The sequence below is a fragment of the Pseudomonas sp. Q12-87 genome, from assembly GCF_001269755.1.
Classification (GTDB): Bacteria; Pseudomonadota; Gammaproteobacteria; order Pseudomonadales; family Pseudomonadaceae; genus Aquipseudomonas; species Aquipseudomonas fluorescens_S.
Genome location: NZ_LHVI01000020.1, coordinates 228,715 through 340,805, shown reverse-complemented (window position 1 = coordinate 340,805; position 112,091 = coordinate 228,715). Strand labels below are relative to the sequence as shown.

The window sequence follows — 112,091 nt, the reverse complement described above, 5'->3', positions numbered from 1 at the left end:
CCACAACTCGGTGACCCGTGTGGTGCTCAAGCCTACCCACATGATCGGCGGCTACGCCCAACAGGCTTACGGCTTCAACTATTACGGCACGGTCGGTTGCAACCGCGATGAATTCGTCGTGGTGCGCAAGATGGCCAAGGTCGACTGGCTCGACGGTTCCAGTGGCGATGATCTGCCGCGTCCACTGCCGACTGACATCGAGGAGAACTGAGATGAAGATTCGCTCACAAATCGGCATGGTCCTGAACCTGGACAAATGCATCGGCTGCCACACTTGCTCGATCACCTGCAAAAACGTCTGGACCAGCCGCGAAGGCATGGAGTACGCCTGGTTCAACAACGTTGAATCCAAGCCCGGCATTGGCTATCCGAAAGAATGGGAAAACCAGGACAAGTGGAAGGGCGGCTGGGTTCGCAATGCCGACGGGTCGATCAACCCGCGCATCGGCGGCAAGTTCCGCGTGTTGGCGAACATCTTCGCCAACCCGGACCTGCCAGGCCTGGACGATTACTACGAACCGTTCGACTTCGATTACCAGCACCTGCACACCGCGCCACTGGGTGAGCACCAGCCCACCGCGCGGCCGCGTTCGGTGGTGTCCGGCAAGCGCATGGAGAAGATCGAGTGGGGCCCGAACTGGGAAGAAATCCTGGGCACTGAATTCGCCAAGCGCCGCAAGGACAAGAACTTCGACCAGATCCAGGCGGACATCTACGGCGAGTACGAAAACACGTTCATGATGTACCTGCCGCGCCTGTGCGAGCACTGCCTGAACCCGACGTGCGCGGCATCGTGCCCGAGCGGCGCGATCTACAAGCGTGAGGAGGACGGCATCGTCCTGATCGACCAGGAGAAATGCCGCGGCTGGCGCATGTGCATCAGCGGCTGCCCGTACAAGAAGATCTATTTCAACTGGAAGAGCGGCAAGTCGGAAAAATGCATTTTCTGCTACCCGCGCATCGAAGCGGGCATGCCGACCGTTTGCGCGGAAACCTGCGTGGGTCGCATTCGCTACCTCGGCGTGTTGCTGTATGACGCCGACCGTATCAGCGAAGTGGCGAGTACCCCCAACGAGCAGGACCTGTACGAGAAGCAGCTGGAAATTTTCCTCGACCCGAACGATCCGGCGGTGATTCGCCAGGCCCTGGCCGATGGCGTGCCGCAGTCGGTGATCGATTCGGCGCAACGCTCGCCGGTCTACAAAATGGCCGTGGACTGGAAACTCGCGCTGCCGCTGCACCCGGAATACCGCACCTTGCCAATGGTTTGGTACGTGCCGCCACTGTCGCCAATCCAGAACGCCGCCGAAGCCGGCACCGTGGGCATGAACGGGGTGATCCCGGATGTCGACAGCCTGCGCATCCCGCTGCGTTACCTGGCGAACATGCTCACCGCCGGCGATGAAAAACCGGTCAAGCATGCCCTCAAGCGTCTGCTGGCGATGCGCGCCTACAAGCGTTCCGAACAGGTCGACGGTGTGCAGGATCTGCAAGTGCTGGCCGACGTCGGCTTGAGCGTGAACCAGGTGGAAGAGATGTACCGCTACCTGGCCATCGCCAACTACGAAGACCGTTTTGTCGTGCCAAGCGCTCACCGCGAAGACGCCATGAGCGATGCGTTTGCCGAACGTTCCGGTTGTGGTTTCAGCTTCGGCAGCGGTTGCAGCGGCAGCTCCGACACCAACATGTTCGGTGGCAAGAAGGCCAACCGCCGCGACGTGATCAAGACCGTGCAGTTGTGGGAGGAATGAACATGCGCATTCTCAAGGTGATTTCATTGCTGCTCGATTACCCGACTGAGACCTTGGTGGCCGGTCGTGACGAGCTGGAACAGGCGATTCTCCAGGCACGGGAAATCAGTCCCCAGCAGCGCGCCGGCTTGTTCGAATTGCTGGAACTGATCTGCGGCAAGGACTTGATGGACGGCCAGGAACACTACGGCGCGCTGTTCGGCCGGGGCCGTTCGCTGTCGCTGTTGCTGTTCGAACACGTCCACGGTGAGTCCCGCGACCGTGGCCAGGCCATGGTGGACATGATGGCCCAGTACGAAGAGGCTGGTTTCGCGATCGGCGTCAAGGAACTGCCCGATTACATCCCGCTGTACCTGGAGTTTCTCTCCACCCGCGAAGACATCGAGGCCCGCGAGGGCCTGGCCGATGTCGCGCACTTGCTGGCCTTGCTTGCGGCGCGCCTGGAAGAGCGTGAAAGCGCCTACGCCAGTTGCTTTCGGGCCTTGTTGCAAATCGCCGGGGCCGAACCCCAGGGCGCGGTCGCCGAATTGCGCGAGCAGGTCAAGGCCGAGCCACGGGACGACTCCCTCGAAGCCCTGGACAAGATCTGGGAAGAAGAGCAGGTGGATTTCATGAAGGCCGAACAACAGGACCGTTGCAGTTCACTGCCCAGCGCGCCAGGCAAGGCGCGGGACGAAAGTGCGGTGCCGTTGCACTGGGTGGATTTTCAGCATGAAGGGCTGGCCGCAGCGCCAGCCGCGGAGGTGGGCAATGTCTAAATGGGATCTGTTGTTGTTCGGGGTCTACCCCTACGTCGCCCTGGCGATCTGCCTGCTCGGCAGTTGGGCACGGTTTGACTTGGCCCAGTACACCTGGAAGGCCGGTTCCAGCCAGATGCTCAACAAGCGCGGCATGCGCGTGGCGAGCAACCTGTTCCACGTCGGCGTGCTGTTCGTGCTGGCCGGCCACTTCGTCGGCCTGCTGACGCCGTCGGCGATCTACCACCATGTGCTGAGCACCGAGAACAAGCAGCTGCTGGCGATGGTCTCCGGTGGTTTCTTCGGCGTGCTCGGCCTGATCGGCCTGGTGATGCTGCTCAACCGCCGCCTGACCGACCCACGGGTCCGCGCCACGTCCAATCCCTCGGACATCCTGGTGCTGGTGGTGTTGCTGGTGCAACTGGTGCTGGGGCTGATGACCATCGTCGCATCCACCGCCCATATGGACGGCTCGGTGATGGTGATGCTGGCCGACTGGGCCCAGAACACCGTGCTGCTGCGTCCAGTGGAAGCGGCCACGTCGATGGCACCGGTGGGCCTGGTCTACAAGCTCCATGTGCTGCTGGGCCTCACCCTGTTCGTATTGTTCCCGTTCACCCGTCTCGTGCACATCATCAGTGCGCCGGTCTGGTACCTGGGGCGTCGTTATCAAATCGTTCGGCAGAAGTTTTGAGGAGAAGATCATGGCGAGTGGATGCGGATGTGGCGGTGGTGGTGGCGGTAGCGGCGGTTGTGGATCTTCGGCCAAGGCGGCGCCGGTAATGGCGCTGGTGGCTGAGGCCGAAGCGGCCGGGGCGGTGCAGTTCGAACCGGCCCAGGCCGGGCCGGTGGCAGGCGACGAAGCAGCGCCTCAATTGATCGCCAGCAGCGAGCAGGAGTGGCCGATCATCAGCGTCAACGACGTGTCGATCAGCCCGCAGGCGATGGCGTTGGAGCTGCAATATCACCCGGCCGAAAGCCGCGAGGATGCGGTCTATCAGGCGGCGCGGGCGTTGGTGATCCGTGAGTTGCTCCAGCAACGCATCGCCGAGTTGGGCCTGGCGTTGCAGGTCGGCGCCGGCGAGAACGAAGAGGAAGCGGCCACGCGGCTGCTGCTCGAACGTGAGGTGCAAGTGCCGCAATGTGACGAGGCGACCTGCCTGCGTTACTACGAAAGCAATCGGGCGCGTTTTCACAGCGCACCGTTGCTGGCGGTGCGGCACATTTTGCTCGAATGCGCGCCGGACGATGCCGAGGCCCGCAGCCTGGCTCACGTACAGGCCGAGTTGCTGCTGGAACGGCTGGATCAGTTCCCCGGCAGCTTCGCCGAGCTGGCGCTGAAGTATTCGGCGTGCCCGTCCAAGGAGCAGGGCGGGTCGCTGGGGCAAATCAGCAAGGGCCAGACCGTGCCTGAACTGGAGCGCCAACTGTTCACCCTGCCGGCGGGCCTGGCGGGCAAGCCGCTGGAAAGTCGCTATGGCTGGCACGTGATCAGCATCGACCAGCGCATCGAGGGCCAGCCGTTGCCTTACGAGGCGGTGGCGACGGCGATCCGCACCCAGTTGCAGCAGGGCGTATGGCAAAAAGCGCTGGTGCAGTACCTGCAAACCCTGATCGGTGCGGCGGACATCCGCGGCATCGCTCTTCAGGGCGCCGACTCGCCGCTGGTGCAGTGAGCGCCGGCTTAATCGGGAGATTTCCATGAGCGCGGTGTTGCAGGATGGGTTTGGGCGCCAGATCGATTATTTGCGGATGTCGGTGACCGATCGTTGTGATTTTCGCTGTGTGTATTGCATGGCGAAAAACATGACCTTCCTGCCGCGTCAGCAGGTGTTGACCCTGGAAGAGCTGCAGCGCCTGGCGGGGCTGTTCGTCGGCCTGGGGGTGAAGAAAATTCGCCTCACCGGTGGCGAGCCGTTGATCCGTCCGGGCATCGTCGGGTTGTGTCGCGAGATCGCGGCAATGCCCGGCCTGCGGGAACTGGTGATGACCAGCAACGGCTCGCAGTTGGAGCGACTGGCCCAGCCGCTGGTGGAGGCCGGCGTCAAGCGCATGAACATCAGCCTCGACAGCCTGGACGGGGAGCGGTTTCGGGCAATTACCCGCAACGGCAATCTCGATCAGGTGCTGGCGGGTATCGAAGCGGCGAAAGTGGCCGGGTTCGAGCGGATCAAGCTCAACTGCGTGGTCATGAAAGGACGCAACTTCGATGAAGTCCCGGCGTTGGTGCAGTACGCCATCGATCAACGCATCGACATCAGTTTCATCGAGGAGATGCCGTTGGGGGAGGTGGGGCGTTCCCGGGGTGAGTCGTTCTGTTCCAGCGACGAAGTCCGGGCTGTGATCGCCGGTCATCATCGGTTGCTCGACAGTGCCGAGAGTAGCGGTGGGCCGGCGCGCTATGTGCGTCTGGTGCAGCATCCGGATACCCGGATCGGTTTCATTTCCCCCAACACCCACAACTTCTGCGCCAGTTGCAATCGGGTACGCATGACGGTTGAGGGGCGCTTGCTGTTGTGCCTGGGGCAGGAGGACTCTCTCGACCTGCGAAGCTTGTTGCGGCGTTATCCATTGGATGATCAGCCCGTGATTCAGGCGGTACAGCAGGCACTGCGCGGCAAGCCACTGCGCCATGACTTCAATCCTGGTGGGGAGGTGCAGATTGTGCGGTTCATGAACATGAGTGGAGGTTAAAGGCTTGCACCGACCCCGTGGCGAGGGAGCTTGCTCCCGCTGGGCTGCGCAGCAGCCCTGTTCTGTTCTGAGCGCTGGGATTTGTTGAGCGGGGGGGCATATCCGTTGCTGCGGTAACGGCTACTTAGGGTTCCGCCCTGACGGCGTCTCACTTTTGAGAAGCGCAAAAGTAAGCAAAACGCTTTTGCCCCACCACTCGGTGCCTCGCCTAGGCTCGGCATGCCCTCTCTCCGGCATTGCTCCGTGGGCCCGCTGCGAAGGGCCATCCATGGCCCAGCGCAGCTATCCCGGCATCCATGCCGGGATGCCCACTACGCAACGCCTGCGTTCGGCCAGCGTGGTTAACGGGGCGCCGAAATCAACGTCCACCGCGAGGCGGCCTTATAGCCGACCTGGCTCCCACGGTCGTACTCCGATCCAACTGTGGGAGCGAGCCTGCTCGCGAAGGCGGCCTGACAGCCGACCTGGCTCTCCCGGTCGAGCCCCGATCCCCTGTGGGAGCGAGCTTGCTCGCGAAGGCGGCGCGCCAGTCAACATTTGTCTCTACTGATCCACCGCTATCGCGAGCAAGCTCACTCCCACAGGGGATATCCGGTGTCTCGAAAAATCATCTCCGACGCTGCTTGCCGGTCGCCCCCGATTCTTGATATCGATCAATTGCAACCCTGCCTTTTGTCCGTACCCTCCACTGCATATTGTGTTCGTTTAAATTTAAAAGCCTATATGTAGTGTCTGGAGCCAAAATGCAGAGCACGTTGATCACGGTAGGGTGTAACCGCTTGCACAAGCGCGATGGCAGTGTGGTTGCCTTTGATGCGGACAAGATTCGCCAGGCGCTGATCGTCGCTGGCAAGGCCACCGGCGAGTACGCCGAAGCCGAGGCCGAGGGGTTGCTGGAGGCGGTGCTGGTCCGGTTGGAAGGGCAGAACCGGTTGAACGTCGAGCAGATCCAGGACCGTGTCGAGCGGGTGTTGATGGATGCCGGATTCTTCCTTTCCATGCGCGCTTATATCGTCTACCGCGAGCAGCACGGGCGCCTGCGTCGCGACCGTCGCACGCTGGTAGAGGTCGCCACGTCGATGAACGAATACCTGGACCGCGAAGACTGGCGCGTGCAGGCCAACGCCAACCAGGGTTATTCCCTCGGCGGGCTGATCTTGAACGTGTCGGGCAAGGTCACCGCCAATTACTGGCTCGACGAGGTCTACAGCCAGGCCATCGGCCAGGCGCACCGCGAGGCTGACTTGCATATCCATGACTTGGACATGCTCGCCGGCTACTGTGCCGGCTGGTCCTTGCGCACGTTGTTGCACGAAGGTCTCAACGGCGTGCCGGGGCGGGTCGAAGCCGGGCCGCCCAAGCATTTGAGCAGCGCCCTGGGGCAGATGGTCAACTTCCTCGGCACCCTGCAAAACGAATGGGCCGGGGCCCAGGCGTTCAGCTCGTTCGACACCTACCTGGCGCCTTACCTGCGCAAGGACAAACTCAGTTACGCCGAGGTCCGCCAGTCGTTGCAGGAGTTCATCTATAACCTCAACGTCCCGTCGCGCTGGGGCACGCAAACGCCCTTCACTAACCTCACGTTCGATTGGGTCTGCCCGGAGGATTTGCGCGAACAGATCCCGGTAATCGGTGGCGAGGAGATGCCGTTCGCCTACGGTGACCTGCAAGCGGAGATGGAATTGATCAACCGCGCCTACATCGAGGTGATGCAGGCCGGCGATGCGAAAGGGCGGGTGTTCACCTTTCCGATCCCGACCTACAACATCACCCATGACTTCCCATGGGACAGCGAAAACGCCGACCGGCTGTTCGAGATGACCTCCCGTTACGGCCTGCCGTATTTCCAGAACTTCCTTAACTCGGACATGCAGCCCAACCAGGTGCGCTCGATGTGCTGTCGCCTGCAACTGGACGTGCGCGAGTTGCTCAAGCGCGGTGGCGGCCTGTTCGGTTCGGCGGAGCAGACCGGCTCACTGGGCGTGGTGACGATTAACTGTGCGCGCCTGGGTTACCTGTACAAGGGCGACACCAGCGCTTTGCTGCAACGCATCGATACGCTGATGGAACTGGCGATGGAGAGCCTGGAGGTCAAGCGCAAGGTCATCCAGCATCACATGGACGCCGGTTTGTACCCCTACACCAAACGCTACCTGGGCACACTGCGCAATCACTTCTCCACCATTGGCTTGAATGGCCTGCACGAAATGCTGCGCAATTTCACCGATGACCAGCAGGGCATGCATACCGAGCAGGGTCGGGCGTTCGCCCTCAAATTGCTGGATCACGTGCGGGCCACGTTGCTGCGGTTCCAGGAGGAAACCGGCCACCTCTACAACCTGGAAGCCACGCCTGCCGAAGGCACGACATACCGCTTCGCCAAGGAAGACCTCAAGCGCTATCCCGACATCTTGCAGGCCGGCAGCCCGGTCGCACCGTACTACACCAATTCGTCGCAACTGCCGGTGGGCTTCACCGACGATCCATTCGAAGCCCTGGAGTTGCAGGACGAGTTGCAATGCAAATACACCGGCGGCACCGTGTTGCACCTGTACATGGCCGAGCAGATTTCCTCGACCCAGGCTTGCAAGCAACTGGTGCGCAAGGCCCTGGGCCGTTTCCGCCTGCCGTACCTGACCATCACGCCGACCTTTTCCATCTGCCCGGTGCACGGCTACCTGGCCGGCGAACACGAGTTTTGCCCGAAATGCGACGAGGCCTTGCTGCTGCAACAGCAGTTGGCTGGCAGCGCCCACTGATCCGATCCATCGACCGCAAGGAGCTTCACCCATGAATGCATCGCAAAGCCTTCCACAAGCACAGCGTCAACGTTGCGAAGTCTGGACCCGCGTGATGGGCTATCACCGCCCGGTGGCAGCCTTTAACCCGGGCAAGCAGTCCGAGCACCGCGAGCGGGTGCACTTCACCGAAAGCGCGGCCGGGCGTCCATGAGTCGAGTGCTACGGGTCGGGGGCATGGTGCCCCTGACCACCCTCGATTACCCGGGCCAACTGGCGTGCGTATTGTTTTGCCAGGGATGCGCCTGGCGTTGTCGTTATTGCCATAACCCGCAACTGATCCCACCTCGCGGTAGCGAAGAGGTGGATTGGTGTCGGGTCTTGGCGTTCCTGCAACGCCGCCAGGATTTGCTCGATGCGGTGGTGTTCAGCGGCGGCGAGCCGACCTTGCAGGACGGCTTGGCTTCGGCGATGGAGCAGGTGCGGCAGATGGGCTTTCGCATCGGCCTGCACAGCGCCGGCATCAAGCCGGCGGCGTTCGCCAAGGTGGTTGGCCTGGCCGACTGGGTGGGTTTCGACATCAAGGCCTTGCCCGAAGATGCCCTGGAGGTGACCCGGGTCGAAGGCAGCGGCGCCGCCAACTGGCGCAGCCTCGACCATCTGCTGGCCAGCGGCGTGGATTATGAATGCCGCACCACGGTGCATTGGCATCTATTCGATCCCGAGCGATTACTGACATTGGCCCGGCGCTTGAGCGAACGGGGCGTTACCCGCTTTGCCGTGCAACTGGTGCGCACCGCGCGGATGCTCGACCCGCATCTTTCCAGCGTCTCGGCGCATGCCTTGCAACCGGAGCTTTGGGCTGCGATGCGTGAGTTGTTTTCTTCGTTTGTATTGCGCAGTTGAGGGCACGCTGGATTGAGTGATTGCCCGCCAAACCCCTGTGGGAGCGGGTTTGCTCGCGAAAGCGGTGGGTCAGTTTGCGATGATGTTGGATGTACCAACGCCTTCGCGAGCAAGCCCGCTCCCACAAGGGTTTCGTGTTGAACCAAGATGTTGTGAGCACCCGCTCCCACAGGGTTTAGTGTGTCACCACCCCCAAAACTGCAACCACCAACCATAACCCACCAAACCGCTGGCCACTGTCAGGCAGGCGAGGGCGGGTAGTCGCTGGAGGGGTGATGCTGCGCTGTGTTCCAGCCGTTTCCAACCCAGCCACAGGCTCCAGGCCATCGCCGCCACCAACAGCCCGGCCCGAGCCGGCTGCACCCACTCGAGCAACAACCCTTCATAGCGCAGCAGTTTGACGGTAGTGGCCGACAGGCCGAGGAACAGCCCCGCACCACCCATGGGCGTCAGGGTGATGGCCAGGGGCAAATATTCTGCGCGATTGCCCGCCAGTCGTGCCGCCAGGCGCATCAATAGCATCAGCGAAGTGCCGAGCAGCAAGGCACTCAAGCCGAGATAGGCGAGGATGCAAAAGCCATCGAGCCAGCTGAAGCTGTCGTTGAGTTGCGGATAGTGCGTCAATAGCCACCAAGGCGCGTTGTCTTGCAACGGCCAGAGCAGCTCATGCGCCACCAGCCATTGGGCCAATGCCTGCTTCAAGGCGATGAACCAGGGACTGACGGTCCATTGAAAGGCGCCCATGGCCAGGCCGATGACACCGAACAACAGCAGACGTGCATCCCAAGGCGAGAGCGTGCCGGCTGTGGCCTGGAGGATTTCCTCGCTGCTGGAGCGGGCGATCAGGCGCACCGCATCGCGCTGGCCGCTGCAACGGCCACAGGCGTGGCAATCGGCGGCGCCGCGCATTCGGCGGATATCCAGCAAGGGCGCGCAATTGGGGGGAGGGCGACGCGGGGCGCGGTTTTCCTGCCAGCGTTGCTCGTCCACCTGAAAGTGCAGCGGTGCCAGGCGCGCAAGTAGGGCGAAGACGCCACTGACCGGGCACAGGTAGCGGCACCACACCCGTTTGCCGGGGGCGAACAGCAGGCCGACGATGACTGCCGCGACGGTCGAGCCGCCGAGGATCAGCAGCGCGGCCTGGGCATAGTCGTAGACGCTGATGAGTTGGCCGTAAATCGTCGTCAGGCAGAACGCCAGGGTTGGCCAGCCGGCCCAGCGCAGGCCTCGCGGCATCCCCAGCCCCTTACCGTAGCGACTGGCCCATTCGCTCAGCGCGCCTTCGGGACACAGCACACCGCACCAGAGCCGACCGAACAGCACGATGGAGAGCAGCACGAACGGCCACCACAAGCCCCAGAACAGAAACTGTGCCAGCAACGTCAGGTTATCCAGCAGCCGCGCCTGACTGCTGGGCAACGGCAGCAGCGCGGGCACCACCAGCAGCACCGCATAGAACAGCACCACCATCCATTGCACGGCACGAATGGTCGCGCCGTGGCGCCGCATGCCGTCGCCCAGGCGCTGGAGCCAGGGGTTCAGGTAAGGCATGGCAGGTTTTCCGTCTTGCGTGGTCGCAGCCAGCCGACGACGACCAGCCAATAGCCGAGCCACACCAGCAACGTCAGCGCACTGGGACTGGCGCGATACCCGGCGAAATCGGCGAGGAAACCGCCCAAGCCATGGCCGTCGTCGAGCAGTGTGCTGCTGTCCCACAGCCCTTCGCCAATGCCGCGATACACCGCCTCGGGCCAGTCCATCGCGAGCAGTTGACCGCCGACGCGCTCGATGCCGCTGACCAGCAACGCCGCTCCCAACAGCAGGAGAATCGCTTCGCTGATGGCAAAGAACCGTGGCCATGAAATGAACCGGCGGCTGCCATGCAGCACGTAGACGGTCAGCAGCGACAGCACCAGGCCGGCCGCCGCGCCGATGGCGAACAGACCCAGTGACGGTCCTTGTAGACGGGCACCGGCGCCGTACAGGAACATCACGGTTTCGCTGCCTTCGCGGCTGACCGCCAACAATGCCAGCACCAACAGTCCCAAGCCGCCCTGGCGGCTCAGGCGCTGGTCGGCGTCGCGTGTCAGGTCGTGCTTGAGCGTCCTTGCGTTGCGGTGCATCCAGCTGACCATCTGCACGATCAGCACGCTGGCGATCAACGCCAGTGACGCCTGGAACCATTCGTTGGCCGCGCCGCTCATGGTTTCGCCGGCCAATACGATCAGGCCGGCCAGCACGCCCGAGAGCAGCAAGCCCAGCGCCGTGCCGGCCCAGACATAGCGCAGCAGTCGACTGGCCTGTTGTTGGCGGCTGGCCCAGGCCTGGAGAATGCCGATGACCAGCAAGGCCTCGACGCTTTCGCGCCAGACAATAAACATCGATTGAGTCATGCAAACGCCTCCTGCGGGACGATTACCGGGCGAGGATGCTGCCTTCGGGCAGTTGCGGATTGAATTCATCGAAAAACGGGTAATGACCAGGCCGAAGCGGATGAATCACCACGAAGGAGGTGACGCCGGGTGACAAGACTTTTTCCACGCGCAGCGGCGTGCTCTCGAACTCCGCCGGACCCTGGCCGTCGTTCTTCAGCACGATCTTGAAGCGTTGCCCGGCCGCCACCTCCAGTTGCGCCGGGGTGAAGCGTCCATCGCGCATACTCAACTCATAAGTCGGTAGCTCGGCATGGGCGATGGAAGGCAAGGCCAGGCCGGCCAGCAGGCACCCGGCCAGGCATCGATGGCGCGTGGGATGCGACCGGCGGGTCGGTTGGCCCATGGTCAGTACCCACCTTTTTTACCGATCCCGGCGTAGACGAATTCGTAGTGCAGTTCGCAACGCTCGAACCAGGGCGCCACGCCGGTTTCCTTGTCGGTATGACGACCGAGGGAAGCATGGCCGCCAGGCGGCAGGATGGTGAAGGTCAGTTGGTATTTGCCGGGGCCGAGCAGCTTGACGTTGTCGCCGTAGTGCGGCCCGTCATTGGCGACCATGGCGTGGAAGTCGCCCTTGAGCTCGGTGTCGACGCCTTGCTTTTTCAGTTGGAAGGATACGTTGAGGTAAGGCACGAAGCTGCCTTCCTGGAAGCCTTGCTTGCTGTCCGCCGTGGCACGAATATCGGCTTCCAGGTGCACGTCCGAATCGGCCGTGGCGCGCATCATTCCGGCCGGCGCCATTTCAATGGGCTGCAAATACACCGCGCCGACTTCCAGCCCCGGGCACAGTTGAGGTTCGCCGATGGGGTATTCCTTGGCCTGGGCCAGCGGTGCGAGAAACAGCAGGGCGAGGGATAGGGGGGCGAGGGTACGCATGAGGACTTCCTAAACGGATAAAAGATGGCCGAGTCTAGGAGGCTTCGCTGCGAATAATAATGATTCTTGTCAATTTTCAGCGTGAATGTGCGAACGCCAACACTTATTGATCAGGCAGGGCTGTTCTTGATCAGAATCAAGGGCTGCCGAGCCTCGACGCGGTACGGTGCGGGTACACCCACTCGTTATGCGGGGTCGTCATGGCAAAGCCGTTTCCCATCAGTCCCAAACATCCCGAGCGCATTTGCTGGGGGTGTGATCGTTATTGTCCGACCCATGCCTTGGCCTGTGGCAACGGTGCCGACCGAACGATGCACCCGGCCGAGATGATCGGCGAGGACTGGTACCTGCACGGTGATTGGGGGCTGGAGTTGCTCGACATTACCGCCAAGGTCATCGATCCCAGCGCCACTTATCTGAAGGAATGAAGTGCCCCCGTGGCGAGGGAGCTTGCTCCCGCTGGGTTGCGCAGCGACCCCAAGATTTTGCGGGCGCTGCGCACCCGAGCGGGAGCAAGCTCCCTCGCCACAGGAATCAAGCTAGCCACAGGGACAGGCAGGCCTCGGGGACTTGCAGTCTCAAGTGACCAGCAAGCTTCAAGTGCAAAGCATGGCTCGGACAATCACAACTTCGGCAACTGCCCGATCCGCCCCATCATCTCGGTCACGATCTGCAGGTCCAGCAGGAATTGCTCCACGGTCTTGAACTCGTTGTCGTTATGACCGGTGTACTTGACGTCGGGCATGGCCAGGCCGAACTGCACGCCATTGGGCAGATCGTGAACCGACGTGGCGCCGGCCGAGGTGCCGTACTTGTGCTCCATGCCGAGGTTTTCGGTGGCGACCGCCAGCAGCGCCTTGACCCACTCGCCCTCGGGGTTGCGGTACATCGGCTCGTCGATGGAGTAGTCGAACGCCACCGCGACGTGGGACTTCTTGCTCCAGGCGTCCAGCTTGTCGGCAATATCTTTCTTCAGCGCCTCAGTGGTCTTGCCCACCGGCACCCGCAGGTTCACCGCAAGCTTGAAGGTCTTTTCATCCATCCCGACGTAAGTCAGGGAGGCGGTCAGCGGGCCCATGAACGCGTCGGAATAACCGATCCCCAATTGCTTGCCCAGGTAATCCAGGCCCCAGTTATCGGCGGCGTAGCGGGCGGCGTCGGTGATGTGGTTATGCTTGAGCGCGACCTTGCTGCCCAGGCCATTGATGAAGTCCAGCATCCTTGCCACAGGGTTGACGCCCGACTCCGGCTCGGAGGAGTGCGCAGAGACCCCGATGAAAGTCAGCTGGACATCTTTGCCGACGACCTTGGAGGTGACCTCGAAGTTGCCGCCATTGCGCTTGGCGTAGTCGTTGCCGGCCTTCAGCAGACTGGCGGCCAATTCGGCGGGCTTGTCGCCGATGAAAGTGGCCACCGACGTCGACGGGATCTGATTGGTCGCCAGGCCGCCGGTCAGTGCGGTGATTTCGGCGCCCTTGCCTTGGGCATTGCGTCGGGCAAAGTTGGCCATGACGGTGCCGTAGCCTTTCTCGGCGATCACTACCGGGTAGCCGCCATCCAACGCCAGGTTGTAGTTGGGCGTCGGGTTGTGTTCGAAGTAATAGGGGATTGCGTCGCCAGTGGTTTCCTCGGTGGTATCGACCAGCAACTTGAAGTTGCGCGCCAGCGGTAGCTTCTCTTCCTTGATGATTTTCATGGCATATAGCGCCACCACGATGCCGTTCTTATCGTCCTCGGTACCGCGGCCATACATGCGGTCGCCCACCAGGGTCACCTTGAACGGGTCGAGGCGGGTGCCGTCCTTCAGCACCCAGTTTTCCGGCGTCACCGGCACCACATCGGCGTGGGCGTGGATGCCAACGACTTCGTCGCCGCTGCCTTCCAGGGAAATCTCATAGACGCGGTTGTCGATGTTGCGGAAATTCAGGTTGAAAGACTCGGCGAGGCCCTTGATCTTGTCGGCGATCTTGAGGAACTCCGGGTTCTCGTGCTGCGCTACGCCGTCCTTGCGAAAGGTCGGGATCGCCACCAGCTCTTTCAGCGTCTCGGTCGCCGCGTTGCCGTACTTCACTCGGGCATAAAGGCCCAGCAGGCGATGGATTTCGTTCTGCTGTTCGGCCGACAGGGATGTGTTGTCGAGGAAGGCGCTGATGGCCGGGCCGAGGTTAGCGGCGTTGGCGATATCGTTCTTGGCGACCTGTCCGAGGAATTGCCTGAAATCCGTCACCGGTGCATCGGCGAAGGTTTTTACAATGACGGCGTTCTGTTGCGCGGTGATGTTGGCGAAGGCTGGCGTGGTCATCGATGCGAGGCTGGACAGCATCAGCGTGGTCAGGGCCAGTTTTTTGAGCGAGAAGTCCATTGCTGGGGGCATTCCTTTGCAGGCAGGTTAGAAGAGAAGTGTCTGATTAGATGACACAAACGCTTACAACCTAACATTGCTGGGAAGCGGTGGGGGAGCCCTGGGGTGGAATCTGTCGCACGGAAAAGCAAAAAAGACGCAGAAATGAAAGTCGACTCGTCCGCCTGGGCTTCGACTGCCGACATCAACTTAGCTGACCCACCGCCTTCGCGAGCAAGCCCGCTCCCACAGGGAGCGGTGCTGGTCCCAGGCCTTGTGGACTCAATGCGGTGCGCGGGGGATCGTCTTGAGCAGGTCCTCGGGGCTGATGTGGCCGACGACCGCCTGCGCCGTGCTGCCGGGCAGTGGCAGGTCAAGGATGTGGCCCTTGATCTTGCCGACCACATGCATTTCGCAGGGCTTGCAGTCGAACTTCAGCGTCAGCACTTCATCGCCGTGTATCAGCTGCATCGGCGCGACCTTGGTGCGCACGCCGGTGACGCCCTTGGCCTGCTTGGGGCAGAGGTTGAACGAGAAGCGCAGGCAGTGCTTGGTGATCATCACCGGCACTTCACCGGTTTCTTCGTGGGCCTCGAAGGCAGCATCGATCAGCTTGACCCCGTGGCGGTGATAGAAATCCCGGGCCTTCTGGTTGTAGACGTTGGCCAGGAACGACAGGTGCGACTCCGGGTACACCGGCGGCGGACTGGTCTCGGCCTTGCGTCCACCCCTTGGATGAGCCGCCACACGGGCGGTGGTCAGGGCCTCGATGGCTTCGCGGCGCAAGGTCTTGAGCTGCGAATTGGGGATGAAGAATGCCTGGGGCGCATCCAGTTCGATCGCGGTAGCGTGATATTCGGTGGTGCCGAGTTGGCCGAGCAGGTCATGCAATTGCTCAAGGGCCTGTTCCGGTTTGTTGGCCAGGCCGAACGGCCCGTCCAGGGCGACGCTGGCGCTGATGCCTTCCTCGCTGGTGGCGGTCAGTTCCAGGCGTTCTTCACGCAGGCGCGCGACCCAGGCCAGGGCGACGCGGCGCTCGGACGAGGTCTTGAGCAGCGCTTGCTGCCAGTTATGGTCCAGGTTGCGGCTCAGTGGATGGTTGGGGCGCAACTGGTACATGCCCGCCGGCATCTCGTTGGGTTCGACGCGGTAGCGATAACGCTTCTGGCCGTCTTCTTCGAACTCGCCCTTGGGCTCGGCGATGTTGGCCCGGAAACCCACCACCTCACGCTTGACCAGCACGTTGAGGCCGTCGCCGTTGGACAGCGGGTCGAAAGTCACGACTTGCATGTCGCGCTTGCCGACTTTTTCTACCACGCCCACCGGCACGCCGGTAAAGGTTGGCGAATCGAAGGCGCCGATGTCGATCTTGCGCTCGCTGACAAAGTAGTCGGTGCTGCCACGGTGGAAGGTCTTGTCCGGGTCAGGCACGAAGAAGTGAGCGGTGCGGCCGCTGGAGGCACGGGCCAGGTCCGGGCGGTCTTCGAGCACGTCGTCCAGGCGCTGGCGGTAATAGGCCGTGATGTTCTTCACGTAACCCATGTCCTTGTAGCGGCCTTCGATCTTGAACGAACGCACGCCGGCTTCGACCAGGTCGCGGATGTTGGCGCTCTGGTTGTTGTCCTTCATCGACAGCAGATGCTTTTCGTAGGCCACTACCCGGCCCTGGTCGTCCTTGAGGGTGTAGGGCAGGCGACAGGCCTGGGAACAATCGCCACGGTTGGCACTTCGGCCGTTCTGGGCGTGGGAAATGTTGCACTGGCCGGAGAAAGCCACGCACAACGCACCGTGAATGAAGAACTCGATGGCCGCTTCGGTCTCATCGGCGATGGCGCGGATTTCCTGCAGGTTCAACTCGCGGGCCAGCACCAGTTGCGAGAAACCGGCCTGGTCGAGGAATTTTGCCCGCGCCAGGGTGCGAATGTCAGTCTGGGTGCTGGCGTGCAGCTCGATGGGCGGGATGTCCAGCTCCATCACCCCCAGGTCCTGGACGATCAGCGCGTCGACGCCGGCATCGTACAGTTGGTGGATCAACTGGCGGGCCGGCTCCAGTTCGTTGTCGTGCAGGATGGTGTTGATCGTGGTGAACACCCGGGCGTGGTAGCGATGGGCGAACTCCACCAGCCGGGCAATATCGCCCACTTCGTTGCAGGCGTTGTGACGTGCGCCGAAACTCGGGCCACCGATGTACACGGCGTCGGCGCCATGCAGGATGGCCTCGCGGGCGATGGTCACGTCGCGGGCGGGGCTGAGCAATTCCAGATGATGTTTGGGCAAGGACATGTTTTTTTAATCAGGCTGGTCACGGTCGAAGCGAGCATTGTAGCCGCCGGATGCCTTCCAGGCACCTTTGCACTGGGATTGCATGCTACGGACCGATGCGCGGCCATGCCGCGAGGTTCAGTCTTGAGAGGCGTTGGCACTGCACCAGCGGTTTCGCCCGGTGTTCTTGGCCAGGTACAAAAAGGCGTCAGCGGCTTTTATGAGCATGGCCGGGGTCGCGTCCTCGACACTCGGTTGGCCGGTGGTAATGCCCGCGCTGGCCGTGACCAAGCCCAGGGGATGGTCGCCGTGTTCGATGTTCAGGGCCCGGATGGCTTCAAGGATCTGTTGTGCGACTCTGCCGGCACCGGCGCTGTCGGTGTTGGGGAGCAGCACGGTGAATTCTTCGCCGCCATACCGCACGGCCAGGTCGCCCGGGCGCTTGATGGTCTGCTGGATCGCGCCTGCAATCGCGCGCAGGCATTCGTCGCCGGCGGCATGGCCGTATTTGTCGTTGAAGCGCTTGAAATAGTCGACGTCGAGCATGATCAGCGCGAGTGACGAACCCTGGCGCCTGGCCAGGCGAACCTCATCGGCCAAGGCAATGTCCAGCCGCCTGCGGTTGCCCAGCCCGGTCAGGCTGTCGGTCAGCGCCATGTCGCGCATCGTCTGGTGGGCGTTACGAATCTGCGCCTCCATGGTCATTCGGTAGCGCAGCTGGTTCAGCACGATAAGCCCGAAGCCTACGAGTATCACGATCAGGAAAATCAGCACCAGGCTGGTCTTGAGCAGGTCGCGCCGCCAGGGCGCGATGATGGATTCCCGGGACAGGCCGGCTTCCACCACCAGCGGATAGGTGCTCAAGGCCCGGTAGGCGTACAGGCGCTCGGTATCGTCGATGACAGCCTTGGCCTCGGCCGTGCCCTGGTTGGACGTGGGCAGGTAATTCTTGAAGATCACGCTGTTGACCAGGCTCTTGCCAATCACCGATTCGACGAAGGGCCGGCGCACCAGGATGGTTCCGCTTCGCGTGGCCAGGACCAGGGCGCCCTTGTCGTCGATCTTGAAATCGCCGTAGTAGTCCACGAAATAGCTGACCTTGACCGTCCCCAGCAGCACGCCGGCAAAGGAGCCGTCCGGGTTGTTCAAGCGGCGGGAGATGGGAATGATCAGGTCGTTGGTGGATCGACTCTTGATGACGTCGCCGATCCGCACGTCTCGGTCCTCATGGGTGCGGTGATATTGGAAGTAGTCGCGGTCGGCGTTGTTTGCCGGCTCCGGAATGACCTCCTTGTCCGTCACCACCCATTTGCCATCGGGACCATAGATAAACAGTCCATGCAACTGCGGCATGATGGCGGCCTGTTGCACCAGCAGCTTGTGAATGCGCGGGACGTCCATGTTCTCCAAACCGTCGCCCTCCACACGCTCGCTGAGGGCGGCGGTCAGTACATCCACTTGCCGGATGGTGTCTTCGGCGTGCTGGGCTGTGGCCCGCGCCAGGTTCGTCACCGAATCGCGGGCAGACGCGAAAGCCGAGCGATAGTCGCGCCACGTGCGCCAGCCCTCGACGGCCAGGAACGCCACGACCACTACCAACATAAAGCTCACAGTAAGACGCAACGCCGCGCCGGCCCTTGCAGCTTGGGGGGGAAGGGCTGCATCTGGGTTTTCGATCTTTGGCTCTGGTCGCTTGCGTCCCAGCATCAACTATTTCCTTTTACGGCGGGTCTGCGCACGATGGATGCGAAGCCTACCTTATTCGAATTCAGCACGTTAGCGACGGCAACGAGGCCGGCACGGATGGCACCACCCATTGAGATGTCAATAAGTAAAGTAAGGACACAGCCACCGCCTATTTAGTGCCTCATGCGTGTCCAACGGATGATTGTGATGGATACGGAACCTGTAGAGAGAACACTTTCATGAAGATTGGCGTCATTTCCGATACCCATGGCTTGCTTCGTCCGCAAGCCCTTGCGGCACTTCAAGGTTGCGAACGGATCGTCCATGCCGGCGACATCGGCAGCCCCGATATCCTGCAACAACTGGCAGCTTTCGCGCCGCTGCACGTAGTGCGTGGCAACAACGACGTGGGCGCGGAGTGGGCAGGGCACTTGGCCGATTGCCTGCAATTCGATCTGGGCGAATGCCAGGCTTTGCTCGTCCATGACATCGCCGATGTGCCCGTTTCACTTGAACCCGGGGTCAAGCTGGTGATTACCGGCCATTCCCACAAGCCCAGCATCGAATGGCGCGGCGAACGGCTGTACTTGAACCCTGGCAGCGCTGGCCGGCGGCGTTTCAAGCTGCCGGTGACCCTAGCGCTGGTTGAAATGGAGGCCGGCGCGATCGAGGCGCGGATCATTCAGTTGCTGGAATGAAGATTGGAAAAAAGCTGTACAAAAATCTATCTCTGTACAAATATTGAGGCGTCCTTGAGCAACCGGTGACGCACCCATGATCAGGTCATTCGTAGCCTGGAGAAACCTGGTCGGATTGATGATTGGCCTGCTGGCTTTTTACGCTTTCCCGGCCTTTGCGGATTGGCGCAGTGCGTTGCCCGGCGCACGCCTGATCGGGCAAGGCGATTTCACCCGGTTTGGCTTCGATGTCTATCAGGCGCGGCTATGGAGCGCTGCTCCGTCGCCAAGCCTCGACACTGCGTTTGCCCTGGAACTCGATTACCGGCGTTCCATTGGCAAGGAAACCCTAGTCCAGACCAGCCTTGAAGAAATCCAGCGCATCAACGGTGCGCCCCTGGATGCTCAACGGCTGGACGCGTGGCGAACCCATATGCGCCTTGCGTTTGTTGACGTGAAGCCTGGCAGCCGCATCACCGGCGTGTACCTGCCGGGGCACGGGTGTCGCTTCTATGTCGATGAGCAACTGTCCCACGCGATCGACGACCCACCGTTCGCCCGGGCATTCTTTGCCATCTGGCTTGATCCGAAAACTCAAGATAAACAACTCAGAAAACAACTGCTTGGGCTTTAGTCCTCACGTACTACAGGAGATAAGCCATGACGCGTTTTTTGATGGCATTGTTGTTGATGCTGGGCTTGACCAGCTGCGGCAATGTCAATGTCGACCGCTACGCCGACCAGCAACCCCAATTGGACCTGGCGCAGTTTTTCAGCAAGCCCGTCAAGGCCTGGGGCATCTATCAGAAACGTTCGGGTGAGGTGATCAAGCGTTTTGAGGTGAACATTTCCAGTCGCCATGAGGGTGAACGGCTGATCCTGGATGAACGTTTCCTCTACAGCGACGGCACTCGCCAGCAGCGGGTCTGGACCTTGACACCGGATGGCCCCGGGCGCTGGCGCGGTCGTGCCGATGACGTAGTCGGCGAAGCGCAGGGCGAAGTGGCCGGCAATGCGCTGCGCTGGCGTTATAAGTTGAACCTGCCGGTGGACGGTTCGACTTACGTAGTGAGCTTTGATGACTGGATGTATCTGATGGACGAAGACACGCTGATCAATCGTTCGAGCATGAATAAGCTCGGCGTCGAGCTGGGGCAGGTGACCTTGTTTTTCCGTCGTCAGACCGGGGCTGCCCAATGAAGCTTCGAGAGTTGACCGACCTGGCTGTTGAAGGCCGAATCCACGAGTTGGAGTTGTTATCCCTGGAAGGCGGGCTGTACGTGCTCCGTGCCCGGCTGCACAGCGGGCTGCGGACGCTGCTCGATGAGTCGGGCAAGACGATGCAGGTGCGCTCCACCACGCACCTGCGCGAGCTGCTGCGACCCGTGCCGCGTTTGCCGTGCACGCTGGTGCAGCAAGTGGTCCACGACGAAATGTGCGGTCAGCCGGAGGGCCTGATCGAGCCGCTGCGCATACCGCTTTTTCTCGATGAGCCCTGGTGACGGGTTGCCTGCGCCGCTGGATCAGCGCGAGTCGGCCAGGCGCAACGCCAACGGCATTAAAAGCGCCCAAAGCGGCGCCAGGACCAGCGCGGTGCCGAGCACGCCAAGGGGCAGCGTAACCCCCGTCAATGGCGCTCCCACGCAGTAGGCCAGCGGGCCGCCGATGAAGCCCGCACACGCACCGCGCCAGACCGGCGTCGCAGCCCAGGCCAGGCTATGGCGCAACCCCGTGGCAAAAACCAGCCAGAGCAAGGCCAGCCAGAGTGGCAGCGGGAGTTGGCTGAATTCGAACAAACCGAGTACACCCAGCCCCCAGTCCAGCAGCATGCCGCCCAGGCCGACGCGCATCACCGCGTGCAGCTCCGCCCGGGGCCCGGGACACAGCATCAGGTGCGCCAGCAGTCCGACGAGCACCGCCAGCAACCACCGCGGATCCTTCGCACCCCATACGCAACCCCACCAGCCCAGTTGCAACCAGAGAGCGTTGATCACCAGGCCGGTGCGGCTCATGCCTGTTCCTGTTGCCCCAGCCACGGCGATTGGCGAGCGCCGGGGCCAGCGAAGAGTAATTGGGCGACGCCAATGGCACGCTCCTGGAAGCCGCCTTCGCAGTAACACAGATAGAATTCCCAGAGGCGCTGGAAGGTTTCGTCGTAGCCCAGCGCCAGCAAAGCCTGGCGGGACTGCCTGAAGTTTTCGTGCCAATGCCGCAGGGTACGGGCGTAATGGGCCCCGAAGTCCTCCAGGTGCAGCAGATTGAGCGGCGTCTGGGTGCTGGCGGTGGTCAACAGTCGGGACAGTGACGGCAGCGCGCCGCCTGGAAAAACATGACGCTGGATGAAATCCACCGAACGTCGAGCCTGGTCGTAGCGTTGGTCGCGGATGGTGATCGATTGCAGCAGCATCAGGCCGTCATCCTTGAGCAGCGCGGCGCAACGACGGAAGTACTGCGGCAGGTAGCGATGACCGACGGCTTCGATCATTTCGATGGACACCAGCTTGTCGTAGCGGCCTTGCAAGTCACGGTAATCCTGGCGCAGCACGCTGATGCGCTGTTGCAGGCCCAGGGCCTCGACACGCCGACAGGTGTGCGCGTATTGCTCGTCCGACAGGGTAGTAGTGGTGACCTTGCATCCATAGTGACTGGCTGCGTAAATCGCCAGGCTGCCCCAGCCGGTGCCGATCTCCAGCAGGTGATCGCCGGGGCGCAGGTCAAGCTTGCGGCAGATGCGTTCGAGCTTGTTGAGCTGGGCGTCTTCCAGGCTTTGCTCGGGACTCTCGAACAGTGCGGCCGAATACATCATGGTGGGGTCGAGCAAGCGTTCGAACAGCGCGTTGCCCAAATCGTAGTGGGCCATGATGTTGCGCCGCGAGCCACGCCGGTTGTTGCGGTTGAGCCAGTGCAACCCGCGCAGCAACGGGCGGCTGATGCGGGCCAGGCCGCTGTCCATGGCGTCGAGTACCGCCAGGTTGGTAACGAACAGGCGCGTGACGGCCGTCAGGTCGTTGCTACGCCAATGGCCCTGGATGTAAGCCTCGCCGGCACCGATGGAACCGTTACCCGCGACCATGCCCCAGACGGCATCGTCGACGATCTCGACGTCGGCCACCAGCGCACTGTCCGGGTCACCGAAGCTCGTCGTGGCTCCGTCCACGGTCAGGCGCAGGTGGCCCTGGCGCAGGCGACGCAACTGGCTGAGCACGGCCTGCTTGAAAAAGCCGCCGCTGAACGGACGCGAGCTCGCAGCCTTGGTTACGCTCAGGATGGGGTCAGACATGGTCGCAGTCCTTATGGGCAGTTTCGCCGACGCTCAGGTTGCCTTGGCTGGCCTGGTGGTCGTGCAGAGGGGTGCGTTTGAAGATCAGGCGCAGGGCCTGCCAGTAAATGGCGCTGACGGTGCGCAGGCTCATCCAGGGAAAGGCCAGGATGTGCCAGCGCAACGACCGCGCATCGAGGGGGTGGCGATCCAGGACCAGCCCGGCCTCGAACACCTTGCGGCCGTCGCGCCAGTTCTCCATGAGTACGCGAACGCTGGAATCCAGGATCAGGAAACGCATGCGGTAATCCATGTCCTGGGGCAGGAACGGCGATACATGGAAAGCCTTGGCCACCCGAAACGCCTGGGGCTCGCCAGGGCGTACCGGTAACACGTAGTGGTAGCGTTCGCGCCATGGGGTATTGCGCACCTCGCAGAGGATCGCCGCCAAGCGCCCACAGGTTTCGTGGCAGAAATAGAAGCTCACGGGGTTGAACGACAGGCCCCAACTGCGCGGTTGGGTCAGCAGGTGGATCGCGCCTTGCGGGGCGACGCCCAAGGCCTCGGCGAGGATCCCGCGCACTGCGTCGGCCAGGGGGACCCCCTGTCGGGTGCGGGCGGGCAGGTAATCGCGCTCGCGCCAGCACAGCGGTGCCAGGGGCCACGGCCGCAGCAGGCGCGACAACCCCAGCACCTGTTCCTGTTCGGCCAGGTCCAGGTACAGCATGCCGATTGGATAACGGAACCCGTGGACCGCCGGGGTATAGCGCCGATGATCGATCCAGCCGCGACACAGGCTACTGTTCATAGGCGCTCACCGAAGTGTTTCGCCACCTGCAGGGCGCTGACCACGCCGTCTTCATGAAAACCGTTGGCCCAGTAGGCGCCGCAGAAATAGCTGTGCTGGTGACCTTGCAACTCATGTTGGCGCGCCTGGGCCGCCACCCCGGCGAGGCTGTATTGCGGGTGCGCGTAATCGAAGCGCGCAAGCACCTTGGCCGGGTCGACCGCATCGCTCTGGTTGAGGCTGACGCAAAAGGTCACAGGGGCGTCCAGGCCCTGGAGAATATTCATGTTGTAGGTCAGGGCGGCCGGCGCATGAGCCGGACCGCCGAGGCGATAATTCCAGCTCGCCCAGGCCCGGCGCCGGCGTGGCAGCAGTCGGGTGTCGGTGTGCAGCAGTACCTCGTTGCTGGCGTAGGCCAGGGCACCGAGCACTTCGCGTTCTTCCGGGCCTGGCGCCTCGAGGAGGGCGAGCGCCTGGTCGCTGTGACAGGCGAACACCACCTTGTCGAAACGCTCGATGCCCGCGGCACTTACCACGCTCACCCCCGCTTCATCGCGGCTCACGCGCTGTACTGCGCAGTTGAGTCGGATGTGCTGGCGAAAGGGCGCGCACAACGGCTCGATGTAGCCGCGGGAACCACCCTCGATTACGCGCCATTGTGGACGCTGGTAGACCGACAGAAGGCCATGGTTGTGGCAGAACCGCACGAAGAATTGCAGCGGGAATTCCAGCATCCTGGCCGGTGACATCGACCAGATCGCCGAGCCCATCGGCACGATGTAATGATCGATGAAACGTTGGCCGTAGCCTTGGGCGTGCAAGTAGTCGCCGAGCCGGGTGGTGCCGTCGATACGCTGGGCTTGCAGGTCGGCCGTCGCCTGCCGGTTGAACCGCAGGATGTCCCGCAGCATGCCCCAGAAGCCCGGCGACAGCAGGTTGCGCCGTCGGGCGAAGAGGCTGCGCAGGGTGTCACCCTTGTATTCCTGGCCGGTGGCTGGGTCATGCACCGAGAAGCTCATTTCGGTGGGGCGCGACGCCACACCCAGTTGATTCAGCAGGCGAATGAAGTTCGGGTAGGTCCAGTCGTTGTAGACGATGAAACCCGTGTCCACGGCGTAGCGCCGGCCCTGCCAGTCAACGTCGACGGTGTGGGTGTGGCCACCGATGCGGTCGTCGGCCTCGAACACGGTAATCGAGTGTCGACGGGCCAGCAGGTGAGCGCAGGTCAGCCCCGAAATGCCGCTGCCGATGATTGCGATGCGCATGTTTCAAGATTCCTGGGAAGGGCGTGCCAGGCGCCGGCCGAGGGCCAGCCGCCAGCGTGGGGGCAACTGTCCAAGCAGGCGCAGGATGAAGGTGAAGCGCCATGGAAAGCTGATGTCCAGCGGTCGCCCCGGCAGGCGCCGGGCGATATGCGCCGCCGCCCGTTCTGCCGACCAGCGCATTGGCATGGGGAAGTCGTTGCGTCGGGTCAACGGCGTATCGACGAAACCGGGGTTTACCAGAGTGACGTCGATGGCCTCGGCGGCCAGGTCGATGCGCAAGGATTCCACCAGGTAGCGCAAGGCAGCCTTGGAGGCGCCATAGGCACCGGCGCGGGGCAGGGCCAGTGAGGTCACGGCGCTGTTCACCACTACAAGATGCGGGCGCTGGCCCCTGCGCAGCAGCGGCAGGGCGTGCTCCAGACAATGGCTGGTGCCCAGCAGGTTGGTGGTGATGACCCTTTCCACCAGTTGAGTATCGAAGTGGCCTGGCTCCAGGTATTCACAGGTGCCGGCATTGAGAATCACCAGGTCGAGGGCACCCCATTGGGTGTCGATCTGCTGGCAGATCGCGGCGACCTGGCCCGGGTCGGTCAGGTCGCCCGGCAGCACCAGCACCTGACCCTGATAGCGGCTGGCCAGGGCCTGCAACGGTGACGCTTGACGCGCACTCACGGCCAGATGGTGCCCTTGTTTCAGCAGCACGCTGGCCAGTTCCGCTCCGATGCCGCTGCTGGCACCGGTCAGCCAGACGCGGCTCACGCCAGCCTCCGCTTGAGCCAGCGGATCGTCGGCCCGAACAGCGGCAGGTGCTCGTAGAGCAGGGCGCCCGCGTCGAAGAAATCCTGATGGTGATACACCCGGTCAGTCCAGCGCAGATGGCTGCAACCTTGCAAGGCGATGGGGTTACCGCCCGCGAGGCGCGGATGGCTGAAATTTAACGTCCAGCGCAGATAGCCCTCGCCGGTACGGACTTCATCGAAGGCATGGAAGTCGTAGCGCACGTCCCTGACGTTGGCATACAGCTGCGCAAAATAATCACGCAGCGCCGGTAGGCCTTCGATGTGGTGCAAGGGGTCGTGGAACTGTACGTCGACGCTGTAGAGCTCATCGAGACCGGCCAGGCGACTGGCGTCCAGCTCGGCGAAAGCGTGGGCAAAACGCTGGAGGTAGGCGGACATGCGAGGCTCCGAATTGTTGTACAGAAGATTTGCTCTGTACAAGTTTCAGAAGCCTACTGCACGCGTTGTACGTTTTAAAGTTTTTTGTACAAGATTTTGTAAATTTGTACAATTTTGAGCGGCGTGATGGGTGGACGGACCCGTTCAGCCCTCACGCCGCTGCGATTATCGAGCGTCCTGGGTTTCGGCCAAGGTTGGATAATCCGTGTAGCCACGCTCATCGCCCTGGTAGAACGTCGCTGCATCAGGCGCATTCAGCGCCTTGCCGAGCTTGAAGCGCTCCACCAGGTCCGGGTTGGCCAGGAACGGCGTACCGAACGCCACGAAGTCGGCTTCGCCGCGACTGATGGCCGTGGCGGCCCGGTCGGCGCTGTAGCCACCGTTGGCGATGTACGGCCCGCCGAAGCGGCGCTTGAGTTCCAGGAAATCGAAAGCGCCTTCGCCCAGCTCGACGATATGCAGATAGGCCAGGCCGTAGCGGCTGAGCATCCTGCTTGCGTAGTCGAAGGTCGCCTGAGGGGCGCTATCGCTCATCGAGAAGTAACTGAAGATCGGCGACAGGCGAACACCGACGCGGCTGGCGCCAAAAACTTCGATGACCGACTCGACGACTTCCTTGAGAAAGCGTGCGCGGTTTTCGATCGAGCCGCCGTAGGCGTCGGTCCGCTGGTTGGTGCCGTCGCGCAGGAACTGGTCGATCAGGTAACCATTGGCGCCATGGATTTCCACGCCGTCGAACCCGGCCTGCTTCGCGTTGGCGGCAGCCTGGCGGAAATCGTCGACCACGCCCGGGATTTCATCGAGGGTCAGCGCTCGTGGCAGCTCGTAGGGCTTGAGGCCTTCGGGGGTGTAGATTTCGCCGTCGGCCTTGATCGCAGAAGGGGCTACGGGCTGGGCGCCATTGGCCTGCACCAACGGATGGGAAAGCCGGCCCACATGCCACAGTTGCAGGAAGATCTGCCCGCCCTCGGCGTGAACGGCGTCGGTCACCTGCTTCCAACCGGCGATTTGTTCGCTGGTGAAGATTCCCGGTGTCCTCAGGTATCCCTTGCCCTGGGCCGAAACCTGGGAGCCTTCGCTGATGATCAGGCCGGCGCTGGCCCGCTGGCTGTAATACTCGGCCATGAGGGGCGTGGCGACGTCACCGACGCCTGCGCGGCTGCGCGTCATCGGCGCCATGATCATGCGATTTTTCAGGGACAGTTTGCCGACTTGGGCGCGGGACAGCAGGAGATCGAGACCGATGTTGCTCATGATTCACCTCAAAGAGATCAGATAGGGATGGAGTCGAGGGGCGGCTACGCCAGCCGGCCCTCTTGTTGCAAAAGGGCGCCGATGCGCTGGATTTCGTTTTCGCCTGTTTCCAGCGCCGCTTGGCTGGTGTGCACCGAGTAATAGCCCAGCACCAGGTCGTGGGGATGCTTGACCGCCGAGCCGAGCACGAACGAGGTAGGGCCCTGGGCAACGATGTCGATGGTCCCGGCGGATTCCTCGAATACCACCATTTCTCCGGCATCGACGTTGCCGCCGGCGTCGAGGCGACCGTCGCTGACCGCCAGCCAGGCCACGGTGTGTCCGGCCGGTGGGGTGTAGCGCCAGCGTTCCTGGTCCTTGAGCGGCACGGCCAGGTAGTTCATGCCCGCAGGGGATACAACGCTGCTCCGAGTCGCGCCGTGTTGGCCGAGCAAGACCCGCGCCGGACCCTCCTGGGGAATGCCCGGTGGCGCCAGGTAGACGCTGTGGGCCGCGGCGTTTTCCAGGGCGGGGGGCAGCGCGACCCATAGCTGGAAGCCTTTGATCGGCAAGCCGTCAACTGGCCGGCCGTCGTGCCACACACCCTTGCCGGCCTGCATCCACTCCATGCCGCCGCTGGGCAACACGCCCGATTGGCCCGTGGTGTCTTCGTAGGTCACCTGACCTTCGATCAGGTAGGTCAGCGTCGCGATCCCTGAATGCGGGTGCATGCCAAAGCCTTTTTGCATGGCGTTGCCATCGGACGCGACGAGGTCGAGAAACACGAAGGGCTTGCACACTTGCCCCAGATCACCGGGGCTTATCAGTCGGGTGATGGGCCCATGACTGCGTCCACGGGTGCGATAGGCAATGGCGCGTGATGGTGTGATGGCGATACTGTTCATGGTGTTCCTCGAATGCTTGGGCGTCGGGCCTCGATGGGATGAAGGATATGGGGCTATCAATCGCTTGATTAGTCGATAGAATCGGATTGAACTCATCCAGAAAACGAAGCAATGGCACCTTTATGCTCGATTTGAACGACGTCGCGCTGTTTGTCCAGGTCGTGCGCAGCGGCAGCTTTGCCGAGGCGGCCAGGCGCCTGGGCATGCCTTCCAATACCGTGAGCCGGCGCGTCCAGCAGCTCGAAGCTCAGTTGGGAAAACGGCTGCTGCAACGCTCCACCCGCAAGCTCACGCTGACCCAGGTGGGGCAGGGGTTTTTTGAGCGCTGTGTGGATGCGGTGGATGGCTTGGCCGAGGCGGGCCAGGAGTTGATGAAGGGCAGCGATGAGCCCAGCGGCCTGGTGCGCATTGCCGCGATGGCGGACTTCTTCGACTTTTTCCCGATGCAATGGGTCGCCGATTTTCTCGCCGCGCATCCTCGGGTGCAGCTTGATTTCGTGCTCAGCGACGCCCATGTCGATTTGATCGCCGACCGCATTGACGTTGCCTTTCGCGGTGGCGCGCTGCTGGACTCTGGGTACGTCGGTCGCCAGCTCATCAGTAATGAAGGCGATGGGATGGTCGCCAGCCCCGGCTACATTGCCAGGCATGGTATGCCCACTTCGCTGCAGGCGCTGACGCACCACCACAGCGTGAGCTTCGCCCATCCCAGCGGCTTGAGCCACTGGCGGCTGGTCGGCCCGGACGGCGCCGAGCACGAGGTGCAGGTACCCACCCGTTTCAACGCCAATACCGCCCAGGCGCTGCGCAAGGCCGCTGTGACAGGCCTGGGCATTGCGGTGCTGCCGTCGGCGGTGATCAGCGTGGACCTGGACGCCGGAAGGCTGGTGCGGGTACTGCCGCAATATCAGCGCAGCGGCTTTGGCCTGAATGTGCTTTATCCGAGCCGCCGGCAATTGCCGCTGGCGGTCTCGGCGTTCATTGCCCTGGTGATGGACAAGCTTGAGCGCAAGGCGTTTCCGGCGCGGTTTGAGTAGGCCTGTCGGCATACCCCCAGCTTCTGCATGTTCCGCGAACCTGTGGCGAGGGGATTTATCCCCGATGGGGCGCGAAGCGGCCCTGAACAGGTTGAACGCAATCTGCAATGCCATGCCATTGCGTCGCCACCCCAGCGCCGCCCCGTTAAACCTCGTAACCCTGCGCCAGCCGCCTGACCCACAGCGGGCAAGCATCCAGTTTTTTCCTTCCCAGCAACGATAAAAACCCTCGTTTCGCAAACCCCCGCCTGCCAACACAATCGCCTCGACACCTGCCACCGATAGTCGTCGACGCAGAACAACAATCTGAACCCGAGGCGGCGCCATGCCGACCTGAACCGAACCTACTGCCGGAAGTGCCCAGACATGCCTTTTGAAACCATTCACATCGATACGCTGGTCATCGGTGCCGGCCAGGCCGGCGTGGCCATGAGCGAGCACTTGAGCCGGCAAGGCGTGCCGCATCTCGTCGTTGAGCGCGACCGCATTGCCGAGGCCTGGCGCACGGCGCGCTGGGATTCGCTGGTCGCCAACGGCCCGGCCTGGCATGACCGCTTTCCCGGGCTGGAATTCGAGGGGCTCGATCCCGATGCGTTCGCTTCGAAGGATCAGGTGGCTGATTACTTCGAGGCCTACGCCAGGAAATTCCACGCGCCGATCCGTACCGGTGTGGACGTCAGGAAAGTCGAGCGCAACGTCGGTCGTCCGGGCTTTACCGTTGAAACGTCCGAAGGCCTGATCGAGGCGTTGCATGTGGTTGTCGCCACCGGCCCGTTCCAGCGACCGGTGATTCCGCCTATTGCGCGGGACCTGTCGGCAGTCGTACAGATTCACTCCGCCCAGTATCGCAACCCGCAGCAATTGCCCGAAGGCGCTGTGCTGGTGGTGGGGGCCGGGTCGTCGGGGGTGCAGATTGCCGATGAGCTGCAGCGCGCCGGCAAGCAGGTCTACCTCTCGGTGGGAGCCCATGATCGTCCGCCACGGGCCTATCGCAATCGTGATTTCTGCTGGTGGCTGGGTGTGCTGGGCGAATGGGACGCCGAAGCTGTCAAGCCCGGCAAAGAGCACGTGACCATTGCGGTGAGCGGTGCCCGTGGCGGTCATACCGTGGATTTTCGCAGGCTGGCCCAAGAAGGCATCACCCTGGTCGGCTTGACCCAATCGTCCGACGGCAGCGTCGTGGCTTTTGAGCCGAACCTGGCGGAAAACATTGCTCGCGGCGACGAAAACTACAGGGCGCTGCTGGATGCCGCCGATGCCTACATTGCCCGTAACGGGCTGGACCTGCCGCTCGAACCCCAAGCGCGCGATCTACTGCCTGACCCGCACTGCCTGACCCACCCAATCCTGGAACTGGATCTGGTTGCCGCCGGCGTGACCAGCGTTGTCTGGGCCACTGGCTATTCGGTGGATTACAGCTGGCTGAAAGTCGACGCGCTCAACGCCAACGGCAAACCCCGCCACCAGCGGGGTGTTTCCAGCGAGCCGGGTTTGTACTTCGTTGGTTTGCCCTGGCTGTCGCGTCGGGGCTCGGCGTTCATCTGGGGCGTGTGGCATGACGCCCGCCATATTGCCGACCACATCGTGAAGCAGCGCACTTATCTGGCCTATCGGGACGCTACCCAACGCCAGGCCGAACGCCTCCAGGCGCCAGCATTCGATAACGATTCGCACCGTTCGAAAACCAGCCTCACGGGAGCCCGCTGATGCCTACTCATACGCGTATCCGCATGTTCAATACCAAAGACACCTACCCGAACCAGACACTGGACAACGACCTGTGCCAGGCCGTGCGGGCCGGCAATACCGTTTATGTGCGCGGCCAGGTTGGCACGGATTTCGATGGCCAGTTGGTGGGCCTCGGCGACCCGCGCGCCCAGGCCGAACAGGCCATGCGCAACGTCAAGCAATTGCTCGAAGAGGCCGGCAGCGACCTGAGCCACATCGTCAAGACCACCACGTACCTGATCGATCCGCGCTACCGCGAACCGGTGTATCAGGAAGTCGGCAAATGGCTCAAGGGCGTGTTCCCGATTTCCACCGGGCTGGTGGTCAGCGCGCTCGGCCAGCCGCAGTGGCTGATGGAAATCGACGTGATCGCGGTGATCCCCGAATAAGGAGTCGAACATGACCTTTTCCATTGTCGGACGCTGCGCCGAAACCGGCCAGTTGGGCATCGCTATCAGCTCTTCAAGCATCGCCGTCGGCGCCCGTTGCCCCTGGTTGCGCGCGGGGGTGGGGGCGGTGTCGAGCCAGAACATCACGTTGCCTGCCCTCGGCCCGCAGATCCTCGACGAGCTGGCGGCCGGCCGGGTGGCGCAAGAGGCCTTGGACCGCGCCCTGGCCCGAAATGGCTATAGCCAGTACCGCCAGGTGGCGGTGGTCGACGCCCACGGCAACGCGGCGATTTTCAGTGGCGCCCATGCCCTGGGAACCCACAACGCGCTGGCCGGTGCACAGTGCGTGGCGGCCGGCAATCTGTTGGCAAACGTGGGAGTGATCGAGGCCATGGTCGCGGCCTTCGAACGCAGCGAAGGCTGTCTCGCTTCGCGCCTGATGAGCGCGTTGCAGGCCGGGCAAGCGGCGGGTGGCGAAGCCGGAGCGGTGCACTCGGCGGCGCTGTCGGTGGTGGATGACCTGACCTGGCCCATCGTTGACTTGCGGGTGGACTGGGCGCAGGAAAACCCCATTGGTGAACTGGAAAAACTCTGGCTGGCCTATCAGCCACAGCTGCAGGATTACCTGACCCGTGCCCTCGACCCGACAGCGGCTCCCAGCTATGGGGTGCCGGGCGATGAATGAGCTGCGCAGCCGGGCAATGCTCGCCCATCTGGTGGGCTTCGCCACGGTCAGTCGCGATTCGAACCTGGCGCTGATCGAGTTCGTCCGCGATTACCTGCAAGGGCTCGGTGTGGCGTGCGAGTTGATCTACAACACGGAGCGGACCAAGGCCAACCTGCTGGCAAGCATCGGCCCGGCGGTGCCCGGCGGCGTGGTGTTGTCCGGGCACACTGACGTAGTGCCGGTGGATGGACAAGCCTGGACGGCGGATCCGTTTTGCCTGAGTGAGGTGGACGGCAAGTTGTTCGGGCGCGGTACGGCGGACATGAAAGGCTACCTGGCGTCGGTGCTCGCCGCTGTGCCGACGTTCCTTGCCAGTCCGCTACGGCGACCGGTGCACTTGGCATTTTCTTATGACGAGGAGGTCGGTTGCCTGGGCGTGCGCAGCCTGCTGAAGGTCCTGCCTCAACGCATCCCCCAGCCGGCGTTGTGCCTGATCGGCGAACCCACCCAACTCCAACCGGTGCTGGGCCACAAGGGCAAGTTGGCGATGCGTTGTCACGTCAAAGGGGCGGCTTGCCACTCGGCCTATGCCCCTTATGGCGTGAACGCCATCGAGCAAGCCGCGCGGCTGATCGGCCGGTTGGGCGAGATCAGTGCAGAGCTGGCCGACCCTTCGTTGCACGACCCACGTTTCGATCCGGCGTATTCGACGGTGCAGGTCGGGGTGATCCAGGGCGGGACGGCGTTGAACATCGTCCCGGCCGATTGCCGTTTCGATTTTGAGGTGCGCGCCTTGCCGGATTTCGCCCCACAACGGGTGGCCGAGCAATTGCAGGATTTCGCCGAACGAACGCTGCTGCCCCGGATGCGCGCGGTGAGCGTCGGCACTGCGATCCGTTTTGAGCCGCTGTCTGCCTACCCGGGCCTGGCAACCTCGCCCGACAGCGGCGCCGCGCAACTGATTGCCCGTCTGTGCGGCAGCGATGCTTTCGGCACCGTCGCCTTTGGCACCGAGGGCGGCCTGTTTCATCAGGCCGGCGTCCCGACGGTGGTCTGTGGTCCGGGCAGCATGGACCAAGGGCACAAGCCCGATGAATACGTAAGCGTTGAACAGATGGCCGCCTGCGACCGCTTGATGGATCGATTGGCGAGCTACCTCTGTGAACCCGATGATTTTCGACCGCAAGGTGCCTGAGGAGGACGAACCCATGAATGGAACATCCAGGCGGTCAGCCATGCCGGCATCAACGAATGGGCCGAAAAGAGCCTCACTGCTGTAGACCACACCGCCCGTGCTTACGGTCACCTTTGATCCCGTCACCGGCTCGTGCGGGCGAGTCGGTATTTTCGAGGAATCGCTTCATGTCCAGATCCTTGCGTTGCAACATTGCGTGTGCCCTGGCGTTGTTGAGTACCGGCATCATGGCCGCGCCCCAAAGCTTGACCGTGATTTCCTTTGGTGGTGCCACCAAGCAGGCCCAGGACAAGGCCTACTTCCAACCCTTCAACGCCAGCGGTGCGGGAAACATCGTCGCCGGCGAATACAACGGCGAGTTGTCGAAGATCAAGGCGATGGTCACGGCCGGCCACACCAGTTGGGATGTGGTCGAAGTGGAAAGCCCGGAGCTGCTGCGCGGCTGTGAAGAAGGCCTGTTCGAGAAACTCGACCTGGCGCGCATGGGCGATCCGGCGAATTATGTGCCGGGGGCGCTCAATGAATGCGGAGTCGCCACCTACGTCTGGTCGATGGTCCTGGCCTACGACCAGAGCAAGCTCGCCAAGGCGCCCACCTCCTGGGCGGATTTCTGGAACGTTGCCCAATACCCGGGCAAGCGCGGCTTGCGCAAAGGCGCCAAATACACCTTGGAAATTGCCCTGCTGGCCGATGGGGTCAAGGCACAGGACTTGTACAAAGTGCTGAACACGCCGGAAGGTGTGGCCCGGGCGTTTGCCAAGCTGGACCAGATCAAGCCGAACATCCAGTGGTGGGAGGCCGGCGCGCAACCGGCGCAATGGTTGGTGGCCGGCGACGTGGCCATGAGCGCTGCCTATAACGGGCGCATTGCTTCGGCGCAAAAGGAAGGCATGAAGCTGAGCATCGTCTGGCCGCAGAGCCTGTACGACCCAGAATACTGGGCGGTGGTCAAAGGCACGCCGAACAAGGCCTTGGCTGAGCAGTTCATTGCCTTTGCCAGCCAGCCGCAGACGCAGAAGGTGTTCTCGGAAAACATCCCTTACGGGCCGGTGCATCGCCAGACGCTGGCCTTGTTGCCGACGGCCGTACAGGCCCAACTACCGACCGCCGAGGCCAACCTGGCCGAAGCCCAGGCAGTGGACGCCGAGTTCTGGGTCGACCATGGCGAGGAGCTGGAGCAACGCTTCAATGCCTGGGCGGCTCGCTAGGCATCACACCCGGTGGCGAGGGAGCTTGCTCCCGCTGGGCTGCGCAGCAGCCCTCTGGTCCTGGCACCCCGGTATGTCAGGCAGATCGCGAATGACCTGCTTGGGGTCGCTTCGCAACCCAGCGGGAGCAAGCTCCCTCGCCACGGGGATCGGTGTGTTGGCGGAATTCACGGATTGGCATCAAGACGGGGCGGACACTAGATCCGTCAGGGCCGGCGGGTCAGAAAAGCCGAGCAAAACCCCCCGGTGTGGCGAGGGAGCTTGCTCCCGCTGGGCGGCGCAGCAGCCCTTGGTCCTGGCACCTCGGTATGTCAGGCAGATTGCGAATGACCTGCTTGGGGTCGCTTCGCAACCCAGCGGGAGCAAGCTCCCTCGCCACGGGGATCGGTGTGTTGGCGGAATTCACGGATTGGCATCAAGACGGGGCGGACACTAGATCCGTCAGGGCCGGCGAGTCAGAAAAACCGAGCACAACCCCCGGTGTGGCGAGGGAGCTTGCTCCCGCTGGGCGGCGCAGCAGCCCTCTGGTCCTGGCACCCCGGTATGTCAGACAGATCGCGAATGACCTGCTTGGGGTCGCTTCGCAACCCAGCGGGAGCAAGCTCCCTCGCCACGGGGATCGGTGTTTCAGGGCAGCCATTGTCGGAACTGTTCCTTGCAGTAATCGACGAACAACTGCGCCGGTTTGGTCAGGTGTGCGCGTTTGAGCCAGCCGGCCACCAGTGCCGAGCCGGTCACGTCCTCGGTGATGTTGACGCAGACTACCTGCTGCCCGTCGTAGGTGCAGGTGGAGTGCGGTCGGGTCACCAGAACGGCGAAGCCGAACGCCTGGCCCACCATACCGCGCACCATTTCGATGGACGGCGAGCTGAAGACGATGTTGGGTGACAGACCCAGCTCTTCGAAGATGCTCACGAAATAGGTTCGGCTGGGCTGCACGTCCAGCAGGATCATCGGCTCCAGGGCCAGGTCGCGCAGTGACACCTGGGCCTGGCCTGCGAAGCGATGCCCCGCCGGCAACAACGCGTAGGGCCGCTGCGGAGCTGTCAACGCTTCGGTCTCGATGGTGCTGTCCAGGTCGTGCTCATAAAAGATCGCCAAGTCGAAGCGGCCCCCCGTCAAGCCTTGCACCAGTTCCTGTTGTTCGCCGTCCTGCACGCGAATTTCCACCCCCGGGAAGCGCTGGCGGAAACCGGCGATCAGGCGCGGCAGGTAGAGCGGGGCGACCGTTTCGAAACAGCCGATGTCGATCTGTCCGCTGACCACGTCGTTATCGGCCAGCGCGTTCTGTTCGAACTCCCGGGCCATGCGCAACAGCTCTTGGGCCTTGCGATAGAAACGCGCGCCGCCGGGGGTCAGGGACACGCCCTGGGCGTGATGACGGATGAGCAATTGCACACCGAAACTGTCCTCCAATCCCTTGACCGCCGTGGCGATCGACGGTTGGGCGATGTACAGCTTGCGGGACGCTTCTGCGACACTGCCACATTCGACGGTGGTGACGAAGTACTTCAGCTGACGCAAGGAATAGGACGCCACGGCACACCTCGATCCGGATGAATCTGCCTACCTTACCTTGTGCTCCAGCTACAAGGGGCGAGCATTGATACGGATTTTGCTGGGCAATGACAATATTCGGACTGGCTTGGGCTGCGTTAAAAAAACGCCTGCCCAAATATCATTGGCAGGCGTCCGGGAAAGGCCGGCTCAGAAAGGAGAACTGGCCGGGGTAGGGATGAGGGCTCAGGCCACCGGAATCGACGGGTCGGCCGCGGCCAGGGCTGCCGCGCGATCGGCGGCGGGCGGGTAGATCCATACGGTGTTGATCTGGGTCTTGAGGTCCTTGGCTTCCTGTCCGACCAGTTTGAGCTGGCGGTCCCAGCCTTCGGTATACACGGCGCCCCAGGCACCCAGGTCCAGGCACGTCACGTATTTGGGTTGGCTGTAGGGCATCGGCGCCACGCCCAGCAGGTCGGCGGCGACGTTGTTGCCGGCATAGCGTCCCAGGGCAATGGCGTGTTGGCAGGACATTGCTGCGTAGTTGCCGAGTGTGTCGGTGGCGGCATAGGCCACGTCACCGGCGGCAAAGATGTGATTCTGGCCCAACACTTTCAAATGGCTGTCGACGTGCAGGCGGCCCTGGTGGTCACGGGTGCCCGGTACATGTTGGGTCAACGGACTGGCCCGGAAACCTACGGTCCAGATCACGGTATTGGATTCGATGCGTTGGCCGTTCGACAGGGTGACGCCGCCAGCGTCCACCGATTCGACCGAGACATTGAGGACCCACTCGATCCCCAGGTGATCGGACGCTTCGATGATGGAGGGGCTGATCCCTTCGCCCAGCGCCGCGCCGATCGTCGGCCCGCGATCCACTACGATGACGCGGATTTTTGCGTCGTCGCCCAGGACAGCGCGCAGGCGTGCGGGCATTTCGGTGGCGGTTTCGATACCGGTGAAGCCGCCGCCAGCCACCACCACGGTGTTGCGGGCCGGGGTGTCCGGCAGGTTCACGAGGGACTTGATGTGGGCTTCGAGACGGCTGGCCGCTTCGATCTGGTCGACATCGAAGGCATGCTCGATCATGCCCTCCAAGTCAGGGCGTGCCAGCTGGCTGCCCGCCGCGAGTACCAGGCGGTCATAGTCCAGTTTGCCCTGGTTGCCGAACACATCGATGTAGCCGACCTGTTTGGCAACGGCGTCGATGCTGCTCGCCGAGCCTTGGACGAATTCCACGCCCACCGCGTCGAACAGGCCCTCCAGCGGGGCCATCATCGTATGAACGTCCGGTTCGTAGAAACGTGGGCGGATGCGCAGTTCCGCCTGGGGTGCCAGGACGGTGACCTGCACGTCATTACGATCATGCTGGTCCAGCAGGCGGACCGCGCTCAGTGCGCTCCAGAGCCCGCCGAAACCTGCGCCGACAACCAGAATATGCTGTTTCATGATGTGCTCCCGAAGACAAAATCGATACGTTGAATGGTTTGATTGTTTCAGCGTGACCGTGTCGCGAAATACCCAAAAGTGCGTGGCGCCAATGATTAACATCAAGCGTATTCAGCTTCGGTTCGCTGCATTGACATCGTATTTGTCGGGCGCGGATTCAACACTTCTACATAAGGTCATCGGGGGTATGCCTGGGTAGGGTGCGATCCATACCAAAGTATGAAAAACCGCCCGCGGCGATGGAAATCAGGTTTGGCGGCCGAGTACCGATTCGATGCAAGCGATCAGCGCAGCACAGTCGAAGGGCTTCGGGAAAAACGCCACTGGCTCGGGCGTGGTTGCGCTGGCTCGGGGCGGTGCGCCGGGGTAGCCAGTGATGAAAATGATCGGGACATCAATGCCCTGGGTCGCCAGTTGATCGTGCATCTGGATGCCCGTCATGCCCGGCATTTGAATGTCCGATATCAGGCAGGCCGTACTTCCCGGCTGGAAGGCAGACAAGAAGTCAAAAGCGTTGGCGTATGTTTTGACGGAATAACCGTGGGACCGTAGCAAGCCATCCAAGGCAATTCGAACCGACTCATCATCATCAATCACAGAAATAATTGCGGTGTTGGACATGTTGATACCTGGGGTTGATATCAGGTGGCCATAAAGGCCACCGCTATCACTGCAAGATACGCCGTCCAACGGTCTCGCCTACTATACGTGGGTATGAACCTTTACTGCCCGGGGCCGAGCTCCAATGCCTGAGCCATGCGGACCAGGTCGGCAAATGAACGTGCAGACATTTTACGCATGGCCTGGCCGCGGTGAATCTTCACGGTGATTTCACTCAAGCCGATCTGCGCGGCGATCTGTTTGTTCATCAAGCCCGACACGGCCAACGCCATCACCTGTTGCTCCCGAGGTGTCAGCGTGGCGTAGAGGCCGAGCAGTTGCTGATGGTTGCGTTCGGATTCGCGCCGCAGCCGGTCTCGCTGATGGGCCGTAGCCACGGCATCGATCAGGTCCTGCTCGCGAAAAGGTTTGGCCAGGAAATCCACCGCCCCAGCCTTCATCGCCCGAACCGTCATGGCGATGTCGCCATGCCCGGTCATGAACACGATGGGCAGGTGGACGCTGGCCAACAGCAGTTGCCGCTGCAAGTCCAGGCCGCTGGTGCCTTGCAGTCGCACATCCAGCACCAGGCAACTGGGCAGGTCGGGCCTGGGGTGTTGCATGAACGCGGCAACCGAGCCGAACAACTCGACCTGCCAGCCCACGGAGCGCAGCAGGCTACCGAGGGATTCGCGCAGGGGCTCATCGTCGTCGACGATATAGACGACCGGGTCGTTGCTGATGGCCGCGCAGTTGGCGTGATGTGAGTTCATGGGAGGCTCCGGGGCAAATCTGCGCAGGCGAGCAACGGCAGTGCGAACCTGAACGAGGTGCCTTGGCCGACCTCGCTGCTGGCCCAGATCCTGCCGCCGTGAAAATCGATGATGGACCGGCAGATGGAAAGGCCCATGCCCAGGCCTTTCTCCCGGGTGGTGAAAAACGCATTGAACAGTGAGGGAAGGATTTCAGGCTCGATACCCGTGCCCTGGTCGGCCACTTCGAGCATGGCCTCGTTGTCTTCCAACCAGGTGCGGATGTGCAACGCTCGGTCGCGAACCTTTACCCCTTCCATCGCGTGGCAGGCATTGATGATCAGGTTGATGATGACTTGCTGCAGTTGCACCCGGTCGGCGCTGATTTGTGCGTCGGCGGTTGCCAGGTCCACATTCGCCTTGACCTTGTGATGGGCCAGTTGCTGCTGAACCAGGCACAGCGTCTCGTTGACGATGTCGTCCAGTTGTTCGGGCCGGCGCAACGGATCGCACTTGCGCGACAGCGCCCTGATGCGGCTGATGACTTCGCTGGCGCGACAGGCATTGGCGACGATCCGGTCGAGGTTATCAAGGGCTTCCTTGTGATCGGGAACCGGGCGTGCAAGCCACCGTCGGCAGGCTTCGCCGCTGCTGGTGATGGCCGTCAACGGCTGGTTGACTTCGTGGGCAATGGAGGCGGCCATTTCCCCCAGCGAGGTCAGGCGGGTGACGTGGGCCAGTTGGGTCTGGGCCTGGAACAAAGCTTCTTCGGCTTCTTTGCTGGCGGTGATGTCCATGACCGCGCCGAGGTACTGGAAATGGCCGTGCTGGACGAGCAATGGGCTGGCGATCATGTGGATGTGCTTGATGCGCCCGTCAGGCATCAGCAGGCGCAGCTTGGCTTCGATCTGTGGATCGCGGCGGGCCGCCTGCTGGAAAATCCCTCGGACCCGTTCGAGGTCTTCGGGGTGCGTGCGCTCCAGCATCATCGAAACCGTCGGTACCTTGCTCTGCGGGTACTCGAAGATCCGTGCCGATTCCTGGGACCAGGACATTTCCTGCCGATCGCCGCGAAAGCCCAGGCTGCCGGTCTGGCTCAGGCGCTGGGCGCCGATCAGGTAGGCTTCGTTATGGCGCAGGTTGTCCGAAGCCTGTTTGCTGCGCAACGCCAGGAAGGCAATGGCCGACAGTGCTGTCAGGCAGCGAAAGAAACCGGTGGTCGATTCCCAGCGGTGATAGCCGCCGTTATACGCAAACATGGCCGTGAGCAAAAACATGCTGATCAGCGCGACAGCGATGACCAGGTTGATCGAGAACAGATTGGCGGCCATCAACAGCAAGGTGACGTACAGCAGGGTCGGGGCCAGGTCCGAATGGGTTTCGGAGTTGATCACGAAAATCCCGCAGGCCACCACCAGTCCTACCGCCCAGCCCAGGACATTGACCAGCGGGTTGGTGCTGATCCCCATCGCGGGCCGGGGTCCCATCTGGCTTGGGCTGTACCGAAGGCTCTCATAGACGCTTTTGAACATCGCGGTGGGTAGGGGCACGCTGGTAGACCTTCTGTTTTACTCGGTCTCGCTCTGGAAGGCCGGGAGACAGAGCATCGCTTCGTATCTTAGAAGCGCCCCTTTGCGCCAGGTAGGACATAAAACCCTGAAATCGCGCCACGCCCCGACTGACGCGGCCCGGCAGCAAGGGATGCATACCGAAGTATCAAAGAGGCTGCCCAAAAGGGTGAGTCACCCGTCCCGATGTACGACAGACACTGGCCCGGCTGCCTAATAACCTTTCTACACCGTTTCGCCGCCGTGCCTTGATGAAGGCGCAGGCGATGATCTTGTCCACTCCTGACTCAACGGCCTGGTGCCTGGGGCGACGACTATGATGAACAGAAATGACCTGCGTCGTGCTGACATCAATCTGCTGGTTGTCTTCGAAACCATGATGCACGAGCAAAATGTCACGCGCGTCAGCGAAAAGCTGTTCCTGGGGCAGCCAACGATCAGCAGCGCCCTGGCGCGCTTGCGGTTGATGTTCGATGACCCATTGTTCATTCGCTCGGGGCGGCTGATGGAGCCGACCTCGCGAGCCCAAGAGATCTTTTGCAACCTGTCCCCGGCGCTAGATGGCATCGCCGCGGCCTTGAGTCGCTGCCAGGCGTTCGATCCGGGGACCAGCGAGGCAACGTTCCATATCGGGCTGTCCGATGATGTCGAATACGCGTTGCTGCCGGACCTGCTGCGCCGCCTGCGGGTCGAGGCGCCTGGCACCCGGCTGGTGGTGCGCCGGGCCGATCAGTGGCAACTGCCGCAGTTGTTGATCAACGGGGAAATTTCCTTGGGCATCAGCCACACCCTGGAATTGCCGGCCAATGCCCGGCGCAAGGCGCTGCGCCCGATTCGCCCGATGCTGCTGCGGGCCGATTCGCAACCCGGCGAGCTGACCTTGGAGGAGTTCTGCTGCCGGCCCCATGCGGTGGTGTCGTCCATGGGCAATGTCATCGACGATTCGGACCGCGCCCTGTGCCTGATGGGCCACGAGCGCCGGGTGGTGCTGACGGTACCGCACTTCAGCGCATTGCCCGTATTGCTGGCCGGCAGCGACATGATCGCCATCGTGCCGGATTACGTCGCCAGGGCGATGGCGGTGGCGACGGGGCTGCGTGCACAAGCGGCGCCCATTGAATTACCTGAGCACGCGCTGTCCATGGTCTGGCGTGGCGTCTCGCACAATGATCCGGGGGAGCGCTGGCTGCGCTCCCGTTGCAGCGCGCTGCTGGCCGAGCAGGCCGATTCGCAGGCGCCGCCCAGGAAAGTCGCCTGACAGCAGCGGCAGCCGATAGGCGACGAACCTTAGCGGGAAAACCGATTGCGATAGTCACGCGGAGAAATCGCCAAATGGCGCTGGAAGGTGTGGCGCATGCGTTCCTCGTCGCCGAAACCGCAGGTTCGAGCGATCTGATCGATGTTGCGCTGGGAGTCTTCCAGCAACCGGCGCGCCGCTTCGAGGCGGAACAGCTCGACGGCCTTGGCCGGGGTTCGTCCGGTCTGGCGTTTATAGACACGGGTGAAATTGCGCGGGCTCATCCGGGCTTGTCGGGCCAAGCGTTCGATGGTCAGGTTGTCGTCGCCCAGGTGTTCGGTAATCCAGACGTGCAGCTCGTCGAACCCGGCGCTGTCCTGCATTTGCAGCTGCAACATTTGGCTGAACTGTGCTTGTCCGCCCGGACGCTTGAGGTAAATCACCAATTCACGGGCCACCTGCAGGGCCACATCGCGACCGCAATCGGCTTCGACCAGCGCCAGGGCCATGTCGATGCCGGCGCTGACCCCCGCCGAGGTCCACACGCTGTCTTGCTGGATGAAGATCGCATCCAGATCCACTTCAACCGATGGGAAGCCGCTCTTGAGCATGTCGCACATGGCCCAGTGAGTGGCGGCTCGTCGACCATCCAATAACCCGGCCTGGGCCATCAGGAAAGTGCCGCTGCATACCGAGGCGGTGCGCCGGGCTCTGGCCGAGGCATTTTGCAGCCAAGCCACCAGTTCGACGCAGTCGATCATCGCCTGGCGTATATCCGGTGCGCCGGGCACGATCAGCGTGTCGATGGCCGCACCGTCGAACTGACGCAGGGACCCGGTATCCACCACCAAGCCCTCGGCCGTTTGCATCAGCCCGCCGTCCAGGCTTGCGGTGTGGATCCGATAACCGGGCAAGCCGCGTTCGGTCATGGCTTTGGTCGCTGCCCAAAAAACCGTCTGGGCGCCAGTCAGGTCCAGCAGGCCCATTTGCGGGTACGCCAGGAACACCAGCGTGCGCGGTTGGGTGATCGATTCGGCGGCGACGCCAATGTTGCTGATGAATTCATTCATGGTCGTGTCTTGGTCTGCGTTGGAAGTCGAACGGCCCGGCATTGAAATTTGAGTGCTATTGATATGCCATACAGGTATTTAAATTATTATTTTTATAGCTTTAAAGTCGTGCCCTGGTTTTTTCCACTGACTGTGAGGTTCCATGGCTATGGCTTTCAAGCGTTCTGCGCTCACTGTGTGCTTCGTTTCCCTGGCGGCAGGTTTTTTGCTCGGCCCCACGGCTCGGGCGGAAGGCAAGATCAGCATCGCCCAGCAGTTCGGTATCGGTTACCTGATCCTTGACGTCGTCCGTGACCAGCAGCTCATCGAGAAGCATGGCAAGGCACAGGGCCTGGATATCAAGGTCGATTGGAACAGTATCTCAGGCGCGACGGCCATGAACGAGGCCTTGCTCACCGGTGCCCTGGACGTTGTGTCAGCGGGCGTTCCGCCGATGCTGACGATCTGGGACCGGACCCGTGGCAAGCAGAACGTCAAGGCCATCGCCTCGCTGGGCTCGATGCCCAATTATCTACTCACCAACAACCCGGATGTGAAGACCCTCAAGGATTTTACCGACAAGGACCGCATCGCCGTGCCAGCGGCGGGCGTCGGCTTCCAGTCCCGCACCTTGCAGATCGAAACGGCCAAGGTGTTTGGGAACGATCAATACAAGAAATTCGATGACATTTCGGTCAGCCTGCCGCACCCGGATGCGACGGCGGCGCTGATTGCCGGCAAATCGGAGATCAACGCGCATTTTTCCAGCCCGCCATTCCAGTACCAGGCGCTGCAGAGCCCCAACGTGCACAAGGTGCTCAGCTCCTATGACGTACTGGGCGGGCCGGCGACGTTCAATGTGCTCTACACCACGGAAAAATTCCACGACGAGAACCCCAAGACCTACCAGGCGTTCTACGACGCGCTGGTGGAAGCGCAAAGCATCATCAAGGCCGACAAGCCCGCCGCCGCCCAGACCTACATCCGCGTGGAACAATCGAAGTTGCCGCTGGCGCTGGTGGAAAAGATCGTGACCGACCCCGAGATCGACTTCACCGTGGTGCCGCAACGCACCTACATCTACGCCGAGAAGTTGCATGAATTGGGTGTGCTGAAAAACAAGGCGGACAGCTGGAAGGATTACTTCTTTGAGCAAGCCCATGCCGATGCCGGTAGCTGAGACATCGGGCGGCTAGCCGTTTTCGGCACAATTGAATGACTTGCCCGTGTAGCGGAATGGAACTTGCCTGACTTTTGACCCGTTAACCCTGGAATCATCAAAGGTCGGGTCAATGAACAACGACAACATGCCGCCGCCGATCAATCGGTTCCGCACCGCAGACATCGACGAGCACGCCCGGAACATGGGTGGCTGGCAGGTTAGCTACGACCAGTTGACCCCGGGACGCTTCGAAGGTGAGCTGGTCGAGTTCCGCTCGGACTGGATGCAACTGGTGCGCGACCGCTCTAACCAGGCCCTGACCAAGCAAGGCACGGCATGGGAAGGGGCTATTACCTTCAGCGTGCCGTTGAGTGCGAGCGGACCGGTATTTTGCTGCGGCCATCCGATTATCGAACCCAGCCTGTTGGTTGCCCGAGGCCACAACCTTCCCGAACTGCGCACCCCCCAGCATCTTGACCTGCTTGGTGTCGCTGTCGACGAGCGGGCCCTGGAGCATGTGCTGGAGCGCCAGGGCAGTCGCTTTCGAATTACCGATCTTCCCAGGTGTTACCGCCTGGCCGACTCGTCGCTGCCGGCAGAACTGGCGGCGCTGTTCGATGAGCTCGAAGGGGGCGAACGGGGGCGCGATTCGCTGCTGGGCTACGAGTCGATCCGCCGAGGCCTGCGCGATACGGTGATGTTGCAATTGCTGGAGCTGGTGGCGCCGGATGAGGCGCCGCCGCTCAACCCCACAGCGCGCAAACGCATGGTCGACCGGGCGCGGGAGTATGCCTTGGGCCATGTCGATGAACCGCTGTCGATTCTCGACCTGTGCAATCACATCGGCGCCAGCCGGCGCAAATTGCAGTACTGCTTCCAGGAAACCCTGGGCATCAACCCGGTGGCCTATTTGCGGGCGCTGCGCCTCAATGCCGTGCGCCGGGAATTGCGCCGTGGCGATCAGGCCCATGGCGTACAGGAGGTCGCGGCGCGCTGGGGATTCTGGCATTTGAGCCGATTCTCCAGCGATTATCGGGTCCTGTTTGGCGAGACCCCATCGCAAACCTTGCGCCGCACGCATCTGTGCTGAAAACGGATAACGGCTCACAGGCCGGCTCCCTAGGATGACCCCAACACCACATGGTTAGAGGGGCATTCGATGAATCAGAATAAAACAATAAACGCCTGGCGCTGTACGTGGTTCACCTTGGGGTTGATCGGTCTCTGTACCGCTGCCCATGGCACCGAAAATGGCGCACCGACCACGGCGGTCGGTGTCTATGATTTCGGCGCAGGGATGATGCCGCCGGCTACGCCCTTCGGTACCGTGGGCCTGCGCACAGCGTTCTATTCGGCCAATGTGCAGAAAGATCGCCACGGCAAATCACTGGATAACAATTTCTCCCTGGACGTGTTGTCCATCGGCGTCGCCTACATGCGCATGACCGATTACACCGTGCTCGGCGCCCAGTATGGCTTCGGTACCGTGGTGCCGTTTTTCCAGATGGACGCCTCGGTACAGGTGCAGACGCCTGTCGGCCCGCTGAACCTTGAAGCCGATCCGTTTCGCATGGCCGACATCCAAGTGCTGCCGTTGATCCTGCAGTGGACGCTTTCGCCTAACCTGTTCGTCAATGCCCAGTTCCAGGTCCAGGCCCCCACAGGCGACTACGACAAGAATCGCTTGATCTCCCCGGGCCTGAACCACTGGACCTTCTCGCCGATCCTCAACGCCACGTACATCTCCGACAGCGGCTTTGAGGTGTCTTCAAGCTTCGAAGCCGACATCAATACCCGCAACCATGACACCGACTACAAAAACGGCGTCGAGTACCGTCATGAATTCGCCGTGGGCCAGCACGTCGGGCCATGGACCCTGGGCGTGGGCGGCTATTACTACCGGCAATTCACCGATGACGATGCACCAGGCCTGGAACCGGGCAATCGCGCCCGGGTATTGGCCGTCGGTCCGGCGGTGAGCTACTTCAAGCCGGGCATGCCCCCGGTGTGGCTGCACGTCTACAAGGAGCTTGACGCGCGCAACCGCGCCGAGGGCTACACGACGGCGCTGCGCATTTCCCAAAGCTTCTGAAGGAGGCTCGCCATGAATCAATCAAGTGTCGTTCCAACGGCGGCCACCGGATCCCGGCTGGCGGGTCTCCGTGAAGGGCTGGTGCTGATGCTCGGCAGCAGCCTGACAATCATGGGTTCGGTGATGGTCGCACCGATCCTGCCCAGGCTGGGCGCCGAATTTGGCCCCGTCGAGCCTCGCGCCGATCTGCTGGTGCCGCTGGCAATCACTGGGCCGGCCCTGGCGATTGCCCTGTGCGCCCCGTTGGCCGGCTGGCTGGCGGACCGGGTCGGGCGCAAGGCCTTGCTGTTGATCGCTACGTTGCTCTATGCCTTGCTCGGCGCGCTGCCGGCCATGCTCGATAGCCTGCCGTCGATTGTCGGAGTCCGGCTGTTGTTTGGCTGCGCCGAGGCAGCCGTGATGACCTGCTGCGCCACGCTGATCGCGGACTACTGGCATGGCGAGGAACGCCTGCGCTACGTGAACCGGCAGGTGGTGACTATCGGTCTGGTGGGCGCGCTGTTTTTTGTGGTGGGCGGTGCGCTCGGCGAGCACTCCTGGCGTGCGCCGTTCCTGTTGTATTTGCTGCCGCTGCTGTTGGTGCCGGTAATGATGAAAGTGCTCTGGGAGCCGCCGGTGACGCAGCGGCAAGGGGTCGAGCAAAGGGGTGATGAGCCGGGGCCGGCCAAGGTCGCGGTGCTGCAACTGGTGGTCGGTTATTTGATGGTTCTTGGCGGCATGGTGCTGACTTTCGTTGTGCCAATCCAGGCGCCGACGTTATTGGTCGGCCTGGGCATCACATCGAGCACGATGATCGGTCTGGCTTCGGGGCTGAGCTTGTTGGCGACCCTGGGCGGTTCGTTGATGTGGCCGTTGTTGCGTCGCCGCTTTGGTATCGCCGGTTGCAACGCGCTGTTGCTGGGCTTGCTAGGTATCGGGTTATGGCTGCTGATGCGCGGGCAGAGCTACAACGCCGTGCTGGTAGCCGTGCTCGTCCAGGGGCTGGGATCCGGCCTGCTGGTGCCCAATGTAATGGCGCCGGTCATGAATGCCCTGACCGCCAGCACTCGCGGGCGCGGCTTGGGCGGCTTCACCTCATGCCTGTACATCGGCCAGTTCGTCAGCCCGCTGGTGGTGGCCTTTGTAATCAGCTTCGCCGGCGACCTGCGCCACGCCATCCAGTGGCTAGCGCTCGCCAGTTTTGTCGCGGCACTGCTCTGGGTCCTGGCCGGGTTGCGAGCCCGGGGCCAGGGCCAGGCAAGCACGGTCGGATCACGTTAATCGTCACGAATAAGGAATCTGAAGCATGGGTATGCAAGACATTCACCATTTGATGGATCGTGAGGACGGCACGGCATTGGCCGAGTGGGTCAGGCGCGCAGAGGTCCAGCCTGGGGAACTGCTGGAGGTGGCCATCGAACGCCTGGAACGGGTCGAGCCACAACTCAATGCCGTGGCCGAGCGCTTGTACGATGCCGCTCGCGAAGCGTCGCGCACCCCGCAGGCCGGGCAAGGCTTGTTGGCCGGTGTGCCGACTTTGATCAAGGACTTGTTTTCGCCGGTCAATGGTGCGGCCATGACCAACGGCTCGCGGTCGCTCGGCGATTTTCGCGCGGACTTTGAATCGGACGTTGTGACGCGGCTGCGGCGTGCTGGCTGCCAGGTGATGGGCACCAGTACGTCGCCGGAATTTGGTACGTCGTACTCCACCGAGTCTTCGCGCTTCGGCGCCACACGCAACCCTTGGAACACCGGCCACAGTGCTGGTGGCTCCAGCGGTGGCGCCGCGGCGCTGGTGGCGGCACGAGTGGTGCCATTCGCCCACGGCAACGATGGTGGTGGCTCGTTACGGGTGCCGGCGTCTTGCTGTGGCGTTTTTGGCTTCAAGCCCAGCCGTGGCTTGCTGCCGTCGGGACCGATGGTGGGCGAGGGGTGGGCCGGGATGGGCACGCCGCATGCGATCACCCTGTCGGTGCGCGACAGCGCCGCGTTGCTGGACGCCACTGCCGGGATGGACTTGGGCGCACCCTACGCCTCCCCGATCCAGTCCCTGCCGTATGTGACGGCGGTGCAGCGCGATCCTAAGCCGTTGCGCATTGCCCTGGTTGAACAGCTAGGTCCTTGGCCTACTTCGCCGCAAAGCCTGCAGGCGGTGGGCGAGGCCGCGCGGTTGTGCGAATCCTTGGGCCACCGTGTCGAACCGGTGAGCCTGCCGGTGGGGTTGTTGGAGTTTCTCGATCATGTCTTCACCATCATCGGCGCGAGCACTCGCCACTATGTCGACCTGTTGGGCCAGATGCGTGGGTTTGCCGTGCAAGCCGAAGAACTGGAGGTGCGCACGCGGATCATTCTGCGGGACAAGGGCAACGTCAGCGGGGCCCAGTACGCCGCCGCTGTGGAATGGATTCATGCCCTGGGCCGGCAATTGGCGATATTCATGCAGGACTACGATGTGATCCTGACCCCGGTCCTGACCCGAGAGCCGGTACGGATTGGCGAACTGGACCTGCAGGACGTTTGCATGAGCCTTGATCAACTGCTCGAGCGCTACCACAGCTACTCGCCATTCACCGCGTTGTTCAACGCCAGCGGTCAACCGGCAATGTCGGTACCGTTGTCCTGGAGCGCCAATGGCCTGCCAATGGGCGCGCACTTTGCCGGTCGCTTTGGCGAGGAAAGCACCTTGCTGAGCCTGGCCGCACAACTGGAACGCGCCCAACCGTGGCGCGGCCGGATGCCCGCCGTCAACGCCTGCCACAGCTGACCTGAAACCTGTGGGAGCGTGCTTGCTCGCGGTAGCGGAGTTTCAGCTGGCATCGATGGCGAATCTGCCGCCGCCATCGCGAGCAAGCTCGCTCCCACAGGTATTGCTGCTCACCCAAGAAGTAGATCCCCCCGGTGGCGAGGGAGCTTGCTCCCGCTGGGCTGCGCAGCAGCCCCAACCCAAAGCATGCGGTGCATCAGATTGGCCGAGGTGACTGGATTGGAGCTGCTGCGCGACCCAGCGGGGATAAATCCCCTCGCCACCGAAAACCGTACACACCGATATTTCTGACACCCAACCGATCCCCGGTGGCGAGGGAGCTTGCTCCCGCTGGGCTGCGCAGCAGCCCCAACCCAAAGCATGCGGTGCATCAGACTGACCGAGGTGACTGGATTGGGGCTGCTGCGCGACCCAGCGGGGATAAACCCCCTCGCCACCGGGGAATGGATCACTCTTGGGTGCGTGGCAGGAGCTTTCTGCAGCCTTCGATCAGTAACGAATCATCACCGATTTCAGTTCGGTGTAGTCGTCGATGAAGGCGCTGCCGAATTCGCGGCCTATTCCGGACGATTTGCTGCCGCCAAAGGGGACGGCCGGGTCGAGCAGGGTGTGCATGTTCACCCAGACGGTGCCGGCTTCGATGGCGGGCACCATGCGCAGGGCCTTGCCCAGGTCGTTGGTCCAGAGACTGGCGCTGAGGCCGTAGGGGGTGTCGTTCATCAAATCCAGCAGTTCTTCCTCGCTGTCATAAGGGAAAAACGTCGCGATTGGTCCAAAGGTTTCTTCGTTGAGCAAGGCGTCGTCGCGGCGATTGGCGAAGATGATAGTTGGTTCGACGTAGCAGCCAGGTCCTTCCATCAGCTTGCCGCCATGAATGATGGTGTTGTTCTGCGCCCGGGCCCTGACAAAGAACTCTCCGAGTTTTTGTTGATGCTGGCGATGGGTGACCGGGCCGAACTCGGTGCGTTCGTCCAGGGGCGAGCCGATGTTGAGTTTGCCCAGGCGCTGGGCCAGTGAATCCATGATCGGCTCGATTTGCGAGCGGTGGACGAAGAACCGTTCCGCGGCGGCGCAGATTTGTCCCGAATGGAGGAAGCCTGCTTCGATGATGCCGTTGACGGCCACCTCCGTATCGATGTCCCGCAGGAACCCCGCTGAGTTTTTTCCTCCAAGTTCCAGGGTTGCACGGGTCAGCCCGGCCCCCATGGCCGCTCGGCCCACCGCGATACCGGTGGGCACAGAGCCGGTGAATGACACCTTGTTGGTGCCTGGATGCTCGATCAGCCCCTTGCCCACTTGTCCGCCACCGGTCAGCACGTTCAGCGCCCCCGCCGGCAATCCCGCTTCGATGGCCAGTTCGGCGACACGCAGAATGGTCAATGGGGTGAATTCGCTGGGTTTGATGATGATGCTGCAACCAGTCACCAGGGCTGACGCAAGTTTCCAGATGGCGATCATGGTGGAGAAATTCCACGGCACGATGCCGACCACCACCCCGACCGGTTCGCGCAAGGTGAACGCGGTGTAGCGCTCACCGGCGAAGGAGGGCAGCGACGGAGTGATGGTCTCGCCATTGATCTTGGTGGCCCAGCCGGCGTAATAACGCAGGAAATGCGCTGCCTGGTCGACCTCAAAGGCACGGGAAATCTGGATGATTTTCCCCGACTGGCAGGTTTCGATCTGCGCCAGCTCTTCGCGGTGCCGCTCCAACAGGTCCGCCAGCTTCAGCAACACCAGGCCCCGGACCGCCGGTGCCGCCTGGGACCATTGCTTGAAGCCACGCCGGGACGACTCCACCGCCGCATCGATATCGCCGCCAGTGGCATCGCTCACCTGTGCGATGACTCGACCGGTGGCCGGGTTGATGACGTCCAGTGTCTGGCTGCCTTGGCTTTCGACGTAGCGCCCGTCGATGAACAGTGCATGGTGTCGGCCAAGAAAGGCTTCGACCTGAGGCAGCAGGGCAATATCGCTCATGAGTATTTCCTGATCGCGAACAAGGGAAAGCCATGAGGTTAATCCGTGGCGGTCGGGACGGCTTGACTGAGCCTGCCGCCCGGTATGTCTGTGGCTGCCAGCCCGGCAAGGCTGGCAGCCAGGAACAAGGATCGTTGCAGGCAGGTACAAGCCAGCATGGCCGGTTTGCGGTCAGATCAGTGTTTTGACTCGATGGACAAAGGGGCGGGTGATGTTTCTCCAGACCAACAAACACAAGCGTGCGTTGATTGCACAGGTGCAGCGGGCGCTGGCCGGAGAGACGGATGACACAACGATGCTCGACGACTATCCGCCGCTGCGCACGGTGCTTGAGCAGTACCCTCGACAGATGGCGAGCATCACTGCGAACCTGCTTCAGGCGCAAACGCAAGTGCAGGATCAGACCCTGCGCTGGCAGCAGATTGAAAGCGAGTTGCACAGGACCCGCCAGCAACTGGAGCAAGCCCGGGAGCGCGAGGGGATTCTTGAGGTTCGTCTGGATGAGCATACCCGGCAATTGCAGCAACAACGCCAGGAAGCGCAAGTCTGGGAGTTGCTGCAATCGACCCTGACCGAAGGCTGCTGGGACATCAATGTGGTCAACGGCGATCTCCAGCATCCGGCCAGTTGCATGCGTTTTTCCAGTCAGTTTCGCTCGCTGCTGGGCTACGGGCCTGACGAATTGCCGGACGGCTGGGATGCGCAAGTCGGCATCACCCACCCGGACGACCTGCCGAAGATCATGGCGATTTTCGACCGGGAAATCCTCGGTCTCCAGGGCAGCGGCGAGTACGTATTCGAGTACCGCATGCGCCATAAGAGCCGGGATTACATCTGGTGCCGCGAGCGTGGACGCGCCGTGCGGGACCCACAAGGACGGCTGGTCCGTGTCATTGGCGCGGTGCGTGATATCAGCGATGAACGCTCGGCCCTATCCACCCATCAGCGCATGCTGGAACAGAACCAGGTGACCTACGCCCAGATCGCCACAGTGGTAGGCGTGATCAAGGGTATTGCCGACCAGACCAACCTGTTGGCGCTAAACGCAGCGATCGAGGCGGCCAGGGCGGGAGAGGTCGGGCGCGGTTTTTCGGTGGTGGCCGATGAAGTGCGCAAGTTGGCGGAAAGCACCCGCCAGGCGACGCATCAGATACAGACCATGCTGCACCAGCACAAGTAAACCGGGTGATCGCGCCACCCCTTGAGGCTACGAGCTTTCCATTAAAAGATCGCAGCCTGCCAAAGACGTTCGGTCAGAACGGAACCGCTACTACCAATTGGCTGTAGACATTGGTGCCGTTGCCTCCGACCTGATTGCCACCGCTGTCCGCGTCTTTTTCAGGCTTGTACAGGCCCACCAGCGGCGTGACGATCAGGTGTTCATTCACCGCCCATTCCACGTACAGGTCCAGCTCCTGTGCGTCGAGGTTCAACGCCTCGCGGGTCTGCAGGGTCCTGTAGTCGAAGAACAACGCACCAACGGTTACCGTTTCCGCCGGCTTGAGCTTGAGGCCGACGTGCTGGATGGCGGTGTTGCTGTTGAACGGGCCGGAATAGTTGCCGGCCACTTCACCCTGGAACCAAGTGCCATAGCCACGGTTGAGTCCGCTGAACATCGAGTCCCATTGCTGCGAGTAGCGGCTGTAGCGATAGGTCAGGTCCGGCGTCCAGGGCAAATCGGCGAAGGTGTAGCCGGCTTCCATATACCAGGCTTTCTCCGGGCCGGCGTCCTTGTCTTGCCAGGCATACTCGAAGGAAAAATGGGCATTTTCGATGCCAGCGTTGCCGGCGCCGCGCAAGCTGTAGATGTCCATGCCTTCGCGCTGCTTCTGCAGGTCGCTGGCGTAGTGGTCATCAACGTCGATGCCGTGAATGTAGGTCAGCCCGAGTGTGCCCGGTGCCGTCGTGTATTCCAGGGTGCCGGCGGCCATTTCGGTGTTGGCTTGGGCGCGGTTATCGGACTTGAACCACAGCATGCTGCCGTGCACACCGTCCTTGCCTCCCAGGCGCAGCACGGCGGTCTGGTCGAAGGCATGACGGGCCGCCAGGTAATAGGCGCCGCCCCGGTTGAATTCGCCATCGGCCACGCCTTTGCCCAGGTTCAAGCCGTCGTCATTGATGATGAAACCGTCGCCGAGGGTGATCACCTGGCGACCGAAGGATAGATCGACGCCGTCCTTGCCCAGCACCGGGAACAGCTCCCCGGAGCGCCAGCCGGCAAAGGCTTCGTCGAACCGGGTGGTACGTTCGGAGCCGTCGCTCAGACCCGCCGCATCGCCATCGCCCCAAGTGCCAGAGCTGACCAGGTTGGCGGTCCCGTAGACGCTGCCCAGGTTACCGAGTGACTGGTCGATACTCAGGCCATACTTGATGAAGCCTTCCCGCCAGCTTGAGCCACCCGAGGTCCCGTCGTAGTTCTTGCGACTGTTGAATAACCCGTAGACCGCCAGGAAATTACCTGTGACGGTGGTGTCATCGTCCATATAGAGCTGATAAGCCTGGGCCGATGAATCGGCGACCAGCAGGGCGGCGCCCAGGCCGATGGCGGTGCGCAGCGAAGGTGTATGGCGTATGTGCTCCATGATGGTTTCCCCAGCGTGATAGGACAGAAGAGCGCGCATTAAGGGGAGCGCGGGCCGGGGAAGTCTTTCACCTGCATGCCAGGGAATTGATCCAGCCCGCCAGCGGCGCAAGGCTGGCAGGCAGCAACAAAACCGGCGGCAGACATGGGCAAGACGCTCGGGGAGGGTGGGGCGCACAGTAATCCTGCACGCGACGCCGTTTCGATCAGGGACTGGCTGGGGAGGGCTTGATCGCCGGCTCCTGGACGGCTGTGGCATCCATACTAAAAATCCGCTTTCGAGGATCTGCACCATGTCGATCAATGACAGGCTCACCGAGCACTTGAACCGGGGTACGGTGGGCTTCCCCACTGCGTTGGCCAGCACCATTGGCCTGATCATGGCCAGCCCGGTGATTCTCACCGCCACCATGGGCTTCGGTATCGGCGGCAGCGCCTTTGCGGTGGCCATGCTGATCGCCGTAGTGATGATGCTGGCCCAGGCGACAACATTCGCCGAGGCCGCGTCGATCCTGCCCACCACCGGTTCCGTCTATGACTACATCAACTGTGGCATGGGCCGCTTCTTCGCGATTACCGGCACGTTGTCGGCCTACCTGATCGTCCATGTGTTCGCCGGTACCGCCGAGACCATTCTGGCGGGAGTCATGGCCCTGGTGAACTTCGAGCACCTCAACACCCTGGCTGAATCGGCGGGTGGCTCCTGGTTGCTCGGCGTGGGGTTCGTCGTGGTGTTCGGTGTGCTCAATGCTTTCGGTGTGAGCGCCTTCGGGCGGGCCGAGATTGTCCTGACGTTCGGCATGTGGACGACCCTGATGGTGTTCGGCGTGTTGGGCCTGATCGCTGCCCCGGCGGTAGAGTTGCAAGGTTGGTTCGGCGTGTCTGTAGTGGGCACCGACCTGGTCACTGTGTTGTCGCTGGTGGGCATGGCGATGTTCATGTTTGTCGGCTGCGAGTTTGTCACACCGCTGGCGCCGGACCTGCGCCACTCCGCCAAGACCATGCCCCGGGCGATGATGCTGGGCTTGTTCAGTGTCGCTGCGTGCATGTTCATCTATGGCGCGGCGATGAAGCGCCAGGTGGAAAACGTCCTGCTGGACGCTGCCAGCGGCGTGCATTTGCTGGACACGCCCATGGCGATTCCGCGGTTCGCCGAGCAGGTCATGGGTGATGTTGGCCCGATGTGGCTGGGGATCGGCTTCCTGTTCGCCGGGGCGGCGACCATCAACACGCTGATGGCCGGCGTGCCACGGATTCTCTACGGCATGGCGGTGGACGGCGCTTTGCCGAAAGTCTTCACCTATTTGCACCCGCGCTTCAAGACGCCGCTGTTGTGCATCCTGGTGGCGATGCTGATTCCTTGCCTGCATGCACTCTGGCTGGGAGGCAATACCGACAACATCATGCATTTGGTGCTGGCGGCCGTGTGCGCCTGGAGTTTCGCCTACCTGCTGGTGACGGTGTCGGTGGTCAGCCTGCGGATTCGCCGTCCTGATCTGCCACGGGCCTATCGCTCGCCGTTTTTTCCGTTGCCGCAGATCTTGTCCAGTGTCGGCATTGTGTTGGGCATGTGGTTCATCACTCCGCCGGGCATGAACCCGGCGGACATCTACGTACCCTTCGCAGTGATGCTCGGTGTCACGGCGACGTACGCCTTGTTCTGGACCCTGGTGGTGCAGAAGGTCAATCCATTCAAGCCGGCGTCGGTCGAAGACGTACTGGCCAAGGAGTTTTCCCATGAACCTGGGCAACCTGCCGATGTGTTTGTCGACCGTGCTGCAAAAACTGTCTGAGCTGTTCAGTGCCCAGCGCGCTCCGGTCGGTTATCGGCCCGGGGTGACCCTGGAACTGTTGCGGCGCAACCTCGGGCTGGCGGGGTTCGAGCTGACGGGCCCGGCAACGGCGACGGTCATTGTCGACGATGGTGATCTGCAATTGGAGGTCGCCGAACGCACCGAGTCGCAGCTGCTGATGCACTTGGTGCTGACCGAGTTCGTGATGCGCGTGCCTGCTTCCAGAGAGGGCACCGCACGCCTGCAACTGCACCACGGCGGAGCCGTTCGGCGGCGCGGCATCCGCTGCCGGCAGCGCGGCGGCGGCAGTGAATTGCCGGCGCTGTTGCAGGCGGCGGTGGAGCAGGACCTGGCGCTGTACGAAGCGCTCATGCCGCTGGATTTCAAGCGCTTGGATATCGAGCTGCAAGGGCGCCAGTGGTGTGTACGGCTGGAGCACATGGGCGGTAGCGAAGTGGTGAATCGCATGCCCGCCTTCCGACGCTATATTGCGTTGAGCCGCGAGCAGCGCATGGGCTTGCTGGCGGTCTTGAGCGGTTTGCAACGGGTGTTGCAAACTCTCTGATTGCATTGTTTTGTCCTGGCATCAATCCTGCTACTGCTCTGGCGATCAGGTACTTGTTGCGTGCATATAGATAACATGTTAACTATTGCCGTACAAAAACAATAAGCCACTGCGGAGAATGCCATGAGCATGCATCAGGTTGGGCAAGACGGGTTGGAAACCTGGAACCGGGATTTGCGCGCCACGTGCGGCCATTTCGATACGGAGCTGGCCTTCAATCGCTCGTTGTTCATTGGCGAGGTGTCGAATTTTTTCCGTGGCGGTCTTTCTCTTGCCAATCTGCGTACCAACGCGGGTTGTATCAAACGCCATTCGCCTAACGCCGATCATGACGATGACCAGGATTGTTTTCTGGTCAGCCAGCGCAGTGGCTATTCGCGCATTACCCAGAACGGCCAGAGCATCCAGCTGGCGCCCGGCGAGCTGTTATTGATGGATTCGGTGGGCGCGCTCGAGATCAGTCCTTTCGGCCTGATCGAGCACGTCGTGCTGTCCTTGTCTCGCCAGGACGTGTCCAGGCATCTGGGCGGCGAAACCAAGACCTTCGGCAAGGTTTCTTCAAGCAAGGCCTGCGGGCGGATGCTGCATGTGTTGATGGATCAATTGTGCAAGGACACACCGGATGGCGAGGGCGCCGCTGGCGAGGGCGAAGCCTTGCAGAGTGCTTTTGTTTCACTGCTGGGCTCGGCTTTGGAGCACCGCAGCGATTCACGCGACGAGGGCGCCACGTTGCAGGGCAGCCATCTGCGCAGCTACGTGCAGAAGGTCATCGACGAATCGCTGACCCAGCCCGGCCTCAGTCCGGTCGGCCTGGCCCATCGCCTGAACATCTCGGTACGCCATCTGTATCGGCTGTTCGAAGAGCAGGACGACAGTGTCTGCCGCTACATCCAGCGAGCCCGACTCAAGCGCAGCGCCGATGACCTGACCAACCCGTTCCTGCGGGACGAGTCGATTACTTCGATTGCCTATAAGTGGGGCTTCACGGATTCGGCGCACTTCAGCCGTTCGTTCAAGAAACAGTTCGAGCAATCGCCGAAGGAGTTTCGTTCCAGTCGTTTACAGCAGGGGCAGGGAGTGGTTTGAGTCCAGGTCGGTGCAGGCCGGTCTACCGTTATCGCGAGCAAGCTCGCTTCCACAGAATCTGGGTGTACACCTGATCAGTGAACACCTGAGAAATACTGTGGGAGCGAGCTTGCTCGCGATGGCTCCCCCAGGCTCAAACCTCTGGCAAGGTCGAGCCGCCATCGACCACCAGGGTCTGTCCGGTCACATATGACGCCAGTCCTGATGCCAGGAACAGCATGGCGCCGGCGATGTCGGTCGGCTTGCCCAATCGGCCCAGCGGTACCCGCCGGGCGATGTCCCGATTGACTTCATCATCGCCGAGATTCGCCATGGCCGGTGTGGCGATCATGCCGGGCTCGACGCCGTTGACGCGGACATTCTCAGCCGCCAGTTCCAGCGCCGCGTTGCGGATGAAACCATTGACCCCGGCCTTCGATGCCGCGTAATGGCTGAGCCCTGGATACGCGACCCGTGGACCGGTGACCGAGGAGGTTACCAGCACGCATCCCTGGCCCTGGCGGCGGAACATCGGCAGCGCCGCCTGGGTCAGCCAGAACAGCGCCGACAGGTTTACCGCCAGCGTTCGCTCCAGCACCGCCGGGGTGATTTGCGCAAAAGGGGTCAGGGGAAAATACCCGGCGTTGTGCACCAGGACATCCAGCCTCCCCAGGCGTTGCTCCAGCCCCGCCATCATTGCGCCGATCTCGGCGGCGTCGGCAAGATCGACGCCCACGGCCTCCACCTGACCGCCGCCGTGGGTCAATTCGCTGGCCAGCGCCTCGGCTTGCGCCACGCCGAGGTCGGCGATGACCACGCGTGCCCCGCGCTGGGCGAACGCCTCGACAATGGCCCGGCCAATGCCTTGGGCTCCACCGGTCACGAGTACGGTTTTCCCGCTGAAATCCAGGTCGTCAGGCATGGGCTTGCTCCATCCGGCTGAACGCCAGTGTTGGCACGTCTACGATGCTGGAGCCGCCATCGGCCACCAGCGTTGCCCCAGTGATGATCGCCGCTTCCTTCGAAGCGAGAAAGCGACACACGCTGGCAATCTCCTCGGCGCTGGCCGGCCTGCGCAGCGGAACGTCGGCGCAAACCCGGTCGTAGGCCTGTTGCAATGTCTCGCCATGAAATGCCATCAATACCTGCATTTCCTCATCGGCCATCGGCGTGCGTACCCAGCCTGGGCAGACGGCGTTGACCCGCACGCCTTCCGGGCCGTAGTCCCGCGCCAGTGAGCGAGTGAGGCCCAGCAGTGCGTGCTTGGCCGTGGTGTAGCCGCACACTTGGGGTCCTGCCGCCAATGAAGCAATGGAGGCGATCAACACGACGTTGCCAGCGCTTTCCCGCAGCAGCGGCAGGCACGCCCGGGCGCTATAGAAAGCGCTGTCGAGATTGCTCCGCAGGGCTGCTTCCCAGGCTTGCGGGCTGGTCTCGGTGGCGCTGCCCGAACCCATGCCGCCGGCGCAGGCCAGCAGCACGTCGATTCGGCCAAAACGCTCATGGATCTGCGCGACGAAGCCGGCCCAGGTCGCCGCGCAGGCTGCATCGCCCACCAGCACCAGGCCGCCGATTTCCTGCGCCAGTTGTTCCAAGGGCTCGCGGCGACGGCCGATCAGCACCAGATTGGCGCCTTCGGCGGCATGCAGCCGGGCGCAGGCGGCGCCGATGCCGGTGCCTGCGCCCGTGATCACGACGGTGCGTAATTCAGACATCGGGATATTCCGTCCGGTTGAGTACCTGGCAGTAGGAACTGACCGGGAAGTTGGAGAACTCGTCGAAGGACGCCCCGGCGTAGCCGAAGATCTTGCCATCGCTGCGATGCTGTTGCAGGTCGATCAGCACCAGGCCCAGGGTCGGGATGATCTTTTCGCGCCAGACGAACAGGAACAACTGATCGGCGATTTTGTAGGTGTCGCACCGATCGGTGTCGCACAGGCCTTGCTCGACGCCTTTGAGGCATTGCCAGGAATAGAATCGTTCGTTGAGGTAAATGTGTTCGTAGACTTCGCTCGGGCTGTATCGATACAGGTTGCGCAGCCCCACCAGCTCGGTAGACGGTGCATGTGGACACAGACCGGACTGCCACGCACGATCGAGGCTGCCATGAAGGAACTCGACGCTGACCGAGGTCAATGGCTGCCCGGCCAAGGCGCGTCCGTAGAGCCCTTCGCGCGTCTGCTGCGGCTCGGGCATGCGACCGATCACAGCGGTGAACGCCGCGTTCGCAGTATCCAGCACAAGGCTGACCGAAGATGCTTGGGCGCCTTGGCGCTTGATGAAGTCCAACAGGTACAAGCCCGGCCGCACCGAGGTGGCCCTATAGGCCGCCGTGCCGCTGGAATGGCCGTCAGCCGCGTTCCAGGACAGCGTGTCTTGCTCGAATCGGTGCTCGATCTGCCAGCCATTGGCGAAATGCAATGTGAAGGTCTTGCCGTTGAGGTCAGCCAGGTTGGGCAGGATGAAGGCTTCGGGGGCAAAGCCATCGGCCAGGGCGCCGACGGTGATCCAATCTGTAGGTGTAGAAGTCATAGCAAGGCTCCGGTTGGATGGAATAGCCACCCGGATCATGCGGTTCTGCGCGACGTTGGCCTATCAACCGAATGGTTGAACCCTAGAGAAACAGGGCGCTGACCAGTTCGGTACGGCTGCGCACGCCGACCTTGCGAAACAGGTTGATCAGGTGGGTCTTGATGGTCGGCAAGCCCACATCCAGCTCTCGTGCCAAGTGCTTGTTGCTCAGGCCCTGGCGCAGCAGCCAGGCAATCTGGCGCTCCTTGGGCGTCAGCTCGCTCAATGGATCCTCAAGGGCAGGCAAATGGGCAACGGACAGTTGCAACAAAGCTTGCAATGCCGAGAGTTGGTTCAGCTGCTGGCTGGTGAAGGCGCCTTGCTCGGCGGTGCGCAACAGGGAAATCGCGGCCTGGGGCTGGCCGTCCCGATGGGCGAAGATCTCCACCACATCCACCACCCCGTAGCGCTGCAAGAAGCCGCGATAACGTTGGTTGTCCCGCGCCGGTTGGCGGGTCATTGCCAGGCCCAGCGGCACCACGACCAAGTCACTGGTGGCGTAGTTGCGCGGTTGCAGTGGGTCGAACTGGCAGAAATTGTCCAGATAGTCGCGGTGCATTTCGGCGCTCATGTCCTGCAGGCTGAAGTCATGGGCGTGCAGATGCCGGTCGACACAGTAGAAGGCCGCCCGGCTGGCGGGAATGAGCTGGGTAAAGGCATGCAGGCAGTGGCCGGCAATGTCCTGGGTGGGGATGATGTTCATGATCAAGGCCTTCGCCAAGCGGGCTGCCGGCGGGTCCGGCAGCCCGGTAGGGTCAGGCTACCGCGAAGTAGTGCTTGACGAAACTTTCGCTGACCACTTCCCACAGTACGGGCGTGCCCTTGGTCACGAACCAGCTGTCGCCGGCCTTGTAGCGAGTGCTCTGGCCGGTGGCTTCGTCGGTGAGCACGACTTCGCCAGTGACCACGGTGGCCTGCTCCGCGAACGGATAGACCATCCGGAACTTGCCTCGGGTGGTGCCGAAATAGGCGCTGCTCACGGCATCGGTCGGGGCGCCGAAGGTCATTTTGCCGAAGGCTTTGACTTCGCCTTCGAGAATCTGCGAACCGAGATCGGCGACGGTGCCCCAAGCGTCCAGTTCGGACAGCTGGATGTCTTTTTCGAGGGTGATGAGGGACATGGCAGTGACTCCTGATGATTGAAAGGAAAAAAAGCTGTCTGGCCGTCAGCGACGGCCATTCCAGTAGCCCGACAGCTGATGCCAGGACTTGCCGGCGGTCAGCAGCAGCGGGCGAATGGCGTCTTTGCCGAGGATGGTCGGGCGGTGGATCGAACTGACCAGGTCATAGCGCGCCGACCCTTCGCTCATGCCTTCGGCCAGCACTTTGCAAATGATGTGGCTGGGGGTGACGCCGAAGCCTGAATAGCCCTGGACAAAAAACGCGTTGCTGCGCCCGGGCAGGGTGCCGATCTGGGGAAACAGGTTCGGGCTGCACGCCATCGGGCCGCCCCAGGCCAAGTCGATTTTCACGTCCTTGAGGTACGGGAAGATTTTCAGCATCAGGCGCCGGTTCCAGGCCTTGAGGTCTTGAGGAATGTGCTCGACCAACGGTGTGGCGGCGCCGAACAACAGGCGGTTCTCGTTGGTGACGCGGTAGTAATCGATGACCGGACGAATATCGCTGTAGGCGCCGCGAATCGGGCTGATGCGCTGGATCAGTTCGTCCGACAACGGCTCGGTCATCATCTGGAAGGCGTAGGTATTGATCGTCGAGCGATGCAGTTCCGGTTCCAGCTTGTTGAGAAAACTGTCGCAGGCCCACAGCAATTTGCTGGCCCTGACCGAGCCGCGTCCGGTGCGCACGGTGATGCGCTCGCCGTAGCTGACTTCCAGGGCCGGGCTGTTCTCGTAGATTTGCACGCCGTGGCTGACCAGGGCCTTGGCTTCACCCAGCAGCAGGTTCAATGAATGCACATGCCCGCCGCCCATGTGCAGCAGTGCGCTGCTGTAGGCCTTGGAGCCGATGATCTGCTGCACGTCAGAGCCGCCGAGAAAACGGATCTCGTGCTTGCTGTTGATCGACTTGAAGTCTTTTTCCCAGGCCCGCAGGGTCTTTTCCTGGCGTGCATTGAAGCCCATGTAGCCGTAACCGTGGCAAAAGTCGGCATCGATGGCGTACTTGGCGATGCGGTCCTTGATGATGTCCGCCCCCAGGTCGCTGATCTCGAAGACCTGGCGCAGGCCGTCTTCACCGACGTCCTTCTTGATTTTTTCCAGGTCATGACCGATGCCGGCCATGATCTGCCCGCCGTTGCGCCCCGTGCCGCCGAAGCCCAGGTAACGCGCCTCCAGGACCACGATATTGGTGATGCCTTTTTCGGCGAGCTCCAGTGCGGTATTGATGCCGGAGAAACCGCCGCCAATCACCACAACATCGGCTTCCACGTCCTGTTCCAAGGTGGGGAAACTGAGGTTGTATTTCTTGGTGGCCGTGTAATAGGTGGGCGTTTCGATATTGATCATGACGCAACCTGACAAAGTGAAAGGAAACTCCGTTGCAGCGTTTTTACAAGGCACTGCATGCGTTGGCCTTATTAAGGGCTACGGCGCGCGCAGTTGTCTTGATCATCCGTGCCGGAGTATTTGATCGTGCGCGCCATGGGGTCGGGATCGACGCCATGAAAAGTGCAATCTTGGATCTGGAAGGTGCATTTTTCCGGCGCCTTCGTTTGCCCATACTGGACTGGCCTTAATCATTGATCCCGCCGTTTCTGCACCATCAGGTTGCCGGGCAAAGGCGGGATCGGCAGACACCAATAATAAAAGAGCCCGTCCATGAAAAAGCCAAATCCACTGCTCGAAGACCTCAAGCCCATCCTGCCGATCATTGCTGCCAATGCCTTCCAGGCGGAGCAAGACCGTAGCGTGCCCGCCGAGAACATCGCCTTGCTCAAAAGCATCGGCATGCATCGCGCTTTCCAGCCGAAGCAGTATGGCGGCATGGAGATTTCCCTGCCGCAATTCGCCGACTGCATTGCGTTGCTGGCCGGCTCCTGTGCGAGCACGGCCTGGGCCATGAGTCTGTTGTGCACCCATAGCCATCAGTTGGCAATGTTCCCGGCCCAGGCCCAGCAGGAAATCTGGGGCGAGAATCCCGATGCCACCGCCAGCAGCAGCATCGCACCGTTTGGCCGCACCGAGGAAACCCGCGGCGGCGTGATGTTCAGCGGCGAAATGGGCTGGAGCAGTGGCTGCGACCATGCTGAATGGGCGATCGTGGGGTTTCGCCGCAAGAACGCCGAAGGCACCCAGGACTATTGCTTTGCGGTGCTGCCGCGCAGCGACTATGAGATTCGCGATGACTGGTTCGCCGTGGGCATGCGCGGCAGCGGCAGCAAGACGCTGATCATCGACAACGCTTTCGTGCCGGAGCACCGGATCCAGAAAGCCAAGGACATGATGGAAGGCAAGTCCGGTGGATTTGGCCTGTACCCCGACAGCAAGATTTTCTATTCGCCGTACCGGCCGTATTTCGCCAGCGGATTTTCCACCGTCAGCCTGGGCGTGGCCGAGCGCATGCTGGAGGTGTTTCGCGAGAAAACCCGCAACCGTGTGCGCGCCTACACCGGCGCGGCGGTGGGTGCTGCAACGCCAGCGCTGATGCGCTTGGCTGAGTCGACCCACCAAGTGGCGGCGGCCCGTGCGTTCCTGGAAAAAACCTGGCAGGAACACGCCGAGTATGGCGAGCGTCACGAATACCCAAGCCGTGAAACCCTGGCGTTCTGGCGGACCAACCAGGGCTATGCCACCAAAATGTGCATCCAGGCGGTGGATCGCCTGATGGAAGCCGCCGGTGGCGGCGCCTGGTTCGAAACCAATGAACTGCAACGGTTATTCCGCGACGCCCACCTGACCGGCGCTCATGCCTATACCGACTACGACGTCTGCGCGCAGATCCTTGGCCGTGAGTTGATGGGCCTTGAGCCCGATCCTTCCATGGTTTGACCGCCCGCTCTTGGAGCCCGGCTCATAAAACAATAATCGAGGCCGTCGCCTGAGGCGGCCGGGAGTCTTGCATGTCTAGCATTTGTGATACCGCTTTCGACACCCGCGCGTTCCGCCGGGCCCTGGGTAACTTCGCCACCGGCGTGACCGTGGTGACCGCCGCAGCCGAGGACGGACGCAAGGTCGGCGTGACAGCCAACAGCTTCAACTCGGTGTCCCTGGACCCGCCGCTGGTTCTCTGGAGCATCGACAAGCGCTCCAGCAGCCACGGCGTATTCGAGGCTGCCAGCCATTTTGCGGTGAACGTGCTGGCCGCTGACCAGATCGATTTGTCGAACAACTTCGCCCGGCCGAAGGACGATCGGTTCGCCGAGATCGAATTCGAGGCTGGCGAAGGTGGCGCCCCAGTGTTCGTGGACTGCTCGGCGCGTTTTCATTGCGAGAAATACCAGCAGGTCGACGGCGGCGATCATTGGATCATGATCGGAAAAGTCGTGGCCTTCGATGATTTCGGCCGTTCGCCGTTGCTCTACCACCAGGGCGCCTATTCGATGGTCTTGCCCCATACCCGCATGACTCGGCGGGAGGAGGGCCAATTACCCAGCAGCCACTTCCAGGGCCGCTTGAGCCACAACCTGTATTACCTGATGACCCAGGCGCTGCGGGCCTACCAGGCCAGCTACCAGCCACGCCAATTGTCCACCGGGTTGCGCACCAGCGAAGCGCGGATGTTGATGGTGCTCGAAAATGACGCCGGGTTGAGCCTTTGCGATTTGCAGCGGGAAGTGGCGATGCCGGTGCGCGAGATCGAAGAAGCCGTGGCCAATCTCAAGCGCAAGGGGCTGGTGAGCGATGAAGGCGAACGGGTACGCCTGACGACCAAGGGCATCGATGAGACTGAGGGACTCTGGGCCATCGCCAAGGAACAGCAGGACAAAGTGTTCGGCCAGTTCTGTGAGGAACAGCTCGAGCATTTCAAGCAAGTGCTCAAAGGCGTGATCAAAGGCGCTTGAGCTGAAACATGCATTAAGGCCGATCCCAACCCTGTGGCGAGGGAGCTTGCTCCCGCTGGGCTGCGCAGCAGCCCCCTCCATGCAACGACCACAAATGACCTGTTTAAACATATCCATTGGGGCCGCTTCGCGGCCCAGCGGGAGCAAGCTCCCTCGCCACGGATGGAGCTCGATCCTGAACCAGAGTATTCAAGCAGATAGTCCAGTCTTGGCTGGAAGCTGTTAAGATTTAGTTAACTCATTAACTAAATCTTTTACGTGAACACTCCCAATGCTCAAACCGCGCCAATCCCTGACCCTGACCCTGCTGCAGGCCCGTGAAGCGGCCATGGGTTTTTTCCGGCCTTCCCTCAATCAGCACGGCTTGACCGAACAGCAATGGCGGGTCATCCGTATCCTCAGCCAGCATGACGAGCTGGAAATCAATCGCCTGGCCGAGCTGGCGTGCATCCTCAAGCCCAGCATGACCGGCGTGCTGGTGCGCATGGAAGCGGCGGGCATGATCGTGCGGCGCAAGGCCGAGCAGGATCAGCGGCGGGTACTGGTGCGCCTGGCACCGCAAGGGCAGGCGTGCTTCGATTCGATGAGCCAGAGCATGGAAGAGAACTACCAGCGCTTGCAGGGGAAGTTGGGGGAAGAAAAGCTGCAGACTTTGTTGGCGTTGCTTAATGACCTGAAGACGATCAGGCGCTGAGGTGCCGAGCTTGTTCCGCAGCCCTGTGATGGGGAGATAAGTCCCCTCATCACGGGGGTGTGGTTGCTGTCAGTACACGCCACCCGCCGCAGGCTTTGGTGTGTTCTTGAATGTGGCCGCCAAAGTCTGCAAACCGCGCATCAACACCGTAGTGTCCACACCCACCGCGACAAACGCCGCGCCGAGTTCGATATAGCGCCGGGCCAGTTTTTCATCGGCGCTGAGTATCCCCGCAGCCTTGCCGGCCTGACGAATGCGAACGATGGCATCTTCGATGGCCGCTTGCACATCCGGATGGCCCGGATTGCCCCGAAAACCCATGGACGCGCTCAGGTCCGCCGGGCCAATGAACACCCCATCCACGCCGTCCACTGCGGCAATCGCGTCGAGGTTGGCCAAGCCCTCGCGGCTTTCAATTTGCACCAGCAGGCACATCTGTTCATCGGCCTGGTCGAGGTAACCGGGGATGCTGTTCCAGCGCGACGCCCTCGCCAACGCGCTGCCGACGCCGCGTACACCCTGGGGCGGGTAGTGGATGGCACGTACCAGGTCGCGGGCCTGGGCGGCGCTTTCCACCATGGGCACCAGCAAGGTTTGCACGCCGATGTCGAGCACTTGCTTGATCAGTGCTGTATCGCCGATCACCGGGCGGATCACTGGCTGGCTGGGGTAGGGCGCCACGGCCTGGAGCTGGCCGAGCAGCGATCGCACATCGTTGGGGGCGTGTTCGCCGTCGATCAGCAACCAGTCGAAACCGGCGTTGGCGGCCAGCTCGGCGCAGTAGGCATCGGCCAGGCCCAGCCACAGGCCGATCTGCGCTTCACCGCTGCGCAGACGCTGTTTGAATGTGTTGACAGGCATGTCCATGAACGGTCTCCGATCAGACGAAACGGCAAGCAATGGAACCGAGCATGTCGTAGTCGACATGGAAGGTATCGCCGGGATTGGCCGCCACGGGGCGGGTGAAGGAACCCCCGAGGATGATCTGCCCTGGCTGCAGCGTCACGTCGTAGGCCGCCAGTTTGTTCGCCAGCCATGCAACGCCTTTGGCCGGGTGATTGAGCACCGCCGCCGAGACGCCGGACTCTTCGATCACGCCGTTGCGGTAGAGCACTGCGGGCACTTTGCGCAGGTCGATCTCGGTGGGCCGCACGGCACGTCCGCCCATGACCACGCCAGCGTTGGCCGCGTTGTCGGAAATGGTGTCGAAGACCTTGCGAGTCGCCTTGGTCTGCGGGTCGACCTGCTGGATGCGCGCGTCGATGATTTCCAATGCCGGGATCACCCACTCGGTGGCGTCCAACACGTCGAATACGGTCACGTTCGGCCCCTTCAATGGCTTGCCGAGAATGAACGCCAGCTCCACTTCCACCCTGGGCACGATGAAGCGCTCGAACGGAATGTCAGTGCCTTCGTCGAAGAGCATGTCGTCGAGCAGTGCGCCATAGTCCGGCTCGGTGATGTTCGAAGAGACTTGCATGGCCCGGGAAGTCAGGCCGATCTTGTGACCGACGAGCTTGCGGCCATCCTTGATTTTTTGCGCCACCCAGGCGCGCTGGATGGCGTAGGCATCGTCAATGGTGATGTCCAGGTGATCGAGGGAGAACTGGCGCACCTGTTCGCGCGAACGTTCGGCGTGGTCGAGGCGGGCAGCGGCTTGCTGGATGAGGTTCTGATCAAGCATGACAATGATCTCTTACTGAGGGTTGACGATAGCGGCCTGGGTGCGCAGCACCAGGAAGCCACCGAGAGCGATGAGCAGCGTCAGGACATACAGGGCCAGGCTGGCGCTATGAGTGGTGTCACGCATCCAGCCGATCAGGTACGGCGCGAAAAACGAGGCGATGCTGCCAAAGGAGCTGATCAATGCGATGCCGGCGGCTTGGGTGCTGTTGGATAAAAAGGCCGGCGGCAGCTGCCAGAACATCGGCAACGCGGCGCTGGCGCCCATGCCGGCGAGTATCAAGCCTGCGAGCACCAGGAGCGGGCTGATGGGCGCGAGCCCGGCGATGGCAATGCCTGCCGCCGCCATCAACAGCGGTACGCAGAGGTGCCAGCGGCGTTCGCGGTTGCGGTCGGAGGAGCGCCCGCAGCCGATCATGAAGAAGCAGCCGGCCAGATAAGGCAATGCACTGAGCAACCCGACCCGGCCGTCGCTGCCGATACCGGCGCCATGGATCAAGGTCGGCATCCAGAAGGCCAGGGTGTTCACAGCCAGCATCACGGCGAAGTACACCGCCACCAACAACCAGACCTGTGGGTTGTTGAGGATCGCCGAGAACGAGGTGATGGATTTGCCCTGTTCTTCGACGCTCAGTTGCTCGCGCAGCAGCTGTTTGGCGGTCGGTGTGAGCCAATGGACCGACTCGAAACTGTCCGGCAGGCACTTGAGCACAACGAGGCCGAGAGCGATCACCGGCAGTCCTTCGATGACGAACATCCACTGCCAGCTGCGCAGGCCGCCAACGTTCTGGAAATGTTCGAGGATGCCGCCGGACAATGGCCCGCCGATCACCCCGGCCATCGGTACTGCAATGGCGAACAGCGCGGTCACCTGGGCTCGGCGCCGGGCCGGGTACCAACGGTTGAGAAAGACCAGGATGCCGGGGAAAAAACCGGCTTCCGCCACGCCCAGCAGAAAGCGCAACACATAGAAACCGGTGGCGCTGTCGATGAGGAACATGCCGGTGGACAAGGCACCCCAGACCACCATCAGCGTGGCGATCCAGCGACGCGGTCCGACCCTGTCCAGGGCCATGTTGCTCGGCACGCCAAACAGCGCGTAGGCGATGAAGAACAGCCCCGCACCGAAGCCGTAGACCGTGTCGCTGAATTGCAGGTCGGCGCTCATTTGCATCTTGGCGAAGCCGATGTTGATGCGGTCCAGGTGGGCGAAGAGGTAACAGATCAGCAAAAGTGGCATCAACCGCCAGGTGATGGTGGCGTGGGTGCGGTCGTGTGCGACGGTGCCGACAGTGGCGGCGGTATTGGCTGTGCTCATGATCTTGTACTTTTTGTCAGAGAGGCCGATGGGACGAACGGGCAGGCAGGTTCAGCTTGTCTGGGCCTTGAGAAAGGCATGGACGTTGTTGGCCTTGAAGTTGAGTTGTTCGTGCAGCTCGATCATCTCGAACGACAGGGCCAGCAGGCGCTGGGCCTGGAGTTCGGCGAAGTGCGCGGTGATGACCTCGAAGAGTTTTTCCGCGACTTTCTGGCGGGTGGCCAGATCGCGGCCATGCCCGACTTTCAAGGTCATGTGCACGAAGGCGTAGTCATGCTTGCCGTCGGCCATGCGCCAGGTGTCCAGGCGCACGCCACGGCTGCGGATGCCGCCCAGGGGAAATACGCCGCTGTCGCCCAGCAGCGCGTGGACCTTGGCGAAGAGTTCGGGCAGGTTGGCTTGTTGCTCGATGTTGTCGGTGTATTCGGCGATGAAGTGCGGCATGGGGGCCTCCTGCGTCGGCAGCTTTAAGTGGTGAGCGACAAGCGGCAAGTTGAAAGCGATCAGCTTGTCGCTTGCGGCTTGCAGCTGCTGTTCAGACTGGAAAAATGGCGTTGATCTGGCCGGTGCCGGAGCTGCCGAACGGTTCAGTGATGATTTCGGCGGGCTTGTCGTAATCCGACCCGCCGAGCAGCCCCAGCAGCATCGCCGTGTCATGCATCTTGCCTTCGCCGAAGCAATGTTCGGCGTAGTCCGGAAGCATCGCGCAGAACTCTTTCCAACGGCCCTGGCGCCACATCTCGACGACGTGCAGGTCGACCTGCTTGTCGAACTCCCGCGTCCAGTTGTGGATATTGGCCTCGGCGTTGCGATCATCGGAAAAACGGTGGGAAAGCGAGCCCGACGCCAGCACCAGCACCTTGCGATCGCTTTTCTCGATGGCCCGGCGCACGGCGGCGCCGAAGGTGAAACTGTCTTGCAAGCGATGCCAGGCGCACCAGGCCGCAATCGACACGACGTTGAGTTTTTGTTCTTGCGGTACGTCCATGTGCATGTAGCGCATCGGCACCAGCGTGCCGTATTCCAGCTCCAGGCTCGGGATGTTGTGGGCCAGGGTGCGGACATCGGCGGCATTGGCCTCGGCGGCGATCAACTCGCCCAGCTCCGGGGCGCCTGAGTATTCGTACTCCATGTTCTTGATGAAGTGCGGCAGCTCGTTACTGGTGTACATGCCCTTGAAGTGCTCACCGCTGTTGATGTGATACGCGCTGTTGACCAACCAGTGCACATCGAACACCACGGCGGTATCGGCCCCGAGTTCACGGGCGCGACGCCCGATTTCCTTGTGTCCGGCAATCGCCGCGGCGCGGCAGCCGTGGTGCTTGCCCGGCAGCTCCGACAAATACATCGAGGGAACGTGGCAGATTTTCGCAGCCAGGACGACTTCGCCCATGGTGATTCTCCTTAGAAATTGTTCTTGTTGAGTCTTGGATAATCGGTGAATCCTTGTGAACGGATGAACCCGTGGCGAGGGAGCTTGCTCCCGCTCGATTGCGCAGCAATCGCAAAAACGGGGCCGCTTCGCAGCCCAGCGGGAGCAAGCTCCCTCGCCACAGGTCACCACTCATCAAAGGGTTCATCACTGGGCCTGGGTTAACCCCCCCAACGAGGGATGTGATGGCTGCCCATGGAAATGCACACGTTCTTGATCTCGGCAAATACCTCGAAGCTGTACTGTCCCCCTTCGCGGCCGGTTCCGGAACCCTTCACGCCGCCGAAAGGTTGGCGCAGGTCGCGCACGTTCTGGCTGTTGATGAACACCATGCCGGCCTCGATGCCATGGGCCAGGCGATGGGCCTTGCCGATGTCCTGGGTCCAGATGTACGAGGCCAGGCCATATTCGGTGTCGTTGGCCAGCTTCAGGGCTTCGGCTTCGTCCTTGAACGGGATCAAGCACACCACTGGGCCGAAGATTTCTTCCTGGGCGATACGCATGTTGTTGTTCACATCGGCGAATACCGTCGGCTGGATGAACTGGCCGCGACTCAGGTGCGCCGGCAGGTTGGCCGGGCGCTCCAGGCCGCCGGCGAGGAGGGTGGCGCCTTCTTCGATGCCGATCCGGATGTAGCCCGTAACCTTGTCGTAGTGGGCCTGAGTGATCATCGAGCCGACTTGGGTTTTCGGGTCCTGCGGGTCACCCACGATCAGCCGCTTGGCGCGCGCGGCGAACTCGGCGACGAATTGTGCGTAGACGCTTTCCTGGATGAAGATCCGGCTGCCGGCGGTGCAGCGCTCACCGTTGAGGGAGAAGATGGTGAACAGCGCCGCGTCGAGGGCGCGCTCCAGGTCGGCGTCTTCGAAAATCAATACCGGCGACTTGCCGCCCAGTTCCATCGAGTACTTTTTCAGCCCGGCGGTCTGCATGATTTTCTTGCCGGTGGCGGTGCCTCCAGTGAAGGAAATCGCCCGCACATCCGGGTGGCGAACCAGCGCATCGCCGGCCGTAGCGCCGTAACCCTGGATCACGTTCAACACGCCGTTGGGAATGCCGGCTTCGACGGCCAGGCGGCCAAGTTCATTGGCCGTCAGGGGCGACAGCTCGGACATTTTCAGCACGGCGGTGTTACCCAGTGCCAGGCATGGCGCGGTCTTCCAGGTCGCGGTCATGAACGGCACATTCCAGGGCGATACCAGCGCACAGACTCCCACCGGTTGGTACAAGGTGTAGTTGAGCATCTGGTCGTCGACCGGATACGTGTGGCCGTCCATGCGGGTGCAGACTTCGGCGAAAAAATCGAAGTTATGGGATGCGCGAGGGATCAGCACGTTCTTGGTCTGGTGAATCGGCAGGCCGGTGTCGAGGGTCTCCAATTGCGCCAGCTTCGGCACGTTCTGCTCGATCAGCTCACCGAGCTTGCGCATCAACCGGGCGCGTTCCTTGGCGGGCGTATTGGCCCATTTCGGGAAGGCTTCCTTGGCCGCTGCAACAGCCTGGGCCACTTCTTCGGCACCGCCGCTGGCGACTTCGCCGATGGCATCGCCCGTGGCCGGATTGTAGTTGACGAACACGTCTTTGCTTTCGACCTCACGGCCATTGATCCAATGCTTGATCATGCTGCTCACGCCTCTTTACGGGATGCGAAGAACTCGGCTTCGCTGACAATTCGATTGACCAGGCGACCCACGCCTTCCACTTCCACGATGACCTCATCACCGGGCACCACGTCTGCCAGGCCTTCCGGCGTGCCAGTGGCGATCATGTCGCCGGGTTGCAGGGTCATGAAGCTGGACAGGTATTCGATCAGGTAAGGGATATCGAAAATCATGTCCTTCGTGCTGCCTTCCTGGCGCAATTGGCCGTTGATCCAGGTGCGCAATGTCAGGTTGCTCGGGTCCGGCACATCGGCCACATCGACAATCCACGGGCCTATCGGCGTCGTCGCATCGCGGTTCTTAACCCGCAGGTTGGGGCGGTAGTAGTTTTCCAGATAGTCGCGAATCGCGTAGTCGTTGCACACGGTATAGCCGGCCAGATACCCGAGGGCGTCCGCCCGCTTGACGTTGCGTGCTTGCTTGCCAATGACCGCGACCAATTCGCACTCGTAGTGCATGTAGGCGACGTTATCCGGGCGCCAGGTGGTCTGGTTGTGGCCGGTGTAGGTGCCAGGGGACTTGATGAATGCCAGCGGCTCGGTGGGTGGCTTGAACGCCAGCTCGGCGGCGTGATCGGCGTAGTTCAGGCCCAGGGCAAACATGCTGCCGGTGGCCGGCGGCAGCCACTGGACCCGATCCTCGGCCAGCAAGCGACCGTCGGCCAAGCGCACGGCGTTGTGCGCTTCAACGGTGACGGCGTGGACCTGGCCTTCGAAACGAATGCGTGCGTGTTTCATGAACGTGCTCCTGTCTGCTCGGCCACGACGGTATTGAGCAGCCGGCCCAGGCCGCTGATCTCCACTTCGACGCGGTCTCCGGGCAGTACATCGACGCGGCCTCCGGGCGTACCGGTGATCAGCACATCGCCGGCATGCAGCGTCATGAACTCACTGGTTTCAGCGATCAATTGGGGAATGTTGCGCACGAAGTTGGCCGTGGTGTCTTGCTGGCGCACCTCGCCGTTCACGTACAAGGTGATCGCCAGGCTGTGGGGGTTGGCAACGTCGACGCGGGTCACCAGCTCCGGGCCGATGGCGCAGAAGCCGTCCCGGCACTTGGCCTTGACGGCGGGGCGGTAGTAGCTGTCTTCCGGCAGGCTGAATTCATTGACGATGGTGTAGCCGGCCACGTAGTCCAGCGCCTCGGCGACGCTGACCCGGCTGGCCGACTTGCCCATCACCACGCCCAGCGCCGGCCCCGGTTGCAGGCGTTCGCCGTGACCCGGATGAACCACATCGGCGCCATGCTGGTTGCGGGTATTGGGCGTCTTGATGAACAGCACCGGTTTGATCGGCGGCTTCTGATAAGGCGGTTGCTCGAACTCGGCAAGGCGCTGCTTCAGCAACCCCTGATAGTTCAGTGCGACCCCAAACAGAGTACCGGTCGCGGCGTCATGCAGGGCACGGCTCATGCTTGTCTCCTGGCAGTGCAGAGGGATGCGGGCTCTGCGGTTATTGTTAATGTATTAACAGTTATAATTAAGATGTTAACTATCGTCAAGCGTGGCAGAATGACCGGCACTGGTTGCCCTGCCGGAATCGGCGCAGGATGGGTGCAAGCAGCTGCCAGAATCAGAAGAAAAAAAAGAGTACTGCGTGATGAATGAGCGCCAGCCGATCCCGAACATCAACATTGGTCAGGTGTACGACCAGCGCTACAGCGATGCCGAGGTGCATTACGACCGACTCGCCAACCTGGCGGACTTTTTCGGTCGCAACATGCCTGTGCATCGCCACGACCGTTTCTTCCAGGTGCACTACGTCAAGAGCGGCACCGTGCGGGTGTACCTCGACGATCAGCAGTACGTCGAATCCGGGCCGATGTTCTTTCTCACACCGCCTACCATTCCCCATTCCTTCGTGACCGAGGCCGACAGCGATGGGCATGTACTGACGGTGCGCCAGCAATTGGTGTGGCAGTTGATCGATGCCGATCCGAGCCTGGCACCTGCCGGCGTGCAATTACCGGCGGCCTGCGTGGCGCTGTCGAAACTGGGGCGTGAACAGGCGAGGGAGGTGCAGCGACTCGAATTCCTGTTCGAGGAGCTGAGCGACGAAGTGGCGGCCAGGCGGCCCGGGCGCGGCGCTGCGCTGGATAGCTTGACGCGGCTGATCATGATCAGCCTGCTGCGATTGTGTTCCAATTCCCTGCAGGCCAGGCCGGCCCGGCATGAAGACTTGAAGATCTTCCATCGCTTCAATGAGCTGATCGAAGCCCACTACCTGCAGCATTGGCCGCTGTCGCGTTACGCCGAGGGCGTTGGCGTGACCGAGGCGCGCCTTAATGACGTGTGCCGACGCATCGCCGACCTGCCTTCCAAGCGCCTGATCATGGAGAGACTGATGCAAGAGGCCAAGCGACTGCTGCTGTTTACCGGCAGTTCGGCCAATGAAATCTGTTACCAGCTCGGGTTCAAGGACCCGGCCTATTTCAGCCGTTTTTTCCAGCGCTATGCCCAGCTGACGCCTGGAGAGTATCGCCAGCGGCAGTCGGGCTTGCGTTGAGCGTTGCTCTTGCAGCAGTGAGATGGCGACACTAAGCTGCCGACTCGCCCATTCAAACCAGTCCGAACATGGCCAACCCCAGACCTTCCTTGACCTTGACGCTGTTACAAGCCCGCGAAGCGGCCATGGCTTTTTTCCGCCCGGCCCTGAACCAGCATGACCTCACGGAACAGCAATGGCGGGTGATCCGCATCCTACACCAGCAAGGGGAATTGGAAAGCCATCAGCTCGCCCATCAGACCTGCATCCTCAAGCCCAGCATGACCGGCGTGCTCAGTCGCCTGGAGCGCGATGGCCTGGTGCGCCGGCAGAAGTCGAGCCAGGACCAGCGCCGGGTTTTCGTCGGCCTGACCGAGCGCGGCCAGCGATGCTTTGTGTCGATGAGCGAGGGGATGGAAAGCAACTATCGCCGTATCGAGGAGCAGTTCGGCGAGGAAAAGATGCAGCAACTGCTGGCGTTGCTCAATGAGCTGAAAAACATCAAGCCATAGCATTGGTAGTGCAGGATTTCCGGGAGACTCGCGTGGCGTCGGCATCGACGGCTTCGCCACGCAGCCCTTCAAGCAGCATTCGCCATGACCCTCAGGCGATAGTCGCAGTGCTTCGCTCGCGCAGCTCCTGCAAACGATCGGCCCCGCCTTCAGCTACGCGGTTCTGGATCAGTCGATCGGAGCCGCCTTCGGCTACCCGATTTTCCAGCAAGCGATCCGAGCCGCCTTCAGCCAGATGTTGCGCAGCCTCAGTGTGCAGCGCTGCGGCCGAGGCGATGTTCGCCAGGCCGAGCCCGCCGACAAAAGCCAGGGCAATGGCCAGGGATGCTACTTTCGAGACAGTGGACATGGTGTTCTCCTTGCGTTCGTTTGAGTGAGCCGTCGCAGCGAATGTGTGTCGCTGTTCGGTGAGCCCAGTTAAACGCTCGGATGTATCGACCATGTGTGCGGGAAGGCTTGGAATGGATGGCTTCGTATCAATCGGCGGTTCATATACACATCGATACAAAACCGCCGAACGCAGGGGAAGATCAGGGCAGGGCCAGGGACTGCTTCAGCTGGTCCACCAGCGTCGGCGTCATGTAGTGCGGGCCGTCGAACAGGTAGAGCGGGTATCCCACATAGGCCGCCAGTTGTGGCTTGAGTTCGGCCACGGTGGCTGGGCGAAAACCGCCGCCGTATTTGGGACGAAAGGCTTCGACGATGATCCGCACGCGGCTCTTGCCAAGGCGATCCCGCAAGGCGTCGGCATAGTTTCGAGCGACCGGAGCCGTGCGGGCGTAGACGCCGACACCGTCCTGGAAAAATACGCCGATGTCGTTCGGCAGCCATTGCTTGACCCAGTCGGCGGTGGCGGCGGGGCCGATATTGGCGCCGTCGTAGACGCTGATCCACAGTGGGCGTGGCAGTTTCGCCAGCAACGCCGGCAACTCCGTCGCGCGAGACCAACTGGGGTCGACTTCGGCTGGAAAATACCAACCGGTGACATGCAGCGGCGTAGGCAGCCCAGCAATGCGCTCTGACAGCGCAGCCAGTTGCTCGATGTTGTCTCGTGAGCGGTTTTCACTGAAGTAGCCGGCCAGCCCGAGGATCACATCCTTGGCCCACGGCGTCTTGGCGATGCGCGCCCAGTCCGGCAGCACCGGTACGCTGGGCAGGCCAGTGCCGGGCACGAAGGCCTGGTCGTCCACCACCGTCCACTGCACCAGCAGCTCATGGACGCCAAGCTTGTCCCAGTTGCCGCTGATGCCGACGGTCTGGTTGTCCGGCTGCCAGACGATGCCGACGATATGAGGTGTCGCGGTGGTAACGCTCATGTAGTACGTCCCTGTACCTGCGCCGAGCAGCGCGGCCAGTGACAGCGCCGCGACGGTCTTGCGGCTGATGGACTTTGCGAAGCTTCTCAAGCCGTTCCCTTCTGGATGCAGTGTAGCCGGCGCTCGCCGAGGCGAGCCGCTTTTCGTGACGATGGTCCGAATCTCACATCACCGCCCTCAATAGGAGTAGGTCAGGCGCGCGAAAACGCCTTTGGCGCGGTCCTCCCCAAACACCCTGGCCCGGTATTGCAGGGAAAAGTCCACATAGGAGCGGGGGGCGTTATAGGCGTCTTCTCGGAACCAATAACGTACGTTGTTTCCTATGCCGATGCCCCCGGCGTTACCGGACGAAAAATCACCGCCAGCTTCGCTCTTCATTTTCGAATCGTAGTCGATCGCCGCGACGACATGAGGAAAGGTCACCCAGCGCGAGCCGGTGCCGCCAATCGCGTAGCTGCGGCCCACCTGCCATTCGCTGTTGATGTAGTCCCGCGAGTCGTTGATGTAGTGGCCGACCTCGGCATACAACTGCGAGGTCCACCAGCTCGGCACATCGACCCGCAGGTCGGTGCCAATGCTCGAACCATAGCCCAGCCGCACCAACCAGTCACCATCGACATTGGATGAGCCGAGGGGGAAGGTGCGCTCAAGGGCAGCCATGACGTTGACGGAACTGAAGGGTTTGACCCGTACGCCCAGAGCACCCTGCAAGGCATCCGCGCCGGTGTCCGAATCGCTGTTCTTGCTCCACAGCGTATCGGTGATGCGCCCGTAGAGTTCGACAAAACGGCCGTTGCGATAGCCCAGTGGGCGCCATGACAGTTCGGTGCTGTTCTGCAGCAGGTCATTGCTTTCGCTGCCGCTGCTGCTGGTGCCTGGTGCGGCGCTCAGGCCGCTGGAACTGTTGCCACGATAGCTGGTGGTGCTGGTCAGGCCGATGCTGCGCGAAACGTCGCCCACGGTGCGGCGGGTGTCGAACAGCTGTTGAGCGGACATCGGCGACTCAGCGCTTTTCTGCCCATCGATGACGCGCTTGAAATACGCCACGGCTTCGTCGTCCTCGTGCATACGCATGGCGTTGTAGGCGGCGTCCTGGGTCGCTGAGGGGGACAGTGGCGTGGTGGCGTCGGCCTTGCGGAATGCGTCATGAGCCGCCTTGTCGTCGCCGGCCTGCATCGAGAGATAGGCGAGCTGCAGGTCACTGACCGAGGCGAGTTCGCCATTGGTGCGTGCCTCTTGCAGGCGCTCGCGGGCCGTGCGGCGCTGGCCGATCGCAGCATACAACCCGGCCTCTTCGTAGGCCGGCAAGGTGCCCAGCGCCAAGGCGTGGGTGAAATCGTCGCGGGCGCCGGCATCGTCTCCGGTTTGTTGGCGCAGGCGTCCCCGCGTGACCAGCAGCCGGGCATCATCGCCATGGGCTTGCAGGCCTTGGCTGGCTGCCGAAATGGCTTCGGGCAAACGCTTCTGGGCCGTCAGGGCGCTGACCAGCAGATGGCGATAGGACGGATTCCGCGGCGCGCGGGCAATGGCCTGGTTCGTCAGGGTGACTGCGGTCGCCGGGTCTTTGTGGGCGAGGGCGGCGTAGGCCTGGGACGCCAGTGCCGTGCCTGCATCATGGTCGCTGCCGGGCCAGATCGTGCAGGTCAGGCCGAAGGCGCTTTCCTGGCATTCAAGGGGCGGCGACGCAAATTGCACGACGGTGGCGACCCCCTTGTTTTTCTGGCGCAGCGCCATGCGGGCAGCGGTGCGTCGACGGGTCACTTCGTCACTGCCGTCATCACCCAAAGCCTGCAATTGAGCCAACGCTTGTTGAGGTTCGCCTCGGGCCAAAGTAGCGTCGACGGCAAAGAGGCGCAGGTCACGGCGCTCGCCGTCCGTAAGGCCGGGCAGGGCCAGGGCACGGTTCAGGTCGGCCTGGGCCGGCTGTGCCTTGCCCTGGCGCTCGCGTGCATAGCTGCGCAGGACCCATGGCGCGGTCTTGCTGTCGTCCAGCGCCAGCACGTTTGTAGCGGCCTGTTCGGCGCCAAGATAATCCTTGGCCGCGAGCAAGGCGCTGATGAGCAGTTGTTGGTTGGCGGAAACTTCCGGCGCCCAGGCCACGGCTTTACGGGCCTGGTCCACGGCCATCGCCGCATTGCCCTGGTCCAGGGCCCGGTAGCCCTGGGTTGCCACCGGCACCGCTAGTTGACGGCGGATCGCTTTGCGACGCATCAGCAGCGTATTGTCGTTGGCGAAAGTCCTCAGTGCATCGGTGGTGGCCCGGTCAGCCTCTGCCAGCTGTTGCTGGCGCTGCAGCGAATCGATCAGCAGCAATCGATACTCGCGACGGCGGGGCGCCTGGGCGATGGCCTTGCGGGCCGACTGCGCGGCCAGGCCGAATTGCTCGCGATCATAGGCCTTGAACCCCTGGGACGCAGCGACGAAGCCTGGTGCAGGAGGGGCGGCACGCGATGACGCGGCGGCCTGGGGCTGGTCGCGCAGTTTCTTGTCCCGTTCGGCCAATTCAATCAGCGTGTTCAGGCGTGTCATATCAGCCCGCTGGCGCAGGGCTTCGCGTGCCTTGGTGATGGCCAGGTCGTAGTCCTTGCGTTCGTAGGCGCTGTAGGCTTCGTTGGCGGCGGTGTAGGCCGGGCCGGATAAAGGCAGTGGCAGCGTCTCGGCGAGGGCAAGCGTAGATACCAGACTCAGCCCCGTGGCCAGGAGGGTCAGGAAGGGGCGATTCATGCCGGGAGCTCCGTTGGGTAGAGATTGTGCTGACGGGCCACCGCCTGTTCGATTGTCGCGCGTGGCAGCACACCGCTGTCGACCAGGTAATCGCCGATCCGGCCATGGTGCTGGGGTCGATACTGGAGCATCACGCGGCTGAATTCCTCGCGGTCGAGCAACCCCATTTCGATCAGCAGGTCGCCCAGCAGCGGCGCCCGCGCATCTGGCACGGAGTGGCCGTTGCTTTCAGGCACTTTGCGCAACAGCGCGAGAATCTCGCTTTCCCGGGCGATCAGTTGCACCGGTTCGCTGCCCAGTGCGGCACTGATCTGTTGCAGGCCTTCATCGGGCAAGGGGTTGGCGACGGCAATCTGTTCGCGACCTTCGCCATTGAGGCCCAAGGACACGACGCGCCAGCGCAGGGCAAACTCGGCGCTCAACGACGACTTCGAGGCAGTGGCTTTCTTTGCGACTTCAAAGACCCGTGGCAGGTCATTCTGGAACGCGATGGCTTCGGCCAGGGTTTCATCGTCCAGCCAACCGTTATTAAGCAGGATTCGCCCAAGCGGAACGTTGCGCGACTGCTGTTCGTCGAGCGCGCTTTGCAGGGCCGTGTCCGTGATCGCCTGCCAGGACAGCAACACGCTACCCAGGCGACGTGGCGCGATGGCGACCAGGTCCGTGGATGGGAAGTCGTGCATGGTCTTGTCCCAGACCAACTTGCGATTCATCACCTTGCCCACCAGGAACATGCGCCAGGCCCGGGAGGCGGCCATGAAATTCACGAAGTTGCCCACCAGCATGCGCGGCATGGACAGCAAACCATGCTGCCAACCGTACAGCACGGTGGTGAAGTAATAGCGATGCACGATCCGCCAGACCAGGGCCACGCCGTTGGCCAGCAGCAGGTATTTGATCAGGCCATTGTTTTCGAAAGGCGTTGGGAACGTGACATCCCACAAGCCGCTGTTGCGCAGGATGATCAAGCCCAGCAGTTGCACCAGAATGACGTAGGCAATAATGCTCACGAACGCTGTCACCACACCCTTGCGGTCGCGAAACAGCAGGTATCGGTTGGCCAGCGAGCCGTTCCAGCCCATCTGTTCCCAACCTTGCAAGCCAATGCCCAGGGTCCAGCGGGCCTTTTGTCGAAAGGCGGTGCGGAACGTGTCCGGAAAGAACTCGCGCACGCACAGTGGCATGGTCAAGGTCGATTCGTAGGGTTTGCGGAACCAGGATTTGCGCAGCACCCGGAACTGCACTGGGAAACGGACGAAGATGGCGTTCATGCCCACCTTGGCCAGTCGCGCACCGACGTCGTAGTCTTCGGTGAGGCTATCGGTGTTGAACGGCTGGTTTTCGGTTTCACCGGCCAGCACTCGCAAGGCACGATGGGAAAAACAGGTGCCGACGCCGGCCGAGGGCACGGTATCGGTCATGCTTTCACGTACCACCAGGTCCTTGCCGTGCCATTCGGCAAACTCGTCCATGTAAACGCCCGCGACCCATTCGTACCAGTTGCGCTCCAGCGAGACCACCGGCAACTGGATCATGTCCTTGCGCGGCAACAAGTAATTGAACAGGCGCAGTTCCAGCGGATGCAGCACGTCCTCGCTGTCATGCAAAACGACGCCGGCGAAGGTCATGCCATGGATTTTTTCATGCAGGAAAATCGCCTGTATCACCCAGTTCAGGCAGTCGGCCTTGCAGGTCGGCCCGGCATGGGGCACTTCCACCCGATGCAGCTGTTTGTAGCGCCGACGCATCCGCTCGACTTCGTCGATGGTGCGCTGGTCGTTGATATAGGTGCCGACAAAGACCACATAGTTCTGATAGTCGAGCGTCGACACCATGTTTTCAATCATCGGCGCGATGACGTCGTATTCCAGCCAGGCCGGCACCATGATCGCCAGGGGCTGTTCGTCCCGGGCCAACAATTGCTCGGCAGTCAATGGCCGATATTTGCGGTCCACGGTGAACTTGCGGTACAGACGACGAGACCAGTACCACACGTCGATGATCAGGTCGTCCAGGCTGGAGATCAGGATCAGTACCGCGACCACAATGGTCGCGATCTCCAGGTAATTGTAGTAATGGGCCAACCAATAGGGCCAATAAAGCGACGTCATCGAAGGGTACCGTTACTGGCGATTGCGACGGGCGCGACGGCCTGCCAGCAACAAGAGGAGGAACACGATAATGCCGCCCGGGATCAACCAGAGCAGCGAAGGTTTACGCCAGGCATCCAACCCCTTGGGCTCCTCGCGGCCGATCAACAGGCTGCCGCTTGGGTCCTGGGTATCTAAGATCGCCACGGCGCCGTTATCGCCGAGGATCGCCACGTCACCACGGGTCAGCACAATCGGCTTGGCCAGGCTTGGCGGTTGATTGCCCAGGGCTCGGTAGACCAGGCCGTGCTGGCCTTCGGTCTGTACCACTTGCAGCGAAGCCAATTGGTTGAGGGGCTGTACATCCAACAGCAGTTGGTCCTTGTGATTGATACGCAGGCGGCCCTGTTCATCGACCTGGACCGATTCCTTGCTGTCCTTGAGCGGCACCTCGAACGCCAGGAAGGCTTTGTCCGGACTGGCGGCGGCTTTCGGATCGGCGCTGACTTTGAGCTGCGCGCGCAGCGGCGATACGCCGCTGGTATCGGCCACCGAGATGACCCGCGCCAGGCTAGTGGCCGGGTGGTCGAGGTACGCCTGGGGAACCAGGATCTGGCTGTCCACGGCGAAGCGTGCGGAAATGCCGGAGAAGTCATCGTCCAGCGAGGTTTTTTCCAGCACGATATGGCTGGTCGGCAGCACCGACACTGGGAAGGCTTGCGGTGTTTCCAGGCAGCGGTCGCTGACCGGCTGGCGCTGGAACGATACGCGCAAGGTGTTTTTCGAGCCCAAGGCGTAGCGCGGGATATGAGCCTGGATGCGCTGTGATTGACCATCGGTGGTCAGTTGCTGCGCACCGATCAGGAAGTCGTTGAAAAACAGCGAGGCCACCGGTGCTGTATCGGAAGCGCCGGGCGCTGCGGAAACGTCCACTACGGCCGTGACGGGCATGCGACCGTCATAAGCGACGCTGCCCAGGGGGAACGAAGTGCTCCAGTCGAACCGCGATGCCACGTCGAAATTACCCGGGGCGCCGCCCAGTCGCGACAGGGCCACGCGACCATCATCGCTCAACGGCGTTTGCGCTTCGCTCACGGTCAATTGGCGACTGCGCGCCAGCTTGCCCCACGCCGAACCGAGCAGGGACAAGGCCTTGCCGGTGGCGTCCGGGGCGATCATCAGGACCGGGCGAGTGCCCAGCAGCGCCAGGCGTACATTGTCGGTGCCGACGCTCGCCAGCGCTGCGTTGACGTGCTGCTCACGCCATTGGATCAATGCGCTGGCTGCTGGCGCGTCGAGGCCTTGGACCTGGCTTTGCAAGGCGTCGAGGGATTGGTTTATTGCCTTGAGCAATTGCGGGTCGTTGATCGCCAGGTCGGCCTGTACGTTCGGGGTCTGGCCCAGTACCAGCAGCGCACCGATTTCGGCCGGGTTGGCCAAGGTGTGCGGGCCTTTGCCGTTGAGGCTGGCGAAGGCCGGAATGCCCAACAGCTCCGCCGGGATGCGCAGGCCGCTCAGGTCCACACTGTCCTGCACGGCAGGGAAGGGCAGGATACGGCTGTGTTTGCCGATGCGCTCCAATGCCACGCCCAGGCGCCAGGCGGAATCGTAGCTGGCGGCGGACAGCGAGCCTGGTGCGACGAGGATGCCGGGCTCACCGGGCAGGGCCGCCCAGGCAGCGCCGACGTCTTGCAGCTGGCTGGCGTCGTAGCTGTAGTTCAGCCGGGTGTCGGGTTGGATGCGCAACACATTGCCGATGACATGATCGTCTTCGCACAGAGGCCGGGGCACCACTGAGGACCAGGCAATGCCCAGGCGCACCAGGCCGTTGTCGCGCGCAGCTTTGTCGACGCCAAGGGTGGCGCTGGCATCGCCTTGTGCTTCGCCAAGCCCTTCGGCACGCACTGGATAGCCATCGAGCGATAACAGCAGGGTGTTGCGGCCCCCTTCGCCATTGAGGTAATTGGCATCCAGTTGCAGCGTCGCGTCATCGAGGGCAATGCCGGCGGGCACCGGCAGGTAGAGTTCGCGGCGGGCGTCGCTGGCACTCAAGATAATCGGCGCCGTGATGCCCAGGTCGCTCAAGCGAATTTCACGCTCCTGGCGGGTATCGGCGTTGAGTCGATGAATCGCCTGGGTGAGCGGGCTATCCGCGGCCAAGGCAAAGGTCGGCATGAGCGCGAGCAGGCTCAAGCCACAAGCAAGGGCGCTGAACGCACCCGTAGGGATGGCAACGGAAGGCTTCATTCGGGCAAATCTCGATCTGATAAGAGGAATAACAGTGGTCAGTTGAAATCGGCGAGCAACTCGCGGGGTTCGGACAGCGATGGATGCACCGGCTGTTGTTGTGAGTGCGGCGGGGCCACGACGAAGTCCTCGACCGAGCGCCCCATCAGGGTATCGACGATGCGCTGGCTGGCCTTGCCGTCGCCATAGGGGTTGACCGCCTGTGAGGCCCGGCGCCATAAGTGGCCATCGTCAAACAACGCATCCACGCCGGCGATGATCGATGTCGGCGAAGTACCGACCAGGCGCACTGTGCCCGCCGCAACCGCTTCAGGGCGTTCGGTAACGTCGCGCATCACCAGTACCGGCTTGCCCAGGGACGGTGCTTCTTCCTGCACGCCGCCGGAGTCGGTGAGGATGACATGGGCGTGTTGCATCAGGCGCACGAACGCCAGGTAATCCAGCGGCTTGATCAAGTGCACGTTGGGCAAGTCGCCGAGTTGTTCAGTCACCGGGCCCAATACATTGGGATTGAGGTGCACGGGATAGACGATCTGGATATCCGGCCGCTGGGCCAGGTGACGCAAGGCCTTGCAGATGTCCAGAAAACCCTCGCCGAAGTTCTCCCGGCGGTGGCCGGTCACCAGCAGCAACTTGCGTGTGGTTTGCAGGAACGGGAATTGTTGATCCAGTTCGCCACGCAGCTGTGCGTCCTCATCAATGCGCCGGGCAGTCAGTTGCAGTGCGTCGATCACGGTATTGCCCGTCACCAGGCAACGGCCTTGCGGGCGTTCGCCCAGCAGGTTGTCGCGAGACTGTCCAGTGGGCGCAAACAGCAGGTCCGCACTGAGATCGATGCACCGGCGGTTCATTTCTTCCGGCCAGGGGCTATAGATGTCTCCGGTGCGCAACCCGGCTTCCACATGGCCTACGGCGATACGTCGATGGAACGCTGCCATCGAAGCCACCATGGCTGAAGTGGTGTCGCCGTGGACCAGCACGCGATCCGGCCGAGTCTGTTCCAGCACCGGGTCGATGGCAGCGTACAACGCGGCGGTCAGCGAATTGAGCGTCTGCTGCGGCGTCATTACGTCGAGGGTGAAATCGGCCTTGAGATCGAACAGGTCCAGCACCTGCTTGAGCATGCTTTGATGCTGGCCGGTGACGCAGATCAGCGACTCAATGCCAGGTTCGGCGGCGAGAGCCTTGACCAAGGGCGCCATCTTGATGGCTTCCGGACGGGTACCGAAGATCGAGAGGATCTTGATTGGTGAGTCGTTAGTTGCGATGACGCCCTTCCTCGCGCAGTTTGCTGCGCCGCACAACAGCCCGCCCGAGCGCGCTGGGGCGTTCGAGCGAACTAGCGATTTAAGTTAAGTAGCCCGTTGTCAGACAGCGGTTTGACGTACACAGGAAGTGACGTAGTGGCATCTTGCAATTCGGCTGGGCAGATTAATAACATCAAAGGTCACGGGCGCAAAGGTTTATGTATGCGAAGTTTATTAATAAATTTTTAGAGGGTTTCTAGGTGAGCGGGAGATGCGTTTTGTGTGAGTGGATGAGATTTATCTTACTCTTTGATATATAAGTATTTTTTTTGATCTTGGTGCCGTTTGTTTAGACCGGATTGGTTAACTCAATCGGAGTCGTGGTTTTTTGGCGCCCAATTAACTGCGTCTTCAGCGGGTGGTGTGTCATTGGAATGACGCCTGTAAGTCGTCGTGATGAGCGTTAAGTTACAGGTCTGGTTAGTTGAAAGTGCAGTTCGAGATCGGGTGGAAAGTTCACTTTATTTTGAGTTTTTATACTAAATCAACGGGCTAATGCGATGTTCGCCGGTTAGTCAGGCGGAGTCGTTTAGTACAGCAAGAAAGTTATCTCAGACATTCCGTTCAGTGCGCATCGAAACAGTGAGGCGCGGAAAAACTGTTCGCGAATCCCGACCGATAATCGCACGTTTTGTGCCGCGCACCTGTCTGGGTTATTGACCAAACTAACCGGATCGTACATTTTGGCAGGCAATCTGCCTTGCCTCATATGGCCAGGACCATAATAAAAAATAGAGGAATACCTATGCGTACCCGTCCGCAGGCACCCCATGCCCCGTCCTTGAGCCGTTGCACCCATCCTGGGCTTTCTTCATATCCCTCTGGTTCGATCCGATAACTGCCCACACTGTTGAGCGCTTATCGCGCCGGCGAGTGCCGGCGCTCGACAAGGCCCGGAGGTTTGAGATGACGAAAGTCGTCGGTCTGTATTTCAAGTTGCTGAAGCTGCTGATCGTGCTGTGTATGGTCGCGATGATCGTGCTGGTGTTTGGCAACGTGGTGCTGCGCTATGCGTTCAATTCCGGCATCAGCGTTTCGGAGGAGCTGTCGCGCTGGTTCTTCGTCTGGATGATCTTCCTCGGTGCCCTGGTGGCGCTCAAGGACCGTGCGCACCTGGGCATGGACAGCCTGGTCAAGCGCTTGCCGCCGGCTGGCAAGCGCATCTGCTTGGTCATCGGGCACTTGCTGATGTTGTACATCTGCTGGCTGATCTTCAGCGGCAGTTGGCAGCAGGCCGTGATCAACCTGGATGTGGTCGCCCCGGCGTCAGGATTATCGATGGCACTGTTCTACGGCGCCGGCCTGGTGTTCGGCGCTAGCGCCGCGCTGATCTTGCTCTACGAGCTCTACCTGGCGTTGTTTGGCAAGCTTGGGAATGACGAACTGGTGATGGTCAAGGACAACGACGCCGAACTGATCACGCACGACTCCATCAAGAGTACCCGCCCATGACGTTGGTTATTTTTCTCGGGTCCTTGATGGGCAGCATGGCGATAGGGATGCCGATCGCATTTGCCTTGCTGGCGGTCAGCGTGGCCTTGATGTTCTATCTGGATCTGTTCGACGCACAGATCATTGCCCAGAACCTGCTTAACGGCGCGGACAGTTTCCCGCTGATGGCGGTACCGTTCTTCATGCTCGCCGGTGAGATCATGAATGTCGGCGGCCTGTCCAAGCGCATCGTCAACATTGCCATGGCGCTGGTGGGACACAAGCGCGGTGGTCTGGGTTACGTGGCAATCATCGCGTCCTGCCTTTTGGCGTCGCTCTCCGGCTCGGCCGTGGCCGATGCGGCGGCGCTGGCGGCGCTGCTGGTGCCGATGATGGTACTGGCGGGGCATCATCGGGGGCGTTCGGCAGGCCTGATCGCGGCTGGGAGCATCATTGCCCCGGTGATCCCGCCGAGCATCGGTTTCATTGTGTTTGGCGTGGCGTCCGGCGTGTCGATTTCCAAGCTGTTCCTGGCCGGTATCGTGCCCGGGCTGATGCTCGGGGCTTCGCTGGCCGTTGCCTGGTGGTACATCTCGCGCAGCGAGAACGTCGAGACGCCGCCCAAGCGCTCCCGTGCCGAAGTGTTGCGCACGTTGCTCGACGGCAGTTGGGCGATGGGCCTGCCATTGATCATTATCCTGGGCCTCAAGTTCGGCATCTTCACCCCCACGGAAGCCGCCGTGGTCGCGGCGGTCTATTCGCTGTTCGTATCCCTGGTGATCTACCGGGAAATGAAAGTCAGCCAGCTGTACGAAGTGATCCTGTCCTCGGCCCGGACCACCTCGGTGGTGATGCTGCTGGTGGCGGCGGCCATGGTTTCATCGTGGCTGGTGACCATCGCCGATCTGCCGGGCCAGTTGGCGGAGCTGCTGGCTCCGTTCATGGACAACCCGACCATCCTGCTGCTGGTGATGATGGTGCTGATCATCCTGGTGGGGACGGTGATGGACATGACCCCGACGATCCTCATCCTCACTCCGGTGTTGATGCCTGCCGTTATCCAGGCGGGGATCGACCCGGTGTACTTCGGCGTGCTGTTCCTGATCAACACGGCCATCGGCCTGATCACGCCACCGGTGGGCACGGTGCTCAACGTGGTGTGCGGGGTGGCGAAGCTGGACTTCGAGGAAATTGTCCGTGGCGTGTGGCCGTTCATGTTCGCGCAGTTTGTGGTGCTGTTCCTGTTGGTGTTGTTCCCGCAACTAGTCCTGGGCCCGTTGAAGTTCTTCACCGGCTGATGCGGGTGCAGGCCTTGGCAGCTCGATCTCTAAAATAATAATGACCGGAGAGTGACATGAGAAAACTGATGAAAACCCTGTTGACCGGGGCGTGTGCAACGGGACTGCTGCTGGGCAGCGTGGCCAGCCACGCCGATGAAATCCGCGAGCGCACCCTGCGATTCGCGTTCCAGAACGTCAAGGAGCATCCACAAGGGCAGGGCGCACAGAAGTTCGCCGACCTGCTCAGCGAAAAGAGCGGTGGCAAGATCAAGGTCCGGCTGTTCCCTGGCGGTACGCTGGGGGGAGACGTGCAAACGGTGTCGGCGTTGCAGGGCGGAACACTGGACATCACCGTGCTCAACTCCGGCATCCTGGCCGCCCAGGCGCCGGATTATGCGATGCTCGACTTCCCCTTTCTGTTCAACAACGTCGAGGAAGCCCATGCGGTAATCGATGGCCCGGTCGGGCAGAAGCTGGCGGCGCAGTTGGACAGCAAGGGCCTGGTCGGGCTGGGCTATTGGGACCTGGGTTTTCGTAACCTGACCAACAGCAAACACCCAGTGACCAAGCTTGAAGACATGCAGGGCTTGAAGATTCGCGTCATCCAGTCGCCGATCTACCTGGAAACCTTCTCTGCCCTGGGGGCCAACCCCGTGCCAATGGCGTTTCCCGAGGTCTATACGGGCCTGGAACAGCACACCATCGACGGTCAGGAAAACCCGTTCACGGTGATCGAAGGCAACAAGTTCTACGAGGTGCAGAAGTACCTTTCAGTCACAGGCCACATTTTTAATCCGCAGTCCTTGATCATCAGCCAGAAGACCTGGAGTCGCCTCAATGAGGATGAGAAGGCAATGATTCGCGCCGCGGCAGTTGAGGCGCAGAAGTTCCAGCGTGAAGTGACCGCGGCGGGGATGGACAAGGCCAAGGCCACTTTGGCCGGTGCAATGACAGTGAATGAAATCTCCCCGACCGAGAAAGATCGCTTGCGCGAACGCGTGCAACCGGTCATCGACAAGTTCGCCAAATCCCTGGATGGCGAGTTGGTGAAAATGATGTACGCCGAGATCGCCAAGGTGCGGGCGGCGCAGTGAGTTGAACCCATGACGCTCAGTCATTGAGCGGACTTGCCCCTGTGGGAGCGGGCTTGCTCGCGAAAGCGCCGGATCAGCTTGCAGTAGTGCTGAATGTGCCGATGCATTCGCGAGCAAGCCCGCTCCCACAGGGACTGCCAGTAGCAGTCACTGAGCGCCCGGCACCGCCAGCCACTGCCCAATGACTTTCTGGTAGCTGCCATTCGCCTTGCTCAGGTGCAGCCATTGGTCGACGTACATCTTCCAGGTGGTGTCGTCCCGCGGCAGCAGGTAGGCCTTCTCGCCATATTGCAGGTAATGGGTCGGGTTGACGGCGCACAGGCCGGGCTTGAGTTTTTGCTGGTAGAGCGCTTCCGACGCATCGGTGATCATCACGTCGGCCTTCTTGTCCAGCAGCTCCTGGAAGATGGTCACGTTGTCATGGAAATTGAGCTGACCCTTGGGCAGGAACGCCCGGACAAAGGCCTCGTTGGTCCCACCGGCCGGTTCCACCAGACGCACCGAAGGCTGGTTGATCTGCTCGATGGTCTGGTAGCGCGACTGGTCTTCGCAACGTACCAGCGGAATCTTGCCATCCACATCCAGCGTGTTGCTGAAAAATGCTTTCTTCTGGCGCTCCAGCGTCACGGAAATCCCACCCATGCCAATGTCGCACTTGCCCGCCAGCAAGTCTGGCATCAGGGTTTTCCAAGAGGTCTGCACCCATTGCACCTTGACGCCCAGGCTGGCAGCCAGCGAGCGGGCCATGTCGATGTCGATGCCTTCGTATTCGCCCGTTTCGGCCTTGTAGGTGTAGGGCTTGTAGTCGCCGGTGGTACAGACCTGCAGTTCGCCGCGTTGCAGGACCTGGTCCAGCCGCGAAGGTGTCGGCTCGGCCAAGGCGCCGCAAGAGAGCGCCAACAGGCCACAGAACGTCATCGAGCTTGTTATGGTTTTCATCGTGATGGGACGTCTCGTAGCGGAGGGAAACAAGAGCAGGGAGTGTAGTAAAAGTGTTGGCAGGCTGTCACTGGAGCATGGCTGACGAACGGTCAGCAGACAGCGTCTCAACGGGGCGTCATTGCAGGCTTTCAAGGTAGGCGCAGAACATATCGGCCATGGCGTCGCTGTAGATGGCAATGTCCACTGGAGAGCGGGGCGCTGATGAAAAGCGCTTGCCCACTGCACTGAGGGTGGTGATGACCAAGTCACCTGCCAGGGCCCGGGCCTGTGCCGAGGCGTCAGGCAACGCTTGCAGCATGAAGGCGTCCACCGACTGTTGCACCGACATCCGCGCGGCCTGGTGTTCGGGGGCGTCGCGGTAGAGCGGGGCGGCGTCGTTGAGGGCGACGCGTATCTGGGCTTCGTCACATTCGGACTGGATGAACGCCCGCACGAGGGTGCGCAGCCGCTCGAAGGGCGGCTTGAGGTCGTCTTCAAGAATCTCGCGCAGCATGTCGCTGGTTTGCCGCCATTCATCACTTTGCAGGCGGAACAGGATCGCGGCTTTGTTCGGAAAGTATTGATACACCGAGCCGACGCTGACGCCTGCTCGTTCAGCAACACGGGCCACCGTGAAACGTGTCGCCCCTTGGGTCGCCAGAACCTGAACAGCTGCTTGCAGAACGGCGGCGACGAGCTCGGTGGAGCGTGCCTGTTTTGGCTGTTTGCGTGAGGAAATCTGCGGGCTTGAGCGTTCGGACATGCAGGCGTGAACCTCGGTAGGGAATGCGAATAGAAAATGCGACGGATTATTCGTATCTTTAATGCGACGAATTGATCGCATTCTAGTCGTCGCCACAAACAGTATTCAACTTCACTTCGCGTCCCTTTCCGTGGGTAGGGTTATGACACAAGACAATATTCCTCTCGGCGCTTCTTCGGCGCCTCAGGCAGCCGTCGAGGCCAATCCGGCGCTCAAGCTGTTGCCGCTCACACTGACGGTATTCATCGGTTTCCTCACGATCGGCATGCAACTGCCTGTCTTGCCCCTCCATCTGCATGACGCGCTGGGCATGGACACGCTGGTCATCGGCCTGGTGGTCGGCGCGCAGTTTGCCGCAGCGCTGTTGTCACGGGCCTGGGCCGGCAATTTTTCCGACATGCGCGGTGGTAAACGTGCGGTCATGAGCGGGCTGGCGACAGCCGCGGTTTCAGGGCTGGTCTATCTGCTTTCCCTGGCGTTCGTTGCCGCGCCGGTCACGTCGGTCTGGCTCTTGTCGGGCGGTCGAGTGCTGCTGGCAATTGGCGAAAGCCTCATTGTCACCGGTGCGCTGGGGTGGGGCATCGGCCTGGTGGGTGCGCAGCATGCCGGCAAGGTCATGGCCTGGAACGGCATCGCCATGTACGGAGCCTTCGCGTTGGGTGCTCCGCTCGGCGTGGCGCTCAACGGCGCTTGGGGGTTCACCGGCATCGCCATGGCCTCGATGTTCGTTCCGCTGCTGGCCTTGGCGATTGTCGCGGGCGTGCGCGCTGTCGCCCCCACGGCAACCCGGCGTACACCGTTCTATACGATGCTCGGTGCTGTATGGGTTCCCGGCATGGGCTTGGCATTTTGCAGCGTCGGCTTCGGCGTCCTCATGGCGTTCATTGCCTTGTTGTTCGCGGCCAGGGATTGGGGCAACGCTTCCTTGGCGTTTACGGCGTTCGGTGTGGCTTTCATCGCTGCGCGCCTGCTTTTCGGGCACCTTCCAGACAAGATTGGCGGCGCCCGCGTCGCGCTGGTCTGCGTATTGATTGAAACCGTCGGGTTGCTGCTGATCTGGAGCGCCGACACCGCGACCATGGCTTATTTGGGCGCAGCTTTCACCGGCTTCGGTTATTCCCTGGCGTTTCCCGGCTTCGGCGTGGAAGCGGTACGGCGTTCGCCACCGCAGGCACGCGGTCTCGCCATGGGGGCCTACGTCGCGTTTCTTGATATTTCCCTAGGCATCACCAGTCCGTTGGCCGGTTTGGTGGCGAGTGGCTGGGGTATCGGTGCGGTTTATCTGGGCGGCGCCATTGCCGTTGGGCTGTCCTTCGGGGTGGCCCTGATGCTGCTGAGAGGACGGGAAGCACAAGTTCCATACAAATCCTGAGTCTTCGATGAGTTGATTTCAGTCTCGATTTTCACAACAGGAGCGTTGCATATGCACGTATTCGTTACCGGTGCCACGGGCTGGGTTGGGGCGTCCGTGGCGCAGGATCTGATCGCCGCCGGGCATCGGGTCACCGGCCTGGCCCGATGCGAAGCAAAAGGCGCCCCACTGGCTGCGACAGGCGCGAAGGTGATTCCAGGCACTTTGGATGATCTCGATATTTTGCACAACGCAGCCTCGGCGGCGGACGCGGTGATTCACACGGCGTTCAATCATGACTTCTCCCGATTTACCGAAAATGCCCAGCAAGATCGCCGCGCCATCGAAACGTTGGGCGATGCGTTGCGAGGCTCCGACCGGCCGTTGCTGGTGACGTCGGGCCTGTTTGGGTTGACGCGGGGCGCGAGTGAACTGGAAGTGGTGAGCCCGGCCTCGCCCCGTAAGTCCGAAGCCGCCGCCCGGGACCTGGCCGAGCGTGGGGTGCGTGTGGCGACGGTGCGGCTGGCGCCCTCGGTCCATGGCCTCGGCGACTACGGGTTCGTTCCTCTCCTGATTCGCCTGGCCCGGGAGACAGGCGTCTCGGCCTATCTCGGAGATGGCGGCCACTGCTGGTCGGGCGTGCACCGGTTGGATGCCGCTCGGGTCTATCGGCTTGCGCTGGAGCAAGGCGTGACACAGTCGGTCTACCACGCCGTCGCCGACGAGGCCGTGCCGTTCAAAAACATTGCCCAGGCAATCGGTCGTGGCCTGGGATTACCGGTCGAATCCCGGGAGCGCGAGCATTTCGGTTGGTTTGCCCACATGGCGGGGGCGAACATGGCGGTGTCCAGCGAGTACACCCGTGCCTTGCTTGGCTGGACGCCAAGCGGCCCGAGTCTGTTGGCCGATCTTGAGCTGCCTGGCTACTACGCTGGATGAAGTTTGCATAAACCTGTGGCGAGGGAGCTTGCTCCCGCTTGGCTGCAAAGCGGTCGCAATTTTGCTGACACTGGCCGGGATTAGCGCGAAATGATCCCGTGATCGATTGCGTATTTCACCAAGGCGGCGGGCTTGTCGATGTTCAGCTTGCGGCGGATGCTCAGCCGGTGGGTTTCGACGGTGCGTACGCTGATGTCCAGCTCACGAGCCATTTCCTTGTTGTTCAGCCCCTGGACCATTTTGTACAGGACCTGGCTCTCGCGTGGCGTCAGTTCGTTGTCCGTGTTCTGGTCGGTGGCGAGCCGTTGGGCGATCTCGGCGCTGTAGAAGGTGCCGCCGCTGATGATCGCTTCGATGGCCGCGATGATTTCCCGCGAGGGGGCGTTCTTGAGCACGTAGCCGCTGGCGCCGGAACGCACCGACTCGCTCACGTATTCATAATTGTCGTACATGCTCAGGATGAGGATCTTGAGGCTGGGGTATTGCTTGCCCAGCAGCCGGGTCAGTTCGAGGCCGTTCATGTCCTTGAGACTGATGTCCATGAGCAGGAGATCGGGCTGGCAGCGTCCGACCATCTCGATCGCCTCGGTGCCGTTCTCGGCTTCGCCCACCACTTCCAGCCGGGGCATCACAGACAGAAGGGCCCTGATGCCATCGCGCACCAGGGAATGATCGTCGACCAGTGCGACGCGGATCGCTGCAGGCAGGTTCATCGGTAGGGGCTCTTGTTGGAGTGGGGGCGCATCAGCTTTCACTGGCCGTCATTGTCATGGGTAACAGGATGTCCAGTTCGCTGCGTCCCGGTGCCGAGGTCAATTCAAGCCGTCCGCCGAAATGCTCGACCCGTTCGCGGATATTGCGCAGGCCAATACCCGCGTGGCCGCGTTCGACCTGCGGCACGTTGAACCCCATCCCATCATCCACCACTGTCAGTCGCAGGGACTGGCCGGAGCCAAAGAGCGTAATGCCGACGCTTTTCGCCCCGGCGTGACGTTCGATATTGGTCAGGGCTTCCTGGGCAATACGAAACAGCGAGACGGGCGCGCCATTCTCCAGGCGGCAATCGAATTCGTTGCTTCTGTAGCTCACCTCGAGTCCGCTGCGTTGCTGGAATTCGGCGGCGAGTTGGCCGATGGCTGCGGGCAGTCCCAAGGTATCGAGCAGGGATGAGCGCAAGTCGTGGGAAATGGTGCGGATCTCGCCGATGGCTTCGCCAAGGCGATCGGTGGCGTTTTTCAGGATGCCCAAGCCGTTTTCCTGGCCATTCTCGATGACATGGCTGGCCAGTTCGAACTGGAACTTTATCGATACCAGCAGTTGGCTGATGCCGTCGTGAAGCTCGCGAGACACCCTGGAACGTTCTTCTTCCTGCAAGCTGACGATGCGCTGGTTCAGGCGTTGCAGTTTTTTGTCGGCCAGGCGATGTTCGCTGACGTTGAGGGTCATGCCGCCGGCGAATACCAGCAGGACCGCCACCAGCGCGATGGCGGCGATGGCCTGCATGGTGGTGTGGATGCCCTGGGCCACTTCATCCCGGGCTTGCTGGGTGGCGCGCTCGACATCTTCCAGGTAGATGCCGGTGCCCAGCATCCAGCCCCATCGATCCAGCATGACCACGTAGGCCAGCTTGTCGGTCACCTGGCCGGAGGAGGGTTTGTTCCAGGCATACCGCTGGAACCCTTCGCCGGACTCGGCACTCTTGAGCAGCGCCTGGATCACCGGCAGTCCGTGGGGATCCTTCATGTCCCAGAGGTATTGGCCCACCAGTTCCGACTGGCGTGCGTGCATCAGGCTGCGACCCTGGCGGTCATAGACGAAAAAATAGCCGTTGATGCCGAAGCTGAGCTTGCGCAACTCCTCCAATACCTGCTGCTGCGCGCGCTCGTCGCCCTGGCCGTTGTTGTACAGCGGGGCGATCAGGCTTTGGGCCATTTCAACGTAGTTTTTCAGTTCGGCGCGCTTGCTGGCCAGGATGCTGTCTTCGATCAGTTGCGCCTGCTGGTCGCCCAACTGGCGATTGAGCGAAATCACCAGGGCGCAGATCACTGCGATAGCCAGGACCAGGGGCAAGATCCCGAGGGCGACGATTTTGTGTTTGAGCAGCATCGGTACTCCTGTCCGGGCCCGGCGGTGGGAGGTGGATGGGACGCATCATATGCCAAACCTTCCAACGCTCAATAACCCTACCGGATATTAGGCTTCAAACCTGTGGGAGCGGGCTTGCTCGCGAATGCGATATTCCAGTCGCTTCCTGGTTGACTGGCACACCGTATTCGCGAACAAGCCCGCTCCCACAGACATATTGGCTTCTACGTAGAACTACGTAGGTAACCCATACGTAGTACTGCGGATTTATTTATTGACGGCATGCGGCGATATTGGCTGCGCTCCGAATAGCCGGGGCACACTATAAAAACAATCGCCGCAATCCACTGGATATCGGCAGGAGACACGCAATGACAACCCGTCTGGTTAAACACCTCGCCTGGTTTGCCGTGGCTGTTCTTGGAGCCTGTGCGTTGAGTGTCGTGGCCTTGCGCCGCGGCGAACCCATCAACGCCCTCTGGATCGTCGTCGCAGCCGTGGCCATCTACCTGGTCGCCTACCGCTACTACAGCCTCTTCATCGCCAACAACGTGATGCAACTCGATGCGCGCCGGGCCACGCCTGCCGTGCTCAACAACGATGGCCTGGACTACGTCCCGACCAACAAACACATCCTTTTCGGCCACCACTTCGCGGCCATCGCTGGCGCGGGGCCGCTGGTCGGGCCGGTGCTGGCGGCGCAGATGGGCTACCTGCCCGGCACGCTCTGGCTGATCGCCGGCGTGGTGCTGGCCGGTGCGGTGCAGGACTTCATGGTCCTGTTCCTGTCCACCCGCCGCAACGGTCGCTCCCTGGGCGACATGGTGCGCGAGGAAATGGGCCGCATCCCCGGCACCATCGCGCTGTTCGGCTGCTTCCTGATCATGATCATCATCCTTGCGGTGTTGGCGCTGATCGTGGTCAAGGCCCTGGCCGAGAGTCCGTGGGGCATCTTCACGGTGATGGCGACCATCCCGATCGCGATGTTCATGGGCGTCTACATGCGCTACATCCGCCCGGGCCGCATCGGTGAGATCTCGCTGATCGGCGTGCTGTTGCTGCTGGGCTCGATCTGGCTGGGCGGGCAGATTGCCGCCGATCCGGTCTGGGCCAAGGCGTTCTCGTTCACCGGGATCCAGATCACCTGGATGCTGATCGGCTACGGTTTTGTCGCAGCGGTGTTGCCGGTGTGGCTGATCCTGGCGCCGCGGGACTACCTGTCGACGTTCCTCAAGATCGGCACCATCGTCGCCCTGGCGATCGGCATCCTGGTCACCATGCCCGAGCTGAAAATGCCGGCGCTGACCCAGTTCACCGACGGCACCGGCCCGGTGTGGAAGGGCGGTCTGTTCCCGTTCCTGTTCATCACCATTGCCTGCGGCGCGGTCTCGGGCTTCCATGCGCTGATCTCCTCGGGCACCACACCCAAGTTGCTGGATAACGAAACCAACGCCCGCTATATCGGTTACGGCGGCATGCTGATGGAGTCCTTCGTGGCGATCATGGCCATGGTCGCTGCATCGGTGATCGAGCCGGGCGTGTACTTCGCCATGAACAGCCCGGCGGCGATCGTCGGCGGTGACGTGGTGGCTGTGGCGCAGACTGTCAGCAGCTGGGGTTTTGCAATCACCCCTGAAGCGCTGCAAGCGGTGGCCAAGGACATCGGCGAAACCACCGTCCTGGCCCGTGCCGGCGGTGCGCCGACCCTGGCGGTCGGTATCGCGCAGATCCTGCACTCGGTGTTGCCGGGTGAGAACACCATGGCGTTCTGGTACCACTTCGCGATCCTGTTCGAAGCGCTGTTCATCCTCACGGCCGTGGACGCCGGCACCCGTGCCGGGCGGTTCATGCTCCAGGATCTGCTCGGCTCGTTCGTGCCTTCGCTCAAGCGCACCGAATCCTGGCCGGCCAACCTCATTGCCACCGCCGGTTGCGTGGCGCTGTGGGGCTATTTGCTGTACCAGGGCGTGATCGATCCGCTGGGCGGCATCAACACCTTGTGGCCGCTGTTCGGCATCTCCAACCAGATGCTGGCCGGTATCGCCCTGATGCTCGCCACCGTGGTGCTGATCAAGATGAAGCGCCAACGCTACGTCTGGGTCACGTTGCTGCCGGCGGCCTGGCTGCTGATCTGCACCACCACCGCAGGCCTGATCAAGCTGTTCGACGCCAACCCAGCGATCGGCTTCCTGGCCCTGGCGCGCAAATACAACGACGCCCTGGCTGCCGGCCAGATCTTGGCCCCGGCCAAGAGCGTCGAGCAGATGCAGCACGTGGTGTTCAACGCCTACACCAACGCAACGCTGACGGTGTTGTTCCTGTTCGTGGTGTTCAGCGTCCTGTTCTACGCGCTCAAGGTCGGCATCGCCGCCTGGGGCACGAAAGAGCGCACGGACAAAGAAGCCCCATTCCAGGCCCTGCCGGACGCTTGATAGAGGATTGCAACGATGTTCAATGACTTGAGTCGCCTCGGTAAATACCTCGGTCAGGCCGCCCGCCTGATGGTCGGCATGCCCGACTACGACAACTACGTCGAGCACATGCAAACCAAGCACCCGGACAAGCCGATGATGGACTACGAGGCGTTCTTCCGCGAACGCCAGGAAGCCCGTTACGGCGGCAAGGGCGGGCCCAAGTGCTGTTGAATTGATGTAGCCCCTCCTGTGGGAGCGGGCTTGCTCGCGAAGGCGTCGGGTCAGTCGCCGTTGATGTGGCTGACCGACCGCCTTCGCGGGCAAGCCCGCTCCCACAGTGGTTTTTTGGGGCGCCTCAAAATTGGCGTACACCGCAGAACCCTTGTGGGAGCGGGCTTGCTCGCGAATGCGTCAGATCAGTCGCCTCGATGTTGACTGACCCACCGCCATCGCGAGCAAGCTCGCTCCCACAGTTGTTTTGGGTGGCCTTGAGATCTGGGGTGTACCGAGGGTTTTTGGTCAGTCAATCCGCCAACAACACCGCCGCATCGAACCCGACTCGCAAGTTCCCCCAGTGACGGCCGCCGAAGAAGAACGGTACGTCGATCTCGGTCATGATTTCGCCGGTGTCGCGCAGGTAGGTCTGGAGCAGGAAGCGCTGGACGTTGCCCGCCGCGCGCAGGCCGATCGGGTCGTTGAAAATCCGCTTGTTGCGGCATACCGGCAGGTCTACGGCCCGGTCCCCGGTCGGCGGCTTCGAAACCCAGCTGTTGTTCACCGGGCAATAGCCCTTGGTGTCGACGATGAACGAAACCTTGCCGCCCGGTGTGCTGCGGGTGAGCTTGTCGCATTCTTCCTGGCAGACCTGGGCGAAGCGTTCGGTATAGCTGGTCATGTACTGCTTGGGGTCGGTACCGGGAATCAGTTTGTAACTCTGATCGAACAGATTGAGGCCTTCGCCTTGCAGTTCTTCCAGGCGTACCTGCAACGTGTTGCGGCACTCGCTGGCCCGGGTGATCGCGGCGTCCAGCTTGCCGTGGCCGAGCACGAAGCGACCCAGTAGCGTCTGGACCTTCTCAGCCACGCCGGACAGATCACGGGTGGCCGTCGCCGAATGCTGCATACGCTGGTCAATCGACTGGCTGTCGGCGTGGATCTGCGTGACCCGTTCGTTGATCCCGGTGTTGGTATCGGCAAACTGCTGGATATGGTCGGCGATGTCGGCGAGCTTGCCGTTGGTGGACTCGAAGTCGACGATCATGCTTTCGAAATGCCCCGACGCGCGCTCCACTACTTTCTGGGTTTCCCGGGCGCTGTGGCTGATCTGCGTGGTTTGCTCGTGGGTGGAGCTGACTTCCTGGAGCATGGCGTCGATGTTGCGGGAGATATCGTCGGTGGCCCGGCTGACGTTTTGCGCCAGCGTGCGTACCTCGTCGGCCACCACGGCAAAACCACGGCCACTTTCGCCGGCCCGGGCGGCTTCGATGGCCGCATTGAGGGCCAGCAGGTTGGTCTGGGCAGAGATCTGCTGGATCAACCCGACAATCGACTTGATGCTGGACGAGCGCTGGTTCAAGGCGTCCACCAGCGTGGCGAACTCACCGAGGCTGTTGGATATTTCGCTGATGTTGCCGGTCACTTCCAGCAGCTCGGCGTAGGAGTCGCGGGCGATGCTCAGGTTCTGGGCGGTGGTGCTGGAAATGCCCTGGGTCTGGCGCGAGACTTCTTCGATGCGGCCCACGGCGGTGTTGCTCTGGTCCATCACTTCCTTGGCGAAACGCGCCTGGTGGGTGGCGCTGTCGCTGGAGTCGCTGATGTTTTTCAGCGAACGTGCCGATTCGACGGCGATGTGCACGGTCAACGCCTGGACGTTGCTGATGATCTCCCGCTGCTTGGCCAGGAACCGGTTGCAGGTGCCGGCCAGGACGCGGATTTCGTCGTGAGTCACCAGTGGCAGGTCCTTGGACAGGTCGCCTTCACCGTTCGCGATCTCCTCCAGGGCCTTGGTCATCGCCGTGACAGGCCGCACGATAAGGTGGCGGAAGTACCAGACCATGAAGCTGATCATGCCCATTGTCAGCAATGTGCCGAACAGCAGGGCATGGGTAAGGCTGTCGAGGCGGCCTTCGATCTGGCCCAGCAAGGCGCTGTCCAACTGAGCGTTATGCAACTGCAAAACGATCTCGGCGCGGGCACTGAGGGCCACCCAATACAGCAACCCGCTGACCAGCACCAACAGGAAAAGGCTCGATAGCTTTTTAGTGAGCGTATCGAAAAATCGCATCTCGATAGACTCGTACAAGGCCTTTAACGTTTGCATGCCGCTGCTCCTGCGAAAAATTGACTCAATGGCATACATTCGACCGCGGAGGCGAAAGCTTTAGAAATGTGGGCTATTTGATATCATTTTTCTTGCTGGGCTTTTGGGGGAGCGGGCTTGCTCGCGAAAGCGGTGTGTCATCCCAATCTGTATTTACTGACCTGACGCCTTCGCGAGCAAGCCCGCTCCCACAGGGTTGGTGGCGCTATGTAAATGATACAAAATATTTACTGGGAATTATTCTCAAAGTATATTCGCTCTCATTAACGTCCCTTTCATGAGTGCAGCGTCTTGAATCGTTCCACCCCCCTCGCTAATCGCAACCTTTTCATCAAGTGTGTGCTGCCAACGTTGTCCTGCTGTTTCATCACAAGCCCAGTGTGGGCGCAGGGCACGCTCGAGCTGCCGGCCACGGACATCCAGGGCAGTCGTATCACTCAGGACGAGGGCTACACCGCATCGCAAGCCAGTACGGCGAGCAAAAGCGATGTTCCGATCAAGGAAGAAGCGCAATCGATCAATGTGGTGACCCAGCAGACCTTGGCCGATTATCAGGTGCGCTCGCTGGGCGACGCGATGAAGTTCGTCAGCGGCGTCAGCCAGGGCAACACCTTGGGCGGCTCGCGGGACTCGCTGATCAAGCGCGGTTTCGGCACCAACGACGACGGCTCGATCCTGCGCGATGGCGTGCGCTCGAACCTGGGACACAACTTCAGCGCCACCACCGAGCGGGTCGAAGTGCTCAAGGGCCCGGCCTCCATGCTGTATGGCGCGCTGGAACCCGGTGGCCTGATCAACGTTATCAGCAAGAAGCCCGAATACGCCCAAAGCACCACGCTGAGCGGCTCGGCCTACAGCGAAGGCGGCGGCACCATGGCCCTGGATACCACCGGGCCGCTGGGCGATACCGGTCTGGCTTATCGCCTGATAGCCGAGCGCGGCCATGAAGACTACTGGCGCAACTACGGGGTCAACGAGAGCACGCTCGTGGCGCCGTCCCTGGCCTGGACCGGCGAGCGCGCTTCGTTGAACCTGAGCTATGAATACAACGAATATTCCAACCCGTTTGACCGTGGCACGGTGTTCCAGAACGGTCATCCGGCGGACATCGACTATGACAAGCGCCTCGATGAACCGTGGGCCAAGAGCACAGGGATTCGCGAGACGGCTACCGCGCGGTTCGAGTATGAGCTGAGCGATGCGTGGAAAACCCGGGTGACTTATGGCTGGAACAATGACCGGTACAGTCTTTCGATTGCGCAGCCCAACTCATTGACGGGTAACACACTGCGCCGGGCGGCTAACGGTGCTCATTACGATGATGAAACCCGATATGCGAGTTGGGATTTCATGGGTAAGCAGGAGCTGTTCGGCCAGCGCCATGACCTGTTGATCGGTGTCGATAATCAGGTGTCGGACCAATACCGTGGCAAGACCTACCGTGGCGTAGCACGGGGTGGCTTCGATATCACTGAACCGGTATATGGCGGTCTGGGGGAACCCAGCGTCATCAGCCCAACCCAAAGCAACCTGAGCAACCAGCTGACTTCCAGCTCGGTATACATGAAGGACAACTGGCATCTGGACGATCGCTGGATCCTGGTCTTCGGCGGTCGCTATCAGCACTACGATCAATTCAGCCAGCAAGGGTCAGTCCAGAGGGTGCCGGTTCGCGACGACAATGGCGATGCCTTTGTCCCATTCCTGGGCATGGTCTACAAGGCCACCGAGGAGCTGTCGTTGTATGGCAACTACAGCCGTTCGTTCAAGCCCAACGATACTGTCGATGACAACCTCAGCACCTTCAAGCCGGAAGAGGGACGCAGCTACGAAATCGGTGCCAAGTACGACCCGTTGCCGGGCTTGAACATCAACGTCGCGCTCTTCGACATCGAGAAGAAAAACGTCGTGACGTCTTCCACCGTCAATGGCGTGACCCTGGCAGAAGCCGCCGGCAAAGTCGGCTCCCAAGGCCTGGAACTGGACATCACCGGACGCCTGGCCGAACGTTGGGACTTGATCGGCACCTACGCCTATACCCAAACCGAGATTTTGGATGATCCAAAGAATGAAGGCCATCGCCTGGCCGATGCCCCCAAGCACACCGCCAGCCTGTACCTGAGCCACCACCTGAACGTGCCTGCCGAATTCGGCGCCTGGCATGCCGGCGCCGGCGCGCGTTATGTCGGCGAGCGCGCCGCCAACAACGCCAACGATTTCTGGCTCAGCAGCTACACCGTCGCCGACGCCTTCCTGCGTTGGGAATCGCCGGTGCTGGGGCACAAGACCTCGCTGCAACTGAACGTAGACAACCTGTTCGACAAGCAATACTACCCGTCCTCCACCGGTAGCCAATTGCAAGTCAATGTCGGTGAGCCGCGTACCGCCAAGCTGAGCGCCAGCGTGACGTTCTGATCAGCGGATGAATAAAAATGCCCGGCTATAGAATGCCGGGCATTTTTTATTTCAGCTTCAGGCCGCCATCGCGAACACGGACGGTGGCGTAAACAGCTGTTGCATACGCCACAAATCCACAGTGGGAGCGAGCTTGCTCGCGATGGCACTTCAACGGCCTGCCCAAAGGCCAGGGGATCACCGAAACGCCGGCACCACCTGCTGGATAAACAGCTCCAGGGATTTTTTCTTCTCTGCATGGGGCAAGCTGTTATCGCACCAGAAGCTGAACTCATCCACACCGAGCTCCTGGTAATACTTGATCCGGGCGATGATTTCCTGCGGTGTGCCGATCATGGTGTTCTTGCGGATATTCTCCAGTTGAAACTCGGGGCGCTCGGCGAACTTTTCTTCCGGGCTTGGCGCGAGGAAGCCATTGACCGGCACTTGTTTGTTGCCGAACCAGGCGTCGAAGGTGCGATAGAACTTCGAAATGGCCTTGGCGCCGACTTTCCAGCCATCGGGATCATCGGTGGCGTGCACGTGGGTGTGGCGCAGCACCATCAGCTGGGGACGTGGCACGTCAGGGTTGTTGTCCAGGGCCGCCTGGAACTTGTTCTTCAGGTCCAGGACTTCTTCATCGCCTTTCATCAACGGCGTAACCATCACGTTGCAGCCATTGGCGACGGCGAAGTTGTGGGAGTCCGGGTCGCGGGCGGCGATCCACATCGGTGGGTGCGGCTTGCGGATCGGCTTGGGCACGCAGGTGGACGTGGGGAATTTCCAGATATCGCCATCATGGGCGTAGTCGCCTTGCCACAGGGCACGCACTACCGGGACCATTTCCCGCAGGGCCTGGCCACCGGAGGAGGCCGGCATGCCACCGGCCATGCGGTCGAATTCCACTTGATAGGCGCCACGGGCCAGGCCGACTTCCATGCGCCCGTTGCTGATTACGTCCAGCAGCGCGCATTCACCGGCTACCCGCAACGGGTGCCAGAACGGCGCGATGATGGTGCCGGCGCCCAGGTGGATGGTGGTGGTCTTGCCGGCCAGGTACGCCAGCAACGGCATCGGGCTTGGCGAAATGGTGTATTCCATGGCGTGGTGTTCGCCGATCCACACGGTGCTGAAACCGCCGGCCTCGGCCAACAAGGTCAGCTCGCTCAGGTCCTCGAACAACTGGCGATGGCTGACGCTTTCGTCCCAGCGCTCCATGTGTACGAACAGGGAAAATTTCATGGCGCTATCTCTTGTTGTTGACGATCGGTTCAGGCGAGGACGGGCAGGGCGCCCATCTTGCCGTGGCAATAAACCAGCGGCCCCGGTGTGTGCTGTGGCACGATCAGGTTCTTCACGGCGCCGACCATGATGGCGTGGTCGCCGCCTTCGTATTCACGCCACAGTTCGCATTCGATGATGGCGGTGGCGTTGCTCAGCAACGGGTTGCCCAGCTCGCTCAGGGTCCACTCGATGCCTTGGGCCTTGTCCTTGCCTTTGCGGGCGAAGGCGTAGGCTTCGCTCTGTTGCCCGCCGGAGAGCAGGTGGATGGCGAAGCGTTTGTTCTTGATCAACACCGGATAGGAATCTGAGCTGTAGTTGGGGCAGAACAGCACCAGGGCCGGGTCCATCGACAATGAACTGAAAGCGCTGGCGGTGAGGCCGACGATTTGCCCGTCATCGTCCAGGGTGGTAATCACCGTCACGCCGGACGGGAACGAGCCCATGACTTGTTTGTAAACGTTGGCATCGATCATTTCGCAGTCCTCGCACTCAAGCGGTTATGACGCAGTATTCATCAGTGAGCGCCGGCGGCCTTGTTCAGGTCACTCTCAGCCCATTGTGTGTAGACGCAGGCATCGGCCGTGGCCCAGCGCACGCGCACCGGATCGCCGGCCTTGAGCGGCATGCCGGCGGCGGAAAGTGCCTTGACGGTCAAGGAAGTGCCGCCAGGCGTGACGACGCTGCAGGTCTGGCTCTCACCGAGAAACAGCACTTCCACGACCTTGGCGGCGACTTCATTCCAGCCGGCCGGCAAGGGTTCCTGTGCCGCTTGTTCCACGCTCAGGGCCAAGGCTTTTTCCGGACGTACCATGAGCAACACGTCCTGGTCGGTTTGCAGCCCGGCGGTCAGTCGGATCGACAGCGACTGCCCTTCGAACGACGCTGCCGCGTTGCCCTGGGCCTTGAGCTTGAAGAAATTTGAATTGCCCAGGAACGATGCGACGAAGGCATTCGGCGGGTTCTGGTAGAGGTCGTAGCCGCTGCCCAGCCCGACGATCTTGCCGTGGCTGAAAATCGCGATGCGCTGGGACAGGCGCATGGCTTCTTCCTGGTCGTGGGTCACGTAGACAATGGTGATGCCCAGGCGCCGGTGCAATTGGCGCAGTTCGTCCTGCAAGTCCTCACGGAGTTTCTTGTCCAGGGCGCCGAGGGGTTCGTCCATCAGCAGGATGCGCGGCTCGTAGACCAGCGCCCGAGCAATCGCCACGCGCTGCTGCTGACCGCCGGACAGTTGCGAAGGGCGGCGATGGGCGAACTCGCCCAACTGCACCAGCTTGAGCATGGCATCGACCCGGCGCTCACGTTCAGCGGTCGCCAGTTTGCGGATCGCCAACGGGAAGGCGATGTTGTCGCGCACCGACAGGTGCGGGAACAGCGAGTAACGCTGGAACACCATGCCAATGTCGCGCTTGTGCGGCGGTACGTTGACCAGGGATTTGCCTTCCACCAGGATTTCGCCGCTGCTGGGGGTTTCGAACCCTGCCAGCATTGACAGCGTGGTGCTCTTGCCCGAGCCGCTGGAGCCGAGGAAGGTCAGGAATTCACCGTCCTGGATCTCCAGGGAAATATCGTCCACGGCGGCAAAGTCGCCGTAGTGCTTGTTCAGGTTGCGCAGACTGACCAGGGTCTTGTTGTTCTGTTGTGCAGGGTCTTTGACGGCACTCATCGTGTTCTCCTAGGCGCTCAGGCGCTGATTTCGTTGCGCCGGCGCAGAGCGGCGGCAATCACCATCACCAACACCGAGAGGCCGATCAGCAGCGTCGAGGCGACGGCGATCACAGGCGTCAGGTCCTGGCGCAGGGTGGTCCACATTTTTACCGGCAAGGTTTGCAGGGTCGGGCTGGCCATCATCACGCTCAGCACCACTTCATCCCACGACACCAGGAACGCGAACAGGGCGCCGGCGACCATGCCCGGGCGAATCGCCGGGAAGGTCACCTTGAACACCGCCTGCAGGCGCGAGGCACCGCAGATCACCGCCGCATCCTCGATGGACTGATCGAACAGCTTGAGCGAGTTGATGATCGAAATGATGGTGAACGGCAGCGCGACGATGACGTGGCTGACCACGAACGCGAACATCGTCCCGGTGTAGCCGAGCTTGAGAAACAGCGCGTACACCGCCACGGCGATGATCACCAGCGGCACGATCATCGGCAGGGTGAACAGACCGTAGAGCATTTCCCGGCCCGGGAAGCGCCCGCGTACCAGGGCAAATGCCGTCGGCAACCCCAGCGCCACGGCGCAGACGGTGGTCAGCACAGCGACCTTGAGGCTGGTCAGCGCCGCGCTCATCCAGTCGGGATTGGAAAAGAACTGGCCGTACCATTTGAACGTCCAGCCCGGCGGCGGGAACACCAGCCATTGGGATGAGCCGAACGACAACAGCACGATGAAGACGATGGGCAGCAGCAGGAACAGCGCGATCAGGCCCGTGGTGAAATACAGGCCGAACCGCATGCGCCGGCTCATGGCATTGGGGGTCAGGAGCATGACGGCTTACCTCGCGTTGCTGGCGCCCACCGGGGATTCCGGTTGGAGCTTCAGGTAGAAGTAGAACAGCACCAGCGTGATCGCCACCAACAACGCGGCGCCGGCGCTCGCCAGGCCCCAATTGAGGAATGACTGCACCTGCTGGATGATGAATTCAGGCAGCATCATGTTCTGCGCACCGCCCAGCAGCGCCGGGGTCACGTAGTAACCGAGGGACATCACGAACACCATCAAGCCGCCGGAAAACAGCCCCGGCCGGCACAGCGGCAGGAACACCCGGAAGAAGTTGGTCCAGGGACTGGCACCGCAGATAGAACCGGCCTGCAGGATCATCGGGTCGATGGCCTGCATGGTCGCCTGCAATGGCAAGACGATGAACGGGATCATGATGTAGCTCATGCCGATCACCACGCCGGTGAGGTTGTGCACCATCTCCAGCGGCTGGTCGATGATGCCCAGGGCCATCAACGCCTTGTTCACCACGCCGGAGGCTTGCAACAGCACCAGCCAGGAATAGGTGCGGGCGAGCAGGCTGGTCCACATCGACAGCAGCACGATATTCAGCATCCAGCGGCCCCAGCCACGGGGCACCAGGGTAATGGCCCAGGCCAGCGGGAAGCCCAATAGCAAGCTGAACAACGTCACCAGCCCGGCCACCGAAAAGGTGTTGAACAACACCCGGGCGTAGGCCGAGTTGGCGAACAATTGTTCGTAGTTGCCCAGCCCGGGCACCGGCTCCAGCACGCCGCGCAACAGCAGGCCGATCAGCGGTGCCAGGAAGAACAGGCCGAGAAACAGCAGGGCCGGGAGCAGATTGCCGGCCCCGCGCCAGCGTTGCAGCAAGGACGGGGTTGGCGCGGCAACAGGCTTGACGGTTGCCACACCGGCAGCGCCAGGGGCGCCCCCGGTGTGCTGGGTTGCCGTTGCGGACATTTTCATTTGACCAGCCATTCGTTCCACCGTGTCGCGATGTCCTGACCGTTCTTGGCCCAGTACGCGAAATCAAGCGTGATCTGATCCTTGGCGTAGGCGGTCGGCAGGTTGGGGGCAAGCACCGAATCCAGGCGAGCGATGCTGTCGACGTTGACCGGTGCATACGCGGTCAGGTTGGAGAAATCGGCCTGGCCCTTGGCGCTGCTGGCGTTGGCCAGGAACTTCATGGCCGCTGCCTTGTTTTTCGAACCCTTTGGAATCACCAGGATGTCGGCCATGACCAGGTTCTGCTTCCAGCTTACGCCCACTGGCGCGCCGTCCTGTTGCAGGGCGTAGATGCGACCGTTCCAGAACTGGCCGATGCTGGCTTCACCGGAGGCGAGCAATTGTTGCGACTGCGCACCGCCGCCCCACCAGACGATGTCTTTCTTGATGGTGTCGAGTTTCTTGAAGGCGCGGTCCAGGTCCAGCGGGTAGAGCTTGTCGGCTGCGACGCCGTCTGCCAGCAGGGCCAGCTCAAGCACGCCCGGGCTCGGCCATTTGTACAAGGCGCGTTTGCCGGGGTAGGTCTTGGTGTCGAACAGCGCGGACCAGTCTGTCGGCTTGCCGGAACCGAGCTTGCCTTCGTTGTAGCCGAGGACGAACGAGAAGTAGAACGAGCCGACGCCGTGATCGGACACGAAGCGTGGATCGATCTTGTCGCGCTGTACCACCGAGAAATCCAGGGGCTCCAACAGGCCTTCGGCGGCGGCGCGCAAGGCGAAGTCCGCCTCGACGTCGACGACGTCCCACTGCACGTTGCCGCTTTCGACCATGGCCTTGAGCTTGCCGTAGTCGGTCGGGCCATCCTGGACCACGGTGATGCCGCTGGCCTTGCTGAACGGATCGGCCCAGGCCTGCTTCTGCGCGTCCTGGGTGCTGCCGCCCCAACTGACGAAGTTGACGCTTTCAGCGGCCATCGACGCCTGGCTGGTGATACTCAACAGGCCCGCAAACAGGATCGCGGCTGCACTTTTCTTCAACACCATTTTCACGCCCTCATTGTTGTGTTTATAGAGCGGGCTTGGTTTACCCGCTTATCGGGAGCTTTGGGTCCATCGGTCTTGCAAACGCCGTTCAGGATCGTCCGGTCGATGGAATATCATATTATGGTATTCCAAACTTTCTGCAAGCATTTTGCCGTACCGGTTATCTGTCTGGGCGAGTTTGGTGCATCTCTGTGGAAGCGGGCTTGCTCGCGAAGACGGCGGTAGATTCAACATTGTTGCAAGCTGATCCACCGCTTTCGCGAGCAAGCCCGCTCCCACAGGTTTTGGGTTGCTCGGTCTCACCCGCTAAACGCGATACTCTCCACCACCTCCAGGTCATACCCCGTCAACCCCGCGTACTTGAGCGGCGGGCCGAGGTGACGGAGCTTGCCGACACCCAGGTCCTGGAGAATCTGCGCGCCGGTGCCCACTTCAGAATAGATGCGCGATTGCGAACGGCTGAATTGCCGTGGTGGCTGGGTGAGTTGCGGCACGCGTTCGAGCAGCGCCTGGGACGACTCGTGGTTGGCCAGCACGACCACCACGCCGCAGCCTTCCTCGGCGACGCGTTGCAGGGCGGCCCAGAGCGTCCAGTTGGACGGGCCGTTGTATTCGGCACCGACGAGATCGCGCAGCGGGTCGATCACGTGGACTCGCACCAGGGTTGGCTCCTCGCGGCGAATGTCGCCCATGACCATTGCCATGTGCACACCGCCTTCGATGCGATCCTCGAACGTGAACAGACGAAAGGTGCCATGCACCGTTGGCAGTTCCCGTTCACCGATGCGCACCACGGTGTGCTCGGTGCTCAGGCGGTAGTGGATCAGGTCGGCGATGGTGCCGATCTTGATCCCATGCTTGCGAGCGAAAATCTCCAGGTCCGGGCGACGTGCCATGGTGCCGTCGTCGTTCATCACTTCGACGATCACCGACGCCGGGGTAAAGCCCGCCAGCCGCGCCAGGTCGCAACCGGCTTCGGTGTGCCCGGCGCGGGTCAGTACGCCGCCTTCCTTGGCGCGCAATGGGAAGATATGCCCCGGTTGTACGATATCGACCGGCCCTGCATCAGGGGCTACCGCCGCCGCCACGGTGCGGGCCCGGTCGGCGGCGGATATGCCGGTGGTCACGCCGATTGCGGCCTCGATGGACACCGTGAACGCCGTGCTGAACACGCTGCCGTTGCTCGGCACCATCTGTTCAAGGCCCAGGCGCTGGCAATGTTCGTCGGTCAAGGTCAGGCAGATCAGGCCGCGGGCTTCCCGGGCCATGAAGCTGATGGCCTGGGCGCTGCAACAATCGGCGGCCAGCAGCAGGTCACCTTCGTTTTCGCGGTCTTCGTCGTCCACCAGCAACACCATCTTGCCCAGGCGGTAGTCTTCGATGATTTCCTGAATGCTGTTAAAGGCCATGTCGGGCTCTCTTTGTTTGGGTGCTTGATGGAAACGCTATTTGGTATACCATAATACAAAACAAACCGAGAGGTCACTATGAAGGCGTACTGGATTGCTCACGTGGATGTCACCGACCCCGATCAATACAGCCAATACACCCAACGGGCACCGGCGGCGTTCGCGTTATACGGCGGTCGGATGCTGGCCCGGGGCGGGCGCAGCGAGGCGATGGAAGGCAGGGTCACGCCGCAGCGCAGCGTGGTGATTGAATTCGACTCGTATGAACAGGCGGTGGCGTGCTATCAGTCGCAGGAGTATCAAGAGGCGAAAAAGCACCGCGAAGGCGTGGCCCGGGCGCAGGTGATCATCGTCGAGGGCGTGGCGCCCTGAAACCGGTCAGCGGATGAAGTGAATCTTGCCGCTGTCGTCATTGCCCATGTAGATACCATAGACCCCGGCCTGGCGTTCCTCGATGTAACGTTCGAGGATCTGCCGGATGGCCGGGTAATAGATGCTGTCCCAGGGAATGTCTTCAGGGGCGAAGAACCGGCAGGCGAGGGTTTCCGGGCCGAACTGGCCGGTGATCTCCAAGGCGATGGCGCGGAAGATGATGTACACCTCGCTGATCTTCGGCACGCTGAAGATCGAGTAGGGCGAGACGATCTCGGCGCGTACGCCGGTTTCTTCCCAGACTTCGCGCAGCGCCGCCTGTTCGGTGGTCTCGTTGCCTTCCATGAACCCGGCCGGTAGCGTCCAGGTGCCAGGGCGCGGCGGGATGGCGCGCTGGCACAACAGGTATTTGCCGTCCTGCTCAATGATGCAGCCGGCAATGATCTTCGGGTTGACGTAGTGGATGTAGCCACAGCCGCCGCACATCAGTCGCTCATGGGTATCGCCCGCTGGCAGGCGGTGACTGAGGTCACTGCCGCCGCACTTTGGACAAAAGCTCGGGCTGAACATGATTAGCGACCTATGCGAGGTTCTTTGAGGGCGATGGGCTGGGTGATTTCGGGGATCTCACCGGTCTCTTCCTGCTTGCGTTTCAAGTATTCCAGGGCGACCTTGGCGGCGGCGCGCACGTGGTCGACACAAGCCTGGTGGGCGGCCAGGGGATCGCCGCTCTTGATCGCCTCGACCATGCGCTCCATTTCCTGGTTGCTGGAACCACGACGGTTTTCCTGGGACACCGAAGTCGCCCGCAGGTAGCTGATGCGTGCCTGCAACTGGCGCAACTGGGTGGCGGCGACGTGGTTGCCGGAGCCTTCGAGCAGCACGTCATAGAAACCCTGCACCGAATCCAGCACCTGCTGCAGCTCACCATCCTTGAGGGATTTGCGGTTTTCTTCGAGGGCCTTTTCCAGCGCCTTGATGTCCTTGGCCTTGGCCCGCAGGGTGAACAGCTGGACGATCAGGCCTTCGAGCACGCAACGCAGCTCATAGATGTCGCCGGCGTCGGCCAAGGTAATGATCGCGACCCGTGGGCCCTTGGCGTCGGCAAACTCCACCAGGCCTTCGGATTCGAGGTGGCGCAAGGCTTCGCGTACCGACGTGCGGCTCACGCCCAGGCGATCGCACAGGTCGCGTTCCACCAGGCGATCACCGGGCAGGAGCTGGAAGTTCATGATGGCGCTTCGCAGTTTATCCAGCACGATCTCGCGCAGGGTAACGGGGTTGCGATTGACCTTGAAGCTGTCGTCGAGTGGCAGGCGTTTCATGGGGTCCGCTCTGTAATATGGCTGTCCATGTCAAACGAGCAATGTCCGTGCACGTTCGGGTCAAACAGCCGAGGGTTGACTGGAGGCCTCGGCATCGGCTTCGGCGAAGGCTTCACGGGCAAGCCGGAAACTGTCCACGGCAGCGGGAACGCCGCAATAGATACCGACCTGAAGCAGAATTTCGCGTATTTGCTCACGACTCAAGCCGTTACGCAAGGCGCCACGCACATGCAGCTTGAGTTCGTGCGGGCGATTGAGCGCCGAGATCATCGCCAGGTTGATCATGCTGCGCTCCTTGAGCGATAAACCCTCGCGACCCCAGACATGGCCCCAGCAATATTCGGTGACCATTTCCTGGAGCGGCCGGGTGAAGTCGTCGGCGTTTTCGATGGAGCGGTTGACGTAGGCCTCGCCCAGTACCTGGGTGCGGATCTTCAAGCCTTGTTCGTACTTGTCGTTGCTCATCGCTGCGTGCTCCCAAAGTCTTCGAGCCCACCCATCAAGGTGTATTTGAGTTCCAGGTAATCGTCGATGCCGTATTTGGAGCCTTCGCGGCCCAGGCCTGACGACTTGATGCCGCCGAACGGGGCGACCTCTGTGGAGATCAGCCCTTCGTTGATGCCGACCATGCCGTACTCCAGCGCCTCGCTCATGCGCCAGGCGCGACCCAGGTCGCGGGTGTAGCAGTAGGCGGCGAGGCCAAACTCGGTGTCGTTGGCCAGTTGCACAGCTTGGGCCTCGGTGCTGAAGCGAAAGACCGCCGCCAATGGCCCAAAGGTCTCTTCCCGGGCGACTTTCATCTGGGCGGTGACGCCGGACAGCACTGTCGGCTGGAAGAAACCATGGCCGAGGGCATGCCGCTCACCGCCGCAGAGCAACCGGGCGCCGTGGGCAAGGGCGTCCTGGACGTGATCCTCGACCTTGGCGACGGCTCGTTCGTTGATCAGCGGGCCTTGGCTGACGCCAGCGTCGAAGCCGTTGCCAACCTTCAGTTGCGCCACACGCTCGGACAAACGCGCCACAAAGGCATCATGAATTCCGTCCTGCACCAGCAAGCGATTGACGCAGACACAGGTTTGCCCGGCGTTGCGGAACTTGGCGACCAGCGCACCTTCGACAGCCCGCTCCAGGTCGGCGTCGTCGAAGACGATGAAAGGCGCGTTGCCGCCCAGTTCCAGCGACACCTTTTTCAAGGTCGGCGCGCATTGGGCCATGAGCAATTTGCCGATGGCCGTGGAGCCGGTGAACGACAACTTGCGCACGAGCGGGCTGGCGGTCAGTTCGCCACCGATGGCCACGGCGTCGCCGGTGATGACATTGAAGATCCCCGCAGGAATGCCGGCCTGTTCCGCCAGCACCGCCATCGCCAGGGCGGAAAACGGCGTCTCTGGCGCGGGTTTGACGATGCAAGGGCAACCCGCCGCCAGCGCTGGACCCGCCTTGCGGGTGATCATCGCGGCGGGAAAATTCCATGGCGTGATGGCCGCGACGACGCCGATCGGCTCTTTGCTGACCACAATGCGCGCATCGGCCTTGTGGCTGGGAATGGTGTCGCCGTAGATGCGCTTGGCTTCTTCGGCGAACCATTCGATGAAGCTCGCCGCATAAACAATCTCGCCCTTGGCTTCGGCCAGCGGTTTGCCCTGTTCGAGGGTGAGGATCTCTGCGAGGGCGTCGGCGTTTTCAATCATCAGCCCATGCCAACGCTTGAGGGCCTGGCTGCGTTCCTTGGCGGTCAATGCGCGCCAGGCCGGCCAGGCGCGGTTGGCCGCAGCGATGGCCTGGCGGGCGTGTTCGGCGCCCAGGTTGGGCACCCGGCCGATCAGTTCACCGTTGGCCGGGTTGAAGATGTCCTGTTGCGCACCGTTGGGTGCGTCCAGCCATTGGCCGTCGATATAGGCCTGCTGGCGGAACAGTTGCGAGGCTGCTGGGCTCATGCCGGCTCCTGAAAAATAGGGGTTGTACTCAGTGTGGGAGCGGGCTTGCTCGCGAAAGCGGTGTGTCAGATGACATCAATATTGACTGACCCACCACATTCGCGAGCAAGCCCGCTCCCACAGGGGGCGACTCAAGTCAGCGCAGGCAGCGGCCCCAACTTGCCTTTGTGATAAATCATCGGCGTGACCGGCTGCTCGGGCAGGATCAGGTTTTTCACCGCGCCGACGATGATCGCGTGGTCGCCGCCGTCGTATTCGCGCCACAGCTCGCACTCGATGATCGCCGTGGCGTTGCCCAGCAGCGGGTTACCCCGTTCGCTCAGGTGCCAGTCGATACCCTTGGCCTTGTCCTTGCCTTTGCCGGCAAACGCATAGGCTTCGGCGGTCTGGTCGGCGGACAACAGGTGAATCGCAAACTGCTTGCTGTCGCGCAGGATCGGGTAGGTGTCAGAGGCATAGTTGGGGCAGAACAGCACCAGCGCCGGGTCGATCGACAGCGCGCTGAACGCGCTGGCGGTGATGCCGACGATGTTCCCATCCGGATCCAGGGTGGTGACCACCGTGACGCCGGAGGGGAAGGAACTCATGACTTCTTTGTAGATGCCGGGTTCGATCATTTTCAGGACTCCTAACGCATCACGAATGGATCAGGCATCGGCGCCTGGGACAGGTTGATCCACACCGTTTTCAGTTCGGTATAAGCCAGCACCGAATCGATGCCGCTCTCGCGTCCATAGCCGCTGTTCTTGAAACCGCCGATGGGCGCCATGGCCGAGACCGCACGGTAGGTGTTGACCCAGATGATCCCGGAGCGCACATCCCGGGCCAGGCGATGGGCGCGGCCCAGGTCGCGGGTCCAGATGCCGGCGGCGAGGCCGAACTGTGAATCGTTGGCGATCGCCAAGGCTTCGGCTTCGTCCTTGAACCGGATGACCGAGGCCACCGGACCGAAGACTTCTTCCTGCATGATCTTCATCGAGTTGCGGTCGCATTCGAACAGCGTCGGCTCATAGAACCAGCCTTCGCCCAGGTTCTGCGGGCGCTTGCCGCCCAGGCGCAGGCGCGCGCCTTCGGTGATGGCATCGGCGACCAGCCCTTCGACCACGGCCAACTGCTGTGCGGTGGCCATGGGACCCATTTCGCTGCTGTCGTCCTGCGGATTGCCGATGCGGATGCGTTGGGCACGCTCGATCAGGCGTGAGACGAACTCGTCGTAGATTTCATCTTGAACCAGCA

General features: G+C 61.9%; 104 protein-coding genes and 2 pseudogenes (2 of these 106 only partly in view). 45 read left to right on the top strand and 61 right to left on the bottom strand.

Annotated features, from left to right (window positions below; genetic code table 11):
- The 9 genes from AD663_RS15180 to AD663_RS15140 form a co-directional block, all read left to right on the top strand.
- Window positions 1–211, top strand: the 3' end of a protein-coding gene (locus tag AD663_RS15180) for a nitrate reductase subunit alpha (RefSeq protein WP_053214047.1). The gene continues 3,563 nt to the left of window position 1, outside the view; only the last 211 of its 3,774 coding nucleotides appear in the window; its start codon lies off the left edge, out of view; it ends in the stop codon at window positions 209–211.
- 1 nt (window position 212) lies between these two features.
- On the top strand, window positions 213–1,751 hold the full coding sequence (gene narH / locus AD663_RS15175) for a nitrate reductase subunit beta (protein WP_003182314.1): 1,539 nt from the start codon (window positions 213–215) through the stop codon (window positions 1,749–1,751).
- Window positions 1,752–1,753: 2 nt separating this feature from the next.
- Entirely contained in the window at window positions 1,754–2,509 is a 756-nt protein-coding gene (gene narJ, locus AD663_RS15170; RefSeq protein ID WP_033046076.1) for a nitrate reductase molybdenum cofactor assembly chaperone, read from the top strand.
- Window positions 2,502–3,182: a respiratory nitrate reductase subunit gamma gene (narI, locus tag AD663_RS15165; protein ID WP_003182310.1), complete on the top strand. Its 681-nt coding sequence runs from the start codon at window positions 2,502–2,504 to the stop codon at window positions 3,180–3,182. Before narJ ends, narI begins: the two co-directional genes overlap by 8 nt.
- A 10-nt stretch (window positions 3,183–3,192) precedes the next feature.
- The gene (locus AD663_RS15160) at window positions 3,193–4,164 is read left to right on the top strand and encodes a peptidylprolyl isomerase (protein WP_053214046.1); all 972 of its coding nucleotides are present in this window, start codon (window positions 3,193–3,195) and stop codon (window positions 4,162–4,164) included.
- A 25-nt stretch (window positions 4,165–4,189) separates the two neighbouring features.
- Window positions 4,190–5,182 (top strand): GTP 3',8-cyclase MoaA, encoded by a 993-nt coding sequence (moaA, locus tag AD663_RS15155; RefSeq protein ID WP_003182306.1) that lies wholly within the window; start codon window positions 4,190–4,192, stop codon window positions 5,180–5,182.
- 743 nt (window positions 5,183–5,925) lie between these two features.
- Window positions 5,926–7,941, top strand: coding sequence for a ribonucleoside triphosphate reductase (locus AD663_RS15150; RefSeq protein WP_053214045.1), 2,016 nt, complete (start codon window positions 5,926–5,928; stop codon window positions 7,939–7,941).
- A 31-nt stretch (window positions 7,942–7,972) separates the two neighbouring features.
- Window positions 7,973–8,134, top strand: a complete 162-nt coding sequence (nrdD, locus tag AD663_RS15145) for an anaerobic ribonucleoside-triphosphate reductase (protein ID WP_003182303.1) — start codon at window positions 7,973–7,975, stop codon at window positions 8,132–8,134.
- Entirely contained in the window at window positions 8,131–8,826 is a 696-nt protein-coding gene (locus AD663_RS15140; protein ID WP_053214044.1) for an anaerobic ribonucleoside-triphosphate reductase activating protein, read from the top strand. The genes nrdD and AD663_RS15140 overlap by 4 nt, the downstream gene beginning before the upstream one ends.
- A gap of 183 nt (window positions 8,827–9,009) precedes the next feature.
- On the opposite strand, the gene AD663_RS15135 is transcribed toward AD663_RS15140, so the two are convergent.
- Genes AD663_RS15135 through AD663_RS15120 form a run of 4 tightly spaced genes read right to left on the bottom strand, consistent with a single transcriptional unit; the run spans window position 9,010 to window position 12,137 of the window.
- Window positions 9,010–10,377, bottom strand: coding sequence for a 4Fe-4S binding protein (locus AD663_RS15135; protein ID WP_053214043.1), 1,368 nt, complete (start codon window positions 10,375–10,377; stop codon window positions 9,010–9,012).
- Window positions 10,365–11,219, bottom strand: coding sequence for an FTR1 family protein (locus AD663_RS15130; protein WP_053214042.1), 855 nt, complete (start codon window positions 11,217–11,219; stop codon window positions 10,365–10,367). Before AD663_RS15130 ends, AD663_RS15135 begins: the two co-directional genes overlap by 13 nt.
- Window positions 11,220–11,241: 22 nt before the next feature.
- Window positions 11,242–11,604 carry a cupredoxin domain-containing protein gene (locus AD663_RS15125; RefSeq protein WP_053214041.1) on the bottom strand — a complete coding sequence of 121 codons (363 nt, stop codon included), beginning with the start codon at window positions 11,602–11,604 and terminating at the stop codon, window positions 11,242–11,244.
- Window positions 11,605–11,606: 2 nt separating this feature from the next.
- Window positions 11,607–12,137, bottom strand: a complete 531-nt coding sequence (locus AD663_RS15120) for an iron transporter (RefSeq protein ID WP_053214040.1) — start codon at window positions 12,135–12,137, stop codon at window positions 11,607–11,609.
- Between the two features lie 200 nt (window positions 12,138–12,337).
- On the opposite strand from AD663_RS15120, the gene AD663_RS15115 reads away from it, so the two are divergent.
- Window positions 12,338–12,565 carry a DUF3079 domain-containing protein gene (locus tag AD663_RS15115; RefSeq protein WP_033046071.1) on the top strand — a complete coding sequence of 76 codons (228 nt, stop codon included), beginning with the start codon at window positions 12,338–12,340 and terminating at the stop codon, window positions 12,563–12,565.
- A gap of 194 nt (window positions 12,566–12,759) precedes the next feature.
- Here AD663_RS15115 and AD663_RS15110 read toward each other — a convergent pair whose 3' ends face one another.
- From AD663_RS15110 to AD663_RS15100, 3 genes are all read right to left on the bottom strand, one after another.
- Window positions 12,760–14,499, bottom strand: coding sequence for a dipeptidase (locus AD663_RS15110; RefSeq protein WP_003182289.1), 1,740 nt, complete (start codon window positions 14,497–14,499; stop codon window positions 12,760–12,762).
- Window positions 14,500–14,760: 261 nt separating this feature from the next.
- Entirely contained in the window at window positions 14,761–16,761 is a 2,001-nt protein-coding gene (locus AD663_RS15105; protein WP_053214039.1) for a U32 family peptidase, read from the bottom strand.
- Window positions 16,762–16,878: 117 nt separating this feature from the next.
- Window positions 16,879–18,447, bottom strand: a complete 1,569-nt coding sequence (locus AD663_RS15100; RefSeq protein WP_053214038.1) for a sensor domain-containing diguanylate cyclase — start codon at window positions 18,445–18,447, stop codon at window positions 16,879–16,881.
- A 218-nt stretch (window positions 18,448–18,665) separates the two neighbouring features.
- Here AD663_RS15100 and AD663_RS15095 point away from each other — a divergent pair, with 218 nt between their 5' ends.
- The 4 genes from AD663_RS15095 (at window position 18,666) to AD663_RS15080 (ending at window position 20,605) form a co-directional block, all read left to right on the top strand.
- Entirely contained in the window at window positions 18,666–19,124 is a 459-nt protein-coding gene (locus AD663_RS15095; protein WP_053214037.1) for a metallophosphoesterase family protein, read from the top strand.
- Between the two features lie 76 nt (window positions 19,125–19,200).
- The gene (locus tag AD663_RS15090) at window positions 19,201–19,737 is read left to right on the top strand and encodes a chalcone isomerase family protein (protein ID WP_371261188.1); all 537 of its coding nucleotides are present in this window, start codon (window positions 19,201–19,203) and stop codon (window positions 19,735–19,737) included.
- Between the two features lie 26 nt (window positions 19,738–19,763).
- Complete coding sequence (locus AD663_RS15085; RefSeq protein ID WP_003182279.1) at window positions 19,764–20,303, top strand: DUF3833 domain-containing protein; 540 nt, start codon at window positions 19,764–19,766, stop codon at window positions 20,301–20,303.
- Window positions 20,300–20,605 carry a DUF6482 family protein gene (locus AD663_RS15080; RefSeq protein WP_033046065.1) on the top strand — a complete coding sequence of 102 codons (306 nt, stop codon included), beginning with the start codon at window positions 20,300–20,302 and terminating at the stop codon, window positions 20,603–20,605. The genes AD663_RS15085 and AD663_RS15080 overlap by 4 nt, the downstream gene beginning before the upstream one ends.
- A gap of 21 nt (window positions 20,606–20,626) precedes the next feature.
- On the opposite strand, the gene AD663_RS15075 is transcribed toward AD663_RS15080, so the two are convergent.
- The 8 genes from AD663_RS15075 to AD663_RS15040 all read right to left on the bottom strand — a co-directional run bounded on the left by AD663_RS15075 (window position 20,627) and on the right by AD663_RS15040 (window position 27,730).
- Entirely contained in the window at window positions 20,627–21,115 is a 489-nt protein-coding gene (locus AD663_RS15075) for a DUF2878 domain-containing protein (protein ID WP_003182276.1), read from the bottom strand.
- Window positions 21,112–22,383 carry a cyclopropane-fatty-acyl-phospholipid synthase family protein gene (locus AD663_RS15070; protein WP_053214035.1) on the bottom strand — a complete coding sequence of 424 codons (1,272 nt, stop codon included), beginning with the start codon at window positions 22,381–22,383 and terminating at the stop codon, window positions 21,112–21,114. Before AD663_RS15070 ends, AD663_RS15075 begins: the two co-directional genes overlap by 4 nt.
- On the bottom strand, window positions 22,376–23,170 hold the full coding sequence (locus AD663_RS15065; RefSeq protein WP_003182272.1) for a DUF1365 domain-containing protein: 795 nt from the start codon (window positions 23,168–23,170) through the stop codon (window positions 22,376–22,378). Before AD663_RS15065 ends, AD663_RS15070 begins: the two co-directional genes overlap by 8 nt.
- Window positions 23,167–24,414 carry an NAD(P)/FAD-dependent oxidoreductase gene (locus AD663_RS15060; RefSeq protein WP_003182269.1) on the bottom strand — a complete coding sequence of 416 codons (1,248 nt, stop codon included), beginning with the start codon at window positions 24,412–24,414 and terminating at the stop codon, window positions 23,167–23,169. Before AD663_RS15060 ends, AD663_RS15065 begins: the two co-directional genes overlap by 4 nt.
- Before the next feature lie 3 nt (window positions 24,415–24,417).
- Complete coding sequence (locus AD663_RS15055; RefSeq protein WP_003182268.1) at window positions 24,418–25,173, bottom strand: SDR family oxidoreductase; 756 nt, start codon at window positions 25,171–25,173, stop codon at window positions 24,418–24,420.
- Window positions 25,170–25,592, bottom strand: a complete 423-nt coding sequence (locus AD663_RS15050) for a nuclear transport factor 2 family protein (RefSeq protein WP_003182266.1) — start codon at window positions 25,590–25,592, stop codon at window positions 25,170–25,172. The genes AD663_RS15055 and AD663_RS15050 overlap by 4 nt, the downstream gene beginning before the upstream one ends.
- Before the next feature lie 165 nt (window positions 25,593–25,757).
- Window positions 25,758–26,846 (bottom strand): alkene reductase, encoded by a 1,089-nt coding sequence (locus tag AD663_RS15045; RefSeq protein ID WP_003182264.1) that lies wholly within the window; start codon window positions 26,844–26,846, stop codon window positions 25,758–25,760.
- Between the two features lie 44 nt (window positions 26,847–26,890).
- On the bottom strand, window positions 26,891–27,730 hold the full coding sequence (locus AD663_RS15040; protein WP_003182263.1) for a pirin family protein: 840 nt from the start codon (window positions 27,728–27,730) through the stop codon (window positions 26,891–26,893).
- A 122-nt stretch (window positions 27,731–27,852) separates the two neighbouring features.
- Between AD663_RS15040 and AD663_RS15035 the strand changes: the two genes are divergently transcribed.
- The 6 genes from AD663_RS15035 to AD663_RS15010 all read left to right on the top strand — a co-directional run bounded on the left by AD663_RS15035 (window position 27,853) and on the right by AD663_RS15010 (window position 33,954).
- Window positions 27,853–28,767, top strand: coding sequence for a LysR family transcriptional regulator (locus AD663_RS15035; RefSeq protein WP_003182260.1), 915 nt, complete (start codon window positions 27,853–27,855; stop codon window positions 28,765–28,767).
- 366 nt (window positions 28,768–29,133) lie between these two features.
- Complete coding sequence (locus AD663_RS15030; RefSeq protein ID WP_003182258.1) at window positions 29,134–30,474, top strand: NAD(P)/FAD-dependent oxidoreductase; 1,341 nt, start codon at window positions 29,134–29,136, stop codon at window positions 30,472–30,474.
- Window positions 30,474–30,884, top strand: a complete 411-nt coding sequence (locus tag AD663_RS15025; RefSeq protein ID WP_003182257.1) for a RidA family protein — start codon at window positions 30,474–30,476, stop codon at window positions 30,882–30,884. Before AD663_RS15030 ends, AD663_RS15025 begins: the two co-directional genes overlap by 1 nt.
- 10 nt (window positions 30,885–30,894) lie before the next feature.
- Entirely contained in the window at window positions 30,895–31,569 is a 675-nt protein-coding gene (locus tag AD663_RS15020; protein ID WP_003182255.1) for a DUF1028 domain-containing protein, read from the top strand.
- Window positions 31,562–32,746 carry an acetylornithine deacetylase gene (gene argE, locus AD663_RS15015; protein WP_003182253.1) on the top strand — a complete coding sequence of 395 codons (1,185 nt, stop codon included), beginning with the start codon at window positions 31,562–31,564 and terminating at the stop codon, window positions 32,744–32,746. The genes AD663_RS15020 and argE overlap by 8 nt, the downstream gene beginning before the upstream one ends.
- A 227-nt stretch (window positions 32,747–32,973) precedes the next feature.
- Complete coding sequence (locus AD663_RS15010; RefSeq protein WP_225970877.1) at window positions 32,974–33,954, top strand: ABC transporter substrate-binding protein; 981 nt, start codon at window positions 32,974–32,976, stop codon at window positions 33,952–33,954.
- Window positions 33,955–34,581: 627 nt separating this feature from the next.
- Here AD663_RS15010 and AD663_RS15005 read toward each other — a convergent pair.
- From AD663_RS15005 to AD663_RS14985, 5 genes are all read right to left on the bottom strand, one after another.
- Entirely contained in the window at window positions 34,582–35,493 is a 912-nt protein-coding gene (locus AD663_RS15005) for a LysR substrate-binding domain-containing protein (protein ID WP_003182249.1), read from the bottom strand.
- 204 nt (window positions 35,494–35,697) lie between these two features.
- Entirely contained in the window at window positions 35,698–36,900 is a 1,203-nt protein-coding gene (locus AD663_RS15000; RefSeq protein ID WP_003182247.1) for an NAD(P)/FAD-dependent oxidoreductase, read from the bottom strand.
- Between the two features lie 246 nt (window positions 36,901–37,146).
- Entirely contained in the window at window positions 37,147–37,521 is a 375-nt protein-coding gene (locus AD663_RS14995; protein ID WP_033046063.1) for a response regulator transcription factor, read from the bottom strand.
- Between the two features lie 101 nt (window positions 37,522–37,622).
- Window positions 37,623–38,273, bottom strand: coding sequence for a response regulator transcription factor (locus AD663_RS14990; protein WP_003182243.1), 651 nt, complete (start codon window positions 38,271–38,273; stop codon window positions 37,623–37,625).
- A complete protein-coding gene (locus tag AD663_RS14985; protein ID WP_053214034.1) occupies window positions 38,270–39,721 on the bottom strand; it encodes a sensor histidine kinase in 1,452 nt (483 codons plus the stop codon). The genes AD663_RS14990 and AD663_RS14985 overlap by 4 nt, the downstream gene beginning before the upstream one ends.
- Before the next feature lie 415 nt (window positions 39,722–40,136).
- Between AD663_RS14985 and AD663_RS14980 the strand changes: the two genes are divergently transcribed.
- Window positions 40,137–41,078: a LysR family transcriptional regulator gene (locus AD663_RS14980; protein ID WP_083455154.1), complete on the top strand. Its 942-nt coding sequence runs from the start codon at window positions 40,137–40,139 to the stop codon at window positions 41,076–41,078.
- A gap of 29 nt (window positions 41,079–41,107) precedes the next feature.
- On the opposite strand, the gene AD663_RS14975 is transcribed toward AD663_RS14980, so the two are convergent.
- Complete coding sequence (locus tag AD663_RS14975) at window positions 41,108–42,127, bottom strand: GlxA family transcriptional regulator (protein ID WP_003182237.1); 1,020 nt, start codon at window positions 42,125–42,127, stop codon at window positions 41,108–41,110.
- A 142-nt stretch (window positions 42,128–42,269) separates the two neighbouring features.
- On the opposite strand from AD663_RS14975, the gene AD663_RS14970 reads away from it, so the two are divergent.
- The 5 genes from AD663_RS14970 to AD663_RS14950 all read left to right on the top strand — a co-directional run bounded on the left by AD663_RS14970 (window position 42,270) and on the right by AD663_RS14950 (window position 48,103).
- Entirely contained in the window at window positions 42,270–43,286 is a 1,017-nt protein-coding gene (locus tag AD663_RS14970) for an ABC transporter substrate-binding protein (RefSeq protein ID WP_053214033.1), read from the top strand.
- 112 nt (window positions 43,287–43,398) lie between these two features.
- Window positions 43,399–44,358, top strand: a complete 960-nt coding sequence (locus tag AD663_RS14965; RefSeq protein WP_053214032.1) for a helix-turn-helix domain-containing protein — start codon at window positions 43,399–43,401, stop codon at window positions 44,356–44,358.
- A 69-nt stretch (window positions 44,359–44,427) separates the two neighbouring features.
- Window positions 44,428–45,360, top strand: a complete 933-nt coding sequence (locus tag AD663_RS14960) for a transporter (protein WP_003182230.1) — start codon at window positions 44,428–44,430, stop codon at window positions 45,358–45,360.
- A gap of 12 nt (window positions 45,361–45,372) precedes the next feature.
- Window positions 45,373–46,620: an MFS transporter gene (locus AD663_RS14955; protein ID WP_053214031.1), complete on the top strand. Its 1,248-nt coding sequence runs from the start codon at window positions 45,373–45,375 to the stop codon at window positions 46,618–46,620.
- Between the two features lie 25 nt (window positions 46,621–46,645).
- Window positions 46,646–48,103, top strand: coding sequence for an amidase (locus tag AD663_RS14950; protein WP_053214030.1), 1,458 nt, complete (start codon window positions 46,646–46,648; stop codon window positions 48,101–48,103).
- A 489-nt stretch (window positions 48,104–48,592) separates the two neighbouring features.
- Here the strand turns inward: AD663_RS14950 and AD663_RS14945 are convergent, their stop codons facing one another.
- Window positions 48,593–50,080, bottom strand: coding sequence for an aldehyde dehydrogenase family protein (locus tag AD663_RS14945; protein WP_053214029.1), 1,488 nt, complete (start codon window positions 50,078–50,080; stop codon window positions 48,593–48,595).
- 211 nt (window positions 50,081–50,291) lie between these two features.
- Here AD663_RS14945 and AD663_RS29510 point away from each other — a divergent pair.
- A pseudogene (locus AD663_RS29510) lies at window positions 50,292–50,987 on the top strand (PAS domain-containing protein); the annotation flags it as partial.
- 12 nt (window positions 50,988–50,999) lie between these two features.
- Window positions 51,000–51,251, top strand: a pseudogene (locus tag AD663_RS29615) (methyl-accepting chemotaxis protein); the annotation flags it as partial.
- A gap of 82 nt (window positions 51,252–51,333) precedes the next feature.
- Here the strand turns inward: AD663_RS29615 and AD663_RS14935 are convergent.
- Window positions 51,334–52,662, bottom strand: a complete 1,329-nt coding sequence (locus tag AD663_RS14935) for an alginate export family protein (protein ID WP_003182223.1) — start codon at window positions 52,660–52,662, stop codon at window positions 51,334–51,336.
- A 292-nt stretch (window positions 52,663–52,954) separates the two neighbouring features.
- On the opposite strand from AD663_RS14935, the gene AD663_RS14930 reads away from it, so the two are divergent.
- From AD663_RS14930 to feaR, 3 genes are all read left to right on the top strand, one after another.
- Window positions 52,955–54,454, top strand: coding sequence for an APC family permease (locus AD663_RS14930; protein ID WP_003182221.1), 1,500 nt, complete (start codon window positions 52,955–52,957; stop codon window positions 54,452–54,454).
- The gene (locus AD663_RS14925) at window positions 54,399–55,019 is read left to right on the top strand and encodes a DUF3156 family protein (RefSeq protein ID WP_050551577.1); all 621 of its coding nucleotides are present in this window, start codon (window positions 54,399–54,401) and stop codon (window positions 55,017–55,019) included. Before AD663_RS14930 ends, AD663_RS14925 begins: the two co-directional genes overlap by 56 nt.
- Window positions 55,020–55,142: 123 nt before the next feature.
- Window positions 55,143–56,105: a transcriptional regulator FeaR gene (gene feaR, locus AD663_RS14920; RefSeq protein ID WP_003182217.1), complete on the top strand. Its 963-nt coding sequence runs from the start codon at window positions 55,143–55,145 to the stop codon at window positions 56,103–56,105.
- A 133-nt stretch (window positions 56,106–56,238) separates the two neighbouring features.
- On the opposite strand, the gene AD663_RS14915 is transcribed toward feaR, so the two are convergent.
- From AD663_RS14915 to AD663_RS14890, 6 genes are all read right to left on the bottom strand, one after another.
- Window positions 56,239–57,006, bottom strand: coding sequence for an SDR family oxidoreductase (locus tag AD663_RS14915; protein ID WP_003182216.1), 768 nt, complete (start codon window positions 57,004–57,006; stop codon window positions 56,239–56,241).
- Window positions 56,999–57,799, bottom strand: coding sequence for an SDR family NAD(P)-dependent oxidoreductase (locus tag AD663_RS14910; protein WP_003182214.1), 801 nt, complete (start codon window positions 57,797–57,799; stop codon window positions 56,999–57,001). The genes AD663_RS14915 and AD663_RS14910 overlap by 8 nt, the downstream gene beginning before the upstream one ends.
- Window positions 57,792–58,616, bottom strand: coding sequence for a molybdenum cofactor biosynthesis F family protein (locus AD663_RS14905; protein ID WP_003182212.1), 825 nt, complete (start codon window positions 58,614–58,616; stop codon window positions 57,792–57,794). Before AD663_RS14905 ends, AD663_RS14910 begins: the two co-directional genes overlap by 8 nt.
- A gap of 82 nt (window positions 58,617–58,698) precedes the next feature.
- On the bottom strand, window positions 58,699–59,358 hold the full coding sequence (locus AD663_RS14900; protein ID WP_003182209.1) for a helix-turn-helix transcriptional regulator: 660 nt from the start codon (window positions 59,356–59,358) through the stop codon (window positions 58,699–58,701).
- Window positions 59,359–59,410: 52 nt separating this feature from the next.
- The gene (locus tag AD663_RS14895) at window positions 59,411–59,776 is read right to left on the bottom strand and encodes a cupin domain-containing protein (RefSeq protein WP_003182206.1); all 366 of its coding nucleotides are present in this window, start codon (window positions 59,774–59,776) and stop codon (window positions 59,411–59,413) included.
- Between the two features lie 45 nt (window positions 59,777–59,821).
- Entirely contained in the window at window positions 59,822–61,120 is a 1,299-nt protein-coding gene (locus AD663_RS14890; RefSeq protein WP_003182205.1) for an FAD-binding oxidoreductase, read from the bottom strand.
- Between the two features lie 312 nt (window positions 61,121–61,432).
- Here AD663_RS14890 and AD663_RS14880 point away from each other — a divergent pair, with 312 nt between their 5' ends.
- From AD663_RS14880 to hpaR (AD663_RS14870), 3 genes are all read left to right on the top strand, one after another.
- On the top strand, window positions 61,433–62,602 hold the full coding sequence (locus AD663_RS14880; protein WP_003182203.1) for a p-hydroxyphenylacetate 3-hydroxylase oxygenase component: 1,170 nt from the start codon (window positions 61,433–61,435) through the stop codon (window positions 62,600–62,602).
- A gap of 71 nt (window positions 62,603–62,673) precedes the next feature.
- Window positions 62,674–63,615, top strand: a complete 942-nt coding sequence (locus AD663_RS14875) for a p-hydroxyphenylacetate 3-hydroxylase reductase component (protein ID WP_003182201.1) — start codon at window positions 62,674–62,676, stop codon at window positions 63,613–63,615.
- A 271-nt stretch (window positions 63,616–63,886) separates the two neighbouring features.
- Window positions 63,887–64,309: a homoprotocatechuate degradation operon regulator HpaR gene (gene hpaR / locus AD663_RS14870; RefSeq protein ID WP_033046053.1), complete on the top strand. Its 423-nt coding sequence runs from the start codon at window positions 63,887–63,889 to the stop codon at window positions 64,307–64,309.
- A 69-nt stretch (window positions 64,310–64,378) separates the two neighbouring features.
- Here hpaR (AD663_RS14870) and hpaI read toward each other — a convergent pair whose 3' ends face one another.
- From hpaI to AD663_RS14830, 8 genes are all read right to left on the bottom strand, one after another.
- Entirely contained in the window at window positions 64,379–65,176 is a 798-nt protein-coding gene (gene hpaI, locus AD663_RS14865; protein WP_003182198.1) for a 4-hydroxy-2-oxoheptanedioate aldolase, read from the bottom strand.
- A 13-nt stretch (window positions 65,177–65,189) separates the two neighbouring features.
- A complete protein-coding gene (gene hpaH, locus AD663_RS14860) occupies window positions 65,190–65,993 on the bottom strand; it encodes a 2-oxo-hept-4-ene-1,7-dioate hydratase (protein ID WP_003182195.1) in 804 nt (267 codons plus the stop codon).
- A gap of 12 nt (window positions 65,994–66,005) precedes the next feature.
- Entirely contained in the window at window positions 66,006–67,310 is a 1,305-nt protein-coding gene (locus AD663_RS14855) for an MFS transporter (protein ID WP_053214027.1), read from the bottom strand.
- Window positions 67,311–67,361: 51 nt separating this feature from the next.
- On the bottom strand, window positions 67,362–67,754 hold the full coding sequence (locus AD663_RS14850) for a 5-carboxymethyl-2-hydroxymuconate Delta-isomerase (RefSeq protein ID WP_003182191.1): 393 nt from the start codon (window positions 67,752–67,754) through the stop codon (window positions 67,362–67,364).
- Window positions 67,755–67,845: 91 nt separating this feature from the next.
- Window positions 67,846–68,703: a 3,4-dihydroxyphenylacetate 2,3-dioxygenase gene (gene hpaD, locus AD663_RS14845; protein WP_053214026.1), complete on the bottom strand. Its 858-nt coding sequence runs from the start codon at window positions 68,701–68,703 to the stop codon at window positions 67,846–67,848.
- 200 nt (window positions 68,704–68,903) lie between these two features.
- Window positions 68,904–70,364 (bottom strand): 5-carboxymethyl-2-hydroxymuconate semialdehyde dehydrogenase, encoded by a 1,461-nt coding sequence (hpaE, locus tag AD663_RS14840; protein WP_003182187.1) that lies wholly within the window; start codon window positions 70,362–70,364, stop codon window positions 68,904–68,906.
- A 5-nt stretch (window positions 70,365–70,369) separates the two neighbouring features.
- Window positions 70,370–71,140 (bottom strand): fumarylacetoacetate hydrolase family protein, encoded by a 771-nt coding sequence (locus tag AD663_RS14835; protein ID WP_003182185.1) that lies wholly within the window; start codon window positions 71,138–71,140, stop codon window positions 70,370–70,372.
- Window positions 71,137–71,814 carry a fumarylacetoacetate hydrolase family protein gene (locus AD663_RS14830; RefSeq protein ID WP_003182182.1) on the bottom strand — a complete coding sequence of 226 codons (678 nt, stop codon included), beginning with the start codon at window positions 71,812–71,814 and terminating at the stop codon, window positions 71,137–71,139. Before AD663_RS14830 ends, AD663_RS14835 begins: the two co-directional genes overlap by 4 nt.
- Window positions 71,815–72,001: 187 nt before the next feature.
- On the opposite strand from AD663_RS14830, the gene hpaA reads away from it, so the two are divergent.
- Window positions 72,002–72,907, top strand: coding sequence for a 4-hydroxyphenylacetate catabolism regulatory protein HpaA (gene hpaA, locus AD663_RS14825; protein WP_003182179.1), 906 nt, complete (start codon window positions 72,002–72,004; stop codon window positions 72,905–72,907).
- A gap of 68 nt (window positions 72,908–72,975) precedes the next feature.
- Window positions 72,976–73,398, top strand: a complete 423-nt coding sequence (gene hpaR, locus AD663_RS14820; RefSeq protein ID WP_003182177.1) for a homoprotocatechuate degradation operon regulator HpaR — start codon at window positions 72,976–72,978, stop codon at window positions 73,396–73,398.
- Window positions 73,399–73,489: 91 nt separating this feature from the next.
- On the opposite strand, the gene AD663_RS14815 is transcribed toward hpaR (AD663_RS14820), so the two are convergent.
- The 6 genes from AD663_RS14815 to wecB form a co-directional block, all read right to left on the bottom strand.
- Window positions 73,490–73,747: a hypothetical protein gene (locus AD663_RS14815; protein ID WP_003182175.1), complete on the bottom strand. Its 258-nt coding sequence runs from the start codon at window positions 73,745–73,747 to the stop codon at window positions 73,490–73,492.
- A gap of 181 nt (window positions 73,748–73,928) precedes the next feature.
- A complete protein-coding gene (locus AD663_RS14810) occupies window positions 73,929–74,714 on the bottom strand; it encodes a hypothetical protein (RefSeq protein ID WP_371261190.1) in 786 nt (261 codons plus the stop codon).
- Window positions 74,715–74,891: 177 nt separating this feature from the next.
- On the bottom strand, window positions 74,892–77,438 hold the full coding sequence (locus tag AD663_RS14805; protein WP_003182171.1) for a bacteriophage N4 adsorption protein A: 2,547 nt from the start codon (window positions 77,436–77,438) through the stop codon (window positions 74,892–74,894).
- A complete protein-coding gene (locus AD663_RS14800; RefSeq protein WP_003182170.1) occupies window positions 77,435–79,549 on the bottom strand; it encodes a glycosyl transferase family protein in 2,115 nt (704 codons plus the stop codon). The genes AD663_RS14805 and AD663_RS14800 overlap by 4 nt, the downstream gene beginning before the upstream one ends.
- Window positions 79,550–79,561: 12 nt before the next feature.
- A complete protein-coding gene (locus AD663_RS14795) occupies window positions 79,562–81,775 on the bottom strand; it encodes a cellulose biosynthesis cyclic di-GMP-binding regulatory protein BcsB (RefSeq protein ID WP_003182168.1) in 2,214 nt (737 codons plus the stop codon).
- Between the two features lie 38 nt (window positions 81,776–81,813).
- The gene (gene wecB / locus AD663_RS14790) at window positions 81,814–83,022 is read right to left on the bottom strand and encodes a non-hydrolyzing UDP-N-acetylglucosamine 2-epimerase (RefSeq protein ID WP_256217217.1); all 1,209 of its coding nucleotides are present in this window, start codon (window positions 83,020–83,022) and stop codon (window positions 81,814–81,816) included.
- A gap of 966 nt (window positions 83,023–83,988) precedes the next feature.
- Here wecB and AD663_RS14785 point away from each other — a divergent pair.
- From AD663_RS14785 to AD663_RS14775, 3 genes are read left to right on the top strand one after another with little or no spacing between them, the layout of a single operon-like run.
- Complete coding sequence (locus tag AD663_RS14785) at window positions 83,989–84,534, top strand: TRAP transporter small permease (protein WP_053214025.1); 546 nt, start codon at window positions 83,989–83,991, stop codon at window positions 84,532–84,534.
- Entirely contained in the window at window positions 84,531–85,811 is a 1,281-nt protein-coding gene (locus AD663_RS14780; protein WP_003182161.1) for a TRAP transporter large permease subunit, read from the top strand. The genes AD663_RS14785 and AD663_RS14780 overlap by 4 nt, the downstream gene beginning before the upstream one ends.
- A 56-nt stretch (window positions 85,812–85,867) precedes the next feature.
- Entirely contained in the window at window positions 85,868–86,887 is a 1,020-nt protein-coding gene (locus AD663_RS14775; RefSeq protein ID WP_053214024.1) for a TRAP transporter substrate-binding protein, read from the top strand.
- 147 nt (window positions 86,888–87,034) lie between these two features.
- Here AD663_RS14775 and AD663_RS14770 read toward each other — a convergent pair whose 3' ends face one another.
- Window positions 87,035–87,826, bottom strand: coding sequence for a transporter substrate-binding domain-containing protein (locus AD663_RS14770; protein WP_053214023.1), 792 nt, complete (start codon window positions 87,824–87,826; stop codon window positions 87,035–87,037).
- Window positions 87,827–87,944: 118 nt separating this feature from the next.
- Window positions 87,945–88,571 (bottom strand): TetR family transcriptional regulator, encoded by a 627-nt coding sequence (locus AD663_RS14765; RefSeq protein ID WP_053214022.1) that lies wholly within the window; start codon window positions 88,569–88,571, stop codon window positions 87,945–87,947.
- A gap of 142 nt (window positions 88,572–88,713) precedes the next feature.
- Between AD663_RS14765 and AD663_RS14760 the strand changes: the two genes are divergently transcribed.
- Together AD663_RS14760 and AD663_RS14755 are read left to right on the top strand one after the other, a co-directional pair.
- Window positions 88,714–89,943 (top strand): arabinose transporter, encoded by a 1,230-nt coding sequence (locus AD663_RS14760; protein ID WP_157062718.1) that lies wholly within the window; start codon window positions 88,714–88,716, stop codon window positions 89,941–89,943.
- Window positions 89,944–89,994: 51 nt separating this feature from the next.
- Window positions 89,995–90,861: an SDR family oxidoreductase gene (locus AD663_RS14755; protein ID WP_003182151.1), complete on the top strand. Its 867-nt coding sequence runs from the start codon at window positions 89,995–89,997 to the stop codon at window positions 90,859–90,861.
- 80 nt (window positions 90,862–90,941) lie between these two features.
- Here AD663_RS14755 and AD663_RS14750 read toward each other — a convergent pair whose 3' ends face one another.
- Together AD663_RS14750 and AD663_RS14745 are read right to left on the bottom strand one after the other, a co-directional pair.
- Window positions 90,942–91,574, bottom strand: coding sequence for a response regulator transcription factor (locus tag AD663_RS14750; RefSeq protein WP_003182149.1), 633 nt, complete (start codon window positions 91,572–91,574; stop codon window positions 90,942–90,944).
- A gap of 31 nt (window positions 91,575–91,605) precedes the next feature.
- Window positions 91,606–92,967 carry a cache domain-containing protein gene (locus AD663_RS14745; protein WP_003182147.1) on the bottom strand — a complete coding sequence of 454 codons (1,362 nt, stop codon included), beginning with the start codon at window positions 92,965–92,967 and terminating at the stop codon, window positions 91,606–91,608.
- A 350-nt stretch (window positions 92,968–93,317) separates the two neighbouring features.
- Between AD663_RS14745 and AD663_RS14740 the strand changes: the two genes are divergently transcribed.
- Window positions 93,318–95,378, top strand: a complete 2,061-nt coding sequence (locus AD663_RS14740; protein ID WP_003182146.1) for a carbon starvation CstA family protein — start codon at window positions 93,318–93,320, stop codon at window positions 95,376–95,378.
- 15 nt (window positions 95,379–95,393) lie between these two features.
- The gene (locus AD663_RS14735) at window positions 95,394–95,591 is read left to right on the top strand and encodes a YbdD/YjiX family protein (RefSeq protein WP_003182142.1); all 198 of its coding nucleotides are present in this window, start codon (window positions 95,394–95,396) and stop codon (window positions 95,589–95,591) included.
- A gap of 292 nt (window positions 95,592–95,883) precedes the next feature.
- Here AD663_RS14735 and AD663_RS14730 read toward each other — a convergent pair whose 3' ends face one another.
- Entirely contained in the window at window positions 95,884–97,680 is a 1,797-nt protein-coding gene (locus tag AD663_RS14730) for a methyl-accepting chemotaxis protein (protein ID WP_053214021.1), read from the bottom strand.
- A 291-nt stretch (window positions 97,681–97,971) separates the two neighbouring features.
- Here AD663_RS14730 and AD663_RS14725 point away from each other — a divergent pair, with 291 nt between their 5' ends.
- Complete coding sequence (locus AD663_RS14725; protein WP_053214020.1) at window positions 97,972–100,095, top strand: TonB-dependent siderophore receptor; 2,124 nt, start codon at window positions 97,972–97,974, stop codon at window positions 100,093–100,095.
- A 177-nt stretch (window positions 100,096–100,272) separates the two neighbouring features.
- Here AD663_RS14725 and AD663_RS14720 read toward each other — a convergent pair whose 3' ends face one another.
- From AD663_RS14720 to ribBA, 7 genes are all read right to left on the bottom strand, one after another.
- Window positions 100,273–101,316 (bottom strand): LLM class flavin-dependent oxidoreductase, encoded by a 1,044-nt coding sequence (locus AD663_RS14720; RefSeq protein WP_003182137.1) that lies wholly within the window; start codon window positions 101,314–101,316, stop codon window positions 100,273–100,275.
- A gap of 29 nt (window positions 101,317–101,345) precedes the next feature.
- Entirely contained in the window at window positions 101,346–101,831 is a 486-nt protein-coding gene (locus AD663_RS14715; RefSeq protein WP_003182135.1) for a flavin reductase family protein, read from the bottom strand.
- Window positions 101,832–101,872: 41 nt separating this feature from the next.
- Window positions 101,873–103,024 (bottom strand): ABC transporter ATP-binding protein, encoded by a 1,152-nt coding sequence (locus tag AD663_RS14710; RefSeq protein WP_003182133.1) that lies wholly within the window; start codon window positions 103,022–103,024, stop codon window positions 101,873–101,875.
- Between the two features lie 17 nt (window positions 103,025–103,041).
- Entirely contained in the window at window positions 103,042–103,851 is an 810-nt protein-coding gene (locus AD663_RS14705) for an ABC transporter permease (protein ID WP_003182131.1), read from the bottom strand.
- Between the two features lie 6 nt (window positions 103,852–103,857).
- Window positions 103,858–104,790: an ABC transporter permease gene (locus AD663_RS14700; RefSeq protein ID WP_033046046.1), complete on the bottom strand. Its 933-nt coding sequence runs from the start codon at window positions 104,788–104,790 to the stop codon at window positions 103,858–103,860.
- Window positions 104,787–105,812, bottom strand: a complete 1,026-nt coding sequence (locus AD663_RS14695; protein ID WP_053214019.1) for an ABC transporter substrate-binding protein — start codon at window positions 105,810–105,812, stop codon at window positions 104,787–104,789. Before AD663_RS14695 ends, AD663_RS14700 begins: the two co-directional genes overlap by 4 nt.
- Window positions 105,813–106,111: 299 nt before the next feature.
- Entirely contained in the window at window positions 106,112–107,221 is a 1,110-nt protein-coding gene (ribBA, locus tag AD663_RS14690; protein ID WP_003182125.1) for a bifunctional 3,4-dihydroxy-2-butanone-4-phosphate synthase/GTP cyclohydrolase II, read from the bottom strand.
- Window positions 107,222–107,299: 78 nt separating this feature from the next.
- Here ribBA and AD663_RS14685 point away from each other — a divergent pair, with 78 nt between their 5' ends.
- Complete coding sequence (locus AD663_RS14685; RefSeq protein WP_053214018.1) at window positions 107,300–107,593, top strand: DUF1330 domain-containing protein; 294 nt, start codon at window positions 107,300–107,302, stop codon at window positions 107,591–107,593.
- 6 nt (window positions 107,594–107,599) lie between these two features.
- On the opposite strand, the gene AD663_RS14680 is transcribed toward AD663_RS14685, so the two are convergent.
- The 6 genes from AD663_RS14680 to AD663_RS14655 all read right to left on the bottom strand — a co-directional run.
- Entirely contained in the window at window positions 107,600–108,163 is a 564-nt protein-coding gene (locus AD663_RS14680; RefSeq protein ID WP_053214017.1) for an NUDIX hydrolase, read from the bottom strand.
- 2 nt (window positions 108,164–108,165) lie between these two features.
- The gene (locus AD663_RS14675) at window positions 108,166–108,918 is read right to left on the bottom strand and encodes a GntR family transcriptional regulator (protein ID WP_003182120.1); all 753 of its coding nucleotides are present in this window, start codon (window positions 108,916–108,918) and stop codon (window positions 108,166–108,168) included.
- Between the two features lie 60 nt (window positions 108,919–108,978).
- The gene (locus tag AD663_RS14670) at window positions 108,979–109,383 is read right to left on the bottom strand and encodes a carboxymuconolactone decarboxylase family protein (protein WP_003182117.1); all 405 of its coding nucleotides are present in this window, start codon (window positions 109,381–109,383) and stop codon (window positions 108,979–108,981) included.
- Window positions 109,380–110,855, bottom strand: coding sequence for an NAD-dependent succinate-semialdehyde dehydrogenase (locus AD663_RS14665; RefSeq protein WP_053214016.1), 1,476 nt, complete (start codon window positions 110,853–110,855; stop codon window positions 109,380–109,382). The genes AD663_RS14670 and AD663_RS14665 overlap by 4 nt, the downstream gene beginning before the upstream one ends.
- A 131-nt stretch (window positions 110,856–110,986) precedes the next feature.
- Window positions 110,987–111,472: a flavin reductase family protein gene (locus AD663_RS14660; protein ID WP_053214015.1), complete on the bottom strand. Its 486-nt coding sequence runs from the start codon at window positions 111,470–111,472 to the stop codon at window positions 110,987–110,989.
- Between the two features lie 11 nt (window positions 111,473–111,483).
- Window positions 111,484–112,091, bottom strand: the end of a protein-coding gene (locus AD663_RS14655) for an aldehyde dehydrogenase (RefSeq protein WP_053214014.1). 874 nt of this gene lie beyond the right edge of the window; the window shows 608 of its 1,482 coding nt (coding positions 875–1,482); its start codon lies off the right edge, out of view — the gene reads right to left on this strand; its stop codon occupies window positions 111,484–111,486.

What these genes read in the sequence shown, in the direction of transcription:
- narH (WP_003182314.1), top strand. Translation starts at nt 213, where the DNA reads ATGAAGATTCGCTCACAAATCGGCATGGTCCTGAACCTGGACAAATGC.
- narJ (WP_033046076.1), top strand. Translation starts at nt 1,754, where the DNA reads ATGCGCATTCTCAAGGTGATTTCATTGCTGCTCGATTACCCGACTGAG.
- narI (WP_003182310.1), top strand. Translation starts at nt 2,502, where the DNA reads ATGTCTAAATGGGATCTGTTGTTGTTCGGGGTCTACCCCTACGTCGCC.
- AD663_RS15160 (WP_053214046.1), top strand. Translation starts at nt 3,193, where the DNA reads ATGGCGAGTGGATGCGGATGTGGCGGTGGTGGTGGCGGTAGCGGCGGT.
- moaA (WP_003182306.1), top strand. Translation starts at nt 4,190, where the DNA reads ATGAGCGCGGTGTTGCAGGATGGGTTTGGGCGCCAGATCGATTATTTG.
- AD663_RS15150 (WP_053214045.1), top strand. Translation starts at nt 5,926, where the DNA reads ATGCAGAGCACGTTGATCACGGTAGGGTGTAACCGCTTGCACAAGCGC.
- nrdD (WP_003182303.1), top strand. Translation starts at nt 7,973, where the DNA reads ATGAATGCATCGCAAAGCCTTCCACAAGCACAGCGTCAACGTTGCGAA.
- AD663_RS15140 (WP_053214044.1), top strand. Translation starts at nt 8,131, where the DNA reads ATGAGTCGAGTGCTACGGGTCGGGGGCATGGTGCCCCTGACCACCCTC.
- AD663_RS15135 (WP_053214043.1), bottom strand. Translation starts at nt 10,377, where the DNA reads ATGCCTTACCTGAACCCCTGGCTCCAGCGCCTGGGCGACGGCATGCGG.
- AD663_RS15130 (WP_053214042.1), bottom strand. Translation starts at nt 11,219, where the DNA reads ATGACTCAATCGATGTTTATTGTCTGGCGCGAAAGCGTCGAGGCCTTG.
- AD663_RS15125 (WP_053214041.1), bottom strand. Translation starts at nt 11,604, where the DNA reads ATGGGCCAACCGACCCGCCGGTCGCATCCCACGCGCCATCGATGCCTG.
- AD663_RS15120 (WP_053214040.1), bottom strand. Translation starts at nt 12,137, where the DNA reads ATGCGTACCCTCGCCCCCCTATCCCTCGCCCTGCTGTTTCTCGCACCG.
- AD663_RS15115 (WP_033046071.1), top strand. Translation starts at nt 12,338, where the DNA reads ATGGCAAAGCCGTTTCCCATCAGTCCCAAACATCCCGAGCGCATTTGC.
- AD663_RS15110 (WP_003182289.1), bottom strand. Translation starts at nt 14,499, where the DNA reads ATGGACTTCTCGCTCAAAAAACTGGCCCTGACCACGCTGATGCTGTCC.
- AD663_RS15105 (WP_053214039.1), bottom strand. Translation starts at nt 16,761, where the DNA reads ATGTCCTTGCCCAAACATCATCTGGAATTGCTCAGCCCCGCCCGCGAC.
- AD663_RS15100 (WP_053214038.1), bottom strand. Translation starts at nt 18,447, where the DNA reads ATGCTGGGACGCAAGCGACCAGAGCCAAAGATCGAAAACCCAGATGCA.
- AD663_RS15095 (WP_053214037.1), top strand. Translation starts at nt 18,666, where the DNA reads ATGAAGATTGGCGTCATTTCCGATACCCATGGCTTGCTTCGTCCGCAA.
- AD663_RS15090 (WP_371261188.1), top strand. Translation starts at nt 19,201, where the DNA reads ATGATCAGGTCATTCGTAGCCTGGAGAAACCTGGTCGGATTGATGATT.
- AD663_RS15085 (WP_003182279.1), top strand. Translation starts at nt 19,764, where the DNA reads ATGACGCGTTTTTTGATGGCATTGTTGTTGATGCTGGGCTTGACCAGC.
- AD663_RS15080 (WP_033046065.1), top strand. Translation starts at nt 20,300, where the DNA reads ATGAAGCTTCGAGAGTTGACCGACCTGGCTGTTGAAGGCCGAATCCAC.
- AD663_RS15075 (WP_003182276.1), bottom strand. Translation starts at nt 21,115, where the DNA reads ATGAGCCGCACCGGCCTGGTGATCAACGCTCTCTGGTTGCAACTGGGC.
- AD663_RS15070 (WP_053214035.1), bottom strand. Translation starts at nt 22,383, where the DNA reads ATGTCTGACCCCATCCTGAGCGTAACCAAGGCTGCGAGCTCGCGTCCG.
- AD663_RS15065 (WP_003182272.1), bottom strand. Translation starts at nt 23,170, where the DNA reads ATGAACAGTAGCCTGTGTCGCGGCTGGATCGATCATCGGCGCTATACC.
- AD663_RS15060 (WP_003182269.1), bottom strand. Translation starts at nt 24,414, where the DNA reads ATGCGCATCGCAATCATCGGCAGCGGCATTTCGGGGCTGACCTGCGCT.
- AD663_RS15050 (WP_003182266.1), bottom strand. Translation starts at nt 25,592, where the DNA reads ATGTCCGCCTACCTCCAGCGTTTTGCCCACGCTTTCGCCGAGCTGGAC.
- AD663_RS15045 (WP_003182264.1), bottom strand. Translation starts at nt 26,846, where the DNA reads ATGAGCAACATCGGTCTCGATCTCCTGCTGTCCCGCGCCCAAGTCGGC.
- AD663_RS15040 (WP_003182263.1), bottom strand. Translation starts at nt 27,730, where the DNA reads ATGAACAGTATCGCCATCACACCATCACGCGCCATTGCCTATCGCACC.
- AD663_RS15035 (WP_003182260.1), top strand. Translation starts at nt 27,853, where the DNA reads ATGCTCGATTTGAACGACGTCGCGCTGTTTGTCCAGGTCGTGCGCAGC.
- AD663_RS15030 (WP_003182258.1), top strand. Translation starts at nt 29,134, where the DNA reads ATGCCTTTTGAAACCATTCACATCGATACGCTGGTCATCGGTGCCGGC.
- AD663_RS15025 (WP_003182257.1), top strand. Translation starts at nt 30,474, where the DNA reads ATGCCTACTCATACGCGTATCCGCATGTTCAATACCAAAGACACCTAC.
- AD663_RS15020 (WP_003182255.1), top strand. Translation starts at nt 30,895, where the DNA reads ATGACCTTTTCCATTGTCGGACGCTGCGCCGAAACCGGCCAGTTGGGC.
- argE (WP_003182253.1), top strand. Translation starts at nt 31,562, where the DNA reads ATGAATGAGCTGCGCAGCCGGGCAATGCTCGCCCATCTGGTGGGCTTC.
- AD663_RS15010 (WP_225970877.1), top strand. Translation starts at nt 32,974, where the DNA reads ATGGCCGCGCCCCAAAGCTTGACCGTGATTTCCTTTGGTGGTGCCACC.
- AD663_RS15000 (WP_003182247.1), bottom strand. Translation starts at nt 36,900, where the DNA reads ATGAAACAGCATATTCTGGTTGTCGGCGCAGGTTTCGGCGGGCTCTGG.
- AD663_RS14995 (WP_033046063.1), bottom strand. Translation starts at nt 37,521, where the DNA reads ATGTCCAACACCGCAATTATTTCTGTGATTGATGATGATGAGTCGGTT.
- AD663_RS14990 (WP_003182243.1), bottom strand. Translation starts at nt 38,273, where the DNA reads ATGAACTCACATCACGCCAACTGCGCGGCCATCAGCAACGACCCGGTC.
- AD663_RS14985 (WP_053214034.1), bottom strand. Translation starts at nt 39,721, where the DNA reads ATGGGGATCAGCACCAACCCGCTGGTCAATGTCCTGGGCTGGGCGGTA.
- AD663_RS14980 (WP_083455154.1), top strand. Translation starts at nt 40,137, where the DNA reads ATGATGAACAGAAATGACCTGCGTCGTGCTGACATCAATCTGCTGGTT.
- AD663_RS14975 (WP_003182237.1), bottom strand. Translation starts at nt 42,127, where the DNA reads ATGAATGAATTCATCAGCAACATTGGCGTCGCCGCCGAATCGATCACC.
- AD663_RS14970 (WP_053214033.1), top strand. Translation starts at nt 42,270, where the DNA reads ATGGCTATGGCTTTCAAGCGTTCTGCGCTCACTGTGTGCTTCGTTTCC.
- AD663_RS14965 (WP_053214032.1), top strand. Translation starts at nt 43,399, where the DNA reads ATGAACAACGACAACATGCCGCCGCCGATCAATCGGTTCCGCACCGCA.
- AD663_RS14960 (WP_003182230.1), top strand. Translation starts at nt 44,428, where the DNA reads ATGAATCAGAATAAAACAATAAACGCCTGGCGCTGTACGTGGTTCACC.
- AD663_RS14955 (WP_053214031.1), top strand. Translation starts at nt 45,373, where the DNA reads ATGAATCAATCAAGTGTCGTTCCAACGGCGGCCACCGGATCCCGGCTG.
- AD663_RS14950 (WP_053214030.1), top strand. Translation starts at nt 46,646, where the DNA reads ATGGGTATGCAAGACATTCACCATTTGATGGATCGTGAGGACGGCACG.
- AD663_RS14945 (WP_053214029.1), bottom strand. Translation starts at nt 50,080, where the DNA reads ATGAGCGATATTGCCCTGCTGCCTCAGGTCGAAGCCTTTCTTGGCCGA.
- AD663_RS14935 (WP_003182223.1), bottom strand. Translation starts at nt 52,662, where the DNA reads ATGGAGCACATACGCCATACACCTTCGCTGCGCACCGCCATCGGCCTG.
- AD663_RS14930 (WP_003182221.1), top strand. Translation starts at nt 52,955, where the DNA reads ATGTCGATCAATGACAGGCTCACCGAGCACTTGAACCGGGGTACGGTG.
- AD663_RS14925 (WP_050551577.1), top strand. Translation starts at nt 54,399, where the DNA reads ATGAACCTGGGCAACCTGCCGATGTGTTTGTCGACCGTGCTGCAAAAA.
- feaR (WP_003182217.1), top strand. Translation starts at nt 55,143, where the DNA reads ATGAGCATGCATCAGGTTGGGCAAGACGGGTTGGAAACCTGGAACCGG.
- AD663_RS14915 (WP_003182216.1), bottom strand. Translation starts at nt 57,006, where the DNA reads ATGCCTGACGACCTGGATTTCAGCGGGAAAACCGTACTCGTGACCGGT.
- AD663_RS14910 (WP_003182214.1), bottom strand. Translation starts at nt 57,799, where the DNA reads ATGTCTGAATTACGCACCGTCGTGATCACGGGCGCAGGCACCGGCATC.
- AD663_RS14905 (WP_003182212.1), bottom strand. Translation starts at nt 58,616, where the DNA reads ATGACTTCTACACCTACAGATTGGATCACCGTCGGCGCCCTGGCCGAT.
- AD663_RS14900 (WP_003182209.1), bottom strand. Translation starts at nt 59,358, where the DNA reads ATGAACATCATCCCCACCCAGGACATTGCCGGCCACTGCCTGCATGCC.
- AD663_RS14895 (WP_003182206.1), bottom strand. Translation starts at nt 59,776, where the DNA reads ATGTCCCTCATCACCCTCGAAAAAGACATCCAGCTGTCCGAACTGGAC.
- AD663_RS14890 (WP_003182205.1), bottom strand. Translation starts at nt 61,120, where the DNA reads ATGATCAATATCGAAACGCCCACCTATTACACGGCCACCAAGAAATAC.
- AD663_RS14880 (WP_003182203.1), top strand. Translation starts at nt 61,433, where the DNA reads ATGAAAAAGCCAAATCCACTGCTCGAAGACCTCAAGCCCATCCTGCCG.
- AD663_RS14875 (WP_003182201.1), top strand. Translation starts at nt 62,674, where the DNA reads ATGTCTAGCATTTGTGATACCGCTTTCGACACCCGCGCGTTCCGCCGG.
- hpaR (WP_033046053.1), top strand. Translation starts at nt 63,887, where the DNA reads ATGCTCAAACCGCGCCAATCCCTGACCCTGACCCTGCTGCAGGCCCGT.
- hpaI (WP_003182198.1), bottom strand. Translation starts at nt 65,176, where the DNA reads ATGGACATGCCTGTCAACACATTCAAACAGCGTCTGCGCAGCGGTGAA.
- hpaH (WP_003182195.1), bottom strand. Translation starts at nt 65,993, where the DNA reads ATGCTTGATCAGAACCTCATCCAGCAAGCCGCTGCCCGCCTCGACCAC.
- AD663_RS14855 (WP_053214027.1), bottom strand. Translation starts at nt 67,310, where the DNA reads ATGAGCACAGCCAATACCGCCGCCACTGTCGGCACCGTCGCACACGAC.
- AD663_RS14850 (WP_003182191.1), bottom strand. Translation starts at nt 67,754, where the DNA reads ATGCCGCACTTCATCGCCGAATACACCGACAACATCGAGCAACAAGCC.
- hpaD (WP_053214026.1), bottom strand. Translation starts at nt 68,703, where the DNA reads ATGGGCGAAGTCGTCCTGGCTGCGAAAATCTGCCACGTTCCCTCGATG.
- hpaE (WP_003182187.1), bottom strand. Translation starts at nt 70,364, where the DNA reads ATGATCAAGCATTGGATCAATGGCCGTGAGGTCGAAAGCAAAGACGTG.
- AD663_RS14835 (WP_003182185.1), bottom strand. Translation starts at nt 71,140, where the DNA reads ATGAAACACGCACGCATTCGTTTCGAAGGCCAGGTCCACGCCGTCACC.
- AD663_RS14830 (WP_003182182.1), bottom strand. Translation starts at nt 71,814, where the DNA reads ATGAGCCGTGCCCTGCATGACGCCGCGACCGGTACTCTGTTTGGGGTC.
- hpaA (WP_003182179.1), top strand. Translation starts at nt 72,002, where the DNA reads ATGAATGAGCGCCAGCCGATCCCGAACATCAACATTGGTCAGGTGTAC.
- hpaR (WP_003182177.1), top strand. Translation starts at nt 72,976, where the DNA reads ATGGCCAACCCCAGACCTTCCTTGACCTTGACGCTGTTACAAGCCCGC.
- AD663_RS14815 (WP_003182175.1), bottom strand. Translation starts at nt 73,747, where the DNA reads ATGTCCACTGTCTCGAAAGTAGCATCCCTGGCCATTGCCCTGGCTTTT.
- AD663_RS14810 (WP_371261190.1), bottom strand. Translation starts at nt 74,714, where the DNA reads ATGAGCGTTACCACCGCGACACCTCATATCGTCGGCATCGTCTGGCAG.
- AD663_RS14805 (WP_003182171.1), bottom strand. Translation starts at nt 77,438, where the DNA reads ATGAATCGCCCCTTCCTGACCCTCCTGGCCACGGGGCTGAGTCTGGTA.
- AD663_RS14800 (WP_003182170.1), bottom strand. Translation starts at nt 79,549, where the DNA reads ATGACGTCGCTTTATTGGCCCTATTGGTTGGCCCATTACTACAATTAC.
- AD663_RS14795 (WP_003182168.1), bottom strand. Translation starts at nt 81,775, where the DNA reads ATGAAGCCTTCCGTTGCCATCCCTACGGGTGCGTTCAGCGCCCTTGCT.
- AD663_RS14785 (WP_053214025.1), top strand. Translation starts at nt 83,989, where the DNA reads ATGACGAAAGTCGTCGGTCTGTATTTCAAGTTGCTGAAGCTGCTGATC.
- AD663_RS14780 (WP_003182161.1), top strand. Translation starts at nt 84,531, where the DNA reads ATGACGTTGGTTATTTTTCTCGGGTCCTTGATGGGCAGCATGGCGATA.
- AD663_RS14775 (WP_053214024.1), top strand. Translation starts at nt 85,868, where the DNA reads ATGAGAAAACTGATGAAAACCCTGTTGACCGGGGCGTGTGCAACGGGA.
- AD663_RS14770 (WP_053214023.1), bottom strand. Translation starts at nt 87,826, where the DNA reads ATGAAAACCATAACAAGCTCGATGACGTTCTGTGGCCTGTTGGCGCTC.
- AD663_RS14765 (WP_053214022.1), bottom strand. Translation starts at nt 88,571, where the DNA reads ATGTCCGAACGCTCAAGCCCGCAGATTTCCTCACGCAAACAGCCAAAA.
- AD663_RS14760 (WP_157062718.1), top strand. Translation starts at nt 88,714, where the DNA reads ATGACACAAGACAATATTCCTCTCGGCGCTTCTTCGGCGCCTCAGGCA.
- AD663_RS14755 (WP_003182151.1), top strand. Translation starts at nt 89,995, where the DNA reads ATGCACGTATTCGTTACCGGTGCCACGGGCTGGGTTGGGGCGTCCGTG.
- AD663_RS14750 (WP_003182149.1), bottom strand. Translation starts at nt 91,574, where the DNA reads ATGAACCTGCCTGCAGCGATCCGCGTCGCACTGGTCGACGATCATTCC.
- AD663_RS14745 (WP_003182147.1), bottom strand. Translation starts at nt 92,967, where the DNA reads ATGCTGCTCAAACACAAAATCGTCGCCCTCGGGATCTTGCCCCTGGTC.
- AD663_RS14740 (WP_003182146.1), top strand. Translation starts at nt 93,318, where the DNA reads ATGACAACCCGTCTGGTTAAACACCTCGCCTGGTTTGCCGTGGCTGTT.
- AD663_RS14735 (WP_003182142.1), top strand. Translation starts at nt 95,394, where the DNA reads ATGTTCAATGACTTGAGTCGCCTCGGTAAATACCTCGGTCAGGCCGCC.
- AD663_RS14730 (WP_053214021.1), bottom strand. Translation starts at nt 97,680, where the DNA reads ATGCAAACGTTAAAGGCCTTGTACGAGTCTATCGAGATGCGATTTTTC.
- AD663_RS14720 (WP_003182137.1), bottom strand. Translation starts at nt 101,316, where the DNA reads ATGAAATTTTCCCTGTTCGTACACATGGAGCGCTGGGACGAAAGCGTC.
- AD663_RS14715 (WP_003182135.1), bottom strand. Translation starts at nt 101,831, where the DNA reads ATGATCGATGCCAACGTTTACAAACAAGTCATGGGCTCGTTCCCGTCC.
- AD663_RS14710 (WP_003182133.1), bottom strand. Translation starts at nt 103,024, where the DNA reads ATGAGTGCCGTCAAAGACCCTGCACAACAGAACAACAAGACCCTGGTC.
- AD663_RS14705 (WP_003182131.1), bottom strand. Translation starts at nt 103,851, where the DNA reads ATGCTCCTGACCCCCAATGCCATGAGCCGGCGCATGCGGTTCGGCCTG.
- AD663_RS14700 (WP_033046046.1), bottom strand. Translation starts at nt 104,790, where the DNA reads ATGAAAATGTCCGCAACGGCAACCCAGCACACCGGGGGCGCCCCTGGC.
- AD663_RS14695 (WP_053214019.1), bottom strand. Translation starts at nt 105,812, where the DNA reads ATGGTGTTGAAGAAAAGTGCAGCCGCGATCCTGTTTGCGGGCCTGTTG.
- ribBA (WP_003182125.1), bottom strand. Translation starts at nt 107,221, where the DNA reads ATGGCCTTTAACAGCATTCAGGAAATCATCGAAGACTACCGCCTGGGC.
- AD663_RS14685 (WP_053214018.1), top strand. Translation starts at nt 107,300, where the DNA reads ATGAAGGCGTACTGGATTGCTCACGTGGATGTCACCGACCCCGATCAA.
- AD663_RS14680 (WP_053214017.1), bottom strand. Translation starts at nt 108,163, where the DNA reads ATGTTCAGCCCGAGCTTTTGTCCAAAGTGCGGCGGCAGTGACCTCAGT.
- AD663_RS14675 (WP_003182120.1), bottom strand. Translation starts at nt 108,918, where the DNA reads ATGAAACGCCTGCCACTCGACGACAGCTTCAAGGTCAATCGCAACCCC.
- AD663_RS14670 (WP_003182117.1), bottom strand. Translation starts at nt 109,383, where the DNA reads ATGAGCAACGACAAGTACGAACAAGGCTTGAAGATCCGCACCCAGGTA.
- AD663_RS14665 (WP_053214016.1), bottom strand. Translation starts at nt 110,855, where the DNA reads ATGAGCCCAGCAGCCTCGCAACTGTTCCGCCAGCAGGCCTATATCGAC.
- AD663_RS14660 (WP_053214015.1), bottom strand. Translation starts at nt 111,472, where the DNA reads ATGATCGAACCCGGCATCTACAAAGAAGTCATGAGTTCCTTCCCCTCC.